The following is a 115,343-nucleotide window of genomic DNA, read 5'->3' as shown; positions in this document are numbered from 1 at the left end:
ACAGATCAACTTCATGTCATGGTACACTGTCCCGTTGATCGTAACCTCTGACAGATTTTCGTCCGTGAATGTCCCGTCAGGAACCGGATCCCCGCTTTCGTATGTCGTCCCGTTCAGAACCCCGTTTAATTCTGTGCCGTCTTTCAGCCGGATCGATACGTTCGGGAAAGTCGTATTGTTTGAATTCTCCCCGGTAGTTTTTGCCTTTCTTGCCATTGCTGCCGCTCCTTTCTTTTCTGATTTCCTCCGAAAACAGTTCGTGAAATAATTTATCCATGTTCCGCATTGTGCGGTATGAATCAAAATGTTTTATGTGTCCCCGCCATGAATTATAGGCTTGTCGGACGTCCGCGAATACAATTTCCCCGGCGTCCAGTTTCCGGCGCAACGCTTTTAATTTGCGCCGTTCCCGCGTGATTGTCCCGCGATCCGGACGCATGACGACGCGCCCGGTTCCTGTCAGGTGCGTTTTTGCTTTCAGGAACTTGAATTCGTCCGATAACTTGACGATCCGCGTCTTTTTCTCGTTTAACTCGATCCCGATATCCGCATACATCCGCCGGATCCGTTCCAGACATTCAACCAGATATTCCCGGCTTTCGTGTATCAGATAAAAGTCATCCATATAACGCCCGTAACCTTTGATCTTTAACTGTTCCTTGATATAGTGATCTATCCGGTTCGGATAAAACACGGCTGTCATTTGTGAAACCTGTGATCCTAACCCTAACGACTTAACGCCGAAGGCGTCGATAAAGTCCATTGTCAAATTCACGATATCAGGATCGTAACCGAATATCCTTGAATACTCCCGGAATACGACGTCGTGATCGACTGAATCGAAATAGGAATGTAGATCGCCCATAAGGATATAACCGTCGTTTGAACCGTGTTCCCGGTAGTATTTCCACAAGTGAACCTTTAGCCGCTTTAATGCGAAATGCGTTCCCCGGTCTTTCAGGGACGCCGCGTTGTCATAAATCAGTTTCGGGCGCAATACCGGAACCAGAATCAGATCGTTTTCCGCCCTGTGGACGACGCGTTCGTTTATGTGTATCGAACGGATATCCCGCCGTTTCCCGCGTTCGCATACTGTGAACTGGACGAATCCGTCCGACATTCTGTCCCGGCTTTCCAGTCTTTCCTTCGTGATCCGGATCCGCTCTATCCTATCCAGATAATAGGCTTGTGTCGAATATTTCCACATAACGCCCTGCATACATTTCTTTGCGGCGTCCATTAGCAGATCTGGATCGCATAAATCTTTATATGTCGGTAAATTATTCATATATCCTCATAAAACGCCCGCTTACAGTCCGACGAAGTGTGAATCTTTGAAGCACTCCCGGACGTCAGGCGATAAATTTCAGCGGTTCCCCGCTGCGGTCATGCGTTCCTATCGTTCTGCGTCAGGCGGATCCCTTTTTAATCATGCCCGCCATGCTGACGATATCTGGGCGACGCCGCCGTCGTTGGACGCGTTGTTGTTGTTGCTGTTGCCGTTGTTGTTGAAATTGCAAAAGTTCGTCGTGTTCGCGGCGGACGGATCGGCAGTCCAGTACCACATCCGGGCGGCTGTGCAACGCATAACCGAAAATATTATTGTTTCTTAGGTTTACGGCTTTTCCTTGCCTTTTCCTTTTCCAGACGCGACGCCTTTTTCTCTGGATGAAGGAATTCGTCGTAATCCCTGACCGTTGACTTTTTCCACCTATACAGATAATTCTTTGTTAGTTCCAACTGTTCGGAATACTCCATATAACGCGACAAGTCTATATTGAAAAATTCTTCAATGAAAAGAACTTCCTGCCGGATCCGCGCGATATCGCCGATCGCGTCATCCTCTAACAAAATCCGTTTTACGAATTCGTTCTGTGTCCGACATAAGATCTCGTTTGCTGCCGCAATGTTGGAAACCAGATCCGAAGAATAGCTGAATAAATTTCCCCTTACCTTTTCGATTATCCATTCGGGATATTCAGCCAGAAGCCGCGCCTTTTCTACCTCGTTTTGATATGCGTCGATCTTTGCGATCAGGCTTTTCAGTTCCGGGTACTTTTCCCGGACTTGCCGCCCGACGATCGCGTCGTACTTTTCGCGCTTCAGTCCGAAATTCCTCATTATCATTTGTGTTATGATATGCCGTAACTTTACCGCTTCCGCGAACGCGTCCAGTTTTGACGCCGTTTGTTTCCATGTCGGGACTGCCATTTTCTGAACCTCTTTTCTGTTTTAGTGTTTTGTCCCCGGTAGTATGCGCCGCCGCTGCCGGGCGGCGCGATTGCCGGATTATCTGTCTATGACAGAACGATAAGCGGGGCGACGCCGCCGTCGTAGGACGCGTCGTAGGCGCCGCTGGCGCCGTAGGTGTTGAAACCGCAAAAGTACGTCGTGTTCGCGGCGGACGGATCGGCAGTCCAGTACCACATCCGGGCGGCTTTACTCTTGTTAAATCCTGCCCCTTTCAGTAAATGCGCGTTTCCTCCGACAAAAAGCGGTAACTGATTGAACGCGCCGCCGTCCCACATATCCGCGAAGCCGTGGAATCCGACAAGTTCAGGATTCCCCGGAAGGAAAATCCGACGTGACGCCCACGCCCATGTACCCTTGTTATTTTCCAGACGCCGGATCGTTGTCATATACCCCTGAAGTTTTGTCGTGAACTTTTTCGCTTCCGTTTCCAGATTCGCGGGCATGAGCGACGCCGCATATCCCCCGGCGTTCGTGTTGGATGAATTGTATTTATAATATGTCTGTAAACAGTCGCGCGGGGAAACTACAATATGCGGCGCGGTCAATTCCGTATCGCCACAATGCAAATATGAATTCTTTCCCGTGACCTCAAAAAGAATTTTTTCGCCCGCCGTGTTCGTTTCGATGAAATAATCCCCGATCGCGAATTTGTCCCACGATCCCGCCTTAACAAGTGTCATCAGATCGTCGATATTCCATTCCGCGCCGAAATACCCGTATGAAGCCATTTGTTCGCGCTTCTGGATTGCGTAATCCGCCGCCAGAACCCCATGATCCGAAACCACTTTCAGGATCTTTTCGTTCATCGTGTAGGCAAGCAGGGCGGAAATAATTTCGTCGTGAAGCTGCTTTGTCGTTTCGTCCTCCGGGTTCTCCGGATCGAATTCCACCGCCGGGAATTCCTGAATCATGTTCGACTGCTTCGATTCCTCGATCTTTTTCAATGCGTCCTGCTGCCACTTGTTGATTTTTCCCGCGATAACCGGAATTGTATCATCCGGCGAAATTGTCGGGAATTCCTCTGTCTGTTCGACGATCTCCGGCGTGAGTATTGCCGCGCATATTTTTTCAAATAACGCCTGTTTCGTCCCGTCTGCCTGTTCCAGTGCGAAAACGTCGCTTTTGTTTATCTGCGCCGCCACTGTCAGATCAGAAAATTTTCTTTGTGCCATGTTTTTAACTCCTTCCTTTTTTCTTTTTATGCTAACAGTGACACGTTTCGGACGTTTTCAGCGTCCAGAACGCGATCAACTGATCGCCGTCCGTTGTTACCAGTTCGTCCCCGTCTGCTGTTACCAGATCCGCCGGGACTTCTCCTGAATATATGATGTTTTGAAGCGTTTCGATCTCATTCTGTAACGCCCCCGCCGGATCTGTCCCGAAAATGTCCTTGATCCCGTCGAACCAGTTCAGAAATTCATTCGTCCATTTCCCCGTATTATTCAGATACCAGTTATTGAACGCCTGTTCCTGATTCTGCCGCCACTGTGCAAAGGCGGACTGCTGCCCGCTGCTCCATTCCTCGAACCCTGATTCCTGTTCCGCGATCCAGTCCTCATATAATTCCTTCTGCTGTTCCGCGTATGTATTGAACGCCTGAACCATTAGATCGTACTGTTCCTGCGCCTGATCCTTGAATGACTGGATCGCGGCGATATAATCCTGATACTGATCCGAAATATTTTTCTTGTACGCCGTGAAATAGGCGTCAAATTGCGCCTGAATCTGTGTGAAGTCTATTTCTTTCACTGTCGCCGCCACCCATCCGCATACGGCGGCGTTCATGCGCGTGTCTGTGATCTCTGCCTGTGTGATCTTTACTGTTCCGGCGGCGATATATATATCCGCCAGTTTCAGATCGTAAACCGCCCCTTCCCTTGTCATCGCAGGGGCGACCGGGGACTTTGCGTTCCCTCCCTTTTCGATCACTAAATGGATCCGGCGTTCCGTATCATTCCGCCGCAGAATCACGCTGTCTATCCTGTCAAGCGTCCCGGACGCTATTTCCAGATCAAGCGTTGTCGGCGTCAGGAAATGCCTGTGTTTCCCGTTTATATAGCCATATCCCGCCGCAACTGTTACGGACATATTATCGTTTGCCGTGACTTGCATTTGACCGTTAAAAATGCCGTTTCGGAAGAACGGTCTAAGCCAGTCCCCCATTGAATCCGCGTCATAGTACCGATCGGAATCCGAATTCCAAAAATAATCATAACTTCTTTCTTTTGCCATTGTTGCCGCTCCTTTCCGCGCTTTTATTCGTCCCACTTTATTTTTTCAGGAAGCGGATCCCCGAATGTAGGGACGACGATCATTCCGCCGTATTCATAGACTTCTGACAATTCCGTGATCCTCTGGTTCATGTAAAGATTCCATTTTTTCTTCCTGACCGTCACAATATCCCCTAGATCATAATCTTCTTTATAAACAAAATTGATCGCCGCGTCCGTTTCACATTCCAGTGTTTCCGATACGATCGCTTCGTTCAATGCTTCCTGCGCCCTCTGTAATAATGCCGCCTTATATTGTGCCGCCGTCAGTCCGTCCGGGTTTATGTCCTTTGCGTCAACGAAAACTTCCCGTAAATCGTAGCCTTCGCCCCCTCCTAATTCGTAATATGTCCGGGCGTCGCCCTCCCCCTGACCTCCAACAATGGCGAATGTTTTCAAGTTTTGACTGTTCCGGCGATAGATCGCATTATTCAGGTTATTATAATTTTCAGAGAACACAACGCGGTTATTTGTATGTTGATTGAATGTCCTGTCTTTTCCCTGATATGTTTCAAATATAATCTTCCGCCGCTGAAAATCCGGGCGGAACCGGAACCCGATCGCGCCCGCCCTTGATAATTTACTTTCATACGTTAAAAGGTTTTTCATTGTGACCTGAAATTCCACTTTTTCCGAAAACCCGTTCAGGCTCCCCAACTCCACAAGCGGGATCGGGACGCTGCCGGAATATAACTGACGCATTGCGACTTCTGCCTTTCCTGAAAAATTGACCGTCTTTTTTATCAGGCGGCGATCCATGTATGACGACAGAAAACGCCCTTTTGCCGTGATCTCGTTTTTGATATCGCTTTCTTCTTTTTCGATATCCTCAATAATCCCGGCTTCGGCGGATCCTTTTTTCCCGATGATGTTTCCCTCCTGCAACAAATACAGATTTTCGTCCGTAATCGGGGCGTGAAGTTCAAACGTCCCCGGTTCGTAAAATTTCCGCGTCCATATTAGCGACGTCTGGTTTTCGATCTGTCCGCGCCTGAATAAATCCCGCCCGTAAATTCTGACTTCCATTCCCTCACGCTCCTATACTCCTAAATACCGGAACCGATACATAATAGTGACGTTCAGGTAATCGACGCCCTGATCCGCGTCATATATGAATGTATTCGATCCGTGTACTAACTGGATGAATTCGCTTTCTTCGTCCAGATATTCGTTTATCTTTTTTGTTTCTCCGTCTTTTATCAGATATACGTTTTTCTCATTCGTCCCCGTCGTGATCCTTACAATATCCCCCGTTTCCATATCGAACGGGAATTCCGGCGTCCCGATCTTGATGTGGATCTCCTGCTGCGCGTGATACAACGCCGGGTTCCTGACCGCTCCTATCGCTTCCATGATGACTTCGATCCCGATGTAGTCCGCCGCTGAATCGTTTTCTATATTTTTCACAAGTTCCGCGACGCGGACGCCGAATTCCTCCAGTTCGTCCGTGAATTCGTGTATGAACTCAAAACGCGGTTCCCACCCCGCCATAGTGACCGTTGTGTCCGCCGGATCCTTGAAAAACGGATCCGGGCATATTAGCGAAATGACCGTGTTCCTGCATACGCCTTTTTCGTCTATGTCGATATTCTCGACGATATAATCGATCTGCCGCTGTTCTTCGTTTTCCTCATAGTAGAACGTCCCCGGCGACTTTGGTTTGAATGACTTATACAGAAAATCGCGCCGCGCCTGATAGTCTGAATCAATTTCCGCCGTGATGACGATATTTCTTTGTTTCGTTGTGGATCCCTGATATGTGGATCCGTCCGTCATCGTGTTTTCGGACGTCACGACGTTGTTTGATACGGAATAGATCCCGTCGCATGATATCAGGAAAAATTCGGCGTCGTCCTCATAACTGAATTCGATCTGAACGTCATCTTCATTTTTACAGATAATTTTCTTTGACATATCATTGTCCCCCCTGCAACCGAAGAACCATGTTCCGCGTCTGGTTCCGTGTCTGCCGCGCTACCTCATACGCCGATAGCGGCTTCGGACTTTCGATCTTGATATTCTGGATGTAATCGCCGCCGCGCTTCCCTGTGTCTTTGTCCTGGACTGCTGCCGTCGCCCGCGCGATAGCGTCGTCAATATACCCTTCTGTCCGTTTATAGAATATGTCAAGCGGCAGGATCGCTTCGTCCCCGGCTTCCCCTCCGCCTTGCAGCTTTCCGCCTAACATTCCGAATATCGTCGGATTTTTCATAATGCCGCCGATCGCGTTCCATGATATCGACGGAACCGGGACTTTGATCGTCACGCCCGCGATCGTCTTTTCCGTTTCTCCCCATGATACCGACAACTTCGGGATATGGATCGACTTTATCGCATTTGCGAACGAATTCATTATCCGGGATCCGGCGTCCGCCAGACTGAACCCGTCGAAAACGCCCTTGATCTTGTCAATTACGTTTGTCTGGAACCATGAACCGATATTCTTAAATATCCCCGTCACGCTGTCATATGCCGCCTGAAACTTCTGTCTGAACCATTCCGCCACGTTTGAAAATACGTTCTTGATATCCGTCCACCGGGCGGAAAACCACTGTCCGATCGACTTAAACGCGTTCGTGACGTTCGTGTATGCGTTTTGGAACATTGTCTGAAACCATGTCGCGACTGCTGCCAGTGCGTTCTTGATATCCGTCCAACGCGCCCCGAACCACTGTCCGATCCCCTTAAATACGTTCACGACGTTGTTATATGCGTTCTGGAACATCGTCAGGAACCACGAAGCCACGGTTGACAATGCGTTCTTGATATCCGTCCACCGGGCGGAAAACCACTGTCCGATCGACTTAAACGCGTTCGTGACGTTCGTGTATGCGTTTTGGAACATTGTCTGAAACCACGTCGCGACTGCTGCCAGTGCGTTCTTGATATCCGTCCAACGCGCCCCGAACCATTGTCCGATTCCCTTAAATACATTCGTGACGGCTGTGTATGCTTCCGTGAACCTGTCGGAAAACCACTGTCCGACGCCCTGAAAAATTGAAACGATCCCGTTCCAGATATCCGAAAAAATTTTCTTGATATCGACGCCGAACCCCTCGAAATACCCGACTATAAAATTAACCCACGCCGAAATGATATTTTTCACGAAGTCGATCACATTTTGAAGGGCGGCTTCTATGTAGCCGAAAAATCCGTCGAAATCGCCGTGTAGCAGCGCGAAAACTGCCGAAATAATATTCGTTACGAACTCGACGACGTTTGTTATCGCCGCAATTATCGGGGCGGCTGCGTTTATGACGCCGTTCACGATCGCCATGATCCGCGTCAAAATAAATTCAAATATCGGTTTTAAGGCGGTCATCAATTTTTGAAATGCTTCTTTTAATTTTTCCAGAAGCGGCTTTACCTTGACGACCATATCCTGAAACGCTTTTTTGACTTTTTCGACGGCGGCGTTTACTTTTTCCCGGAATTCGTCATTTGTTTTATACAGATAAACGAACCCCGCCGCCAGTGCCGCCAGTGCCGCGATCACGATCCCGACCGGGGACGCAATCGCCGACAATGCACCGGACAGTCCGCCCATTTTTGAGATCAGACCGCCGACTTTCGTTATCATCCCGCCGATCCCTGACGTCAGTTTCCCGACGCCTGAAATTATTTTCCCGCCGATCAGAAGCGCGGGGGCGACTGCTGCCACAACCGCCGCGATCCTGACGATCATTTGTTTCTGTGAATCGTCCAGATTCTTAAACCACGTCGTCGCGTCCTTTATTTTCTGTGTAAACTGCTGAAAATACGGCATAACCATTTGAAGGATCGTCTGCCCTAAATCGATCCCGGCGTTCTTGATTTCATTCAGCGCGATTTTTGCCTGATTCGACGTCGTGTCAAGTTTTGCGAACGCTTCGTCCGTTGCCCCGGCGGAATCCCCCATTTTTTCCACGGCGTCGTTTAATTTTGTTGCATTATCCCATAGTACAGTTGCGGCTTTTCCTGCTTCGGCGGATCCAAACATATTTCCGATCGTTGTCCCTGATTCATACGCCTGTTCATCCAGAATTGACAGAACGTCTGTCAGGCTCCAACCCTGTTCCATAGCTTCCGCCATAGTCAAGCCGCCTTCCTTGATATGTTCCGTCCCTGCTGCGAACGCTTTAGCGGCGGCGGTTCCCTGTTTCCCTAATTCGTTCAACATGGAATTCATATATGTTGTCGATTCCGCCGTCGCTATGCCGTTTGACGTCATAACAGCGTACATTCCCGCCAGATTTTCGATCGAAACGCCGTTCGCCTTTGCTGTCGGAATAACTTTACCCATTGAAGCCGCCAACTGATCGACCGTCGTTTTTCCTAAATTCTGTGTATTTATCAGGACGTCAGAAACATGTCCGACCTGATCCGCTTCCAGTCCGTAAGCGTTCATTGCCGTTGTCAGGATATCCAACGCCGCGCCGGAATCCGTGAATCCTGCCTTCGCTAATCTTGTCGCGTTTGAAACGAAGTTCACGGCGTCCCCGGTTTTTTGCCCGGCGGAAATTGCGTCATAAACATTATCAGCAATTTCAGACGCGGAAATTCCCGTCTGGTCTGATAATTCCATGATCTGATCCTGCAATTCCTGAAGCGGGACGCCTGTTTCCTCCGACGTGTCGGCGATTGTTGACAGTTTCGCGATCGCGTCCTCAAAATTTACTGCCGCCGCCACTGACGCCGTACCAATTCCCGTTATTGCCGTTGTGACTGGCAGCAAAGACTTTCCCGCCGACTGCATACCGTCCCCGACTTTAGTTATCTTGTCGCCGACGTCGGATATCTTTTTCCCCACGTCCTGAATCGCTTCGCCCGCCCGCTTGAATCCGTCCTGTGTTTCCTGTAATTGATTTTCTAAATTTTTCAGTTCTGTTTCTGTCTTTGTGATCTCTGTCTGCAGGGCGCGATACTGGTTTTCGTCCATTTCTCCGCGCGCAAAAGCCGCAGCCGCCTGTTCCTGTGCCGTTTTCAGCGTCTGCAACTTTTCCTTTGTCGTTTCTATGGACTTTGAAAGAATTTCCTGTTTTTGTGCCAGTAATTCCGTATTTTTGGGATCCAGTTTCAACGCCTGATTTACGGCTTTTAACTGATTCTGAAGCGTCTTTGACGTGCTGTTTATTCCCCGCAACGCCTTGTCAAGTTTCGTCGTTTCTCCGCCGATCTCGATTGTGATCCCTTTTATGTTTCCTGCTGCCATATTATCGCCCCTGTTCTATTTCTTGCCGAATTTCTCCCGCAGACGCGCCCGATCCGGCTTTGTCTGCTTGTAATAATAGGCGTTTTCTAAATATTTCCGCCCTTCCTCCGTCTGGTTCATACTGTGGATAAAGGCGTCGCGGAAATAATACAGATATTCGTCAATCTCCATTTCGCCGATCTCCCGGATATTTAACCCGGTATATTCGACGACCATTCTTTCCCCCGCGCTGTCCGGCGTATAGAATAATTTGTCGTCGCCGCTATGCCCCGGATAGTGCGGGATCTCTAATTTGGGTTATTCTGGATCCCGCCGACGAATTTTTCGTAATATTCCGCGATAAACGCCGTCATTTCCTCTATGTCGTAATCATCCGCGATCTGTTCCGCGCTGACTTTTGTTCTATTCAAATTATTAGACAGGCAGTCCGCCATAACGCCCGCCATAGTGTCGATCACGTCGCCGACGTCCGCGTTTTCGTCCTGCTGAAGCCTGTTCAATGCCTGGACTTTCCCGAATGTGTTCTTTGTCGGCATTTTTACCTGAAGGGCGGTTCCGTCTTTCAGTGTTACGTTGAAATATGTCCGTTTGATTTTGTTAAAATTAAAAGATAAGTTAGCCATGCTCTGATCCTTTCCCTTTCTTTTCCTGAATGAAATAATCCGGCGGCGGGCGTTTTTTAGTCCCGACCGCCGGATCGCTTTTTTGTCCTGCTGCCTGTTATGCGTTCGCCGTCGCCGCCGCTGTGATAATGACGTCCCCGGTTACGCTTTCGATCGTGACGGTTCCGTCTGTGCTGTTCCATGCCGTCGCCGTTACGTCCTGACCGTTCATTGTGACCGTCGGCGTCTGGATTGTGTGATCCGCTTCCGCCGTCAGTGTTGCCGCCAGTTTTTCGCCCGCTCCGATCGTCGTTCCTGTGAACGTGGAAGAAACCTTCGTCAAATTCTGTTCTACCTTGTACGTTTCCGGATCCGGATCGCCGTCCGCCAGAATTTCCTCAACGTAATTAACAAGCGTCCCTTCCTCGTCCAGATTCGGCATTGCCTTGAATTCCGCGTCAACGACCGTCGCGTCGGACGGTGCGAAGGATAATGTGAACCCTGCCTGATTCTGACCGACAATCATAACCCATATGTCGCCGTCCTCCGGGTCTACATGATGAAAACAGATAACGTATTTCGCGCCTTTCCTGTTTCCCACTCCGCCGATCTTTGTCTTGCGATACCTTCCGTCCTGTGATACGGAAACGCGGGCGGTATCACATAATTTTTCGATTGTGTCGCCGATCAGTGTCATCAGTCCCGCCTTCAGTGTTACATCCTCGGAAATGATGACCGTCTTTGACACTCTCCCCATATCGTCCTTCGCTTCCTGAATCTCGTTTGAGTATTCAAGCGTCGCGCCGTTTTTGATATAGGAATAACGGTTTGCGTCTGTGCAAAAGTCCTGCGGCTCCGGGATCTGCTGCCCTTTTTTGAATACTCCTAAATGGATATATCCGGATCCTAAAATAATTCTTTCAGGTGCCTTTTTTTCGTCCATTTTTCTTTGCTCCTTCCTGCCTTAAATTTTTTGAACGACGTTGAAATCATACGCCGTTTGATACATATTTTCCGACTGAATCGGTGCTGTCGTTTTGTGAAACTCAATGTCAAACAGGACTTCCCGTTCGATCCTCCGTTCCAGATCGTGATCCGGTTTCCTGTCTGTATAAAGTTCAATCGAACCGCTGATCTTTCGGATCGTGTTTCTTTCATCCGTCCCCGTCTGATCTTCCGAACAAAAATAAATCAGGAACGGCGGATCCGGCGCGGGATTCTTTTTTGTGTTCCGGAATTCATATTCCGCGATCGGCAGTCCTAGCGCGACCGCCCGTTCGATGATCCTTTCATACTTAACGCCCATTAGATACCCCCGTTCGCGCTCCTGACGGCTTTTTCGACCGCTTCGACCGCCAATTCCTCCGCCGCCTGTTCAGCGGGTAGAATATGCTCAAACGCCCGCGTCCTGCTGCCGTTCCGTGTGACGTGTCCTTTTTCCAGAAGGTGTGTCAGTTGATAATGTTTTCTATTGTGGACGGAATAACTTTCACTTTGCGCTACTGACGACACTTTCCGCGCCGATACGCTCCAATCGGGCGTATATTTCCCCGTCCTTTCTTTGTATGATCCGCCTTTTTTCAGCGCGTCCGCCGTCTTGTCGGCGACCTCTTTCAAATTCTGGTTGATCGCCTTTGTTACGTCCGCGCTGTATTCCTCCAACTGCCCCCGGATCGCTTCGGACAGTTGTTCCGGCTTTACATTAACGACCATGATTTCCCACCCGTTCCGCCGCGTATAGTTCGATCTTTCCGTCCGGTCTTGCCCCATACGTCCGATAAATTGTCAGACGCTTGTTTCCGTGTTGAAGTTCCGGCTGTTCGTCGTATTCCTCCGCCCATATTACGAACTGTTTCTGTGCCTTATAGCCATTAACACCCGCAGACTGGAATTCATCCCGCCCGATCGGGTTCATTTCCGCAAATACTACCGTCTTTTCGTCATCCTCCGGATCGTCGCCCGGATGAATCAATGTGATCTGACATTCAACCACTTTTCCGCGTCCTCCTTTTTCTGGTTCCGGGGGCGACGGTAAAATATTTACTGTCGCCCTTTACCTTTGTGACGTTCAAGTCATAAATACCCGATAAAATCGGATATGCGTTTGTGTCAATGGAGTAATTTGCTTTTACATATGACAGGACAGTTTCGACAATCATCGGATCCGACGGTTCCGACAACCAACTGTCGTGAACTCCGATTCGTTTCAGATCCGCGATCGCCGTATCTGCCACGCGGCGGACGTCCGCGTCCAGATCGTCCGATATTGCTTTTCTGACGCGAAGCCGCGCCGCCTGATACAATTCTTCGATCGTCATCAATTCCGCCCGCCTTTCTGGTTATTTACGCCTTTGCTGCCGCTTTCTTTACGCGGATAAATCCGTTCCATGCTGCCACGGAACCGCCCGCGAACATGGACGCCCTGAACGCCGTCTGTCCATTCTTAAACTTGTAATCATCAGAACGGCGGACATCGATATCGGAAAAGATCGCCAGTTCGTAATTCTGTAAATAGCCATATGCCATGACATACGCTTCCGCTGTCGTCTTGCTGTCCGAAATAGCGGCGCAAGCCGAATTGATAACAAAAGGAACGCCGTCGATCGTCCCGGTCTGCCCCCTGTTTACGATCGTGTAAACTTTCCGCCCCTGTTTGTCGCGCAATTTTGCGAACGCTTTTAAGTCCTGTTTGTTCAGGATCAGCGTCGCCACGCCCTCGACTTCCTCGTCGCCGCCGAACGAATAAATGATCTCGTCAAGTGTTCCGTCATCGATTGCCGCGATCGTTGTAATATCCGTCTCCGGATCGATAACGCGTTCGCTCTCCTTTGTCGGATTGAAAAAGATTCCTTTCAGGTTCGACGTCGAACCGTCGCCGATCAGGATCTGACGGGACAGGAAACGCCGGATCGCCTTGCTGACGGATCCTTCGATCACGGAATCATAATCCGCGTTCGGAAGTTTCTGCATTTCCTCTGGTTCCTCTGTGTATGCTGTGACTTTCTGTTTTTCGATTGTCACATAGCCGAAGGACGGTTCCACGTCGTTATATGCCGCCCCTTCTGCTGTCGCTCCCGCTCCGTCCGCGCCGTAATCCTTTACGAATCCGCGCTGATATGTTTCGCCGCCCTGAAGCGGAACTGCCTTGACCATATCGATCAGGGCGGAAACCGGGTTTACTGTCTGGTTTAAGTCCGGCGCGGTATGTACGACCGGGGCGGTCTGTTCAACTGACAAGGACGCTTTAACGCTCGGCGTTGCAATACGCGCAGAAAATCTAACGCCCGCGCCGTCTTTTAATGCCTTTCCGCGCTTGTCGTATGCCTTGACCGGGGCGTCGGACTGTTCGTCCTTTTCTCCCTGATTCGGTTCCGGATCCTCCGCGCTGTCCGCGAATCCCTGAAGCTGTTCGCGTTTCTTTGCCTGATCCAGAACGTCCCGGATATCCTGCGCTTCGGTCAACAGTGCGTCCAGAACTTCCCCTTCCGCTGTCTTTGCGGACGCGCCGATCTCTTTCAGGCGCGCGTTCAACTGGTCTTTCGTGAGTTTTAAAAGTTCATCGTGTTTCATGGTTTTTGTTCTCCTTTCACAAACTATTGATGATGATCCGCGCGATCTCGTCGCGCTTTTTATTCTGAATCAGTTCCGCCGACCGCGCGTCCTGATTATCAGACGTTTTGTTTTTTGCCGCTGCTGCTTCCCTTTGGATGACAAGATCTTTCGGCATATTGTGAACCCTTGCGACATACCCGCCGGACGCCGCCGCAATTTCCGCAACGCTCTCCGTCGTTTCGATGTTGAAATACTCCGCCGCGTCCTGACCGTTCAGCCATGTTTCCGCGTCCATAAGTCCCCGGATCTGATCCTCGGTTACGCCCTCCCTGACGTGTTCCATATACGCATTCAGGATCCCGCCCGTTATGACGTCCAGATCGTCCGCCATTTTCCGCAGATCCGCCGCGTTCCCCTCTACCAGTGCGAACGGATTATGAATCATCAAAAACGCGTTTGACGGTATTTTCGGCGGCATACTCCCGGCGAACGCGATCACGGACGCAATCGATCCCGCCAGTCCGTCAACAAACACTTGAACGGCGTTCGTTTCCGCGAAACGCCGGATCATGTTATAGATTGCAAGTCCGGCAAACACGGCTCCGCCGCCGGAATTGATGTAAATATTCAGGCTTTTTCCCTGCTGCCCTGAAAGAAAATTCTTGATTGCTTCCGGGTACTGATCTTCTTCTTGCCATGCGCCCCACCAGTCGGACACGATATCGCCGTAAAAATACAGATCCGCCGACGTCGCCGTTTCGTTTCTTACCTCGAAACAGTTAAATATTTTCAGTTTCGGCATTGTTTACGCCCCCTTTTTTCTCTGTTTTCAGGAAATAGACTGCTGCCCGCCTGACCTCGTTTTCCGGTATTCCCTCCGGTTCCGGCTCCTGACCTCCGCCGTCGTCTTTTCCTACCTGATAAAGCGATTGATCGTCCGTATTGACATAATTCAGACTAATCATCCGCACGTCGCCGCCCTCGATCGGCTCATAATACATAAGTTCCCGCAGTTCGTTTATTGTGATGATCCCCCGGTCATACAATGCGCCGCCGATCGTCATCCGTGTTTGAAGTGTGGCGTATTGTAGGCGGTTCGCTGTGAATATGACCTTGTTTCCGAACCCTCGTTCCCGCTCCGACAATAATTTGAACGTGAATTCAAGTGATAACTGGATCGATATCGGTTCGATGACATTTTCATAAAACGAATTCCATTCCGCTTCGGTAAACGATGACGTCAGGATCTTTTCGTTCATGTTGTAGTACCGATACACGTTATCCCTTAAATACTGCGACTGAATCACGGGTATGTTCGGCGGCGTCTGCTTTACCTCATGGAATGACATGGAATTATCCAGTCCCGCGATCCCGCCGTCATTCGACGCCGACATATAGGCGTCCTGAAACTCTTTGACTTTCTTTTTCAGTTCCTCGTCGTCAATGAAATTGTTATATTGCAGATATCCTTTCAGGTTCGCCGAATTTCGGACTGCTGCCCGCAACGCTTCCCCTGTCGTGTCTATCAGTTCAAGCGTATTTTTCAACTGCCCGTCCGGGGCGGTTCCCATAAAACGCTTCTTGTCGAAACGGCTTTTGATGTGGATCACGTTCTGGTATGGCAGCGTATAATCTTTTTTGTCATAGTCCCACCGGAACCGGAATAAAAGGACGCCGTTTTCGTCCTCCCATATCCTCACGTTCGACGCCGTAATCGGGACGATCGACTGAACCCGCATAAAGTCCGGCGTGTAGAATATAACCGCGTATGCGTTGGAATGATACACCAGATCCGACGCCATTTTGTAAAGTGCGGAATATGTGTCCGTTTCCGGCGACCAACGAAGCGACAGGATCCGGGACAGATAGTCGTTCCTGACCGACAGTCCGGCGTCTGTCCTCCTGACGATCTGCGGCTGCAACTTCCCCACGTTCGACGCTATCACGTTTGCGATCGCCCCGACGATATCGGAATCCGCCAGATTCCCGTTTGCCTGATAATCCCCGCGAATGGCGAAAAACGGCGCGAATTTCGCCCGGCGCAAGTTTAATAAATCCCGTATCAGTCCCACGTTTTCCGCCCTCCTTCCTGTGCGTCTTTCTGTCCTATCATGGACTATCATACAAAACGAAACCCCGACAGAATGACGAAATTTATTCGCCCTGCTGCCGGGATATCTGTTTCTATAATCATTTGCCCCTGTTTTCCAAAAGCCGCCCTATTTCGTTGTGATATTTTGCTTTGACTGTGAAGGCGTCGAACAGTGCGACCGCTCCGTCTATGTGTGACCGCCTGTCAATCTTAACAGGCTTCATTCTGGAATCGTTCATGTTGATATCAACGGCGACGTTTAACAGGTGCGACTGCAACAGTCCATTGTCCCCGGTTACGATCCGCCCGTCCTTCAAATTCCCCTCGAACTCTATCAGGATCGGCGTCAGGTTTGTTCCCTGATACACGTCGTCCATATGGAACCCTGCGTCTTTCATTTCCTGAACCAGATACTGCGCTGAATATCTGTCATATCCTACTTTCAGCGGCTTTATTTTATAAACCTTTACCAGATCGAAAAACCACTTGAAAACGTCGTGATAATCGACCGTATTTTCCCCGCTTATCGTCAAGAATCCTTGTTCCCGGAAAATATTATAGGCGACGCCCTCTTCGTCGATTGCGACCTCATAACGCTTTTGTGGCATGAAAAATTGTACCAGACAATAATTCACGCCGCCGCGCTCTATGACGACGCCCGCCGCCGTCAAATCCGTTGTCCTTGATAAGTCAATCCCACCGACGCAGTAACATCCCCAAAAATCACTAAGCGAGAGTGAAACCGCGATCCCCGCTTCGTCTTTCCTTGCCGCTTTTTCCACGTCCTGCATATCCAACCATGCGATCGCCGAATTCTGTTTGATGTTACAGAATTTTGTCAGGAATTCCGCCTTTTTCGACAGGCTCGAATGTGCGATCGCGATCTGTTCCTCGTAATACTGCCATAAAACGGACACGTCCAGATTTGGGTTTGATTTTTCGATTTCCTCCCGCGTGTCCCATTTTTCCACGTCGTCTATGATGAACAGGAACGGGAGAAGCCGCCGCTCTTTTTCTTTTCCGATCGACCGCCCTTTCAGAAATGCCGTCGCCCGGCGGATCAGTTCGTCATAGATCCCTTCGTTCTCATACCCCGCCGTCCCTGTTGACATGATAAGCGGCTGCGCCCTGCTGCCAGTCGCCGACGAAATAACTTCGTACTGTTTTAGTCCTGAATCCCCGCGCCACGCTTCGATCTCGTCATTCAGACAGAAATAGACGTTGAATCCGTCGGACTTTTTGGAATTGAACGCGATCTTTTTCACGGACGTGTTAAAGTCCTGAATGTATATGTCCGAACGCCGTTTCTTTGTGATTTTGTTCAGTTCGTCGTCCGCCTGGACGATCTGATAAAATGCGTCGAAACATAGTTCCGCTTGATCCAGTTTTGGCGCAAGGCAATATAATTTCGCTCCATATTCTCCGTCTATGTATGCCATGTATGCCATTATCGCCGCCGCTAATAGTGTTTTACCGTTTTTTCGGGCGACAATCAGCAGGACTTCCCGGAACATTCTGCAGTCCGGGCGATCCGGATCCATGATTCCGAATATCGCGGAAACGACGGCTTTCTGCCATAATTCCAACTTTAGCAGATCCGCGCGTCCCTCTGAATGATGACAAAAATTTTCAATGAACCGTATCGCCCTATCCGCTTTTTTCTTGTCAAAAAAATATTCCCCTGACCGGATCCCATTCGTCAGGATCCGGAAAATGTCGTGAATATATTCCCCTGCTGCCCTGACGCCCCCGACTTTTTCCCCGCGCTTAATTCGCCGGATCGCGTCGTAATACCGAAAAATATAATTGTCTTTTTCCGGCGTTCTGCTTTTTTTCGCTTCCGCCCTCATATCTTTCACCCTCTCTCTTTTTCTCTTAAATATTTTCCCTATCACATTTTTTCCTTTCACTCTTTTCCCTCTCTTTCTCTAACTGTCCCCGCGAAGCTGCATAACCCGTGAAACCTCTTTTTTCTGTTTCGGCGGTAACATATCGATCAACGCCTTCATGTTCGACGTGTAGGCGCGGGCGTATTTTTCGTATGTCTGGACTGCCGGGTTTTCTTTGACAAATTTCTGTGACGCGTTTTTCGTCGTCGTCTGCAGTCCGTGAAGGATCATGTCCGCCTTTGCCGCTTTCATAGCGACTTTCTGGAACGCGACTTCCTCGATGATACGTTCTATCAGTTTCATTTTGTCCGCGTCGTCGTCTTTGATAGACTTGAACATCCGCCGGATCGCGTTAAACTCTTTCTTGATGTTCGCTTCGGTCAATATTTCCGTATCGCCCGAAATAGTGGTCTTTTTTTCCGCCATTTATTGAAGTTCCTCCTAACCCCCCTATATGTGCGCGCAATGCAGCGTTTTTTGACAGTCCCACCCTCGGTTCCAAAAGCCGCCGCCAGATAGCGCATACCGGGGGGACGGTCTGCGCCGCGTTGCATATATGCTCATAGCGGGACAGGCTGACCGCGTTCGTCGAAGCGATATCTTTTTCCTTTTCCCGCTTTGTGTTCCCTGTTGTGGTGTTCCTCACACACTCCTTCCAGATTGTCGAATGAAAGACTGACCGTCGGATCGTTTATATTCTCCGGCGTTAAATATATTTTGTGATGAACTATCTTGATCGGCTTCATGTCTGCCAGTGATCGCTTCCCCCGCTCAACCTCACGGCGGCAACGCTCACAATATCCGCCCGCGTATACGATGTACGCCGCCCGCGTATTCTTCCACGCTTGCGACTGATAAAACCATTCCGCCCAATCTTTCGCCATTCTATCCGCCCCCTTTCCTCTGCTGCCGCCTTGCGTCTATCAATCCCATATAATCCGCTATCAGATAGCAGAATTGTTTCCGGTACTGGTAGAACTGCCCGCGATAACAATATGTTTCCCCCATGTGTTCCCACGGCTGACTATATGCGATAGACTGATATATCTTTTCGATGATGACGCCACGGACGCCCGGATCTATTTCCCCGACGTCCATATCGTCCTTCGCTTTCCTGATTGCTTCCGCTGCCCGCTTTGAAAAGGGCGACGTCATCCCCGCGCGTGAATCCATTCTGACCGCCGCGTGAACAATCTGTCTTTCGTTGTAATCCAGAAAATAACGCTTCACGATTCCGCCGCCCCCTCTCCGTCAAAATGTTTCTTCGTTGCTGTCCCTGAACGTGGAACGGATCCGGATCATCCCGTCGGAATCCGTGTCTATCTTGTGCGTTTTCTTGCCGATCTTGATTGTGACGTAATCGATCGAACCCTCGAACGTGGAACGGATCGCACATAACACGGTCTGAAGCTGTCCGTTCTCTTTGCTGAACATATTCTGCGCCCACATCCCCGCCGCTTCCATTTTCGCCCGGCGTTCCCTCTGACGCCGCGCTTCGTCGCAGTCGCACTCGTCCGAAGCCTGTTCGTTCAAGTCGGCGGCGGAAAATCCTTCCGGTGCTTCAATGATCCGCGACTGTCCGCAATACTTACAGAATCCGATCTGTTTTGTTATTACCCGGACGGCGGGCGCGTTTGGCATACCGACGACTTCCGGTTCCCTCTCCTGTTCCGGTTCCGGTTCTAAGTTTTCCCCGCCCCGGATTTCCATAACGTCCCGGATCGTCAGGATGAAACAATCGAAGCCTGACTGCTGCCCGATCCTGATTGTGACCTTTACCCGAACCGCCGCCACGCCGCCCGCCGTGAATGTGACTTCCCGTTCCGCGTCTGTCGTCCCCGCCCTGCCCTCTGTCAGATTGTGCATGATTTCTTTCTTGTCAGAATCCGGCGCGCCTAACAGATTGATGATCCGCTTCGTCCAGAAGTCCGTGATCGGAAGCGTCCGTTCCCTGATACTCCGATCGGCGATCCCTTTGATCTCCGTCTTGTTTGTTGTGATAGTTAGCATTGTTTGATCCTCCTTTTTTCTTTTCCTGAATTTGCTTTATATCCTCGTCGGCTCCTTCGATCCCGAACCATTCGGGCGTATATGTAGAATCCGCCGTTGATATCGTTTACCCTGACTTCCGCGTCTATGAATTTATAACCGGGATATGATTTTTTGATCCTGCTTTCCAGATATGCCCGGTCTGTCGCCATGCGCTCCGCTGTCCTTTTCCCGAACCGACAGACGGATTTCGTCACTATCGGCTTTTTTAGGTTCTTTGACGCCCTCCATCGCTTCCGCCCTTTTGGATCCTTGCTGATATAATTCACGATCCCTGCGATATGTGTATCAGGATCCGGATCGATCCGGCGCGTCTGGTTCCTCTTTCCCTGCCCCCATATCTTTTCTAATTCGTCCCGGTTCACATCCCCGGACATAATGACGTGATGATGACAACGCGTCTTTTTCCCTTCCTCCTCCTGATACTCCGTCACACATATGTATTTCACATTATCCATTCCCGCCTTTTTCCTCCGCCTGTTTATCCTCCTGATGAAATTCCCGAATATCCGATTCGCTTCATCCTGATCCGCCGGAAGGTGTGCGTCGTCATATGTGAACGTACACCATAGATCCCCTTCCCCGAAATTTGCACTAACTAAATTATTCAGATACCGCTTTGCCCTTTTGCTGTTCAGGTTCTTTTGTGCCGGGCGGCTCTCTTTCCCCCTCTTTGTCCGGGGCGCGTCTTTCCTGCTGCCGAATACCGGGTATATATCCGCTTCCAGTTGTTCCCCCGCTTTTGTCGTCTTTGTCTGATATGCGATCCCCGCCCTGTTCTCTTTCAGGTAACGATCGATCTGTTCCTGCTCCATATCCTCCAATGATTTTTTATATGATTCCTCAAAATCATAATCATCTATATATTTTTTTCTCGATCCCATAATCCGCCCCCTGATATGCGTTCTATATAAAATGGTTGATATCTTAATACCCATTACAAGGACGGGAAGCCGCCCTGCCCCTCTGCCATTCTATCGAACACGCGTTCTTCTTATTGCGGCGTTATCTATATATGAAGAAAAGGCTTCCGCCCGCTCCAAAATTTCGACCGTGTATTCCGTTTCATAGATTCCTGATTCCCTCATGTCCCGCGCGCCTTTTTCCCCCGCGTTATATGCCATAAGAACGAATGTCGCGTCGCCCTCATACCTTGAAAACAATTCTTTCAGGATATAAACGCCCGCGCCGACGTTCTGTTCCAGATCATACAGATCCGAAAACCCTAAATCAGACAGGCGTTCCGCGTTGCAGTCGTTTATCTGCATATACCCGGAATCCCCGGTCTGTGAACGCGCCGTCCTGTCAAAATGTGATTCGTGTTCTATAATTGCCATGACAAGCGGGAACGCGACGCCGTATTCCTGACAGATACCGAAAACAATTTCCTGATCTGCGTCCGTCATCGGGACAGGCAGCGGGACAAAATCGACGTCCTGATATGTGCGCGGCGTTTCCTCTGCTTTTCCTGTTTCAATATGTATTTCCGGCGCGATCGGCTCCGTCTGGATGACCGCGATCGGCTCCGGCGTTTTATCCGGTTCCGTCGTGACTGCCTGATATGCGATAATCACGACCGCCGCAACCGATACGACCGCCGTTCCTGATAAGATCCCGCGCCGGATCCTCTTTATTCTCCTGATTCTTTTCTTTCTGTCCCTGATTCTCCGTTTTGACATATTCCCCGCCCTTTGGTATAATAAATATGGTTTGATTCTTCGGATCCCGGCGTTACGGCTCCTCGCCTTTCGCCGGGATCCTTTTTTATTCCTTTTTGAAATTGAACCCCGCCGGAACGACGGTAAAATGTCCGGCGATCGGGTTCACGGCTTTGTCGTCTATGTAAAAATCCGCGTTTATCTTGCGCGTGTCGCCGCCGTACAGTTCGATCAGTTCCGGTAAATTCTCGTTTACGAATTCAAATTCCAGTCCGTGATCCCGGCAATACTCCACCGCGACCGCCAGATCGTCCCCTGTCCTGCAAGTATTCAGGATCAGGCGCGCCCCGCGCTCCTTTTCTGCTTTCAGGAACCGGAACAGATTATCGTTCGGATCCCCGACGCCGGGAAACCTCCCGAATGATAATGTCCCGTCAAAATCAACCGCATATATTACATTCCCTTTCAGATCCATTTCCCGCCCCTTTCTGCTTCCTGATAACGCCCGTCATAATATGTAATTTCAGCGGCGGAAGGTTCCTGATTGCGTCCCGCAGATCCTGATCTGTCCTGATCCCTATTTCCAGAAGTTCCGCCCTTAAATTTTCAACCTGTTTTTCCATGTCCGCGCCCTCTTAATATCCGCCGTCTATTCTTTTCAGTGGTTCCGACTGGATAATCCCGTGTCTTGTGATTGCTGCCAGTCTGACCGACATTCCGGCGATCTGGATCCCCGCTCTGTATATTTCAGTCATACAGGCGTGTATCGTTTCCGGATCCTGATCGGAACCGTCGCCGTATATCCAGACGTCCTGCATTTTTATAAATACCCTTTTTAATTCGTCCAGAATCCCGTCCGCCGTTTCTGATATCATTTCCGCCGCTGCGTTCTCCTGAACCCGTATAATATCCGCGTTTACGTCTGACAGTTCCATATCCAATAATTTATAAATCCCTGCCATTGTTGCGGCTGTCGGTTCCTGTTTCATCGTTCCGTCTTTCCCGTTACTGAATATAAATGTCATAGTATAGGAAAACCGTCAGATCCTTAAATTCATACATCCGCGTGATCTCCGGCTCATACGGCGGGAATAACCCGCGTTCCCTGAATTCCTTGTGACGGACTTCCATATGTGCGACCATTCGGGCGACTTCCGGATCCCGCGCCAGAAATTCCGTTTTGTTTTCCGCATATTCCAACGATCCCATATACCCGCAATATAGAATTTTGACGTTTGGATCAAATTGTGGTTCCCGGTTCCCGTGTTCCCCTTGAATGATCCGGATCCTGTCCGTCGTCGCTATGACTTTTAACTGTTCCGATAATCTCATTATGGTTTGATCCTCTCTTTTCGCTTACCGCGCCGGATCCTGATATATATAGACGTGCATTATATAACGTCCGCGCGCTGCGCCTGTTTCCCGCTCTACCTCCGGCGATATGTGTTTGATCGTTGCGCCTTTCCCGGCATACTCCCGAAACGCTTTCGCCGCCGTTCCCTTGAACGCTGTTATTTCGTCAGGATCGACGAAGTTTCCCGTCGGCGTCAGTGTTTCGTCCATGATCCGGACGATCTGCGCCGGGGAAATGACCGTCAATAATGATTCCAGTTTTACGACCTGTTTTTCCATGCTTTCATTCTCCCTTCTGTTCTAAAAAGTCAAATATTGATATCTGCGCCGTTTCCCGCTCATACCGGGCGGCGGCGTCTTTGTAATATTCCCGATCCAGTTCAAAACCAACGAACTGCAGTCCCGCCTTGTGTGCCGCTATCAGGGACGACGCGGATCCGACGTGTGTATCTATTATCTTTTGCCCGCGCTGCGTATAATTTGCAAATATCCAGTCATAAAGGGCGACGGGTTTTTGCGTCGGATGTATGCGGATTTCCTTTTCCCTCATGTTCCCCTGCCGCATACCCGCCCATGTAAACCGGAATATCCGAACGGCGGTCTGAAATGACGTGAAAGCAAGTTCCCCGTCCGCGAAGTCGTTCTGCCCGTTCTGTTTGTCCCATACGATCCAACACGGGGACGACACGCCGCCGAACCCCGCGACAATGTTATCCATGAAATGATTCGCGCCGAAAATGATCTGATTTTTCGATATCCGTTTCAGTTGTGCGAAATATTCAGGATCCGGGGCGACCTGATCGCCGCCCGCGTATTCCTTATAGGCTTTTGACGTTGCCAGTTTCGACCGGGACGCGTTGTCCTTTGCGAAAACCTTTATCCCATACGGCGGATCCACGACCGCCAGATCGAAATAATTGTCCGGGAACTCCGGCAGGGCGACGTTGCAGTCCATATTGTAAAATCCGAAGTCTAACATATTTCCCCGCCTTTCGCCGCCGCTGCCGGGCGGCGCGATTCCTGATTATTTGATGACGAATAGCGGGGCGACGCCGCCGTCGTTGGACGCGTCGACGCGGTAGCTGTGGCCGCCGTCGTCGAAACTGCAAAAGGACGTCGCGTTCGCGGCGGACGGATCGGCAGTCCAGTACCAGACAGGATCCCCGTCCTCGTCATATGCGACACGGTTCCTGCGTTCCTCGAAAAACGGGAACTGTTTGTCGATTCCGTTATATTCCGCCCAATCATTCGATCCGCGTCCCTCATATACTGACATAAGGAACAGGCGTCCTTCCGTTTCGATATCATCGTCCGCCGTTTTCTGGACTGTTTTATGTACTGCGATCACGGACTGTAAATCATCAGGCAGCAGGGCGAATACTTCATCGTTCAAATACGCGTTCATGTCTGAATCAGGAAAACGCCCTTCGTTCGTGTCGTCCCTGTTCATACAGTGCCGACCGACGATCCGGCGGAACCAGAACACGCAGTCCCCTTTTTCGTAATGATCCACGCCCACCACGACGACCGACGCCGGATCCCCGTTCTTTAATGTGAAATTGATTTCTGTTCCGGGCGGAAGTGATACGGGCGCGTTTCCTTTCCTGATAATGTCCTGAATGTCGATCCATTCGACGCGCTGTTCGTGCTTCCTGATAATACCGACGGATCCGGATCCCGACCTGACGTCCCGTCCTGCTGCCGATAATTTCGCAAGTTCTTTTGTTGCTTCTTTTAGCGCGTTCGTTTCCTGTTCTGTTGTCATCCCCTGAACGTCGTCCTGCTGCCCCGGCGTCCAGTCTTTCACGGGCGATAAATCAATCCCCGCCATGATGAACGGCGCGTCCTCTTTTTCGCCCGTGGCAATCTGACGGGCGTATGTGTGCGGTACGTCACATTTAACCGCGTTCAGAAGAAATTCCGCTTTTGCGGCTTCCCTCATAAGTCCGTACATTTCCGACGCCTTGACGTCGAATTCCGTTTCCGATCTGAATAAATCAACTAAACTGCTTCCCATTGTCTGATCCTCTCTTTCTTGAAATTAGATTCCATTTTTGATTTTGATAATCTGGACGACTGTATATATTGCGCTCCAAAACATAACCGCGCCCAAAATCCCGAAAAAAGTTCTTTTTCCCTTTGTTGCCTTGTTATTCCCTAACGCGTATATAATCAGCGTCCCTGCGGCGGCTAAATATGCCACGCCGCCGAATAATACGACTAAAATAATTGTTGCTATAACTGCCACTTTCAACCGCTTTCCCTCCTTTATCCTTCCTCTACCTGACCGAATATCCGTATATATGCGTCGGCGTCCAGTTTCCGGATCGTGTCTTTGACCTCTCTTTCCGTCACGACCTGAAGGTCTTTCCGTTTCGGGCAATAATACAAATACGCGCCCCGTTCTGTTTTTAGATACTGTGCGTCCTCCCATTCGACATGAACCATATTTTTACCGAAAAATAACGGATTTAACGGATCCTGATATTTCCGTCTGAACTCGAACAGGATCGGGGCGGATTCCGTGTCGTATAGTTTCCCGTCAATAATTTTCCGAAGTCCTGTTCCGCGCTTTGGTTCCCGTGTCAATTCTTCCATAGTGACGCCCAACGCCGCCGCGATCTTTTCAACGTCCCGGAATGTCGGATCCCGCGTCCCGCTTTCCCACCTTGAAACCGATACCGCCGTAACCCCGGCGCGATCGGCGACTTCCTTCTGTGTCATCCGCTTTTCTTTCCGGTATCGCTTTATACGCTCCCCGATATTCATTCCGCCGCCCCCTTTATAAAATCAAAAATCGTCATTTGCTGTTCTTCTTGCGCGAAAAATCTTTCATTATCTCTCATACTTATACCGTTTCTTGTATTCCATATTTCCCCCGCAAGGTTTTCTTCTTTTTCCAATTCGATCAACTTATTCCATAAATCAGGATGGTATTTTCTTAAATGCCGCAGTTCATCTTTCCTCGCGTTAGGGCAAAACCAACATCCGTCACGCTTTGAGTATTTATAAACCGGGGAAACCAGATCGTATTCGCGGCATTTTTGCATTGCCATTTCTTCCGTATATCCGTACTTTTCCAATAGTGAAACCTGATTTAATCCCTTCGCGGCGTTCCTTTGTTTCATTTTTACTAATCGTTCCGGTTCGTCTACCGCTATCCCTACATAGTCCGTGTATTCCTCCCCTATTTCTCTATAAAATTTCTTTATAGGTTCGCGTTTTGCGGCGTTCATATAACATTTTCCCGCCATAGGAAAACCGATCCTTTTCCCGCTCCATTTACTTCTTTTTGTCCGTATTTGAAAAAATATATCTATGTACGTTTTTGGATAATGTAAAATATCTACCTGATACCCCCATTCTTCAAAAAGCGGCTTCGCCTTATTTTTCACGAATTCCATTTTTTCCGGCATTTCTCCCGTTGTCTTTTTGTCAAACATAACTTCGCAAAAGATAATGTGATCTATTTTTATATTGTGTTCGTGTGCAAGAATTACGGTTGTAGTACTGTCTTTTCCTCCACTCCATGAAATTATATTTTTCACATCCCGCCCGCTCCTGTTCTCTTGAATATCCGCGTCAGGATCCGGCGGACTGCTGCCCGCGCGCTCTTTAATGCTGCCAGAATCCCGCCGCGCTTTCCGTTCTCCCTCCGCCCTGGACGACGAAGCGGGGCGACGATCGTTTCTATCAGAACCGCGACCGCCTGATCCAGACGTTCCAATTCCTCCGCGATTGCCTGTTTTTGTTCCTCCCGCCTTTCGTCCTGCTTCTTTTCAGGCTTTGGCTTCGGCGGACGTCTTTCGATCTTTACCGCCGAAATTATCACGGCGTTTTCATTTACGTTTATTTCCTGAACTGTATATCCCGACGCGCGTTCGATAGTCTGATCTGCCTTTTCCTCCGGCGTGTTCTCTGTCAGGCGTTCAAGATCCGGATCTGTGTCCTTTTTATTTGCCTTGAATTCGATCCAGATTTCCGCGCGTTCGATAGTCCCGACTTTTTTCAAAAATTCAGATACCTTCATAATGGTTTGATCCTTTCCTGTCCTGCTGCCGTCGTCGCTCTACATACCCGCGCCCCGGAATATTACGACCATAGACGGAAACGGCGCACTTTGCGACGCCCCCCCAAACTTCAACCGCCCCGGAACGAACCTGATTTCCGATCTATGTAGAATAAAATCGTGAAAATACCGTGTGTCAGTCCGCGCCGGGATCAGCATAACGACGATCGTTCCGTCCTTTGTCCCCTCTCTGTATGCCTTTTCTACCCATGCCGCGATCGCGCGACCATACGGCGGATTGCAGAACACGCGCCGCCCGCTCCAATCCTGAAGAAGTCCGTCCTGCTCTTTCGTGAAATATTCCGGCGTCTTGTGGTTTGATTCGTCCGCGCATGGATCCAGATCGAAATGAAATTCCTGATCCAGTTCTGCGAAAAAGTCCTGCGGCGTCGCCCACTGATCCGTTTTACTGCTGAATAGTGCCTTGTTTATCATGGTTTGATTCCTCGCTTTCTGCCTGTTCTCTTTGCTTTATCAGATATCGAACTGTCGTCCGGGCGTTCCCCTCGCTGTCATAGACCGTTCGCGGCTTCTGGATCAGATATTGATCCGGGCGTTCGTCAAAATACCAGTTCAGGATCCGCAGGGCTTCCTCTGCCGTCGCCCGATCGACTGATATTCCGATTTCTAACGGCTTTCCGTTCCCCTGTTCGCTCATGTTCCCCGCCTTTTAATAATCATCTTCGATCTGTTCGTCTGATTCGTCGTAATATTCCCCGTCGTAACCTTTTTCCATAAGTTTCAAGTAACATTCCCAACACACAAGCCGGAACGGGATCCCGTGACAATCCTTTGTGAAATTCATTTCCGACCGTTCGACTTCTCTTTCGCATACCGGACAGATCCGGACGTCCTTTTCTTTATTCATGCGCCGCCCCTCCCCGTCTTTCCTGCAGTCTCTGATCTAACCGCGAGATCTTTTCCCTGAATCTCTGTTCTACTTCCCCGGCGTTCTGGAATATGATTTCCATTTGTGCAAGCATGATCCGGACGTCTGCCATTTCCTCGATCATCATGTCCGTTTGTGCTTCCTTGCCCCATGTCTGAACGGCGTTCCTGAATACATCCTGCGGACACGTCGGCGTCTGCTGCCCGCTGACGCTTTCGGTTTCATATCTGATTGAAATATCCATTTCCGGGATATCGCCGTTTATGATTTTCTGAAGGCATTCCCTCTGTTTTTTCTCTGTGGCTGTCATGGTTTGATCCTCTCCTTCTTGTCCTGCTGCCGCCCTTGTGATATGATGAAAAGAAAATGAAAGGCGGTATTGTTCATGGAAAATATTGTTGTACCCGTTTCCGCTCTACTTAATCTTGCAAAAGAATTAGAAGCGGACGGCATGGAATACGTTCAATTATCAATTCTTGATCCCGACGATGATGAAGGCGAAATTATCCCCGCCGCCCTTTCCGCGTCCGGCTTCAAGTCCTCAATGCCTGATTTCCGTACAGACTATGAAGAAATTGAACACGTTCCAGATTTTGACTAATCATTAAAAACCAGATCATAAAGAAGCTGCGGGCGTTTTCCGTGGCTTCTTTTTCTTGCCATACTCCGGATCAGTTCTTCGATCTGTCCGATCTCGTCCCTTGTCAACCCGGACGCCATAATGTTAATTACTGTCTTTTTTGATGTTTTGTAATGGACTACTCTTTTCATAGCCTGAACCCCTTTCTTTTATGCTGTAACTTGCGTTTCCGCAAGTCTTGAAGCAAAAAAAATATTTGTCAGCATATCACGCGGAATTTTTAGCGTTTCCGCAATCTGTGTCGCTTCTTTTACGGTCAGCGTTTCGCCTTCTGAATTATTGATCTTTCTGTTCAGTGTAGAAGGATCCATTTCAACGCTTCTTGCAAGTTCCGTTTGTGTCATTCCCGCCCGCTTCAACTGTGCTTTAATTTCTTTGATATCTACCATGTTATTTTTCTCCTTTCTTCTTGCGGATACGCAAGTCTTTATATTATGTATAATAGCACATAAACTTGCATTGTCAACAAGTTTTTTTCTTTTCCGTAAGTTTTTATTGCATTTTTGCAAGTTTTATTATATTATTGATGTGTTCATTGATATATGAAAGGTGGTGTAATTGTGAGTGTTCAAGAGATAATAAAGCGGCGACGTCTGGAATTAAATCTAACTTTGAAACAAGTCGCAAAGGCGTTAGGCGTTTCGGAAGGAACCGTTTCGAGATATGAAAGCGGCGATATTCAAAACATGGGTATTGATAAAATAGAAGCACTTTCCCGCGTTCTTCGTTGTTCTCCCGGTTTTCTTATGGGTTGGGAAGATAGCGCGAACCCCGCTTCTGATAACGAAGAAATTTTGCTTTCCCCGCTTGAACGTCAAATTATAATGCGTTTCAGGTTATTATCAGACGGCGAACGGAATATGTTCCTTCGTTCTCTCGGTCTGGATGATACATATTAAACTATATTCAAGAAAGGATGCGTTTTTATGAATTACAAAAAAGAAAAATTTCAAGTTGCGGGCGTTTCTCATTATTCAGATTCCATAATGAAAGATATTGCTTATGAAAACGACGATTATTTGTTGTCCGTGAAGGAACTTTCCGAAACATACGACGTCGGCGATCGCGTGTTTGAATATTCTTTCGATGATTGCAACGCTTCACTTGTTCCAGAACCCACGAACGAACATGATCCGAACGCCGTTCGTGTTGAAGTTAAAGGAATTCTGATCGGGTATGTCAAACGCGGCTCCTGCAGTCATGTAAAGAATTTGCTAAAATCTCCCGACTTTGACCATGTAAAGGTTGAGATCGGCGGCGGTAAGTATAAACGTCTTTATGAGGATGACGACAAATTAAAGGTTGAAAAAGATTCCTGCGAACTTTTTGCCGATCTTTACATATACACACGTCAGGCAGAACAGGAACCAGAAGTCGCGCCTGTTCCTCCTTCTGCCACGTCGTCCCCTGCTATCGGATCTGCTTATTCTGGATCTGCCCCGTCCCCTGCTGCCGCTCCTGAAAAGAAAAAGGGCGGCGCGGCTTCGATCGCCCTGATCGTGATCGGCGTCCTGTTCCTGATCGGCGGCGTCGGTAATTTTCCGACCGATATTTTTACCGGATTCGTCGGACTTCTGATCGGCGGCGTCTGCCTATATTTCGGAATCAGGAAACGGCGCAACCTGAAACAATGATATTTTTTTGAAAAGGAATCAAACCATGAATGAACAGAAAATAGTTGCATTATATACCCGCGTTTCTACCGGGTATCAGATCGACAAGGATTCCCTGCCGTTCCAGAAGAAAGAACTGTCGGCATATTGTAAGCATATCTTACACGCCGAAAAGACAGAACTGTTTGAGGACGCCGGGAAGTCCGGCAAAAATACCGACCGCCCGGCGTTCCTCCGCATGATGAAAAAGATCCGCGCCGGGGAAATATCCCACGTCGTCGTTTATAAGATTGACCGCATATCCCGGAATCTGGTTGACTTTTCCGTGATGTATGACGAATTCAAAAAATACCGCGTGACTTTCATATCCTTAAATGAACAGTTTGACACTTCGTCCGCAATCGGCGAAGCCGTCCTGAAAATCATTCTTGTTTTTGCGGAACTGGAACGAAAACTGACGTCTGAACGCGTCATCGGCGTAATGCTCGACCGTGCCATGTCCGGGAAATGGAACGGGGCGCGCATGCCGTTCGGGTGGAAATGGAACCCCGAAACGGAATTCCCGGAACACGATCCCGTCGAACTGGAAAAGGCTCGGACTCTCTATCGCGTGTATGATGAAACACATTCGACGGCAAAAGTCCGCGATTATTGTTATGACAATGATATCCAGACGAAGCGCGGCGGTAAATGGACGACAACAACGATCCTGAATTTCCTGAAAAATCCCATGAATAAAGGCGATTACAGATATAACTATCGCGGATCCGCGCGTGGAATGAAAAAGCCGGAAAACGAAGTCGTCTATCTGCCCGGCGTGTTTCCCCCGCTTGTGGATCCTGATCTTTGGGATCGCGTGAACGCTATCATAAAAGACAACGCCGAAAAACACGACATTCATAAAAACCCGCATATAAAGAAACACGTCCATATATTTACTGGTGGGATATTAAAATGCGCCTACTGCGGCGCGTCCTTTCAGGTCAGCCGCCTTGACAAGAAGCGTTTGAACGGTTTTCAGCCGTCATTATATGTTTGTACGTCCCGGCGTACATACCGCGCTTGTGACGCGTCCGGGGCGTCTGATGTCATTATCGGGGCGTTCTTTTTCAATTATGTTCGGAATCTGGTTCAGGCGACAAAAAGCCGCGCCAAAATAGGAACTCCCGCCGATCTGGAACGGATATTGTTATCCGGGGACGAATTTTCGCGGATCCGCTATATTGATCCGTCCGATCTTGATATTATCTATCAGGCGATCCGGGGAACGATTGCGCCCGGCTCCGGTGTGACATATATTCCCGCTCCGCCAGATTCCGATAAAAAGGACGCGCCTGAACTGTCAGGACTTCGTGCGGAATCCGCCAGACTGTCCCGCGCCCTCGACCGTCTGAAAAAAGCGTATCTTTTCGATGATGACGCCATGTCCGAAGCGGAATATCTTTCCACCCGTTCCGAACTTACGGAACGACTGACGCGTATCAATAACAAGATCGCCGACGCCCTGACCGATGAATCATATTCGGCGGCGGCGGAACTGTCGTTTGTGAACTCTGCTTCGTCGTTCCTTTTGTCCTACCGTCTGCAAGGTGCGGATCATATCGTCTATTCAGACTTTGCCGCGTCCGTTGACGCCCTCGTCCTGAAGAATTTCGTCAATATGATTGTGGATCATATCACGGTAAGGGACGGGGATCCCGTCGAAATTGTATTCAAGAACGGACTTCGCAACCGCTTTATCTATCAGGACGACGACGCCGTGTAAAACGCCCCGTCTGCGCTCCCCTGCGCCCCGTCCTGCCCGTTTTAACCCTCTGCCCTTATATTTCTACCCTAAACAAAAAAGCCGCGTTTAAGCGGCTTTTTCAATCTCGTGTTCGGTATTCATCTGACAACCGAATGTTTTCGTAAAAAAACTGGGGCAACGGCCGTTTTTCTTTTCGAAATCTCGAACCCATTTACGGCATCTTGCTATAAAGTAGTACTGCCTGGCTGGTTCCTCTGTAGGCGGTTCTGCATTTATATCTATTTTATCAAAATTAATTTCATTATACATTTCTCTTGACTTTCTTTCCTTTCTGTCGTATAATTTTTAAAAGAGATGGGTTTTTTACCGTACAGTATTATGCTCAAACGGGGTGCTCGTTTCTTTTTTTATGCTTATAATATCATATAAATACAGCTTTCCATTTTCAGAATGCCTTATCACCAACTCCGCATGAAATACATTATATCGCAAAACATCATTATTTTCATCAAAAACTGGTATTGCAAATCCGGAATCATACCGATACCAGCCATATTTTGCATTTTTATCATGTTTCTTATACTATTCAACTTCGTCCCAATCTATATTTCTTTTTCCTTTAAAACAGATGTCATTCACAATAACAATCTCCAACAAGTGACAAGAGTATTTTGCGCAATGAAAGTTGATTGTTCATCTGTCATTCTCCGAAACTCATATTTTCCATACTCAAACGGACTGGATGAACATTCTTGTCATTGTTCCTGAAGCGGTACTCCATAAGATAGCAGTCTCTCATTATGCCCTCGTGCAGCTCATGCTCAGGCAAGCTTTTTATGATGCGGAATCCGGCTTTCTGATAACATTTAATCGCCCTCACGTTATCCTGGTGGGGATCCATGATGACGGCGTCGGCCTGTTTTTCTTCCCGCAGGAACTGTAAGACAAGCTTCAAGTATTCTGTCCCGATTCCTCTGTCCCAGTAATCAGGCTCTCCGATGAACTGATCCATGCCGTATACGGTCTCGTTCCGATTATCATATTCATATTCTTCACAGCCTTCGTCAGTTATGGGATAAATCTGTCCGTATCCAATGGGATCCCCTTCATATTCCAGGATGACTTTCATCGCGGCACCATTGTCATCTTCCGAATCTTCTTCAAAAAAATGCTGGTAAATCAATTCTTCCGTATACCGCTTGTCTCTCCCCTCATAGAACTCCAGGACACGCATATCCGTCATCCATTTGAGCAAAACGGCAGAATCGTCGGGAACCATCGTTCTTATTCTGATTTTATCCTGAGTTATATTCACCATCCGTCACCTCTTGCCAAAAAACTGTACACAGCGTTCATTCTGTTTTGTTTCCTTTTCGGAAAAATGCTCCCACTGCTTAAAATTTGACATAATTGCATGTTCATACATATGATTACTGAATTTGCACTCACCTGACGATTTTTCAACTGGAATTCGTCCTTATAAATGAAGTGTTTTTTCATTTATTAGGAAATCATTGATATAAACAAAATCACATCCAGCATTCAAAGATGTTAAAAAGTCCTTTTCTTCATCACCGACAAACAATATCTCTGCTTCCCGAATTTCAAATGCATCTGCTATGTAGCATATTCCACCTTTATTGGGCTTTCTTACACCACATATTTGTGATGATACATATAAATCAAAATAGGGAAGAATATTTTCTATTGCAGGTTTGAAAATATAGTCAGGCATTCCATTGGGCAAATCTGTTAAACAGGCTATTTTGAAGCCCGAATTTCGACATTTCTTTAACAATTCTGTAGAATATTCATATATATTTGCCTTTAAGCGCAAGCTTTCAAAAAATAGTCCTATTACTTTGTTTGTATCAGTTTTTTCTCCCCAGTTTGAAATAATATCATTAAAAATAACCTCTGGCTTTATTTCATATTCTCTCTTACTGGTACGAGGATTATATGATTTTAATTTATTCGCAGATTCTTGTATATCATTTTCTGATAAATTCAATTTCAAAAGTTCATTCAATTTTTCAAATCCACCAATATAATAATCGCTCCAGTTCAGTGGCATTCCCGCAAATTCCATTAAGGTTCCGCCTAAATCAAATACAATAGCCTTTGGCATCTCACCCTCCACAGCTTCCAAACTATGACCGTTTTAGTATAACGGATTATCCCAGCCATTACAATGAAAATCTGCACACAATTTCATAATCAATTACATTGAGCCCCCTTTCCAAACGGGTATATCGCAGCTGACCCCTGAAAAATCATAAAATACCAGATTTACGAATAAACATGCGCAGACCTGTATATTTCCAACATCAGCTCTTGTGCAGACCTTTCGATAAAATCTTAAATCCATTTTTCATCACACTGGCAATCAGACATTTTTCCTTCTTGCTCCATTTGGGTCTATAAGGTTCCTCATTTTCCTTTAGCAGGATATTGCATCCATAAAACAGCTTTTCATAAATATGCCGAATATGCTCTTCCCTGCTATCACCGATAAATTTACAGTTCATTGAATGTGCTATATCTGAAAACAGATTCCAGTAATTCAAAAAAAGACTGCAATTTATTTTTCTGATGTTCTTTTTCCTAAGGATTGCTGAGGATAAAAGAAATTCATCTTCTTTCGTATTAATCAGCAATCCCTCCTCCCGCGCAAACACCATCGCCTCCTCTTTGGTCGGAAACGACCTTAACATGCCGTCCTTATCAAGCAGAAACCCGTCAATATCATCTGTATACCAAATAGCATAATACGTTTCCTGCAAAATCTTGAATCTAATCAGATAATATTGTTTCTGCAGCTCTTCACTCATATCACTATTACAATTCCTCTCCACTATGGGCAGTTCCCTTCAGCCATCTATTGAAAAATACTGCAGATCCTCAAATTCATCATCCAAAAATTCAAATGTAAAAATATGTGTATCATCAAATGATTGCTCAAAGTAATTTACCCGGCCATTCTCGTAGTCAATAACAGGCTTGCCCAATTTTTCTTTGATCTCATCAAAACTGAACGTACCAAACACTTTCGTAATATAAGGCATCATAAATTCTACAATAAAATTTAGATGTGCATTGTATTTTTCAGATAATGTTTTGACCTGTTCCAAATAATTTTCTCCAGGCTCTTCATCCCAGGCAAAAATCAGTCCATTGAACTCAAAAATAAATTGTTCTAAATCTTCATTAAATTCCATGATATCTTCCTCCCCAAATACGGATTTCCATCCGAAATCATAATACCATTTTTCATATTCAATAACGAATCCTTCGGCCATACAGGCGGCATAATGTTCCAAAGAACCACAAAAGTACCATTCCAAAAATGTGCGAAAACTGGAAGCGATGCACTTACCGTGTAAAATTCCATCTGAGTCACGATAGCAATCCCAAAAACCTCCATATTCCAAAAAAACAACCGGACAGTCCTTGCCGTCTGATTGGCTTAAATCTAAACAATACCAGCCGTCCATATATCCAATCGGGAACAAGTTCTTATAGATTTCTTCTCGGAGAGGAGTTTCGCAATCTTCAAATTCCTCCCGAAAACATTCCAGGCTCTCTGACCAGTCGGAAATATCATCTGTGAGGTCATAAAAATCCATTGTATCAATTTTGATTTCTTTATTCTCATCGTCATACACCACCCCCACAAGGTCAGTCGCCGAAGGTTTATATGACATCAAGTATAATTTCAAAATAACAGGCAGCTCTATGAGGTACTCCTGTTCAAATTCGGCAATATCTGTTTCGGTTATGGAAGAAGGTATCAATTCCGTAAGCCATCCTCTTTCATGCAGTTTCTGAAATGCATATTCTACGAAAACTTTGTAGTCCATTTTATCTCCTTTGTACATTGTCTTTGGAAAATAGTCCCGTGTCTTGGTACAATTGTGAAGAATCACATTCAGGGCAGTTTTATCATTTTGTCCTGAATATGATACTTCATTAAGAATTATACTACAATGTTTTCCATGTCAGATGAAATACGTATTATCGAAATCCAAAACAGGGATTTAAAATCATCGTATACCAGAGAAGTTCTTGAAGCGCTGCCGGAATGGTTTGGAAACAGGCTGGCCATGGCGAATCACGCCCTTTGGCTCAATTGGAGGAAAAAAGATGCAATTCATACAATACCAGAAATGCAGCACCTGCAAAAAGGCCGCGGACTGGCTGAAGAGCCATCAGATTCCCTATGAGGACAGCCATGCCCGACAGTTTCGCCTTCTGTCCTGGCATGGCGCCATTTATACTGCTTAACGATTTCACTTGCCATGAAACCAGACTGCATAACGCTGACCGGTTGGATTGCATGATTACATTAGGCAGTATTCAGCGTTATGCAGTATAAACCTTACATCCTCACTGCTCAGCCAATCAGCACCGTCTTCCCCTCAAAAGCAAATCCGTAATGCCGGATCCGCTCCTGGGAAATCCCCCTGGCTAACAGCTCCATATCATATGCTTTCTCTTCAATCTGCTCTAGTGCAGCCGACACGGTATCCGCCAAAGTCTTCTCATCTTCCGGGTCTCTCACCTTGAATTCCAGCACAAAGGCCGAATCCTCCTTTTTGCAGGGCTCCAGCATCACATCATAGCGCCCGAACCCGCTCTCCCGGTTGGAGGTGATGCGGTACCTTCCCGCCAGTTCCACCATCAAGCCTAAGACAAAACCATGATAGAACCGCTCCGGTTCTGTTTCTTCCGATGGTTTTCTGCCAGTGTCAAAAAAGCTGAATGTGGCAAGGGCCACCTTATTCATAAAACGATTCATAGCCTTCACATCCCCCAGAAGCAGTGCCTTGATAAACCCGTTGTATGGCACGTCCTCCCCGCTGAACCAATCACGGATCATATTTCGGAACATCATATATACTTCCCGGTTAGTCAATTCCAGATGGTAGGTGAATGCCCCTGTCTCCTGTGAAAACTTTCGATCCACTACCTTCAGATACCCGCTGGCCAAAAGCATGCTCCAGACAGCCCCATATTTCCGCTGGAGCTGGTCAAAAATAATTTCCTCGTCAATCTCCGTCTCCAGGACACCGCCCTTCATCAAATCCTCCATAATTGTCTTGGTCTGGGCGTTCCCCTCCCGGATTAGCAGATTGACCAGACGGTTGGAGCTGGAATTCGCCCAATAAGGCTTTAGTTCTTTTTCCTCCAGAAAATTGGTAATAGACCATGGATTATACACATCCCGCTGACTGCCAAAGGTAAAGCCATCGTACCATTGCTTCACATCCGCCTTACGCTCCGACATCCCCATCTGATCCAGCGCCTGGAACACCTCGTCCTCTGTAAATCCAAACTGGGTGCAGTATTTCTCGGATGTCGTCGTCACTACCGTAAGATTATTCAAATCCGAAAAAATGGATTCTTTGCTTACCCGGGTGATGCCTGTCATCATCGCCCGCTCCATACTTGGATTGGTCTTAAAAGCGGAGTTGAACATCTGCCTGATAAAACCAACCAATTCCTCCCAGTACCCATATACATAGGCTTCCTGCAGCGGCGTGTCATATTCATCCAGGAAAATTAAGACCTTCTGACCATAATAACGTTCCATATAATCCGACAGATATTTCAGCGCCAATACAGCCACATCATCCGGCATTCTGGACGAAACAGAATCGAAAAATTCCATCTCCTTTTCATCCATGCCCTTTCCGTTCCTTACATAATTATGCTCCCTGTACAATCTCTCAAGTAAGTACTTAATCATCTGTTTCGTTTTCTCAAAGGTCTGCCCCTTAATATCCGCAAAGCTCAGGAAAATGACAGGAAAGCTTCCCTGGAGCTTTCGGTACTTCTCATCCTTCCAGATGGACAGCCCCTCAAACAGTTCGCTCCGTCCCTCGTATGTCCTGGAAAAAAAGCAGTTCATCATGTCCAGGTTCAATGTCTTTCCAAAACGGCGGGGACGGGTAATCAATGTGACTGCGTCCGTATTCTCCCACCACTCTTTTATAAAATCTGTTTTGTCCACAAAGAAACACTCGTTTTTCCGAATAAATTCAAAACTCTGTGCCCCAATGGAAATAGGCCTGCCCATAGTCCTGCCCCCTTTCGCATACATCCGACTCTGTCCATTACTTTTTAGAAACCAAAAAATACTGTATCATCGGTCCCACTATTTCTTTTTTGTCGATTACAAAATAAGCGTTAAGCATGGTTTCAAATTCTTCTACCGTTAAATCAAATCGATCTTGCCTACCCAAATACTCTTCTATCAGCTTTGTGATTTCGAATTCAGGACTTCCAATATTCGGAATATCGAGGATAAATCTCCCCATAGTCTTCCTGGTCGTAGAGCTGCCGGCTCACCTGATTGAGTTCACTGTCAGTCCCATCTGAATAGCCCCACTCGTCGGGAATATAGCGGTTCAGGCTGAAAGAGCCGTCCGCCACCCGGCTCACCAGTTCCTCGGGCCAGTACTTCCGCAACTCCGCCAGATACTCCGGCGTTCGATCCGATTCGTCCCGCCTTGCCAGGGCCTCCTCGGTATTCACTGCCAGGAAAAGGGTAATGCAATCACTGTCGGTGACCAAGGCCGCACTGTAGATGTGCTCCTTCCCGATTTCCCGATGAATCTTCTCCATCGCGTGCCGTACCGCGTTCTCAATGGTGGGCTGTAAATCTGCGAAAAATTGTTCCATCTCTGATCATCCAACCTTTCTTTTTGTAGTGTCTTCGTTCCCTCGATCAGGCCATCTCATCGTCCTGCTAATCACTTTCTTTTTGTAGTGTCTTTATTCCCTTAATCAAGCCCATCTCATCGTCCTACTAATCACTTTCTTTTTGTAGTATCTTTGTTCCCTTGATCAGGCCATCTCATCGTCCTACTGATCAAATTCTTTCACCAGTTCATAAGAGTAATGATAGATGCTTGCAAATAAATCCCCCTCATAGGGGCCTTCTGCCCAGAGGGTCTCTTCCTCTTCCTCGCTGAAATCTTCCGGCCAGAGATATTCTTCCCTGAGCATGTCCGCAAACAGGGGCAGGGGTTCGTCTTCCGCCAGCTCCTGATAGTCGTGGAAGCATGTGGCAATCAGGAAAAACAAGTCCTCCAGCTCCTCCACAAGCCAGTCGGCATCATCGCATCCCTCCCGCTTTTCCGCCTCCCGGTAAATGCGCACAAGGAAAATCAGCGCAAACGGTGTGGAATGCCACAATGTCCCCTGATGCTCGATGCAGTCTGCAATCTCCCCGAAAGCATCTTCCATCTCTTCACGATCCTCCATCCCGCCAAGTATGGCAAGGTATTCCGGAAGATCCCCTGCCCGCCCGTATGCGGTGGTCAGTCTGCCCCACGGCACATCCTCAATCTTCAAACTGTCAATAAACGCTTCATTCGAATCTGTCACTGTTTTGCCCATTCTTCCTAATTTCTCCATGCAATGTATATTTATTAACCCAATTTCAGCGGGTACACAATTCCGAAAAGGGAGTTATACTACATAACGCCAGAACTCACCATACTGTATTGGCTAAACATATATGGCTGGTATCATGTAGTCAGATTACCCGGAAATTTTAACTGTATAATTTATTGTAACATAGGAAAAAGCCCCTGTAAACAGGCGACGACAAAAGAATCATAAGCTCCCCGGAAAAAACGCATTGTACAATGAAGAGAGGACGGAATCCAAACGGGCTATATCAAAAACCATGTTTGACTGCCCGATTGACCCGTCCTGCATTTGTGATATGATTGAAAATTGCTTTGGCCTGCCACATTTTTGCATACTGCCCCTGCTTTTCCAGAAGTTCCTCATGGCTGCCCCTCTCTACTATCTGTCTGTCTTCGAATACGGCAATGTCATCGCAGAACCGGCAGCTTGCCATGCGGTGGGAGATGTAGATGCTGGTCTTGTCCTTCACCATCTCATGGAACCCGGTGTAGACTTCCGCCTCGCTGATGGGATCTAAGGCCGCAGTGGGCTCATCCAGCACCACGAAAGGCGCGTCCTTGTACAGAGCCCTTTAGGCCAACGATTCCGTCATTTTCCTGAATTCTTCCTGAAACCATCCCCACATGTGGTAAATCCGGATGTCCTTGCCGTTTGCAGGAGCCAGGACTTCCCGTTTCAGATACTCGAATCCCTGGCTGGCCTTGATATATTGCTCCTCATGTCTGGCGCCCCTGCGGTTGGCGTGGACATTGGCTGTCAGGCTTCCCCCTGTCACCGCCGCCAGGAGCAGAAGCAGCCAGAAATTCATTCTGCCGATAATGACGGAATAGACAATCAGGCTCACCAGCGCGATGGAGGCTTTTTCAATCCCCTGGAGATACGCTTCGATTCCTGTCTAGCCGCCATAATAGATGTTCCCCCGGCACCTTCCAGCTTCTGCTGTCCGTGCTCTCCAGTTCCTGGAAATCCGCTGTCAGGCAGGCTTCGAAGAAATCTGTGCTCAGCAGATTCCGGAACAGGAACATCCCTTTGAGGATTTCCGCACGAAATGTTCATTTTGAAGCGTGAAATGTACAGGAAGTTTCTTCTATGTCACCATAGCTGCCAACGTGGCTGAAAATGCCGCAAACGGCGCAGGCGATTCGCGTGAGAATCTGGTGCTGCGCTCTTACAGGGGCAGAGTCACCTCCGCCGCGAAGATGCCCGGTTCATTGGCCAGGGTCAGGTATCCCTCGTACTTGTCCGCCAGCGCCTTGACACGCTTCATGCCAAGCCCATGGTTCCCGCGCTTGGTGGAGATGTAGTTCCTCTCGTTGAAGTCCAGTTCTTCCCTGGCGGAATTCTGAATGGAGACATAGAGCTGGGATTGGTTCACCACCATGTAGATGCGCAGGAATCGCTGGTCCTCCGGAATCTTTTCACAGGCCTCCAGGGCATTGTCCAACAGGTTCCCCAGCAGGACGCAGAGATCCACGTCCTCTATTGACAGCTCCCGGGGCAGAATGGCCTTGCAGTTCACAGGGATTCCCTTTTTTCAGCGAGGGACAGCTTGCTGTTCAGGATGGCATCTGCCATCAGGTTGCCGGACTTTACAAAAGTGTCCACATCCTCCAGGCTCTGCTCCAGCTCATCCAGATACCCTTTCATCTCTTCCATCTGCCCCGCGGCAATCTGGGCCTTCATCACCTGGAGATGGTTGTGGTAGTCATGCCGCCAGCCCCGCATGTTCAGGTAGATTTCTTTTACTTCTTCATACTGATGGCTCAGGATATCCCTCTGGAAACGCTCCGTCTGGACTTGAAACCCCTGTCGGTAAGCAGAAAATGTCCCCTCCAGAGACAGGAACAGGAGCAGTTCCACCGCCAGGAAACCAAGCAGCATCCCGGTATCAGCCGTCTCTCTGATTTTCCACAGGTACAGGCTTATGATGCCGTAGACGGCAATGTCCGCCAGGGAAGCTCCTTTTGCATAAAAATCCTTTCGTCCACTTGCGTATGCCGGCATCAGCAGAAAAAATACTGTAATAGCCCCATTTGCCAGCACTATTGAAACCGGATTCTCCGCAAATGCCCCCGGCACGAGCACGAATCCCGGAGCCAGCGCCTTCCACCATTGCTGACAAAGCGGAGCCGCATCGTAAAACAGCACATACAGAAAGAGAACCAGCATTATCAACAGCCAGCCCGCAAGTATCAGCCACTTTCCAACGGGCCTGCTGAGACCTGACATTACCAAACTCACTATCCCTACGGCCAGGGCCGTTCCTCCTGTGATTCCCCACACTGCGATTCGCTTTATCTTTCCTTTTTCCAAATCGCAGATCTGTTCTATATAATATTGATATAATGCCAGCCATATCAGCCAGACTCCAAGTCTCAGCATACCGCTTTCCTCTCCCATGCCTTGCCTTTTTGCCAGGTTCAAAAGCTCTGCCTGCGAAAATACTCCATATAAGCCCGGTTCAGCTCCTCCCACTTCCCTCTGGCAATGGGGACTGTCATCCGGTTATCCATCCTAATCTCTTTTTTCCCGATTCTCTCCACATGCTCCAGGCTGATGCAGTAAGACCTGTGGGGTTTGAAAAAGGAATGCCCTGTTTCCATTAGTTCCTGTTCCAGCTGCCGAATCCCGGATTTACAGACTAGTTTCCCTCCATCACTTTTCCAGAGGATACAGTCGTGTCCGTCACTTTCCAGGCAGCAGATGTCCGACAGGTACACCTTCTCCACCTCCCCGCCGAAAAGCGCCACGATAATCGACTTCCTGTGGGCAACACGCTCCCTGGCCCGGCTGAGGGCTGCCCACAGGCGCTGTCTTTTCACAGGCTTCAAGATATAGGACACGGCCTCCAGATCGTACCCCTCCAGCGCGAAGTCCGGATTGCCTGTCACAAAGATGATGCTGACAGAATCACCCATCTGCCTGAGCTTCTTCGCCAGCGCTATCCCATCCGTTCCCGGCATCTCAATGTCCAGGAGGAGGATATCCGTACTTTTCCGTTCTTCCTACGCGAACAGAAAGGCATCCGCGCCGGGATACAGCTCCACGCTGCACATCCTCCCCGCCGCCGAATGCCCTCCTTCCATGGAATGCCCTCCTTCCATTGCCCAGCATTCCACCTCCCCGGCCAGATATTTCAGGAACCTTTTGTCATCGTCACATATGGCCAAATGCAGCATATCTCTTCTGGTTCAATCCTCCCGCTTCATTTCATCGTTTTCCCTTGCCGGATATTTCCTTGTGGTCAGATACGAAATGAAGCATACTTCACCGCCAGCTTCAGAAGCAGCTCCGTTGACTTTTCCATATACTGCACACTGGCGAACTCGAAGCGGCTGTGGCCATTGCCTGCGCCGTTGCAAAGGTTCGGACAGGGCAGTCCCAGAAAAGAAAGCCTGGCGCCGTCCGTACCGCCCCGGATAGGGCTCACCACCGGTTCGCCGCCCAGCTCCCTGATGGCCTCAGAAGCATTCTCAATCAGATGCATATGGGGTTCCAGCACTTCCCACATATTGTAATAGCTGTCCTGCATCTCCACTTCCACGGTTCCCTCGCCGTATTTCTGATTCAGGAAATCCGCGCACTGCATGAAGACCTGTTTCTTCTGCTCGAACAACTTCCTGTCATGGTCGCGGATGATATAATCCGATACTGTCTGATCCACATTTCCATGGATGCCATCCAAATGGAAGAAGCCCTCCCGTCCCGCTGTATACATAGGATTCTGGAACACAGGGAGGAGGCTTTGGAACTCAAAGGCTATCAGCATGGAATTGACCATCCTTCCCTTGGCCCCGCCGGGATGGACGCTGCGTCCGTTCACAGTCAGCTTCGCACCTGCCGCATTGAAAGTCTCCGCCTGCAGTCCCCCGAATCCGCCGCCGTCCACGGTATAGGCGAAATCCGCGCCGAACAGCTCCACATCAAAGTGTCTGGTGCCCTCTCCAATCTCCTCGTCCGGCGTGAAGCCGATGCGCAGCTTGCCGTGCTTCACTTCCGGATGCTGCAGCAGGTATTCGCTGGCTGCCATGATCTCTGCGATGCCGCATTTATCGTCCCCGCCAAGGAGCGTAGTGCCGTCCGTCACAATCAGGTCATGGCCCACATACTCTGCCATCTCCGGGAAGTCAGCCCGCCGGAAAATGATGTTCTCTGCCTCGTTCAGAACGATGTCCCCGCCGTCATAATTTTCCACGATTCGGGGCTTCGTGCCTGCGTTGGACACTGCAGGAGAGGTGTCCATATGGGCTATCAACCCCAGCACCGGAGCATCCTCGCAGCCCTCTGACGCGGGGACAGTGGCGTATACGTAGCAGTGCTCCCTGTCGTAGGTGATTTCCGTGGCCCCTATGTCCTTAAGCTGTCCTGCCAGGAGCTTTGCCAGGTCATGCTGTTTCGCCGTGCTGGGCGATGTTCCGGTCGTCTCATCGGACTGAGTGTCGATTTTAGCGTACTGCAAAAAGTAATCGATTGTCTTTGACATGTTCTGTTGACCTCTCTTTTCTGCGGGCGTATGTATTGCTGCGGATTCCTGCGCCGCCGCGGATTCCCGCCTTTCTGCGTTATCTGGCTTTCATCATACCACGAATCTGAATGAACCACAATTCTTTTTTAATCGGAAACTATGTGACACACTTATCCAATTAATAGTCGTCCAATCAGGTACATTAGACAGATACAACTTTCGCGCCGATCTACCGAGAATCGCCCGGTTTCCGCACTGCCCCCGGCACCGGATACTCCCGTATCTCCCGACAGGCCCTCCCCGACAGCGCCAGCACGCAGATCAGGTTCGGCACCGCCATCAGTCCGTTACAGATATCCGAAAAATTCCACACGGTCTCCAGAGGGCAGATACATCCGAGAAAAACCGCAAGCCCATAGGCAAAGCGATACCATAGATTATATCTGGTCTTTCCGCCTAACAGGAACTCAAAAGCTTTCTCCCCCTGATAGGCCCAGCCGATTACGGTGGCAAAGGCGAACAGCGCGATGCAGATGCTGACAAAGCTGCCGCCCCATTCCCCAAGAACGGTGCCAAAAGCCGCCAGCGTCATGGCCGTGCCAGTCAAAGGATTCCCATTTACGTCCATACTCCCCAGCATTCCCGACACCGCGAAAGCAAGCCCTGTAATCGTACATACCACTACCGTATCCAGGAATACGCCTGTCATGCTGATACAGCCCTGTTTTATGTAGTCGTCCGTATCCGCTGCCGCAGCAGTGATGCCGGAAGCGCCGATTCCTGCCTCGTTGGAGAAGATTCCTCTGGAAACGCCCCATCGCAGGGACTGGAAAGCTGACACTGTGACGCTGCCGAAGATGCCGCCGGACACCGCCTCCGGGCAAAAGGCCGCCGTCATGATTCCTCCCACCGCCATGGGCACATTCCGCCAGTGCACCAGTATCACCGCAAAAGCCCCGCATAAATAAAAAACTCCCATAAAGGGAACCAGCACCTGAGTCACTTTTCCTATGACACCGATGCCGCCGATTACCACCAGAACTGTCAGGACTGTCAAAATAAGCCCTGTCTTCGCCTTTGGCACAGCGAAAGCAACCCACAGGGCATCCGCGATGGAATTGGACTGGGTCATATTTCCCATGCCGAAAGAAGCCGTCACTGCGAACAGTGCGAACAGGAAACCCAGCATCCTGCCAATCTTCCTGTTGGGGAATCCATGCAGGCAGGTGTACATAGGGCCTCCCGCAATCTCACCCCTGTCATTCCTGCCCCTGTACTTCACTGCCAACATACTCTCCGCCAGCTTGGTGGCAAGCCCCACGATGCTGGTTGCCACCATCCAGAACAGCGCCCCCGGCCCGCCCAGCGTCATGGCCGTGGCCACCCCTACGATATTCCCGATGCCGAGGGTGGTGGCAAGTTCCGTCGTCAGGGACGACAAGGAGGAAATCTTCCCTGCTTTTCCGGATGCGCTTTTGCCCTGCAATCTTTCTCCTGCCGGACGTTTTGCCGCCCCTGTGCCGGAAACGTCCGGCCCTGCTCCAGCTGTTCCGCCACGGTTCTTCCTGTCTTTCCATTCTATTCCCAGGGCGCATCTCAGCGCGAATTTCAGATTCCTGATGGGAAAAAAGTCCATCCGAATCATCAGATAGCATCCGCAGCCCAGCAGCAGCGCCAGCATCCAGGGCCCCCAGACCAGATCGTCCAGCCAGGCAATGATATCGCCGATGGCATTTCCAAGGGCGCTTCCCCCCAGGAAAATATTCTCTACCGGCATACTGCCAAGAATCCCATACCTTATATCCACAAAAACCTCATGTGACCATACCGTTTTTCTAAATATATTGGTACAAGGAATGATTTATGCAAATTCCGGAATCATTTCATAAATCTGGCGTATCCCCACAACAATGTCCGGAATTCCGTATATATATGCGGACGGCTTCTCGGTGCCCGGAATTTTCATGACGACCTCCACTTTCGCGTCCTCGTAGGGCAGCAGGAAAAACATGGAATCCTCGCCCCACATATGATACTGGACCATTTCCTGGATATCACTCCACTCCTCATGAAGACTGATTATTTCCCTCGCCTCCGCCTGCCTCTTCTTTATGTAGTCCGCATCCGTTACAATCCCGGGCTGCTCGCTGTATGCAGCGGAGTTCTCTCCGTTCATCAGGCCGTCCCCGGACCATCCGTACTCCCCCACCATGATTTCAAAGTCCTTCTCCTCGGACTCGTTCATGACTTCATAGTTTATGGCAAAAAACCCCCACATCTCGGTTGCCACAGCATCGCTCCAGAAAATCTCATTGATGTAGCTCCGTCCCATATCAGTGTTCGGATTCGCCGAAGCGCCCTGCAGGTTTTCTTCTGTTTTGAGCGCGTATATCGTGCCGTCCTCCGCGTCTGCCAGAATCTTAAGCACAGGTCCGTTGTCATCCCGCATCTCCACGTACCAGAGGATAAAATTCATGCCCTTTGTAAAATCATCGCTATAAATGACATACTGCTTACAATCTTCTATGACATAGCCCATCTCCCAGATAGAGGCGGGCAGCAGCCCGGTATTGATAAAATTGCTGATGATTTCCCCATAGATGCACTGACTTGAATATATAAATTCCTTCACTTCATCCATCGACTCAAGCTCCTGGGATGCAATATAAAATGTATTGCCTGCCGCCAGCCCTTCCGCGTAATTTTGCATCCTCGCCGCCAGGGAATGTTCATATGTAGTGCTCAGCGCCTCCACGTTCATGCTTTCCTGCTGTTCCAGCACAGTATCCCTGCACAGGATGGCATCCTGCACCTGGAACAGTATCTGCGGCGCAAAAAAAGCCGCTACTATCAGCGCCGCGAGCGCCGACAGGATGATGCCTCTCCGCTTTACGTTATCCGCCATAGCCTTCCCCTTTCACAGAACTTTCCTTTCTGGGAAAAGTAATCTTGATTACCGTCCCCTCGCCCAGCCTGCTCTCCACCTCCATGGTGCCTTTGTGGAGCTGGATGATTTTCTGGCACAGCGCCATCCCGATGCCCGCTCCCCCTTCCTTTCTGGAGCGGGACTTGTCCACCATGTAGAACGCCTCCGTGATGCGGCTGATTTCCTCCGCGGGAATCCCTCTTCCATTGTCCACTACCTTTATCTCATAAGCCCCCGTCAGACAGACTCCTTTCATCAGCATGAAGCTCAGATCCCCCTTGTCCAGAGCCTTTACCGCATTGTCCATCAGGTTGTAGAGCAAGGACAACAGAAGTTCCGCATCCCCCTGGATGATAGCCTTTTCCAGATTCACTCTTCCCCGGACACCCCGCTGCTTCCAGATAGGCCGCATGGTAATGCGCAGATTCTGCTCCAGCTCCTTTGTGGACACCGTCCGGAATGTCAGGGGATTCTTGTCCATGCTCACCAGTTCCAGCAGCTTGTGGGACAGGCTCTCCAGCCGCTTCCCCTGGCTATAGATATAGAAATAGGCGTCATGGCGCTCCTCCTCTGTCAACTCCAGGGAGTTGAGCATGTCCGCGTAGCCGATAATAGAAGTCAACGGCGTCTTCAACTCATGGGCAAAAGCGGCAGTGAAATCTTCCTTTTGCTTTGCTTCCAGCACTTTGACCTGCATCTCCTCCACCAGGCGGTCTGCCATCCGGTTGAAGTCCCGGGCAAGCTCTCCAATCTCATCCCTGCTTTTGTTCTGGGACCGCAGAATGTAGTCTCCATCGGCAATCCTGCTCGCCATTCTTCCCAGGCTTCGAATCGGTCTTGTGATATAGCGAGAGAGAAAGTATACCCAGATGCCGCCCGCGGACAGCAGGCACAGAAGCGCAATGCGATACCGGGAGAGAAGGCTGCTCCTGGCATCATAGATTTCTGTCAGATCCCTGCACATGGCCAGATACACATTGCTCTCGGCTACGCCCGACATGGTGACCGCGAACAGATAGTAGGTACTGCCAATCTGCCGGACGGCGATATTCCGGCTGCTGTAACCGGCGGAACCGGGAGCCTCAAGGGTCATTATCAGGCTGTCCAGCACATCCGTAAAGCCCATGTTCTCCAGATAGTCGCCTCCGTAAAAGCGTTCACCGTTCTCCCTTATCACGAACATATGCCGCCCGTCCCGCTCCACGCTGGCCACAATGCTGCTCAGGGTCTTACTGATGGCATAGTCCTCCCCGAATTCCTCCGTGGACTGGTACCCCATCTCGAACAGATAGTGAAAAGTGCGGATGTCATTATTTCCCTGTTCGATTTCCTTGTCCAGAAGCTGGGAAAAATCCGCGGAGAGCATCCATGTCCCGAAGAGAGCGAACATCAGTGTGAGCAGCGCGGTCATGGCCAGGAACAGTTTATCTGCGAATCTCATGTATCCCTAATCCTCTACTTTGCTATTTTTTCTTCTCCCTCCAGACGGTATCCCACCTTGTAGACCGCCGTAATCTCATTGTCCCAGTTCAGCTTCTTCTTCAATCTCTGGATATGGAGATCCACGGTCCTGCTCTGCCCCATGTACTCGCCTCCCCAGATGGTCTCGTAAATGGTCTCCCTGTACAGGGCGATATTGCGGTTCCTGGCAAGCAGCAGCAGAAGCTCGAACTCTTTCATGGTGAGGAGCACGGGCTCCCCGTTGCGGGTCACAGAGCGTGACGCCGTGTCAATCACCACGTCGAATACCGTCAGAAGCGTCTCCGTCTTGTGGTATCTGCGCAGAACGGCCTCCACCCTGGCCAGGAGCTCCACGATTTCAAAGGGCTTGGTCAGATAGTCGTCAGCCCCCATTTTCAGCCCTTTTACCTTATTCTCCGTGCTGCCCAGAGCTGTCAGGAAAATCACCGGCAACTCCAGGCTCCTCGCATATTCCATCAGTTCATAACCATTGATGCCGGGCAGCATGACGTCCAGCAGTACAAGATCGAACTTCTCCTCGTCCATCAGATCCGCCGCTTTCTCTCCGTCAGGGGCCCATACGCAGGCGTAGCCTGCCCGACGCAGATTCATCCTTATCAGATTTGCGATAGGCTCCTCGTCCTCTGCAATCAGTATCTTCAGCATAATATCCCTCACTTCTGTCTGAATTTCGTTATAACATATTCTGAATATATGAAAACCTATAATTGTATCTTTCTTGTATCCCATCTCCATTGGAAGGCTCTTCTTCCATTCTATAGTCTTAAAAATGAACTGTCAACATCCACATATGACATTATCCGACGGAAACATTCCATTTCGGAAAAGAAACAATTGCATAATGCGGCAATCTGTGCTATAGTTGCTTTAACACTTTAAATTGGCAAAGGAGAAGAGAAAACATGAAACTCATTCTACTGATTCTCTATTTCGCGGTACTGATTGCCATCGGCATCTACTGCCGCAAGCATGCCACGGACGTGAACGGCTTCGTTCTTGGCGGGCGCTCCGTAGGCCCCTGGCTCACCGCTTTCGCCTACGGCACCTCCTATTTCTCGGCGGTGGTCTTCGTGGGCTATGCCGGGCAGTTCGGCTGGAAATACGGCATCGCCGCCACCTGGGCGGGAATCGGAAACGCCATCATCGGCTCTTTGCTGGCCTGGGCGGTATTGGGACGCAGGACCCGCATCATGACCCAGCACCTGGACTCTGCCACCATGCCCCAGTTCTTCGGGGAGCGCTTCGGCAGCCGTCCCCTGAAGATCGGCGCATCCGTCATCATCTTCATCTTCCTGATTCCCTACACCGCCTCCCTGTACAATGGCCTCTCCCGGCTGTTCGGCATGGCTTTCAACATCGATTACTCCGTCTGCATCATCCTGATGGCGGTGCTGACGGCAATCTATGTCATCGCGGGAGGATACATGGCCACCGCCATCAACGATTTCATTCAGGGAATCATCATGCTGGGCGGCATCACTACGATCATCGCAGCCGTGCTGAAGAGCAAGGGCGGGTTCATGGCGGCTCTGGACGGCCTGGCGAGGATTACCGATGAAACCGTGGCTACTACCCCGGGCACCTTTGCGTCCTTTTTCGGCCCGGATCCCTTAAATCTGCTGTTCGTGGTAATCCTGACCTCCCTCGGCACCTGGGGCCTGCCCCAGATGGTGCAGAAATTCTATGCCATCAAAAATGAGGAGTCCATCAAAAAAGGGACCATCATTTCCACCCTGTTCGCGCTGGTGGTGGCCGGGGGCTGCTATTTCCTGGGCGGCTTCGGCAGATTGTTCTCGGACCAAATCGACGTGGCGGCTAATGGCTTCGATTCCATCATCCCTACCATGCTTTCCGGCCTGTCGCCCCTGCTGATCGCGCTGGTGGTGATTCTGGTGCTGTCCGCTTCTATGTCAACCCTGTCTTCATTGGTCATGGCCTCCAGCTCTACCCTGACGATCGATTTCCTGAAAGAGGTCTGCTTTCAGAAGATGGACGACAAAAAGCAGGTGCTCAGCATGCGGATATTGATTGTGGTGTTCATTGCGATTTCATCTATTCTGGCCCTGATTCAGTACAAGAGCTCCGTGACTTTCATCGCCCAGCTGATGGGCGTGTCCTGGGGGGCGTTAGCCGGTTCTTTCCTGGCGCCTTTCCTGTACTCTCTGTACTCCAAAAAAGTGACGAAAGCCTCCTGCTGGGTCTGCTTCTTCTTCAGTTCCGTGCTGATGGTGGCCAATATCTTCTTCCGGCCCTCTTTCCCGGTCATCATGCAGTCCCCTATCAACTGCGGGGCCATCGCCATGCTGGCGGGGCTTGTCATCGTGCCGGTGGTGAGCCTGTTCACGCCAAAGCCAGACAAGAAGCTGGTGGACAATGCATTTGCCTGCTATGAGAAGAAGACGGAAGTTGCGCAGAAGACGGCTCTGGGGAGATAAATCTGCCTGAATTTACAGATTTGTTTTTCAGAAAAAAGCTGCCGCACCAGAACGATGCGGCAGCTTTTCTTTGCTTAGATGATTTGTGCGATATTCCGATTATATTACTTTGTTTCTACAGCAACTTCCACCCGGGGACTGACCAGGATGCCTGTCGGAGTCAACTGGTACTCATAGGCCCAGTTCTCACCGGTAGTACGCCATGCATTGGGGCCGCACCAGCTGACGAATCCGCTGCAGTTGTGCAGCTGGCCGAAGGTATTCCTCCGGTTGCCGTAAGCGCGGAGCTCTATCACATGCTTTCCTTTCTTGACCTGGCCGAAATTCACACGATAAGGACTCTTGAACAGATCTCTGGAACGCCCCTCCTCTCCGTCCAGCACTACCTCAATCAGAGGATTGCGGAATCTGGGTACCTGCACGGAAAGCTCGCCGTCCCCAGCCAGCTCCACAGGCACACGATAGACCACATTTCCGCCATAGAAAGGCAGGCCCTGGGAGCAGATGTCTCCAAAACCAAGTTTCTCAGGAAGTTCCGTGATGACTGCCGTGCTGCCCTTTACATTGACCCCGAACTGTCCCAGCAGGAACATGGCTTCCACATTCACGCTCATATGGTAGGGCAGTCTGGCCTCCAGCACGTTCTCTCCCTTTTTCAGGCCGGGCAGAACCACCTTGTGGAATTCCCTGTCCGTATAGTATCCGCTGACCTTATGCTCAACCTTTTCACCGTTCCAGATCAGCTCGGTGATTTCCTCGTTTTCCAGAGCCAGTTCAACCTGATCCAGTTCAATATCAGAGGAGATGGTAAATCTCAGCGACACTTTATGTTCAAAGCTGCGCTCGCCGTAAATCCAGGGCTGCGCATAGGCATCTTCCCGCATGGGATAGCCGGCTTCTCTGCGGAAGTTATTATCCAGGCGCAGGATTTCCTCTTTTTCTTTCCATTCTCCGTCATCCATCTTGTACTCCGCCATATCAAGCACCAGGACATTGGGCTCTTCCAGCACGAAGTCTGCCAGCTCCGGCGTAGCGGCCGCCTGACAGACAGCAGCGCTCTCAGAATCTGGTGCCGCGCTTTCCTCTGCACGTCCCGGCTTCAGGCAGTAGAGGAAGGAGTCCTGTGCATAGGAGGTCACCTCCCACTGGGTCCTGTCCGCCCCATAGTGCACGGCTACAGGAGATATGGTGCCCTCCATGGCATCATACAGCTCCACGGTCCAGTTTCCGGGCACACGGATGGTCCAATATTCCGCCGTCACGTCGTCCGGATTGGCGGGTCTCTCGGAATGGGCCAGGAACAGCCAGCGGTTCTCCCCGTCCTGGCGCTGCTGGCTCAGCAGGTTCGTGGACTTCATCCCTCTCCTGTCGCGGACGCTTACCGTGCGGTAAGGCTCCAGCGCCTCGCGGACAGCCTGCTTGGTGAAAGGCAGGACAGTTCCTGTCTGTGCCAGCGCGTCGTCCGGGGCGGGCAGAGCGTCGATGTACTCCGGCACATGTCCCAGATAGAATATCTTCCCGCCTTTTTCAGCGAACTTTTTCAAACGCTCTACCGTATTTTTTCTGAGGGTCAGGCAATCAGGCACTACTACCACGTCATAGCTCATGGCGCCCACGCCGAAACCTTTCCCATTATCCTCCTGCTCCTCCAGCAGAGACTCGGAGATAAAGTCGAAATCCAGCAGGCCGTAGAGCAGCCAGGAGGTCAGGTCGGAGAACGCCTTGTCCATCTCTTCCCGCTCCGCTCCCGTGGTCTCCTCATTGCCCCATTTCAGCCAGTAGGACTCAATCGGATGTATGACGCCGATTTTGACGAAAGGCGTGCCTCTCACCAGGGCAGTGTTGAGCCTGGAGAAATAGTCCTCGATTTTCTTATATTTCCGGTACCAGGGGGACTGATAGCCGATGCAGGCGGGATAATCGCGCTTTGCCTCGCCCTCCATGGACACCCATGTCAGATGATGGACGCGGATGGTGACGCCCAGCGCCGCCTGCCAGTCTCCGCCCAGTTTGTGGTTCCTGAAGTCGAAATCCCAGTTGGTGACGCCGTAAAGCTCGCTGAGCATGCCCTCTCTGGCATACTGATGCACCGCGCTCTGGGTCTGCTTCGCCGTGGTCAGCTCCCTGCTGTCGCAGAGCATATCGATTCCCGGCAGCTGGAAGCTGCGGTAGGAACGCATGGCCTCTCCCAGGGCGGCAGTCTGGCTCCTCAGGGTGGGCTCCTCCATCATATGGCCGGTGAGGGCAAAACCGTGGGCTTCGCACCAGTTTCCAATCTGATCCGCAAAAGCCTGGGAGAAGCGCTCCGCGATGTGGTCATGGTAATGGTATCTGGTCACGGACACGGGCTTCCCTTCCATCTCCCAGAATACCTCCGGCAGATGCTCCAGGAAAGATTCCCCATAAGCAGCCCTGTAGCTCTCCTCGAAATCATCCGTGTAGGGGATGAACCGGGCCTGCTTGTCATCCGCCCTGCCCAGACGGCTCTTGTGCACGAACTGCGGCTCATCGGTGAAAATCGAGGGAATATCCTTGCCGAAAGAATCCCCCAGCTTTCCGGCATATTTCTCATGAACCGTGTCCAGGAAAAAGGCCATGGCCTTTGGATCCAGCGTGTTGACATAGGCCTGATTGTTGAACCAGGCGCTGTCGCCTGACACCTCCAGATAAGCATACCAGGGCGCGTAGCCCTCCGGAATCGCTTCGCCGTCTGCAAGGACCCGATAATCCGTCATGTTCCCTTTTTCGTTCAGCTGCACTCCATAACACATCAGGAACTTCCGGGAATCGTTTCGTATAGCCCTGGCAGAGGAGATGGACTCTCCCTTATCTTTCGGAAATCCGTCTTCGATGGGCTCGGAGGAAAACACCAGACAGCGCTGCCTGTACTCCTCATGGCAGGTCACAAGGCCTCCGCCAAAGCCTGAGGGCCAGCGGTCCTCATCATAAAGCCAGGTCAGCATCTCTTTCTCCGCGAACTGGTCGTGAGCATAGGAAACCAAATCGAGAAACTCCTCGCTCATGAACGGGATATTCATGCCGGTGCGGCTGTGGATGTGGGCGCCGCCCATGCCCATCTGGCGCAGGTCTTCGGTCTGCTCCGCGATCTGCTTCTTCGTCACCTTGCAGTTCCAGGCCCAGAACGGGGTGCCCCGGTACTCGCTGGACGGGTTCCGGAACAGTTCCTTATCCAGTGCCTTTTCTACTTTTCTTGGATATAACATATCGTTACCCTCCTGTCTTCCATTTCAAAGTGTCCTTTCCAGGACACCATTTTCCATAGCAATCAAAACTCTTGCCGCAGCCATAAAGCTCCTCAAAACAACTTCCTCAGGACAAATTCTTCAAATCTTCAAAGCAAGCTCCTCCGCAGCGCGGTTTTATCCGTTCTTCAAAACAGCATCCTCTCCATATATTCGTCTGCGAAAAACGGATTGGTCGACAGCTCCACTATCTTCGCCTGTGCGGCGTACTTTTCACAGGCACCTCTGTATTCTTTGTTCAACAGCAGCATGGACGCACCGCTCAGCGCCGCATTTCCTATCACACGGATGCAGGGCAGCATTTCCTCCGGAAAGAGGCCGATTTTCGCCGCATTCTCCACATCCAGGAAACTGCCGAAGCCCCCCGCGATCAAAAGCGCCCGGACATCCCCGCATTCCAGATTCGCGGAATGCAGCAGAGTTCGGATTCCGGCATGGATGGCGCTTTTGGCCAACTGCACCATCCTTACGTCATTCTGTGCAAAAATGACCGGTTCGCTGATTACCGCCGACTCCTCCTCGATATATCCGGTATCGTCCATCTGGCCGGTTTCCAGCAGACAGGCCACTGCGTCCACCACACCGCTGCCGCAGATGCCCACCGGCTCCGCGTCCCCGATGACATGGACGGCCAGCTTTCCGTCCCTGACAGCCACCCTGTCGATGGCCCCCTTGCTCCCGCCCATCCCCATGGAGATTCCCGCGCCCTCGAAAGCCGGCCCCGCAGCCGTGGAACAGCAATATAGCTCTTCCCCATGCCATAGGGCCATCTCTCCGTTGGTACCGATATCCGCCAGAAGCTTCGTATCCCCAGTATCGCAAAGGCCTCCGGCCAGAAGCGCCGTGATGAGATCCGCCCCCACAAAAGCCGCCGCGCAGGGAGCCAGATATACTTCCGTCTGCGGAAGCACCGATATAAGCCCCGTTTTTTCCGCCGTCACAGTCTCTCCGAACAGACGCTGCGCGGCAAAGGGGGCATGGGACAAAGGTTCCGTGGATGTGCCGGTGAGCAGGTGCAGCATCACGGTATTTCCCGTGATTACCAGCCCGTCAATCTCCTTTTGCCCTATCCGTGCCTTCGCAGCCAGCTCCTCCACCAGTCCGTCCACTGCCTTGCAGATTGCCTGCGTCAGCTTCCCGCCCTCGCCCCTTAAATCAGCTTCAATGCGGGAAATCACATCGGCTCCCCACCCGGCCTGGGGATTCAGTCTGCTCCCCTCTGCCAGCAGCGTTCCCTTAACATCATACAGACGCGCCGCCAGAGTCGTAGTCCCAATGTCCAGCACAAAACCATAGGCATCAAAAGCCGGTCTCAGCACAATATCCGGCATATCTCCAACCGTGCGGATCTGTCCATTATCCCGTCCGACCAGTTCTATGCTGCAGTCTCCCTCCACAGTGGTACAGCAGGCCAGGCGGACGCCCCGCCCTATCTCTTCCTGAGACAGAAGCCGTCTCTCCGCTTCCGAGAGAGGACTCAGCGCCCCCCTTGCCACCACTCTGCATTTCCCGCAGCGTCCATGGCCACCGCAGGGCAAACTCAACATCGGGCCGCCTCCGGAACACTCCCGGGTCACCAGATCCCCCAGCAGCGTCCCCTGCCCTGCCTCAAAAACAATCCCGTTAATCCTAATCTCTGTCATATCCGTCCCTGTCAACTACCCAAATCCGCCGAATCCAGCCGCTAAACAAACCCACAAAAACTCAAACCGCAAAAAAGGTGCTAACCTGCAAATTAGTACTTCTTCTCAGCTTACATCAAGGAACAAAACACTGCCCCGAAATATGTAACGGTATTCTGTCCGTTTATATACTTCATACCGCATGCCGCTGCAAGCTTGGACACGTTAATTCCATATGCCTCCAGCGAAGAAACAGCCATCTCCGGGAACCGGCAAGGGTGATTATCCACTCTGGCGCACACAGGACAGATATGGCATCCTCCCGCGCCCAGATGAAGAATTCGCACAAAAGAATCCTCACTTACAGACTCTCGCATCTTCCGGGTCAGCATACTGTGCTTTCTGGCAGCTTCCTCCATCCCCTCTATGTCGTAGCTGTCCTCCAGCTTTCCGATCGTCTGGTAGACAACCGCATAGTCAAAGGTGCGTATCGTCTTCATCAATATATCGATGTCACCGGCATCCGGCGGACATGTCCAGCATTTGCCGTACTTCCCGCAGGTATTCTGCTCGCACAGACTCCGGAAACCGGCATCCGTCTCCACTTTGGAAACCGGGATCACGGCGGCATTGTCCGCTCCCCGCTCCAGCGCCTGTTTTACCAGATTGTCCAGAATTTCAGCATCTGCTATTTTTTTAACCATTCTGTCTCCTTGTGAATCATACTTTGATTTTCTTGATTTCCTCGGCATAGTACTGCACCAGCTCGAACTTGGAGCCGGGCATAATCCTGTGATCCGGACAGGGAATAAAGCCTCCCAGTCCCGCCAGACGCTGCATCCGTTTGATTTCCTCGTCAACCGCGGCTTTGTCCTTGCGGAAAGCCGTCTTGTCCATGCCGCCTACTCCCAGCATCCCCTTGCCGAATTTATTGCGGGCCGCCTCGAACTGATCGCCCCACACGCCTATCTCGATGGGGAACATGGTGTTCACGCCGTTCTCAAACCAGGTGGGCAGCAGCTTCTCCGTCACGCCGTCACAGTCCAGGGAAATGATGTCGATTCCGTACTGATGGCACAAATCGTTCCTCTTCTTATAATGCTTCGCGCAGAGCTCGTCGAACAGATCCGGCGCGATCAGGGGACCGTTCTTGAAGCAGATATCCTCCCAGTAATGAGCAAAGTCGAATTTCGCTCCCGTCTCCAGTATCGTCTTTACGCACTGATATTGCATTTCCGCGTAAGTATCCACGATATCCGCGAACAGCTCCTCATCCTCATCATAAATCAGGTAGCTCATTCCCACCACTGAGACCATATTCCTGATGTCCCCCAGCAGACTTCCCACATGCAGCCCCACCGGGATGTCCTGAGGGCGAGTCTCATTGAAATGCTTATAATACTCCACATCCACACGCTCGGGCGCATAGAGCATCTTCGGCTTGTAGAGAGTCTCAAAGGCCTCTCTGTCCTTCAGGACATAGTCATCCTCTGAGGGAATCGACGCCACACCCGGCTTGACGCGCTCAATCAGGCCCACATTGTTCTGGACACGCTGTGTGCCGTCCGGCAGGGTCTCCAGCACTTTGTACTCAAAGGCGGGAAACAGCCCGTTCCTGGAACCAGTCGTCTGGCTCCAGTTGAAATCCCAGCCAATCAGCTTATCCAGCTCTCTGTCCTTCTCGCTGCCGTCATAATTATCCACAGCCAGGTCTTTTGGAATCTTGCCCTGCTCAGCCCATTCCTCCAAAAGCTCGCTCCAGTAGCCGAAGTGAACCGCCGGGAAACGGTCTACCGGCTGAAAATGCAGAATGTTCATTGCCCGTTCTCTGTTTGTCATAAAATCCTCTCTCTTTCCGTGCCTGCAGCTCTCCGCCGCAGGCGCTACTTACCTCAGTCAGCCTGACCCTCGTAATATTCTTTCACAGCCCCGAAGAAAGCCTCGATATTCTCCCACTTCGACATGGGAGGGATATCACATCCGGAGGAAATGACGAAGTTCGGGTAAGAACAGCATTTCTCCATCACCTGCAGCGTGGCGCTGCGGACGGACTCCGGCGTCCCCTGGAAGAACTCCCCGGCGGGATCCACATTCCCCATGGCCACGGTCTGCGCCGGGATATGCGTCATCATCTCTGCCATGTCGATGGCATTTCCGAAATGATAAGCCGCCGCCCCGGTCTCCAGGATGGAATCAATCATCTGAATGGTATTGTTCCCGCAGTTATGATAGATGACTATAAAGCAGTCGTCCTGCACTGCGTCCACCAACCGCTTCACATAAGGCGCCGAGAACTCCTCCGCCAGAGCGGGGGACAGCAGGCCTGTCACCGGCTCCGCCAGGACGATGCCGTTGGCTCCTGCCGCTTTATAGGCCTTGCAGTATTCAATCAGGAAAGAAGTGGCTTTCTCCATCACCAGGTGCACCATATCCGGCTCATCATAGCATTCCATCATGATCTCCGTCACATCCAGCAGACGGGCCGCAAGGGAAAAAGGCCCGATGGCTCCGGCAAAGACCGGCCTGTCGGTGATCAGCTGTACAGCTTTTTTTATAGCATCCACATACAGCCCGCTCCTCGCGCTCCCCACTTCAGGAACCTTCAGAGCCTTTGCGCCCTCCTCGTCCTCCACGATTCTTCCCGTGACAGTGGGCACTTCCTTGTCGGTCACCCGAATCCGGGAGCCGAAGCACTCCGCCTCCACGGAAAGGTCCATCAGGCTCACCGCGGCGGCGGCATCTGTCCGCTCCGCCACCAGCTGCATGCCTTTCGCCTGCCTGTCGCTGTCGGAAATCAGCTCTTTCACGCTGATTCCCAGCAGCTGCACCGCCGGAAAGGAAAGAATCGGCATGGCTTTCTTTACCGGGGCAGCCTGAAGCTCCTCCAGCCATTTACGCATATCTCTCTTCATATAATAATAACCGTCTCTTTCTTTGTTTTTAGGGTTTAACCGGCAGCACAGAGGACCACGGCGGCATCCGCAGCGCTGGCGGCATCCGGCGTATACTTGTCCGCGCCGATTTTCTGGCAGTACTCTTCCGTCACAGGCGCGCCGCCGATCATAATCTTCACCTTGTCACGGATGCCTGCCTCCTCCGCCTTCTTTACCACTTCCTCCATGACGCCCATAGTGGTTGTCAGCAGTGCGGAGCAGCAGATTACCTGGCAATTCTGCTCAATGGCAGTCTGGACATAGGTCTCAGGAGCCACATCCGTGCCCAGATCCACAACCTCCAGTCCCTTGCCCTCCATCATCATCTTCACCAGATTCTTGCCGATATCGTGGAGGTCGCCCTGGACAGTACCGATGCAGACCTTGCCCGTAGCCTTTACGCCCGCCTCCGCCATCAGGGGCTTCAGAATCTGCGCGCCCATGTTCATGGCCCTGGCAGCTACCAGCACCTCAGGCACGTACACTTCATTGTTCTTGAACTTCTCGCCCACCACGCTCATGCCGTCCAGCAGGCCCTCGCTCAAAATCTGCTCCACAGGGATGCCCTCATCCACCGCTTTCTGCACCAGCTCCTTCACAATCTTAGCCTTGCCGCGCTGCAGGTTCCCTGAAATGTCTGTCAAAATGCTCATTTGATATTCTCCTCTTCTTTCTTTATATTGTGTTTCATTTCTTGTCTCTGTTCGGTATCTGTTGGGTGTCATGGAAAGCTTTGCTTTGAATAGCTGGTAGAATGACGGTACATCTTTCAGCCCGCATCCGTATACAATCTGCTCATTGGTCAGCTGCGTCTCCCGCAGCAGTCTGCAGGCCTGCTGCAGACGTACACTCCGGAGATACTCGGAAAAATGCTCTCCCGTGACCCGCCAGAACAGCTTGCTCAAATAGGATTTGCTCATAAACAGGGAGGATGCGATGCTCTCCAGCGTCAGTTCTTTATCGGAATAACGTTCTATTACCAGTCGCATCACAGTGGACACTACCATCCTGTCCTTCGGTGAGACAGAGCCGTCAGCGGCTGATTCCTCCAGATGGCGCTTTATGGTAATTAAAAGCAGCATCAGCTGCGCTTTCGTGACCTCCATCCACTCCGGATTCTTTTCCTCGGTCTCTTTCTCAATTGTCTGATAGATTTTTTCCACCGCCTCCATGGAGCGGCCTTTCAGGGTCACATAGGCGGACAGCAGATTCTCGTCAAAAATTCCATAACAGAAACGAGGACTGTCCGGCGCAGCCAAATCTCCCGCAAACCAGTCCTCCGCGTCAAACAGCAGATTCTGGATGACCAGCTTTTCTTTCCCGTCTTTCACAAAATACTCGTGAGGCACTCCCGCGTTCAGGACGTAGACGTCGCCTTTTCTGCACTCAAATATCCTGTTCCAGATGCGGTGGATTCCGTATCCCTCCGCGATGATACTGACTTCCACAAATTCGTGGAAATGCAGCTGGGACAGGGAAAAGTCCGGGTTGAATCTTTTCTCACATGAAACAGTGTTTTGATAAATGGGATTTTCTTTCAGCCACTCTTCTTTTTTCAGTTTTGAAGGCTGTCCGCCTGAATCTATCATCCTCTACCTCTCCAGCCTCATTCAAGGCTATCCCCAACCAGAAGAGCGCCGCTCCTGCGGATCCGCCTTTTTCCCCGCAGCAGCCTGAAGACCCTCCTGAACTGCGCCCACCGGCAAATCTGGCGTCATCTCCTCATTTTCCGTTCGTATCCGCTAAAGCACATCATCCCTGAAAGATTCCGGGCCGCCGAACAGATGGGCCATATCGAATTCATACCGGTCCTCGAACGCCGCTAGGGCTTTTTATCAATATAGCACAAAATCCGGAGGAGTAAAATAGGGCTTGAATGCTTTTTATCCGGAGGAAAGGAAACAAAACCACATACTTGCATTATGCCTGCAGCGGATTTTTTGTATACAAAACAGGCTCCTGAATCCCTTCATCCAGAAGCCTGCAGATAATACAACTGATCTTTGCGCATTTTCCGTCAACCCTTTACGGAACCAATCATGACACCTTTCACGAAATACTTCTGGATGAAAGGATAGATGCACAGCACCGGCACGGTTGACACGATGATGACACTGTACTTCAGAGTTTGTGCCAGCTTCATCTTTGCTTCGATAGAAGCCGCATCCATTCCCGACATATTCACATTCATCGTGGTCTGTGCCCGCATCAGCAGATCTCTCAGGAAAGACTGCAGCGGAAGAAGCTTTTCACTGTTCAGGTAAATCAGAGCAGTGTAGAAGTCATTCCAGTGTCCTACCGCATAGTACAGACCGATAACTGCCATGATGGGCTTGGACAAAGGCAGCACGACTTTCATGAGATATTGGAAAGAATTCGCGCCATCCAGAGTAGCCGCTTCCTGAAGTTCATGAGGAATGCTGTTCATAAAATAAGTCCGGGTGATGATAACATTATAGATAGAGCACGCGCCCGGGATAATCATGGCCCAGCGGGTATTCAGCAGATGGAGCTTATTGACCACCAGATAGGTGGGAATCAGCCCGCCGCTGAAATACATGGTTATCATGAAAAGAATCATTAAGAAATTGCGGGGCACGAAATCCTTTCTGGAAAGCGGATACGCCGCACACACCGTCATGACCAGGTTTACCAGAGTACCTACAACTGTATAGAAAATCGTATTCTTGTAACCTGTCCAGATGGAAGAATAATTGAGCAGCTCTTCGTAAGCTATCAATGTAATCTTTTTCGGCAGCAGCAGAACGTTCCCCATCCATACCTCGTTCGGATCGCTGAAAGACGCAATGACCACAAACCATAGAGGCCATGTGAAGATGACCAGCAGGATGAGCATGACGATGATATTGACCACGTCAAAGATTTTGTCCGAGTAGGAACGTTTTACTTTCATACCATGTTCCATTGCCTTCATTCTTTTCCCTCCTCCTGCCTAAAACAGGCTTTCTTGTGCAATTCTCTTGCTCAGCTGGTTTGCCGTCACCAACAGGAACACATTGATTATCGCGTTAAAGAGACCCACTGCCGTAGAATATCCGTAGTCGCTGTTGATCAGACCGACTTCATAGGTATAAGTGGATATGACATTTGCAGCGCTGGCATTCAATGTGTTCTTCAACAGATAGACCTTCTCGAATCCGACGCTCATCAGGGAGCCCATCTGCAGAATCAGCAGCATGATGATGGTGGGTTTGATGGAAGGAAGATCCACATGAATCATACGCTGAATTTTGGTAGCGCCGTCCACGATAGCCGCCTCATGCAGTTCGTAATCCACACCTGACAGAGCCGATATGTATATGATGGAACTCCAGCCCATCCCCTGCCATACGCCCGTCCAGACATAGATGGATTTGAACCACTTCGCTTTAGAAAGGAAATCAACGGATTCCAGTCCAAAGAAATTACGGATTGTATTGAAAATACCTGTATCCACATTCGTGAAAATGCTGATCATGCCGCAGATGACCACCGTGGAAATGAAATACGGGGCATAGGAAACCATCTGGACCGTCTTCTTCAGGTACTTATTATTCAGATAATTAAGCATCAGAGCAAAAATGATAGGGATAGGAAATCCTGCCAAAAAACTATATATACTGATTCCGAGTGTGTTGAAAATCAACTGCTTGAAATTGTATGCACTGAAGAACCTCTGAAAATGCGAGAAGCCCACCCAGGGACTTCCCATAATTCCCTGCTTTACCTTATAGTCCCTGAACGCAAGCTGTATGCCATACATGGGAGCATAAGAAAAGGTGATATAATAGATTACCACCGGCAGAATCATCACATAGAGAATCCAATTCTTCTTCATATCCCTGAGGAGCCTGCGGCCAAGGTTCTCCTTTTCCTTTTTTACTATTCCTGCCATTAAGACACTCCTTTCTAAGTCATAGGGGAATGGCTCATCGTCATTCCCCAATTTTAGAAATCTTTATCAAATGATAGCTTTACTTCCCTGCGTCATAAGTCTTCTGGTAAATCTCAATCATACGGTCTACGTTCATTGCCTTCATGGTCTCGATGTACTCATCCCAGCTGCCCTCAAGGGTCATGCCGCCCTCGCCTGTCGCCACCTGGGCAACATAGGTAGTAATATAGGAATCAATGTCTGTCTTCAGCGTAGCCAGCTCCGCATTGTCAGCTTCCTCATATCTCATCATAGGAAGAGGAACTTTGCCGCCTTCCGCGATTTTTAATCTCTCGCCGTTCAGATATACTTCGTCGGGATCGATTGCCGCGGACATGTTGCTGTACCAGAAATCAGGGATGATTGAGGGATGGTTGATGGCGCCCTGCATCGTCGCGGAAGCACGTACATCTGCGATTTCACTGCCGTAGTCTCCGTCAAGAATCCACTCCCAGTCTCCCTCATCGTTAATCTGATAGGTCTTTCCTTCCACGCCCAGCCATGCCAGCATACCGCCTTCCTGGGAATACAGTCTGTCAAACCAGGCAATTACCACTTCGGGATTCTCGCACTTATCAGTGATTGCCAGTGTTCCGGGAGTGATACCGGTATTCAGGGGGTAGCTTCCTTTCTGGAACGGCGTCAATGCGATATAATCATCGTCATTGTCACGGCCTACTGTCAGGAACGCGCCTGCGTCAAAGAAAGAACCCAATACATCGCCGGTCTGGCCGATAGCGCCCTGCTGGTCATGGGCTACCGTGAAACAATCCTGGTTCAAAAGCCCGTCTGCATAGCACTTGGTCACGAACTCGATAAAGTTCTTGAATCTGTCATCCGTAGGGATGTAGGTCAGATTTCCGTCGATGACGGCACATCTCGTGCCCTGATCGTATGCGTAATCCTCATATGCTAGGATATTGAATACGGTAACGCCCGCATTTGCGAACCAGGGAATCTCATCATCGGGATCGCCGTTGCCGTTCGCATCCTGCTCTTTGAACGCTTTCAACACATCATACAGCTCATCAAAGCTGGTAGGCTCTTTCAGACCCAGATTGTCCATCCATCTCTTGTTGAGCCAGTAAGTGGTGATGGCACCTTCCTGTCTTCCGATTTCAGGCAGGGAATAGATATGTCCGTCTGCTGAAGTCATATACTGCCATGCATCTCTCTCATCCAATACAGCTGTCAGATTCGGAGCATACTGCCGAATCAGATCCTCCAAAGGAATCAGGATTCCCTGTCCGCCGTACTTTGTCAAATCGCCTATGCCAAAGCCTGCCTTAATGAACAGCTCGGGATACTCTCCGGAAGCCAGAATCAGGTTCCTCTTCTCTGTCATCTCAGAGGTAAGTACATTATCAAATGAAACATGGATATTGGCATCTTCCATCATAACCTGCATCGTCAATGTGTTCTCCAGCGCGTTCTCTCCGTTCAGACCGGAAAAGCAGGTGAACTCCATGGTCTCCGCAAGAGGGAATGTGATAGAATCTCCAGCAGCCGCGCCGCCGTTTCCTTCATTATTTTCCTCGCCCGCATCCGCCCCTTCTTTGGAAGATTCTTCCTGTCCGCCCTGGCTGTCATTACCGGAACTGGAGGGTGCCGGATCGGATCCACAGCCAGCCATAACAGACATCGTCATTACGACCGCCATCAAAAGTGTCGCTACTTTTTTAACTTTCATAATCTCTCCTTACTTTTTTTGCATAAAACTACTTATCTTTTTATTGTTCCAGATTCATCAAGAGGCGCCTCTCATGTGGAATCTTGTTTTTTATTGTAAAATTTCATGTAAAAAGAATCAAGATACACTTTTCAAAACCATTTTTGATGTATGTACGCTGCTCATTTACAGCGTTTGTCATCTTGCTTTACTTTTGCAGCGTACAATTTTCAAATACCTTTTTGTAAATATTGTCCTATAAATATTGTCCACTTGCTTGCAGAACCGACATTTTTATAGTATACTAACTTTCGGGAGGATTTGAATGAAGAAAATGCAGAAATTCAATAAGAACCATTATGCACATCATACAATGATTCGTTATTTTTTGTCCTATTTTTTACCGTTATTTTTCCTGATGGTCAGCTTCTTCTTTATCATACATGGCCAATTGTCCAAGTCATATCTCGATATGCTCAATGAACAGGCCGACAGGCAGCTGAACTACATAAAAGAAGAGTTTTCCGACGGGCTGATGGCAATCGACCGGACCAACCACTCTCTCATAAGTAATATCAACCTGATACTATCCAGGTATGACAGTAGCTCCTGGAGCCGTTATGTGGCTTTCCGCGAGGTTAATTCCTATGCCATCGCCAACGAACTGGTGGAATATATCGTGTATTATGACAGACTAAATGATGACATCTACTCATCAGGCAAATATGTAGTATATGATGAAGGCAGTTTCCATATCTATCGGGGTGCGAAATCTATCACTTTCTGTCCCGATTCCTATCAGAACTCCATCACAAATCAACTGATATACCTGAAGAACGAGGAGTCCTCCTGCCTGTTGTATTATCCATATAATGATATCGGAAACAATTATATCATTTTTTATGTAATCAATGAGGTCAGAATCCAGAACATGCTCAAAAGCATCGTTTCCGATGAGATCCTTGCCACGGCGCTGGTAGATTCTTCCGGCCAGACTGCCGTTGGCATCAATCAGGATTTGCTTACGCCCTATCTTTCTTCTGCCGAAAGCGATGACGGCATCCTTCAGCTGGATTCACAGACCACTGTACAGACCTGCACAGGCCTGTACAGTGATTTTTCCGTGACCGCCCTGATTTCCAACAGGGCATTGATGTCCCGGACGAACCAGATATTTTCCCGCACTTATATCGTCCTGTTTTTTCTAGGCATCGCTAGTATCTTCATCGTGCTGTACGCCATGGGCAGAACCTATCTGCCGCTGCGCAGGCTCACTCAGAAAATCGTGAAGAATCCCGCGCCCGACCAAAGTTACCTGGAACAGCTGGATCTGGCGTTTTCCGATGTTGCCACGGAGAACCAGAATCTGCAGAAGAAAATAGAGAAATACAGGCTTTCCATGCAAAAGTCCATTTTTGATTCCATCCTGTTTGAGAATCATACCCAGAACCTCCTTGACAACGTAGATTCTTTCTTTACGCTGGAGCCTGACGACCTGATATTCGCGCTGCGCATGAGAATTACCCCCCCCTATCAGACTTGCGGCCAATCCGGAGACACTGGTTCAGGAAACCGCGCAGTTCCTCAAAAACGCACTGCCGGAAAAAAGTTCCTGTCTGATGCTGGAATATGACGATGATAACGCCATGTTCCTGTTAAGCTATGCCGGACCGGAGCAGAACAAGGAGGAGGCGCTGCTCGCTTTACTGGAGAATTACTGCGAGGAAAAGGATTACCTGTCCGCCTTAAGCAATGGCTCCTCTTCTCCTCTGGACATTCCCTCCCTCTATGAAAACGCACTGCTCGCCAGCAGCGCATGGGACCATGACTCTGTAGTCTCTTTCCGCGCCATGGATCCCTCTCTGCGCGGAGGGCATACTCTGGCCTATCCCTATGACCTACTTGACGGACTGGCGCAGGCCCTGAAAGAACATGATTTCCCGGACGCGGAATCCAGAATCCGGCAGCTCTTTGCCCTGATAGACAGTTCTTTTTCCATGGAAAACACCCTGCCTGACTTTTTTGTGCGCTGTGTGCTCATAGACATTCTGACCGCCATCATAAATGCCATGAACCAGATGAACGTCAAATTCAAGGATTACAGCGAGCTTTATTTTGAGGCCCTGTATTTCTGCCGCAGCTTCCCCTACCGGGAAAAAAAGGCGGAAATCCAGTCCCATATCGGACAGCTTCTGGGCCTTTTCGAGTCCGAAGCCAAAAATCAGATCATCAATGCCGCGCAGATTGGCCAGCTGGTGGAGGAGAATTTCACCTCCGCGGATTTTTCCATTTCCTATCTGGCGGATATCTTCCATGTGAGCATCGCATACATGAGCTATCTGTTCAAAAAAGAGATGGGGGAGAATTTTTCCGACTATGTGTGGGCGTTGCGCCTGAAAAAAGCGAAAGAACTGCTGCTTACCACGGATATGCCCATTGACGATGTCAGCCTAGCTGTGGGCTATGTCAATACCTCCAGCTTCCGCCGGAAGTTCAAGCAGGCTATGGGAATGACGCCGTCGCAGCTGCGCTGCTGAAGCCGATTCCTTACGCTTTCCCCCCAATAGAAAGCAGACTTCTGAATTCATAATTCTTTGATTCAGAAGTCTGCAGTTCCATCCACATAACCATCTTCTGTCCGATTCCGAAATGGAATCCTTTACTTGCAACATAACTAAACTGTAGGCACAATAATTTCCATTCTATCTCTTTCCTTCCTGCACAATCCATCAAATGCCAGCTTTCATATACCACTGCGCCTGTGCAGACCACAGCTGCCCATAAATCCCTTTCGCTGCCACAAGCTGTTCATGGGTTCCGCACTCGGCCAGGTGCCCATGGTCTACCACGAATATTTTATCGGAATTCCGGCAGCTCGCCATACGGTGGGAGATATAGATCACTGTCTTGCTGCGCGTGTATTCGTCAAAGCAGTCCACAATCTCTTTCTCTGCCAATGGATCCAGCGCCGCCGTCGGCTCATCGAACACATAGATGGGAGCATCCTTGTAAAAGGCCCTAGCTATGGCGAGCTTCTGTGCCTCCCCGCCGGACAGGATGACGCCCTCCTCGGAAAACTCCCTTGTCAGCTCCGTGTCACGCCCCTTATGCCCGGAGAGCATTTCCGCCAGCCCTACTTTGCCCAGCGCCTGGCCAACCCTCTCTGAATCCATGTCCGCAGCCACAGCCACATTCTCTCCCGCAGAATAGGCAAAGTAATGGACATCCTGGAATACCGTGGAGAACAGTTTCCAATAAGCCTCATATGGGTAGGAGCTAATATCGGCCCCATTCAGCAGGATTCTCCCGCGCTCTGGCTGATAGAATCTGTGCAGAAGCTTAATCAAAGTGGTCTTCCCCGCTCCGTTCATTCCCACGATGCTGACTTTCTGTCCTGCTTCTATCTTTCCGGAAAAGCCCTGGATCACCCAGGCTTCGCTTCCCGGATACCGGAACCAGACATCCTCGAACTCAAGGCTCTTGAATGAAGCATCTGCGAAGTTTTCCTGCATCTGACTTTTTTCGTCCGCTCCCTCCGCGCTCTCTCCCGCATTAATGGCGCCCTCTTCCATCAGCGCCTGATAAGCATAGTGGAATCCGAAAGCATAGCGGACACTGGTGATGTCGTCCAGCATCTCGGACAGCGCCGCAATGGTATTGCGGATGACATTGGCATACATATAGAATTGGCCAAATGTAATCGCTTTTACGTATACTTTCATGGTCACCAAGATGTAGATCAGCAGTGTCTGCACCTTCAAGCAGATTTCCGCCGGAGCGGTGCGCCGTAGCGTGGCATCAGAGAGCCTGCACTCCACTTTCCTTGCCGCTTTCCGGTAGTCCTCCATATAGGCGGAAAGCAGCGGATAGAACCGGAACAGCCGGATATCCTTTGCGCACACCTGGTCCTTTCCAATCTTCTGGTAATAGGCATATGCCCGCTCCGTCGGCGCGAATTCCTCCACCATCTTCGTATACATGTTGTCCGCCTGCACCTTTAGGCGCGAGGAATAAATGCTCATGCCCGCGATGACAAGCAGCCAGATCCAGGTATTCGACACCAGGAAGTTCACCACCAACACGCCCGAGGAAATGCCGGCCCTATCCGTTACCAGGAGCCGCACCAGGAGCAGGGCATACCCCCCGAGCATCAAAAGGCAGGAGCCGATATGGAAAGCCCTCACCATGACATACGCTATCTGCGAGGAGCGGCTCTGCCCGCTTAAGTAGGTCTGGCGGAAATCCAGGAATTCCTTGTCCTCCAGCCTGGCATAGGGCACATCCGCCATCGTCACAGATACGTTCATCTCCATCTGGCGGTTCACCCTCATGCTTTCCACATTCTGCTTTTTCTGCAGCTCCTGTACCAACAGGCCCAAAATCCCCTCGCCAGCCACCACCGCAACCGTATACGCTATAACGGCAGAAAGACGCCGCCCCTGGGTCAGCTCGTCAATCAGCAGGCTGGGCAGATAGGCCAGCAGAAAAGGGCGCAGTGCCTGAATCACCATGATGGCGAAGCTGACCGGCACGAACCATCTGGAGCACCGTCTGGTCTCCTTTAGAAAAAAGGTAAATAATGCCACATTCTCCTTGCAATTCCGCGGTTTGTTCATGACGCCTCCCCTTTCTCCTCCGCGTATCTGGAGGACTGGCTCTCGTACATCCTGGCGTAAAGCCCGCCAGCCCGGAGCAGCTCCTCGTGGGTTCCCTCCTCGCGGACTGACCCACCGTCAATCACCACGATGCGGTCGCAGAACCGCGTGCTGGCCAGTCTGTGCGAAATGAACAGGACTGTCTTGCCCTGCATAATCCTGTCGAAGCGCCGGTAGAGCCTTTCCTCCGCCAGTGCGTCTAAGGCAGCGGTAGGCTCGTCCAGAACCAGAAACGGGCTGTCCTTGTAGAGCGCCCTGGCCAAGGACAGGGTCTGCGCCTGCCCTCCGGACAGCAATATCCCATCCGTGGCATAGTCCTTGCGCAGCATGGTGTCGAGCCCTTTTGGGAATTCGTCTACCAATGTACGCATTTCCGCCCCATCCAATGCATGAGACATGCACTCCCTGTCGTACTCCTGTTGGAACGATATGTTCTGGGATACCGTGAACGCATACTGGTTGATTTCCTGGAACACCACAGAGAAGCGGTCATACAGCTGCTGCCTGGGAATCAGCCTGGTATCGATGCCATCCACGAAAATCGTGCCGGAATCCGGTTCCAGCAGTCCTGTCAGCAGCTTTACGGCTGTGGTCTTTCCCGCGCCGTTGATGCCTATCAAGGCGACGCGCTGCCCTTTTTGAATCTCAAAGCTCAAATCCGTCAATACGGGAGCGTCGCTGCCCGGATAGCAGTAGCTGACCCGGTCAAAGCGAATCGAGGACGGCGCGCCGCCCCATTCCGCAGCCTCTGGCAGCTCCTCTCCGGAATGCCCTTCTTCCATGGAATGTCTTTCTTTCATGGAATGCCCTTCTTCCATGGAATGCTCCTCGAATTCCTCCGGCAGCTCCATGACCTGACGGAAATCCTCGATGCATTTGGAGTATTGGGCGATATTGGTGGCGCTGTCTATCAGCTCCTGAAAAGCAAGGCTCAGCGTGGCAGCCGCTCCCAGATACAAAAGGAAGTCATCAATGCTAATCCCCCCTGAAAGCACATCCCCTATCAGACATATGTATACAACGGCATTGGCAGCCATGCTAAGCAATGTCGCCATCTGCTTCATGCCCGTGAGAGTTTTTTGGGAATTCTTCTCATTTTGCAGCCGTATACCTAAGCATGCGGCATACTTTTTGAGCCACCAGTCCTTTAGCCTATACACCCGCACATCCTTGCCCAAATCCGGCTCTCCCATATTGCCGCTCAGATACCCTATCTCCCGATCAAAGGAGGCATTCCACTCCTGAAGCTGCACATCCTTTTTCTTGGAGGCATTGCCCAGCAGCAGATTAATCACAGCTGTCGCAATCAGCACCAAAGGAATCGCCGGATTCAGCGTGACGCAGATTGCGCTGACTCCAATCAACAAAATAAGTCCCCTCGTAAAAGTCTGGAGGTTATTGAGCGTTGCCTCTATGCCCGCGTTGGAGCTCCAGGATATGTACTTGGCCTTCTCCAGGCTGTCCGCGGTCTTTGGATTCTCCATATAGGGGTACCGCATCCTAAACCGCTTAATCGTCAGGAGATTCAGGCACAAATCTGTCCTTACAAGCCCGCATTTGCACTGATATCGGTTTTCCGTCCAGCTCCTGACAAAAGTGGTGGCCAATATCGCAAGGCTCAGCAGCCCTATCTGCACAAGCAGCCTGTCAATCGGCGTTTCCTGAATCAGGCTTCCCAACAGGATTTTGGGAACATAGATCTCTATATAGCTCAGCACCGCCCCTGCTATGGAAAATACCACAAAGAAAGCGAACAGGGACTTGTCGTACCCCCATACAAGCTTCAACAAGTACTTTAAATTGTCTTTCAGGATCCGTAAGGATTGTCGCACACAAACACCGCCTTTCTATAGATTTCAACATCCGCATCTTTACCACCATGTCATGCTTCGCAAAAATAGTCAATACATTTCTGCACCATTTCTGTAAACTGCTCTTCTTTTCGCCAAATATATATAGGAATTCCAAGTCCCTGAAATTGATTTACCGCTGCTCTTTCCTCTTCTTCAGAGACTACATTTTTCTTTTGGCTAAGCACGGACCATCTTAACGATTTTTTTAGCGGCGAAAGGGCAATGGCGATTACTTCTGATGGATAAATCGATTCCAAATATGCAATTGTACGTCTAACATATTCTACACTATCTTCACATGAAACGCATAATATATATGCATCTGCCTGACACGCTAAAATCAGCTCATTTTGGGCTACTGGATACTGTTTTAAACCACCACTATCATTTGGTATTGTTTGAGATTGCGATTCATGTAATATAATATCCGGCTGGCTTTTTTCAATGAGTCCAAGCATCTGATTAATGGTATATATACTCATTAATCCTTTCGTTTTAGCAGTTCCTTCATATCCTACTGGATAAACAGCATCCGCCCCAAACAATGGTGCCGTGGGTTCAGTTCCTAAAAAACCAACCTTGCTTCATCAAATTTTATGGGAATAATAAAGCCTCCCTCCGTCAATCGCTCTGCCCCTTTATCCAAATCCACTTGAAAACTATCCTGCATTTCTCTTTCACGAAACCAAGAAATGGCATTTCCTCTCAATTTAATACAATCTTCCGTTCGCATATTCATTGCCAGCAAATCACCCTGAGCTGTTTGCTCTGTCACAATATATTTAGATATTCTATATTTTTCTTCCTTGTCAAACGCGTAGTCCTACCTTTCTAATCCGCTCTTTCAGATTCTCATCTCGCCACGCTACTTATCGTTGCCGCCAGAACCCCCTACAGCCATGACAAGCATAGTCATCAATAGCACAAATTACTTTTTACCTTTCATAATGCCTCCTTTGCTAGTTGCAAACTTATAGATTATATTCTTGATTTACAAAAAGCTTTCTTTTGTAAACTGCTTTTATTATAAAATACACTCGTAACAAATACAACATACATTTCATACATTTGCTCTTTATATATTTTAACGAATACACCATCGCCTTCATTAAGGCAAATTAGTCTTTTCGATATTTTGCCAGCCCTGAGACACATTTTTCAAAAAGGACTTTGAAATATTGTACCCTCCTGCAACTCTCCTCGACAAGTATCTCTACTACAGCGAGCTTTATTTTGAGGCCCTGTATTTCTGCCGCAGTTTCCCCTACCGGGAAAAGAAAGAGGAAATCCAGTCCCATATCGGCCAGCTTCTGGGCCTTTTCGAGTCCGAAGCCGAAAATCAGATCATCAATGCCGCACAGATTGGCCAGCTGGTGGAGGAGAATTTCACCTCCGCGGATTTTTCCATTTCCTATCTGGCGGACATCTTCCATGTGAGCATCGCCTACATGAGCTATCTGTTCAAAAAAGAGATGGGGGAGAATTTTTCCGACTATGTGTGGGCGCTGCGCCTGAAAAAAGCGAAAGAACTGCTGCTTACCACGGATATGCCCATTGACGATGTCAGCCTGGCTGTGGGCTATGTCAACGCTTCCAGCTTCCGGAGGAAGTTCAAACAGGCTACCGGGATGACTCCGTCGCAGCTGCGCAGCTGAAGCTTTTTATCTTTTAAAGCAAAATTATTATACTGAAAATTTGTCAGAATTGACAGATTCGGTTCAGACCATATTCCATTCTCTGTCCGGCAACAGCGGGCTAAAATAGCCTTTGATACAATTAGGATTTATAATGCATAGCTGTGTATGCGTCTTTTCCATGATTCCTGAATCTTCATAAACAGGATTCCCCTCAACGAACACTCCGCGGACACTGTCATAAGGTCTTTCGCCGTTCTCCCTGTTGTACTGATGAATCCTTTCAATGACAGCACAATCCCGCTCCCGCAATAAAAGATCCTTACTTCCTGTAACGTCCCTGTTCACTGGCAAAGGCTTACCTAACAGAGACAGTTCTAATTTTAAAATTTCATATCCAGTCTTGAGAATAGAAGCACTGCCATAATCCGTCAAATCCAAACAATGTCCTAGGCTTATGACTGCCCCTATGACCGCAGGCTCTTTCGGTTTCTCACCGGAATGGTTTTTACGGTATCTGTTGCAATAAGAAACCGCCCATTCTTCAGCCCTGTCCAGACTATTCTCCCAAAAGTAGATTCCGCCTCCCAACCAATCATAGGAATTATGACTTGCCTGTAGCCTGTCGTGTTTATACAATACATTTCTGTAGGTATCTAAATCGCAACCATGGAAACCAATAATCAAATTAGGTAAATTGCTGTACATATATCACCCCCTGCGCTGTTCGTATTTCCTGGTGTTGCTGTATCTTTCTGTAAATTCGCCGTCCTCACATATGATATGGCTACTTTCCAGGCTTTTTTGGGATTTCTTTACCGCCTCATTGTTCGGCATTGATTTCAATTTCTGCAAATAATCTTCCATCCCTTTTATATAAGCTGTTCTTTCATGTTCCACTAATTCAATGGATGGCATAGCGTCTACCTCCTCTTCATCCACCGGTACGTTTTGACCAGTATTTTCATTCTTCATCCCTTCTATCGCCCTCCCTACAGACAACAGTATACACTTTTCTATAGGGAAAACATGTAGAAATAAGGTAATGATTTCTTTTATTATAAGGCAACATAATTCATTTTACAACAAAATTCTCCCCAAAACCCAAGTCCATATTATCATCCATTACCATGTCGGGTTTTGGGGAAAATCAATATCAGCGTTTCTTCTATCTCCTGACTTCCGGCTTCTCCAGCAATCCCTGAGGATAAAGCATATAGGCATCGCTCCATCCCTCGCCTACAGTCATAAAGTTCCCCGGGCCGTAGGCGGGCGCTTCCTTGGGGCACTGGTGGAGAGGACCAAACGTGTTTCTCCTGGTCAGAACCACTTCGATGCTGCGCAGATTCGTCACATCTGCCTGATAGGGCGGGAATGCAATCGTCTCATCACTTTCGCCGTGAATCTTCACAAGGGCTCCGCCGAAGCCGTGGGCTTTCACGCTTACGCGGCGGCCCTTTTGTCCCTCCGCCGACTCGTCCAGCTCATAGATTACGCTCCCCGAATAGAAAGGCAGGCCCTGATTCGTGATGTCACCAATGACGAGTTTTTCCGGAAGCTTGGCAAGGATCGGCCTGGTTCCCGCAAGGCGCTTTCCGTCTTTCGCTTCCTCTGCCTCCGCCTCAGCATTCTGCTGCGCATCCGCTGCCATCTCTACGCCGAAATCTCCCAGCAGATAAGCGGCCTCTATGCCGCAGGTGCTGTAATAATCCATGGCGACAGCAATCGTATTGCGGCCGTTTGCCAAAGAGTCCGCCGGAATCTCCAGCTCGTCGAAACAGATGTCGATCCATTTCCCTCTGCTGGTCAACGGGATTTCCCTTCCATTCACCAGAATTTGCCGTATATGCGTCAAGTCTTCTACCACCAGCCGAACATCCTCAGGAACCACTGCTATCTCAATGTCATATTCCAGCGAGACCACAGACAGCAGCTTCGTGTTCCCGCCCTTATACTTTACCTGATACCAGGGCTGCAGCATCTCTCCGCCCCGGTAAGGGATGTCCAGAATATCCCTGAGGGCGCGGTCCGCTTTGAGTACCTCCATCCGGGGAATCACATTTCCCTTGTCGTCCGTCACGGATACCATATCCAGTACACAGATATTCCTCTCCGACAAACGATAGCTGAAAGCTTCCGGCAGTTCCACAGGCTCTCTGCCTGTAAAGGCCTCCGCCGCAGGCAGTTCCCGTTCTGCGGCAAAGCGCTCTTCTTCCATGGAGCGCTCCTCTCCCATAATCAGGAAAATCCGCTCCCCGCCCTTTTCCAGATCCAGCGTAAGGAGGATTTTTCCGTCCGACACCTGATAATCAGGCCTTGACACCTTGCCGCTTCTGGCATCCCACAGCTCCAGATAAGCGCCCGGCCCCAAATCTATGGAGATATTTTCGTAACCCTTTTCACGGTTCACATTCAGCAGCATCACCATACGGCCGCCCTCTATCTGGAAAGCCTGCACGAAGAGATCCTTTTTGACCGCGCCGCTCTCCCGGTCTTCCGGATCCGCAGACACAATCCTGACTTCCAGGCCGCTTTCTGCCGCCCGGGCCACGGTTTCCTCCTCAAAAGGCACTTTTGTGCATCTGTCCGCCAGCTTTTCCACCTTGTCCGCAGGGAGTACATCCACGTAACCCGGAACCTCGCCGGCGAAGACAATCTCCCCGCCCTGCGCGGCGAACTCCTCCAGCAGCGCAAGCGTACTGGCCCGCATGGTGTCCATGCCTGCCACCAGAACCTTGCGGTAGGAACAGCTGCCCACGTACAGAACGCCGTCCTCCACTCTTCCATGGCGGGCCATGATGTCCTCCTCGCCGTAATCGAAGTCAATCTGATTGCCGGAAAGGATATGGAACAGCGCCGCGTACTGCTCCTCCAGACGGATGATTTCTTTGTCCACGCCGGAAAGTCCGTCGAAAGAACCGCTGTAGCTCCTGGCCCAGACGCTCTCGATAGGGTTGAGCACCAGCAGGCTGCAGACAGGCTTTCCGCCATGCAGCGCGGCATGGATTCTGGAGAAATAGTCCTCCACATAGTGATAATCCCGATACCAGCAGGACTGATGCAGCATGCTGGCGGGATAGTCCCTCTTGGCCTCGCCTTTCATGGTGTACCAGGACAGATGCGGACATCTTAAGTTCACGCCGAACAGCGCCTGCCAGTCACCTACATTCTTGTAGGACTCAAAATTCATCTGCCATCCCGTGCAGCCGTAAAGTTCGGACAGGACCCACTCCTTGTCCAGCTGTCTGGCCACGGAGGAAATCTGCTTTGCCACCCAGTAACATTTGTTTCCCTCGCTTAAGAGGTCGATTCCGGGATAGTCCATATATTCGTAGAAGCGCATCAGGGATCCCTGCATGATGGCCTGGCAGCAGAGGGAATCCTCGTGGAGCACATGTCCCGTGAAAATCAGCTTGTTCTCCCTGCACCAGTCCTGGATGGGAATGGCGAAGCGCTCCTGGAAAAGCTCCTGGCACAGTTCAAAATAATCCCTCGTGATTTTGGACATCTCCCCCTCCGCTGTTCTGAGGAAAAGCTCCGGCAGGTTCTCTTTCAGGCTGTAGCCAAAGCGCTTCTCGAATTCCGGGAACAAATCCGGCGTATAGGGAGCGGCATTCACCTCCCCTTCCGCGAAGTTCGTGAACACGCCGCCCCTGTGGGGCTCATCCGTGAAGATGCCCATAATCTCCCTGCCGAACTTATCTCCGCATTTTTCCCTATATTTCTCATGGGTCAGCTGGATATACTTTTCTATGGCCTCCTTGTGCATGGTGTTCACATAGCAGTAGCCGTTGTAATTGTCATTGCAGACGGAATAGCGGGTGCGGAACTCTATGGCCGTCTCTCCCTCCGCCAGGTCGTCTCCCGCCTGCAGCATTCTCTTTCCGGAAAAAATCCCATTGAGACATCCCTCTTCATCTGTCCCGATTCTGCACGCATATGCCCCAATGACATTCTCGTCGGGCCGCCATGCTTTCCAGGCATCCTCCGTCAGGTAATTCATCTCCATGAACATGGCGCGGTATTTCTCTTCTTTGGTCACCATGCCGCCCGCGCTCCCGGAGGGCCAGCGGTCCTCATCGTAAAGCCAGGACTCCAGACCCGCTTTCTGCCCGTAATCCGCGCACTTATTGGTCAGCTCGAACCACTCGTCTCCCAGGTACTCCGTCTCCAGGCCGGTGCGGGAATGCATGAAATATCCCCCGAAGCCCATCTCCTTTATGACATCTACCTGACGGTACAGCTCTTCCTCCTCCAGTTTTCCGTTCCAGGACCAGAACGGCTTTCCCCGATATTCTTTTGTCGGATTTTCAAATATTTTCTGTCTTTCTTTCAGATTCATAATCCTGTCTCCTTGCTCTGTGAATTCTATTCGCCCTGCGCTTTTCCTCTTCCGCAGGCTTACATCCATCCCGGATTTCCTGACCGCTGTCTGTTCCGTTGCGTTGACTTCAGTCCTGTATCTCAAACTGCACCTCTTCCGGCGCCGACACCGTCGTGGCCACCGTCCCGTCCGCCTGCTTCACATGGGATACCGAAATCTCGCCGTAAGGCGTGGGATAGGTTCCTTTCGCCCAATCCAGGTCTCCCAGATGAGGCTCTATCTTCACTTTCCTGCAGCCGGGCTCCAAAATCTGTATGCCCAGCACATTCTCCGACAGCCAGGGCGTGGCGCCGCTGGCCCATCCGTGGCAGAAGCTGTGGCGATAGCCCTGATAGCAGTAGCCGCCGTAGGTGCTGTGTACATCCACCTCGCCCTCTTTCGGAAGTTCATCGATTCGTCCCGCATTCTCCATCCAGTCTATATCGAAATCCTCCCAGAACGTGGTGGCGCCCAGCTTAAGCATCCCGCCCCAGTAATCCCGGATGCAGTCCAGACAGCCCTGATAGTCCCCGGCCATCCCTCTGGCTGACAGAATATAATAGCCCATGAAAGTGGACATCCCCTTTGCTCCGCCTGCCCCCAGCAGGGTCTCATTTACCTCCGCGGCATCTTTCTGGCCCATGAGCACCGAGAGAGCCGCCGCCTGCTTGGAATCCTCATAGTCTGTCACGAACCCCGTCAGACGCTCCAAATCGTTTTTGCACTGCGCAGCCTTCTCTTCCTCTCCCAGAACATCGAAAATCTTTTCCAGGCTTCTTGCAGCCCAGATATGCAGAGCCTGTACGCCTGCGTCCACTATCGCCAGCCTGCCCTCTGAGGGCCAGTCCAGGAAACGTCCCTCTTTTACCGTATCCTGTCCTTTCTCATCGATATGTTCTGAGAGCAGCTTTGCCAGTCCTGTCAGATACTCTCTCTGCTTCTCCAGGAATTCTTTCTTCCCGGTATACTGATACCAGTCCCAGGTGATGATGGAATACCACATAGAATAACTCGCCATGCCGTTCATCCAGCCGGGCAGCGGGGTCTCCTTGCGTATAAAGTCAAGGCTGTCTTCCACGGCGGAATCCTCGCCGAACACTGCTTTAATCGTGGTAATCTCCGGATGCATGTCTCCCACCCAGACCAGGCGGTCCCTCTTGATGCCGTCCCATATGTATTCCTGCATGTTCAGGTGCACCGTGTAGGCGCCCACGTCCCAGATGCGGTTCAGCAGCGGGTCGCTGCATTCAAAGCTGCCCCGGTAAGGTACATCTTTGTAGATCAGCACAGCCCAGACAGTCTTTAAGGCAATGGAGACGTCCGGCTCCTCCAGGTCGATACGCACGAAGCGGAATCCGCTCTCCCCAAGCTGATTCATGCTCATCATGCCCACCTCAACAGTCATATCTCTTCTGGCGTGGTCATTGGTGGCATTGGTCTGGCCGCCGATTTCGCTCATGGCCTCCGAGGCGGACTCTCCAAAGCGGACGCGGACCTTTGCGCCTCTGTTCGTGCTGTCCATCCAGGCCAGCAGGCGGATGCCGCCGTGAATCTCCACGCCGTAATCCAACAGGACAGACGCTTTCTCCTCACCCTCATTCTTCAGGATGCAGGGCTGATGTGCTGCCAGGGAAATCTGTATCTCCCTGTCCTCCAGAAGCGTCTGGCTGTTCTCCACATGGCCTTTCGTCCACAGAATCCGTTTCGGAAGCAGGAATCTTCTGGTCCTGATATCCTCCTTGCCCGTCTTCAGGGTATCCGCGTCCATGACGCGGAAGATGTCCTTTCTTTCCCTTTGTGTCATGCTGTTCTTCTCCTCTCTGTTCTGCCCGGCTCCTTGTCTGCTTTTTGTTCCTGACATACAGTTTTGCAGACATCTCTTTCCGTTCTTTCGTTCTCACCCATTCGGGCGCAGCGCTTCATTCTGATTTTGTCTTACACCTGAATCCTCACATCCAAAATATTGCCGCAGATCAGGCTTCTTTTATATTCCTGTTCTTTCCCGTTTACTATGATTTTTCCCCCGCAGTACTCCCATGGCAGCTCCAGAAGAATCCGATAGCCCTCCGGCGCCGACACAGACAGGGAAAGGCTGTCAATCCCCTTATGCCAGACCGCGGCAAACTGTCCATCCTCCAGGCAGATTCTGCCTTTCGCCCACCGCAGGCTCCCCTGCCCCGGCGCAATGCGCAGGGTCTTGTTCCTGCTGTCGGGAATGTCCATGCCCAGGAAATCCCTCATGACTACAACTCCATAGTGAGCACCGAAGCCATGGTTGCGGCTGTCCGTGCCGCTCAATGTCTCCCAGAAAGTGCCCGGGTCATATCCTGTCATATAACCGCACAGATGTTTCAGTTCCTTTTCCAGCAGCTCTGTCTCGCCGAACCGTGACAGCAGTTCAAAACGCATCATATGTCCGAAAAACACCCCGCAATTCCCCACAGACAGCTGCATGGTCCCGCGGTATTTCTGCGGCATCGGTCCGAACTGTTCCAACAGAATCTTCCACAGCTGCGGCGCGTCCTCCCTGCGCAGCAGGCCCGTCCAGAAATAATAGTACTGAGCCGCCTCGCTGTAGACACTGTTCTCCACCAGCTTTCCATCTTTTAATGTCATGGAATCGGACAGGAACGGATACATGGTAAATAGGTCATATTTGCTGTGTTCCACCTTTCTGTACTGCTCTCGGAAGACGCTGCGTATCTGCTCCGCCTCCGCCCTGTAGGGCTCATTTCCATACATCTCTCCCAATCTGTCTGCCACAAGGGCATACAGACCGTTGGCGGCAGTGCATATGGGCGCCGTATTGGCGGCATTGTTGGAGGCAGACCAGTCAATGAACACAAAACCCGGAATATTTTCCAGCAGGCCCAGGGAATTCTTCAGGGTCCGGGAAGCCTCCATGAAAGTCTCCACACGGCTGCGGAAGTCCTCTTTCAGCTCCTCGTCCCCTGTTCTCTGATAGTAATCTGTCAGCTCCAGGAACACGAACAGGCTCCAGGTATACATCAGCCCCGGATCCCTCTTCGCTCCTCCGCAGCAGCAGCAGGGGAATGTCCCCGGCAAGGCCTCCGCATAGTCCGCCGCCAGAAAATCATACAGCATGGAACGTTCCACCGTAGTATCCGACATCACCATAGCGGATGCACGCCCAGTCCAGTAACTGTCCCCGGCCCAGCCGCCCCTTTCACGCTCCGGAGAATCCAGGAAAAAGGCCAGCGTATTGGTGAGGAGCGTTCTTTTGGAGGCCTCGTAGATGCGGTTCACCTCCCTATCGCTGCTGAGGAAGAAAGCCCTGTTCCTGTCCGGGAAACGGTAACGCCTTACATAGATATCGAGCAGTCGGAAAGATTGTGACGTCTCCACGATAATCTTGATGTATTTCAGGAAATGGGGTTCCATGGATTCAAAGGAAATCCTCCCGCCCTCGGATTCCAGACGGATGACGCGGTTCACGCTGTCCGCTTTCACCGGCACTTTCGCCTCCTCGTCCAGGAAGTCGTTCCAGACGATATCCACGGTGGCAGGCCCTTGCGTCTCAAAGCACAGACCGATCAGTCCTGTCTCCGCTTCTTTCAGGGCAAATTCCAGGGCGGCCGCCTTTCCCTTTGGACGGATTTCACAGCTTACAGCGCCGGCGGCATCCCGCTCCTCTTTCAGACTGCCCGCGAAAGCCCTGTCCCGGTATCCCGCCCGGGAAAAGGCCGGCCGTTTAATATCCGCACCGCCGCTGCGGTCCAGATACTCTTCTGTCTCCCACCAGTTTCCCGCCGCTCCGTCGAAATCCTCGAATTCCACCGAGGACGCCCCGGTGAAAGCAAGGTCTCGTATCTCCTCCATATCCGGCATGGCCGTGGCGCGTCTCAGGACGATACGATGTCCCGCGGGAATATCCTGGTTTCCGCCGTCTCGCCAGGTCTCCTCCATGCTTTCCGCCACCACTTCACATCCGGTCTCCCGGGGAATCGTTCCCCTGCGCCACTCGTCATACCTTTCCCGCAGCATATACAGTTCCACAGGATATCTGCGTCCATGGGACAGGGCCTCCGTCCGGAAATCCCTGTAGGGCAGAACTCCGCATTTCCAGCTGTCCTCTCCTGTGGCTGCCACCACCTCTCCGTCCAAGGTAAGCTCGCCGAAAAAAACAGAATCTTCATGAGTGGAATAATTGAATTCCCGGGGCACATACCCCATGACCTCCACCGCCAGCTGGTTCTCTTCCTCCAGCCTGCCCGTGAGGTCGTAGCTGTCCGCTTTCAGGCGTCCGAAAGCTGCCGGTGCAGGACCAAGTCCTAAGAATATTCCGTTTAAGTAAATACGGTAAAAAGTATGAGCTGCCACTGTAAATTCCATATGGCCGCCAGAATAGGAAAAATCAAGACGGAAAGCCGCCAACACATTTGGCTCGGCAGACTTTCCCGGCAGAAAGATGCCCTTTGCCTTTTTGAAAATATCTGTCATAGAATACCCAAACCTTTCCGCAGTCCGAAAATCTGTTCCCATCGGCGTAGCCTCATGCAGCCCGGCCGAATAAAGTTCACAGAATTTACTTTTGCTGTTTTGGATATTATATATAATGTATTCCCAAAAATCAATATGGCATTATTTACGTTTTGCATAAAAATATTGTCCCCTGGCCGGCCAGAGGACAACATCCGCATACTATCGGCAAAACAATACGTCTGTCTGCTTTTTCTCAAATGCCATAAAATCATGTCCCGCACATATCCCGCTTCAGCCCCTCGAAGTCCAGATAATCCTCGATGAACTGCTTCCGCAGAAGCTCCAGCGGAATGAATTCATTATATTTTCCCCTGATCTGAATTTTGTCCGGCAGAGGCAGGCTGTACAAATCCAGCTTCGAATGCAGGATATCGTCAATAATGGCCGCCAGCTCCTCTCCGCTACCGTCAAAGACCACCTCCAGGTAAAGGCAGGTGCTCCAGGGAATCTTGCTCTTGATTCTCCGCTGGAGCAGCGCATAGTGCAGCGTCACCAGCTGCCTGGTCCCCACCCAGGGGAATATGGCGAACTTCTGTTTGGACAGCTCCGTCACCAGATTGTCCAGGATGCCGCTGTTCCGGGCGATGTACTGGATTTCCAAAAGGCGCTCCTGGCAGCGGTCGCTTAAATAAGGATACGGGTCGTCCCGCTCCAGGACGCTGCGCACCTTGCGGACCAGCACCGTGTGGAGCTCCGCCTCGAAATCCCTGTCCCAGTCCACCACGGAGATGCCGGGCACTCGTTTCACGAACAGCACCTTGGACTTCACATTGATGTCCACTGTCTCCCAGGACATGCCTGCCAAAGCGAAGCGGGTGCCCACGGGATAGGTCTTGTCCACGGTGCCGATCGTCCGGTTCTCCTCCTTCACCAGCAGGTACTCCGGGGCCAGGAACACCGTCAGGAACTTGTGGCTGTTCACCTCCCGCTCCCCGGCCCGCCCGATCAGCAGCCCGTCATGCTCGGAGCGCTCCAGCTGTTCGATATAGATCAGGTGCAGCAGCAGCTTCTTATAGTCCTCCTGGGAAATCTTCCGGAAAGCCCCCAGCGTGAGGACTGCCTGGGCCAGCCCGGCGGGGGACATCTCCCCATTGCTCTTCAGGATGCTCATGGTCTGGTGGTACAGCAGGTTATAGGGATGGTGCCTGGGCGGGATGGGCTCCATCCAGTGGTCCCGCAGGTACAGCTCGATGATGGCGATCGTCCGGATGAACTCCCAGTTGATGGGGCCCAGGATGTCGGAGGAATTGATCTTGATGCTCTCCACGAAGGTGAACAGCAGCTGGGGCACCTGCCCCCGCCGTCCGCAGCGGCCCAGCCTCTGGGCGAAGCTGGATACGTTCAGGGGCGCGCCTATCTGCACCGCCTGATCCAGGGAGCCGATGTCGATGCCAAGCTCCAAAGTCACGGTGGCCCCGGTGACGATTTTCTCATCGGCGGACTTCATCTCGTCCTCCGTGGTCTCCCGCAGCAGGGCGGAGACATTGCCATGGTGGACGCGGTATACGTCAGGTGCTTTATGTTTCAGCGCTATTTCGCGCAGATTGGCCATGATGAACTCGATTTCCTCCCGGCTGTTGGCGAATATGATGGTCTTCTTGTCCAGGGTCTGGCGGAAGAGGTACTCGTAATGCTCCCTGTCGCCCATGTCGCCGCCGGTATCCTTGTCCACGATATTCATGCTGCCGTTCCGCTCCACCAAATCCCGCTTGTCCGACACGTTCACGAAACGCTCGATGTGCAGACGGACGCGTTTCTTCCCCTCGTCCGCCACAGGAGCCGCGCACTTCCTGCCTGTGCCCGTATTCAGCCAGTCCTGGGCCAGGGACATGTCCCCCAGAGTGGCGGAGAGGCCTATCCTGCGGGGATTTACGCCCGTGAGCGCCCTGAGCCGCTCCAGCACGCAGAGAAGCTGCAGCCCCCTTTCGTCCCGCATGAAAGAGTGCACCTCATCGATGATGACGAAGCGCAGGTCGCAGAACATATTCAGGCAGGCCCCCCGCTTGTTGGTGATCAGGCTCTCCAGGGATTCCGGGGTGATCTGCAGGATGCCCTCCGGATGCTTGATCAGCCTGTCCTTTTTGTCCACGGAGGCATCCCCGTGCCATTTGGTGACGGGTATATTGGAGTCTAAGAGCATCTGCTCCAGGCGCTTGAACTGGTCATTGATAAGCGCTTTCAGAGGGGAGATGTACATGACCCCCACGGAGCGGGACGGCTTCTCATAAAGATGCGTGAGCACCGGAAGGAAGGCTGCTTCCGTCTTGCCGGAAGCCGTGCCGGAGGACAGCAGCAGGTTGTCGTCGCTGTCGAAGATGACCTGGCAGGCCGCCACCTGGTTGCCATGCAGCTCTTCCCATTTATTCTCATAGATAAAATCCTGTATAAAAGGCGCAAGCCTGTTGAATACGTCCATTTTGCAGTCCCCATGCCATAAAATATATTCTATTGGTACCACTGTCTCATACACTGTCTTGTATTCGCTCTCAGCTGCGACTAGGTCGTCACGGCTGCCGTCCTGCACAATGCGCCCATTCTTAATCAAAAGAATCCTGACCGCAATCTGCCGAATTCCTCATAGAGATGCTTCTCTTCCAAGGCATCAATGGCAGCCATCAACTGCGAACTACTGTAAGTTTATTCTTTTGCCTTCGGTTCTAGAAATATTTCTCCGGCCATACATAGAGAGAGATGCCGCCCAGTTCCACATGCTCGGTGAGCTGTGGGGCCAGGGCCGGGATGTCGTACCGGCGGGCCACATTGGTGTCCAGACAGAGGCAGCTCAGCCGCTTCATGGTCGAGATGACCTCCAGGCCGGTGAGATTCGGATTCTCATATAAGTCCAGGTTCCAGGCTCGGCAGAATTCCAGGTCGGAGATGTCCCCCAGGCCGGTGCCGCTCAGGTTCAGCATCCCCAGCCGCTTGCACTTGCGCAGGCAGGCCAGCGTCCCCGGCTCCAGGGGATTGCCCCGCAGGTTCAGCTGATTCAGGCCTGTCATCCCCCGCAGGGGCTCCAGGCTGGTAATGCGGTTGCCGTAGACGTTCAGCTGCACCAGCTTGTCCAACCCGGCCAGGGGGGACAAGTCGGAAATCAGGTTGCAGGGCAGCCACAGCTCCCGCAAGCCGGTGAGGGTGGCCAGAGGGGACAGATCCTCGATGTCGTTGTCCCACAAATCCAGCTCCTTGAGCCCGGTCAGCCCCTCCAGGAAAGACAGGTCCCGGATGCCCTCGCCCCGGGCCTGAAAGCGCTTGGGGTGGACCAGCTCCGCCGCCCGCCGGAACAGTTCCTCTTCCCGCGGATCGGTGGCCTCCCACATCTCCCCGTTTTCCTCCGCAGTCCGGACGACCTGAATCAATTCTCCGACTCGGGCCCATTCCGCCGCCCGCTCCTTGTCCCACTGCCAGCCCGGCTCTTGCTGGGCGGCCCGACGGGCGGAAAGCTTTTCATCCCTCTCCTGGGGCAGCAGGGCCAGGGTCTGGCGCAGCTGGCCTCGGAGGTATCCGGCCCAGCTGTCACTGGGCCCCTGGTGGACAAAGCGGTTGTCCTCCAGCCATCTGGCACATTGTTCGGCGGGAACAGCTCCCACGGGCCAGGCGAAGTCCGCCCCGATTACATCCTGAAAGCGGCGGGAACGGCCCCGCCGCCCCTCCTCTCCGGTAAGGCAGCAGGTCAGGTAGGCCTCCAGGTTGCCGTCCAGCACCAGCTCCAGCCACTGGGCAAAGGTGCATGCCGGGGCCCGGCGGACTCCGAAGTCCCCTATCGTCCATATTTCCCCGGTGCATGGCCCGGCAGTGACAAGGGACCAGCCCAGATGATCGCCTCCCATAATCAGAATCTGCCCCGGCAGCTTGGACGGATTCGCGTGTTCTGTCAGCTCCCCGCGCAGAGCCCGCGAATCCTCCGCAGGAGGGTAGGGCACATCCAGGGACGCCTCACGATCCTCGATTTCCATGTTCCACAGGGGACGCCAGTACCGGATATTGCATACGTCAGGCAGGGTTCCGCCGACGGCAGTCCGGCTGACAATCTCCCGAAAATCCGCAGGCAGACTGACATGCTGATTCGCTTCAAATTCTGCGGTCCACCCGGAACCTGCCGGCTCCTCCAGACGGACCAGACTGCCCTCCCGCTGAGCCATCCAGGCCAGCTTGTCCTGTACCCGCTTTATCTGCACTGCGTCTGTTGTGTAATCCATAATGTACCTCTTTTTGTCCGATTATTGTCCGTTGTCATCCAGGTTGTCCGGAAAGACATTTCTTTCATTTCCCACAAGAGATGAATGGGACTTTGGTCAAGACATCCAAATTATATCTCAAATTTATATCTCAAATTCCCGGAATTCGTCCTGTATTTCTTCATCCGGAATCCCTCCCTTGGCCATCTCAAAGCTGTTGTCCCCGAGAATCTGCGAGACAGTCTTCTGGGGGTTCTGGTGCAGGATATTGATCAGTTCGATAAAGTCACGGATAATCTCACGGGGCGTGATATGAGTCTCGGCACCCACGCGGTTATATTCTACCGTCAGAAAATATACCAGATCCTCCTGAGCCAGTGCCGGAGTATAATTGTACAGCTGGGCATGAATGTTCTGCAGCTTCTCCACAAGGATGTACATTTCCTCCTGGGTCAGCATCTGGAGCCGGATGATGGGAGCTGACAGATCCTTTACGTCCGCTGTGGCGAAATGTCCCTCAGCCAGCCGGGAGCGCAGCGCCTCATAGCTGAACACACCCTTATATTTATCCTCAATGCACTGGGGCGTGCCTCCCATGAGAAAACCGATATGCCGGGCTTTTCCCTGGAGCACATCATTGTACATGGTGAGGATTTTTTCATAATTATTGGCCCTGGTGATGGAATTTGGTATCTTGAAGATATTGACCAGCTCATCTATGATGACCAGCATCCCCTTATATCCCGCCCCCACCAGAAAGGCTGCAAAAATCTTCAGGAAATCGTACCATGTCTCGTCTGTCACGATGAAATTGATGCCCAAATCCGCCTTGGCTTCCTTTCGGGTGGGATATTCTCCCCGAAACCACCTGAGCACATTGGATTTCAGGGCCGCGTCATCCTCCCTGTAGGCTTTCCAATAGAGAACCACCGCTTTGGCGAACTCGAAACCGTTCACCATTCCCTCCAGGGAACCTGCCACGGCATAAATCTGCCGCTCCACCTCTCTGTCGAATTCTGCCGAAGAATCCGCCTCCGCCATGTCTCCTGCGGCTGACTTTTCCCGGCTCCGGACATTTTCTATTTCTTCCGCAGGAAGCCGCGTTCTGACCGACATCTGGATGCCGGAAATCCATTTCTCCAATATCAGCGGAAGCGCGCCTCCGTCCGGCTTTGACTTGGTGGACAGATTCTTGATCAGCTCCTTATAAGTAGCCAGCCCCTGTCCCTTGGTCCCGGCAAATCTCCGCTCCGGCGAAAGGTCTGCGTCCACCACGGCAAAGCCTTTGGCTGTGGCATAGTTGCGAATCGTCTGGAGCAGGAAGCTCTTCCCGCTGCCGTATTTCCCCACGATAAAGCGGAAGGACGCGCCGCCCTCCTCAATCATCTCAATATCATGCAGGATCGCGGCGATTTCCTGTGTACGGCCCACCGTAATATATTCCAGCCCCGCTCTGGGCACCACGCCGCCCTTTAAGGCATTGATCAGAATATTGGCTATTCTTGTAGGTACCTGCTTTGTCATAGGGATTCCACCATCTCCTTTACTTGCTCTCTGTAGTCGTCGTATAGTTCAAATCCATCGTCCAGGATGCTGTCGCCGATGGAGTCCATGGCCTTTTCGTTGATGCCGTCCATCAGCACCTCCAGCATGACACCCTGTCCGTCAGCGAAAGGCTTCAAGTTCGTCTCCCCCTCCGCCACCAGCCGCAAGGCCTTTCTCTCTGTCTCCGACAGCGCCTCTTTCAGGCTGTCCCAGGGGGACGCTGACCCGCTATTTCCAGAAGATTCTTGCGCAGTTTCAGATATTTCTCCTCCGTTTCCAGACAATTCATTTCTCTCTCCCGGCATTGCTCCATATAAGCTTTCTCTTTCCCGCGCCTGATTATTATCTGCTCCGGAAGGCTGCCCCATTTCGGCAGGCTGCTCTCTCCCGGAAATCTCCCCATCATCTCTGCTGCTCTGCCCGGAATCCGCTTTCCCGGACAAAACCGCGGATTGCAGCAGCGGCTCCTCCGGGACTATCAGCCTCTCCTGTGTCGCCAATGCCTCCTGCCGGATTTTTTCCAGGGAAGCATTGTCCACCTTGACCACCGTCTTCGTGGCCTCCCTGTAGAATTCCTCCGTAGCGCCTGTGACGACTTCCTCCAGAGAGATTCCGTCTTTGCCCAGCTCCTGGACCATCACAGGGCTGAGGCTGTTTATATTGGCCGAAAGCTTATGCCTGTATTTCGTCAGCCTCCGCAGCACGGACTCCATCTGCTTTAGGCAGAAACCAATCAGCTGCCTGCCGCTTTCCGTGGTAATCACCGTGCTGAAGGTCCATCGGTTCCCGCTGCACAGGTAAATCTCCTTTTCCGACAGCACCACGCGCCTGTCCCTCTGCCGCAGCGCCGGGTAGAACAACGCACCCTGAAAGGGCGTCCACACGGACATATTCCGGGTCGGACGGAAAATATATTCCTCCAGATCCACATGGCTCTCCGCGAAAGCCCGGCTGAGCCTGTCCATGATGAAATGAAAGCAGTCTTTCAGCAAAGGCATCCTCTCTTCCGTATAGAAACCGGACTTCCGAATGTCATATTTTGAAATAGCGCAATATAATCCGAAATCATCTTCCGGGTTGGTCAGCTTAGGGAAGTTGGCGCCAAGCCCGTTTCTGTCGATGAATTCCTTAAAGGACCATGGGAGTTCATAATAAATATGGTAATCTTTCAGCCATCGCAGCACATATTTATCAATGGATGCATCATATACCCGATAGGCCTCCCAGAAAATCATCAGCCGCTCCAGCCCGTCCTCCGGCCCTTCCACGCCGATATTGTTCACCAGTTCATAGAGATACAAAAAAGCGTACGACAGCGAAGTAGCCTGAACATCCCCCTGCCGCACCCGGGTCCGCCATGTAAAATAGGTCCGCAGCTGTCCGTACCCCATCATCTGATAATTGGGAAAATACGCGCTGTAGGGGAGAGACTTCCCGCAGTCGTCTTCAAACTCTTTCATGAACATGCCCTGTCTGTAGAAAAGCCTGGAATTCTCCTGCTGAACCCTCTTGTCATAAAACTTAGAATTGCTGAATGTCAGGCAGCGGCTTTCCCTTGCGATGTCCCGCATCTGGTTAAAGCGCTCCCGCACAGCATCCCGCTCCTGTTCTTGCTGCTGCGGCACCTTGATTGTACTGCTTTTATCCGGGGAATGCCCCTCCCCCGTTTTCAGGACAAATTTCCCCACGCCCGGCATAGGGCAGGAATCGTATTCTATCTCATAGTAAGGGGCTTCCTCCCGAAAAACCGACCGCACAGGCTTTACAGGGGAAACAGGCCGCACAGGTTCCGGAGACAGCAGCCGCGGCAAAGGCTGCCCGGCGCCCGTCCCCTCCTGCTCCTGTATCTCCTCGAATATCTCAAACGCGTCATATTCCTTGTCGTCTTTTCCCATATCTCCCCTCGGCACAGCAGAAGCTGTCACTGTTCCAAACATTTGTTCCATTGTATCAAAAAGGAAAAAGATAGTCAATCACGTAGAAGCAAATTCCTGAAATACATTCCTGAATTCTCACAGACGCACACCGCTTATCTCGCGGTCCAGCGGGACAATTCCTTTATGGCCGATGCAATGGGCGCGAAAAGCGCTTCCCACCCTTCCTATGTCCGACGATATTCATGGAAAGAGGACATTTCTTTATCGCCTGTTCCGCCTTGACCACATAATCAGAGATAAAAGCCGCCTGATTTCAGGATGCCCTCCTGTCAAAGCAGAGACGGCCCTGACGGATACAGGCAGTAATTCTTTGCCGGTTCTCCATCAGAGCCGCTTTGGTCAAGCAGAACTGTATCGTTTCAGATTAAGTACAGATCAGGCATCCAGCACGCCCGGAATCCCGGCGCGTTTCATAATCGGTGTCTTCTCAAAGCGGGACTCGATGGGCACGATCCGCCTCTCTTTCCCGCTGGCGGCAAAGCCCTCCATGATTTCCAGCACATGATAGGTCATGTCCCCGTTGGCCCTGGGCTTCCGGCCGGCCTCAATGGCTTTCGCTGCATCCGCAAGCCCCAGCGCACGGCTGTTCTCCTTATAGGCAAAAGCCAGCGGTATCTCCTCTATGGTTCCGTGTTCAGGGCGCAGAAGCCGAACCGGGCCTCCGAAGCAGTTGGGATCCGGAACATACAATGTCCCCTCCGATCCGTAGATTTCAAGGCGTGCCTGCCCCTCATAATAGGCGTCGAACGTGGTGAACAGGGTGCCGATGACACCGCTCTCAAAGGTCATGGTGCCGGCGTAATAGGTAGGTACCTCCACGTCAATGATTTCACCGAAATGCTCTTTGCTGGTGATGAGGCGCCGGGGGAAAGAGGATTTTGTCATGGCAAATACCTCGCTCACATTCCCGAGCAGATTGACCATGGCGGTCAAATAGTAGGGGCCCATATCGAACATGGGGCCGCCGCCGTATTTATAGTAGAACTCCGGATCCGGATGCCAGGACTCATGTCCGCGGCAGATCATGAAACCGGCAGCCCCTATGGGTGTCCCTATGTAGCCGTCCTCTATCAGTTTCCGGCAAGTCTGGATTCCCGCGCCCAGGAAAGTGTCAGGGGCTCCGCCCAGCATCAATCCTTTTTCTTTGCTCAGCGCCAGAAGCTCCCGGCCCTCCTGCAAAGAGGCCCCCAGGGGCTTTTCGGAATACACATGCTTCCCGGCGTTCAGGGCCGCTTTTGTCACTTCATAGTGTTCATAAGGGCGCGTCAGGTTCAGGACAATGTCTACCTCGGGATCCGCGAACAGCTCATACATATCCTTGTACAGTTTCGGAATAGTATACTTTTCCACAGCGTTCTGCGCACGTTCGGGAATCAAATCGCAGACACCGGCAATCTCCAGCTCCCTGAACGTATTTGTAATATTTTCCAGATAGATTCCGCTGATGGAACCAATACCGACGATACCGATTTTTGTTGTTTTCATCGCTCTCTCCTATCTTCCGGTTCCGCAAATGCCCTGTCAGCATTTGCTGTCTTCAATCCCGGCTTAATACATTTTCGCGGTATTCTCGAATCGCTCCGTGGTCAATCCGCGCTCCCTGGCGACAGCCCTGCCCTCCGCCGCCCAGAGCATCCCCCTGCGCATCAGTTCCCGGGCATTGGGCGACTTGTCGAACACATCATCGTGATGTCCCAGAGAACAGTAGAACACCCTCCCATTGCCCCAGTACTTCGTCCATACCACCGGCATGTCGATGGGCCTGTTGGATATATGATAGTAATTTACCGCCGGAAATCTCGTGGTGGCCAATACCTGCACGGACGGATCCACATGGAGATAGTAATGCTCGCTGCAGACCATGAAGTCCTCCAGGCCGTCCGTGATAGGGCTGGAGCCATGCCGGATGTTCACCATGTATTCCACGCCGTCTCCGCCGGGATGGCTCACCCACTGGCCTCCCGTAATGAACTGCCACTCCGTGTTCTGGCGGAACGCGTCGCACATGCCGCCGTGGCAGCCCGCTATCCCCGCGCCCTTGCCGATGGCTTTGGAGATGTTCTGGACATACTCCCAGGGCAGGTCTCCGCCCGTCCAGCAGGGCACGAACAGGTCATATTCCAGCAGCTTCTCTCCGTCCGCCAGACACTCTAACGTATCCGATATCTCCACGGAAAACCCTTCCGCCTCCAGCAGGCGCCCAAAGCGCGCAGACACCAGCTGCGGCTCATGGCCGTCCCATCCTCCTTGAAAAATCAACGCTTTTTTCATGATGTTCACCATTCCTTTCTCGATTTCCATTCCTCCATGAAACTGCTCCCGCATCTCCTCAAATCCTGCAGGTAGCCGAACCCCCCTGTTCATTGACGGCGAACAGCAGATCTATCAGCCGCATTACCCGCAGACATTGCTCCGGCTTCACAATCAGCTCCTGTGTCTTCTCAATCGCCCCGATTACATTCCTGTAATAATCCGACACATCGGGCCTTAAGTCCGGCAGCTCCAGAACCTGCTGGGTATGCGCCGGACGGGGCGCCATGGTCCTGGTGGGACCGGCGGCGGTATAGACGATGTCGTCCGCCCAGGCCATCTTCTCCGCATCCTCAGCCAGCTTCACTATCCTGCCATTGCACTCCCAGTCCTCCACCACCATGGTACCCTCCGTGCATGACACATGCCATCTGGGATGGTTGATGAAACAATTGGTGGAGAATTCCAGCAGCGCCGATACATTGTTCTCAAATTTCAGAAACACTTTCACATTATCGTCCACCTCGCCGGAGAAGACGGATTCCAGATGGGCCGCCACTGAGACTACTTTCGACGGAATCATGTCCAGCAGCTGATCCAGCAGATGGACGCCCCAGTCCAGCAGCATGCCGCCTCCGTTCTCCCGATAGCCCCGCCAGCCGTGCATGGAGCCCCGGGAACCCTGCACCCTCGTCTCGATGAAATAGGGGGCGCCGATGGTCCCTTTCTCCAGCACTTCCCGGACAATCCTGTAATCCCTGTCCCAACGCCTGTTCTGATGCACCGTGAACACCTTTCCCGTCTCCCGGGATACCGCAATCACTTCTTCCAGTTCCGCCGCGCACATCGTCACCGGTTTCTCACATATGACATTTTTTCCCGCCCTCATGCAGGCGATGGAGTAATCTTTGTGGAAATTGTTGGGGACGGCGATGATTACCAGGTCGACGGATCCGTCCGCCAGCAGCTCCTCGGCGGTCTCGTAGGCGTACAGCCCTTTTTTCCTGATATCTTCCCGTATTTCGGGGCGGATGTCATAGGCCCCCCTGACGGTTAGTTCGGGAAGCTTCTCCTGAATCAGATTGTGATGCCATACTGCCATCCCTCCATACCCAATGAATGCAATTGAATGTTCCATGTCGGTTCCTCTCTTTCCTTTTGGATTTTAGCGTTTTTCCTGATATCTCATTCTTTTCGTCTTTCCGTTTGTTGATTATTACTTCCCATCCGTCGTTCTGTCGCTTCCTATTTGTTGACATTTTATCATGTGGGGACTATAATGTCTAACATACAACGTAAATAAAACCACTCATTTATTGCTGTTCGAGGTGCCGTTCATGATTATTCCGTTTTACGAATATAACCACAACCTGCCGCATGCTTCCACCATGGAGAGTCTTGATTTTCCGCCCCATCTGCACAACTGCTCGGAAATGATCCGCGTGCGGGCCGGGGTGCTGAAAGTACAGATAGACACCGGAAATCACACGCTCCATGCCGGAGACCTTGCCGTAATCCTGCCCAATACGATCCACTCTTTCCAGACGCTGACCCAGCCCTGCGGGACGCTGATCGACATGATCACCTGCAGCCAGGATCCACAGGCCGGTCTCCCGCGACAGCTCACCGGGCGCATCCTGGCGGAACCGGTAAGGCCTGTCTCTTCCTGTCATCCCGACGTGGACTATGCGTTCAGCACTTTGCTTTCGGAGGTCAACGAAGCGGACAGCGCCCCGATTGTCTCCGCCTATTTTCAGATTTTGTGGCACAGGCTCCTGCCCTCCCTGGAGGTCACCGACGCGGTTGCGCCTCCTGTCTCCAATCTGGCCGCCAACCTGATTGCATATGTGGCAGGGCATTTTCAGTCTCCTCTTTCTCTGGATTCCCTGTCCAGAGAGCTGGGGGTCTGCCGCTTCCACATTTCCCGGATTTTCACGCAGGTGCTTCATATGGGCTTCTATGAATATGTCAACGCCCTCCGGATCAATTACGCGAAAAATCTGCTGCTTGGCACCGAGTACAAGATTCTGGAGGTGGCCGAGCTGTCCGGTTTTCAGAGCCAGCAGACCTTTAACCGCAACTTCCGGGAGTTCTGCGGCATGACTCCCTCCATATATAGACAGCGCGGACTTCTTTGAACCGCATTTTGCGGCATTTCAGTCTTGACTGCGGTCTCATGCGCTTTCTCCGGAGTTTCCGTGATGGCGGCAGGTTCTTTCCTGCAATCGGAAACAGGCTGAATGGCATAACAAAACGGCTGAGCCAGGAACCTGCAAATCAGATTCCTGGCTCTCATTTATACATTCATGCAAAAGTATATGGCTCTCAGGCAGACATCAGCTGCGGGAGAACCATTCCTTCATCACTCCCAGCACCTGTACCAGCTCTTCCTCTGTGATCACATAGGGCACCATGGCATACAGATAATTTAAGAACGGCCTGCTGAATACGCCCCTCTCACAGGCGAACTGCTGGTACCCCTGCAGGGCCGCCCCATCTTTCACTTCCACGCAGACGCATCCCCCCAGGATGCGCACCTCCCGGATCTGCTCATGCTCCAGCCCTTCCATCTCCCGCCTGGTAATCTCCTCAATGCGGCGGATCCTGGAGAGATAATCCTTTTCTTCGAACAGCTCTATGGACTTCAGCGCCACGCTGCAGGCCAGGGCATTCCCCATAAAGGTAGGGCCGTGCATCAACGCCTTTTCCGGGGTGTCTGCGTAAAAGCCCTCGTACACCTTATGGTTGGCGACAGTGGCCGCATGGCCTATGTAGCCGCCGGTCAGCGCCTTGCCCAGCACCAGGATGTCCGGCAGAACCAGGTCTGCCACGAAACGGTTCCCCGTCCGTCCGAAGCCGGTGGCCACTTCATCGAAGACCAGCAGGACGCCGTATTCATCGCACAGCTCCCTGGCCCGCCGCAGGAAGGAGACATCGTACATCCGCATGCCTCCCGCCCCCTGGAGCAGAGGCTCCACGATGAAGCAGTTCAGTTCCTCATGGAAACGCCCGAAGGCTTCTTCCAGCGCATCGATTCGGGTGGGGATGTGAATTACGTCTTTCTTCTCCCCATAGGCCTCCAGGATGAAATGGTAGTCCTCGTCGTCCCCCACTTCCATGGTCTTGAACGTGTCCCCGTGGTAGGCATGGGTCAGGGACAGGACTTTCGTCCGCTTCCAGTCTCCCCGGTTCACATAATACTGCAGGGCCATCTTCAGGGCCACCTCCACCGCCACGCTGCCCGAGTCCGAGAAGAAGCAGTAGTCCAAATCTCCCGGCAGCCATTTTTCCAGCTTCTCTGCCAGCTTACGCACCGGCTCATGGGTCAGCCCGCCCAGCATCACATGGGAGAAGCGGTCTGCCTGAGACTTGATGGCCTCCGTCAGGGCAGGGTGCTTATAGCCGTGGATCACGCTCCACCAGGAGGACACGGAGTCGATTAATTTCTGGTTTTTCGTATATAAATACACGCCCTCTGCGTCTGTGATTTCATAGGGCGCTTTCATTGTCTTCATCTGTTGGTATGGATACCAAATCATGCGGGGCTCCCTTCTTTCCTTGCAACTTTCCAAACATCGCTCCAATCGAAGCCAGATGCATTCTTTTCAAACATCGTTCCTGCAAAAAGCCACAGCTCATTCCTCATATAACGCCGCCAGCGCGTCGCCGTCCAGGGCAAGCTCCGTTGCCCCCTCCTCCACGCAGGCGATTACCTCCAGCCCTGTCCTGTGCCGGCACATCCGCACATTGTCCTCCTCCATGACATTTCCCGGGTGGAAACGGTTGAAGAGGACGCCCTTCAGGGGAATGCCACGGGAGCGCATGTATTCCGCCGTCAGCACTACATTGTTGATGGTGCCCAGCCCCGCGTCGGCAATGAGCAGGCAGGACAGCTCCAGCCTGGCAATCACGTCCTCCATCCAGATTTCCGCCTCGTCGAAGCAGACCGGACAGAGGATGCCGCCGCTGCCCTCCATGGTCACATAGTCATACTCCCTGCAGACTTCCCGGAATCCTTTCTCCACGGTGTCCAGCTCCACCGGATTTCCCTCCATCCGGGAGGCCAGGTGGGGCGACACCGCATGTTCATAGACATAGGGGCACATCTGTTCCAGGGGCTGGTCGATGCCCGATACTTCTTTCACATGGACAGCGTCCCCCGGAATCAGGGCGCCGTCGCTTCTGCGCGCGTTGCCGCTCATAGCAGCCTTATAATAGCCCGCAAGCCTGCCGCTTTCCCTGAGCTTCTTCACGATCAGGCCCGTCACGTAAGTCTTGCCCACATCCGTGCCCGTTCCCACGATGAAAATTTTTTTCGCTTTCTTCATTCCTTTATTCCGTCCTATATCCCATCCTTTATTTTGTCTTATATTCCCTCATTCATTGCAAAGTCTCACTTCGAATCCCAGATTCCGCACCAGTTCCGAATCCCTCTCCACCGTGATTCCCGCCGTGGTAAGCATGTCCCCGGAGATGGCCGCATTGGCGCCGCTTTGGAAACACAGCTCCCCCATGTCCTCCAGCAGCCCTCTACCTCCCGCAAGGCGGATGGAAGCGTCCGGAATCAGGAACCGGAAGATGGCCACACAGCGCCTGGCTTCCCCGCCTGTCAGGGGCTGCCTGTGCTCCAGGGGGGTACCGGGGATGGGGTTCAGGAGATTTACCGGGACGGATTTCACCCCCAGCTCCCTGGCGGTGAGCACCATGTCGATACGGTCTTCCATGGTCTCCCCCAATCCCAGGATGCCGCCGGAGCAGACGGACAGGCCTGCCCTCCGGGCCGCTTTCAGGGTGTCGATTTTGTCCTGATAGGTATGGGTGGTGCATATCTTCGGAAAAAAACCGGCAGAGGATTCCAGGTTGCAGTGTACCCGGGAAGCGCCCGCCTCCCTGATTTTTTCAAACTGCTCTTCCGCCAGCAGGCCAAAGGACACACAGACCTGGATACCGGTCTTCTGCCGGATGGCGCGGATGCTTTCACAGACCTGCTCCACCTCTCGGTCAGACAGCTTCCTGCCGGAGGTGACGATGGAATAGCGCAGCGCCCCTTTCGCCTTAGCCCTCCTGGCTCCCTCCAGGAGCTTTTCCGCAGGCAGGAGGCCGTAGGCTTCCGTGCACCGGGCCTGGTAGTGGGCGCTCTGGGCGCAGTAACGGCAGTCCTCGGAGCAGCGTCCGCATTTTCCGTTGACGATGGTGCACAGGTCGAAGCCCTGCCCGCACTTTTTCCTGCGGATTTCCTCCGCCGCCTCCGCCAGCTCCTCCAGAGGAGCCTGCGCCAGCAGCAGCGCCTCCTCTCGGGAGACTCCTCCCTGCGCCAGCGCTTTTTCTTTCAGTTCCTGTACGATGCCCATGATATAGCCATGCTCCTTTCGTATTCCAATCCGGAATCTCCCGAATCATTTTCAATTTTGTCAGCAGTCTCTACAATAGTCGATGGCTTCCGCTATGGCCGCAGCCGCCGCTGACAGTTCCTCTTTCGTGTGGGTGGCCATCAGTGCCGCTCGCAGCATGGCCTCCCCCCTTTTCACCGTGGGGTATCGGATGGCGGGGATGAAGAAGCCCTGCTCCATCAGCCGTTCGGAAACCTTTACTGCCATGCCCTCCTCACCAATTCTAACAGGAATGATGGCGGTCTCCGATTCTGCCTCCACACCGTGCTCCCGAAGACAATGGCAGAACAAACATATGTTCTCCTGCAGCTTCTCCACCCTCCAGGGCTCCTCCTCTATCAGCTCCAGGGCCCGCTTTGCCGCTGCCATGGCCGCGGGGGAGAGGGAGGTGGAAAAGATATAGCTCCTGGCCTTATTCTTCAGATATTCCGTCAGGGTCCGGGAGCCGCAGACATAGCCGCCCTCCGCGCCGACGGCCTTGCTGAGGGTGCCCATGAGGATGTCCGTCCGGCCCTCCAGATGGAAATATTCCTCGCAGCCCCGGCCGGTGGCGCCGATTACCCCGGTGGCGTGGGCTTCATCTATCATGGACAGCAGGCCGTAGGCATCGGCCAGTTCCAAAAGTTTCGGCAGATCCACGATGTCCCCATCCATACTGAAGACCCCGTCGCTGACAATCATCCCCTGTCTTCCCGGACGCTCCTGAATCTTCCGCTCCAAATCCTCCATGTCATTGTGCCGGTAGACCACCGTCTCCGCCCCGGACTGTCTGCAGCCGTCAATGATGCTGGCATGGTTCAGCTCGTCGCTATAGATGACGTCCCCCGCTCTGCACAGACAGGGGATGACGCCGCTGTTGGCCGCGAATCCCGTATTGAACACCACTGTCGCCTCCCGGCCCTTGAACCGGGCCAGGGCTTCCTCCAGTTGGATATGGTAGATGTTGGTTCCGGTGGTGAGCCGGGAACCGCCGGAGCCTGTGCCGTACTCCGCCAGAGCCCGCGCCGCATATGCTTTCACCCGCTCCTCGCCACACAAATCCAGATAGGAGTTGGAGGCCAGCATCAGCATGTCCCTGTTTCGGTAGCGGACGTGGGCCCGCTGAGGGCTCTCGATTACCTTGATTTCGCGGTACAGTTGCTGTTGGCGCAAGGCCTTCAGCTCCTCTTCCATTCGTTTCCATTTATCCACAGCCGCTTTTCACCCTTTCTGCGTATATCTTTCTGATGCTTTTGGCGTATTTTGTTCCGTCCTTTTCGGAAAGCGTCTCCACATCCCGTTTCGCCGATGATGATTCCACTCTCTGAGCTTCCGACTTGAACCAAGGCTATTTCAAGCCTGGTTCTGCGGTTCATGGGACATACCGGCAGGGGATGCTGCCGGAGATGTCGTATCGCCCACATGAACCAGCACCTTCTGCTGCTGGAGGTAGCGGATGCAGTCGTCCCGCTCTTCCTCAGTTCCCCGGAACAAAAAAATTCGCCCGCCCAGGGGACTGCCCATTTCCTTCAGCGTAGTGACACGCACGTAGCCGAACGCTCTGGAGGCGATATAGCCGGTGACATAATCCGGATCGTCGGAAATGCACAGCTCCGCCACGATGTTGGGATGATTCACCACCTTTGTAGCCAGGACGAGCGCCTCATTGAAATGGTTCTTGCCCCCGCATGCGGACTGCCTGGCCTCATCCTCCGTCTCCATGTCCATGTAGGTGGCCCGGATGCCCCGGTCCCTGTCAGGCTCCAGCCGCCTGAGCGTGTCCGCATCCAGGAGCATGGCGCCCCGCATGGAGTAGCTCTGTTTCCAGAGGGCCAGGATTTCCTCCGCCCGCTCCAGTCCCAGCCTCCGCAGATATTCCAGCACCACCGCCATGCCCTCCCCGGCGGACGCAGTCTCTGCTGTAGTCACGGGCAATGCCGGCAGATGGAGAATCTCCTCTTCCCTCACGGCCTCGATTTTCAAATTGATGAAATCAGGCTTACCCTTGCTGTGCCGCAATGCCCTGGAAAGAAGTCTCGCGCAATACTGCTCCAGCTCTTCCTCCGGAATGATTTTTTCCGCTCCGGAGATATGGCCCTCCACTTTGTTCGATGCTCTCATTTTGATGCTATATCGGCTCATGATTAGTTCCTCCGGTTTTCTCGGATGAAGAAGCGCAGTCATAATGAAGAACAGCTTCCCGCCGCGCCAGCCGTTTCATCACAGGATACATGACGGACGCGCCGACTGCCGTGAACACCATCCCCGGCACGGCGGCGACTATCAGAGCCAGAGGGGAAGCGTTCAGAATCCCCCCCAGAGCCAGCCGTCCGGCAATCGTCCCCAGAGGGCCGCTGATGGCGATGGTCAGAGGATTTACGCCGAAAATTGACAGTATCCCGCCTGCTATGAGGCGGAATACCATTGCTACTGTCACATTCACTATGGTGTGGGTACTCAGAATCAGATTGATGACACTGGCCAGGATGCCGATTTTGATGTATCTCTTAAAGCCGAAGCAAGCTGCGATGCACACGGCAAAGGGCGCCGAAAGCTGGAACTCGCAGCCCGGGATGATGCTTGGAATCTTGAACATGCCAAATACTGCCAGCAGGGCAGCCAGCAGCGCGGTGGTGGTCATTTCTCTGGTCCTTTCTTTGGTTTTCATAGGTGTCCCCCCGTCCAGTCAATTGTTTCCCGCCCATGCCGCCGGGACCTTTCTCCGGATGCGGTCTGGGCGGGATACATTTTGATTATAGCGGGCAGAGTCCCTATTGTCAACCTCTTTTCGGCATGGTTTACAATCAGACCCGCAGTCCGGCTTGCAATTCTTCTATACTACATAAATATCCTCCACATGTTCCAGCCCCAGCCGCACCATCCCGCTTTCGATTCCTGGCCCTCTGTCAGCTGCCGGCGGGTCTTGCTGGCCGGGTGCAGCACACAGGTACGGAACATCCAGGGCGGCCTACAGATTGCAGTACTTCCTCCACGTCCCCCGCAGATACCGCCCCGCGAAGCAGCAGACCCGGAAGATCCAGTCCACCGCCATGGCAATCCACACGCCTACGGCTCCCATCCCCATATGGACGCCGAACACAAGGCTCAGCCCGATGCGGAAAGTGACCATGGAAAAAATCGCGGTTGTCATGGTGTATTTTACGTCATTGCAGGCCCGGAGCATATTGGGCAGCACAAAGGACGCGGGCCAGAGCAGAATCGCAAGGCCGTCATGTATCATCACAAGGACATAAGCCAGCTCCGTGGCCTCCGCCCCCAGGCCGTAAAGCCCCAGAATCGGGTGCAGGAACAGCAGGATCAGGCTGTTCATCACCGCCGTGGCGGCGTATGTGATCAGCAGCAGCTTTTTCGTATAGTATTTCACCTGCGCCAGATCTCCCGCCCCCACACATTGGCCTATCACAGTGATCATGGCCAGGTTCATGCCCTGCCCGATGATACAGCCCATGCTGTCCAGGCTGTTCGCCACGCCGTTGGCGGCGATCTGCACCGTGCCGAAGCCCGCTATGATGCTCACCACGATTACGCGGCCCAGCTGGAAAATGCCGTTTTCGATGCCGCTTGGAATGCCGATGTAGAGGATTTTCCGGATGACCGGCCATTCGAACCGAAACCGCTCCCTGCCCAGATGTATCAGGTAATCAGGGTTCCTTAAAAGGACATAGAGACAAAGCCCCGCCACCGCCCTGGAGATCAGAGACGGCACCGCCACGCCTGCCACGCCCATTTTCAGGCCGAAGACGCAGATGGCATTGCCTCCCACATTGATGATGTTCATGAGCATGGACACCTTCAGGGTAATCTGAGAATTCCCCATGGAGCGGAACAGCGCCGCGCAGGCATTATAGACCGCCAGGAACGGAAAGGAAAGCGCCGAGATGATCAGATAGACGATGGCATTCCGCATCACGTCCTCCTCTATCTTTCCGAAAAACAGATTCAAAATGAACCTATGGCCGATGATCACCAGCAGGGAGACCAGCACCGTTATCAGAGCGTTGATCCAGAGGAGCTGCTTCGCCGACCGGCAGGCCTCCTCCGGTTTGTTCGCCCCCACGAACTGGCTGGCGACCACCGCGCCCCCGGTGGCCAGAGCCGCCAACACAGCGATGACCAGGTTGTTGAACATGTCCACCAGCGACACCCCGGACACCGCAGCCTCGCCCACGGATGAAATCATCATCGTATCCGCCATGCCCACCGTGATGGCGAGAGCCTGCTCCATGATCAGAGGGACAATCAGTTTTTTCAAATCCTTGTTGGTGAATATCATAGATACCTTTTTCCTCCGTGCTGCCTTTGTTCGTCATTATGTCGAGTATAGCATCCATCCACCTTATCGTCAATGATGTCTGCGGCAGGCCTGGTCAGATTTTGCCAGCCGGATGATACCTGCGAGGAGAATTTATTTCTTAGCTTTGCAAACTTACTCCTTGACGCTGCGTCCGGGAAAAGGTTATGATAAAGAGAACAGATATAAGGCTTGGAAAAACTGCCTTGGAGCTTATCTGAAATGTACGGATCGTACAAATAAGAAGGAGAAAAACATATGGAACGGTACTATCAGAAAGAAATCGAGACCGCGGACCGGGAGCAGATCCTGGCATGGCAGAACGAGCGCCTGGTCAGACAGGTGCGCCATGTGTGGGACAATGTGCCCTACTACCGTGCAAAAATGGAGGAAAAAGGCCTCTCCCCTGAGGACATCAAGAGCGTGGAGGATCTGCGCAAGCTGCCTTTCCTGACCAAGGACGACCTGCGAGACGCCTATCCTTACGGCCTGCTGGCCAGGCCCCTGAAAGACTGCGTCCGCATCCAGTCCACATCGGGCACCACAGGGCGCAGGGTGGTGGCATTTTACACCCAGCATGACATCGACCTGTGGGAGGATTGCTGCGCCCGCGCCATCATGGCTGCCGGAGGCACCGAGGAGGATGTGTGCCACGTGAGCTACGGCTACGGCCTTTTCACCGGCGGTCCCGGCCTGAACGGAGGCAGCCATAAAGTAGGCTGTCTGACTCTCCCCATGTCGTCGGGCAACACGGACCGCCAGCTGCAGTTCATGGTGGACCTGGGTTCTACCATCCTCTGCTGCACTCCTTCTTACGCCGCTTTTCTGGCTGAGAGCATCCACGAGCGGGGACTGCGGGACAAAATCAAGCTGAAAGCCGGAATCTTCGGAGCCGAGGCCTGGAGCGAGGAGATGCGCCAGGACATCCAGAACAAGCTGGGCATCAAGGCCTACGATATCTACGGGCTCACGGAGACCAGCGGCCCCGGCGTCGCTTTCGAGTGCAGCCAGCAGACGGGCATGCACATCAATGAAGACCACTTCATCGCCGAGATCATCGACCCGGATACCGGGGAAGTCCTTCCCGAGGGCAGCAAGGGCGAGCTGGTGTTCACTTCCATCACCAAAGAAGCTTTCCCCCTTCTGCGCTACCGCACCAGGGACATCTGCGTGCTCACCAGGGAGAAATGCTCCTGCGGCCGCACCCATGTGAAGATGAGCAAGCCTATGGGCAGAAGCGACGACATGCTTATCGTCAAGGGTGTCAATGTCTTCCCGTCCCAGATTGAGACTGTGCTCCTGGAGCAGGGATATCCGGCCAATTATCAGATCATCGTGGACCGCGTCAACAACTCCGATACGCTGGAGGTGATGGTGGAGATGTCGCCGGAGCACTTCTCCGATAACCTGGGCGAGATCACGAATATGGAAAAAGCCCTGGTGGCGGCCCTCAAGGCCATGCTGGGCATCTACGCCAAGGTGCGCCTGGTGGCTCCTAAGTCCATCGCCAGGAGCGAGGGCAAGGCAGTGCGCGTCATTGACAAGCGGAAAATTTAAGAGAGGGAGGACAAAGATATGACCATATCTCAGATTTCGGTATTTCTGGAAAACAAAGCGGGACAGCTGGCGGATATCACGGGGATTCTGTCGGAGAAGCAGGTGAACATGCGGGCGATCAGCATCGCGGAGACCGCGGATTACGGCATCCTGCGGCTTATCGTGGACGATGCGCCGAAAGCCTCCTCCATTCTCCTGGAGCAGGGCTTCATCCTGACCATGACGCCTGTGGTGGGCGTGGAGGTTCCGGATACGCCCGGCGGCTTGAGCAAGGTGCTCGGCATCATTTCCCGGGCGGGAATCGATATTGAGTACATGTACTCTGTCTTTGGGCAGAAAGACGGACAGGCATGTATGATATTCCGTGTAGCGGATGCGGACGGGCTGACGGCGCTTCTCGCGGAGAACGGCATCGCCACCATCGCCGGAGAGGATCTGGGCGTGCATTAAGCAAAGACAAAGTCGGGAGGGCATCCGGGGATTTCCCCAGGTGCCCTCCTCTGCTTCGTTTTCGGCTATTTATACTGCCTAACGATTTCACTTGCCGTGAAGCCAGACTGCATAACGCTGACTGGTTCAATCGCATGATTACATTAGGCAGCATGCGCTGTCCTATTGCCCGAAGAAATAAACTTCCCCGATACAAACATTCAAACACCGCAAGGGTGTTTGTCTCCTGCTTCGCAGAAGCGGGGTATTTGCCCCAACCTCACTTCGTTCGGTGCCGGTTTACGCGATGCCAGCATCGGGGAATGTACCCACTATGCCTCAAATTCTGCAGCAACTTCCCGCAATATCGCCTGGCTCGCTCCGGGGATCCTGCCGAGATGATCCGGGCCTACATTCAGCAGGTAATTGATGCCCATCCCGTTCAGCTTCTTTTTGATTGCGCGAATCTCCTTCGCGTCCTTCCAGTTCTGATCCCAGGCGCAGTATCCCCAGCTGTCGTTCATGGTAGCCGCGGTCTCGTAGAGGCCGTAAGGCGAGGGCTTCAGGCCGCCTATGGCATTGTAGTCAACCGTGTTTGGATTCGCTTCATCTTCTGCCGGAAGGGAATCCGGGATTTCATTGTCCCCCAGCGACACATAGTCATATGCGCCGTTTCCGAGACGGGAGTTGATCAGGCAGTCCGGCTGGTATTTTTTCACCAGTTCAAACAGCTCCCGGCTCTGGGCATCCTTGATCGTCATGGGCACATCGAACCAAATCAGACAGAGTTCCCCATAGCCGCGGAGGATTTCCTCCACCTGAGGCTTGATCTTATTCTCAAAGCAGATGTCGAAGTTCTTGCCGGCATTGTCCGGGAAATCCCACTCATTGCACCAGGCCTTTCCCGAACAGGGGATGTGGCCGGAGAGATACCCGCCGCCGTGCTCCTCATGCCAGTCCAGATCCTGGGAGTAGTACAACCCGAATTTCAGGCCGTGCTTGTAACAGGCTTCGGAAAGCTCGCCAATGACATCCCTGCCGAAAGGAGTCGCATCCACCACGTTGAATCCGTCCACCCTGGAGCGGAACATGGCGAACCCGTCGTGATGCTTGCTCGTGATGACAAAATATTTCATGCCGCATTCCTTTGCGAAGCGGATCCATTCGCCGGCATCGAAATAAACCGGATTGAACGCTTTCGCAAGCTTCTCATAGGCGGCAATGGGGATGCACTGGTTGGATTGAATCCACTCCGCGTAGCTGCTGCTCCTGCGGCCATCCCACTCTCCGCCCAGCAGAGAATAGAGTCCCCAGTGCACCATCATGCCGTACTGCGCCTCTTTGAACCATTTTCTCATGTCCATTTTCTTTACCTCCCGGGGAAATCCTTTTGCTTGCTGACAGCTATTGCCTGAAACCGCTTTCCTGCTCCTGTTCAATGCACCTCAACGCAATCAGTACCACAAACCTGAAAGCGAGAACGCAATTTTCTTTCATTATAATATGCCTTTCCCTAAAAAGCAACGATTCTTTTACGATCCTCGCCCCTCCTGCCTTCGTCTCGTAATCAAAATGCCGGCGGAGAGCGCCGAGACATCAGGAAAGCCTCGCCGTCCAGGAATAGAAAGGATAAAGGAAGAATCCCTCCGCCGCGACAAATCCCAGCATCAGCATCGCCAGCGGAACCAGCAAAAGCAGCGCTGCCAGGAAATAAGCCCCCAGCGGCTCCCTGCGCCAGGCAGACAGGCCCAACACCGCAAGGGCCGCCATAGCCAGGACTACAGCCTGCGACAGGGCAGCCGCCAGGAGGAATCCCCAAATCGGCAGCGCCGAGGCAACTCCACTGCAGCAGGGAAGATTCCCCGCCCCAAAGGAAAGCCCCCTGAAAGGGTATGTCATGCCGATCCGCGCCATCCTGCATGCAAAGGGCACCAAAGAGACCACCGCTGCCGACGCCCCGCACAAACAGGCCTTGTACAGCAACACCTTCCGCTTTCCGGTCCGGGTGCTCCCCAGCAGGTTCCAGGCGCCTCCTGTGTCCTCCATGGCCGCCGCGTTTCCGAAAGCCAGGATGACGCCGCAGCAGAGCAGAATCAGGTCAATCAGTGTTCCCTCCCCTTTCACGCCAAACAGGTAGAGGTATCCCGTGTCATAGACAAAATTCCCTCCCGGACGCGTCGGCAGCCCTTCCCCGCTAATCCGCCGGTACTGCTCCCACGCCCGCAGAAAGGCGGGATAGAAAGCCGTCACGGCATTATATTTCGCTTTCAAATCCTCCCCGGCCCTTTCATCCATCTCTCCCCGGGAAACCATCTCTTCGATTTGACTAATCTGGTCAAAAGCTTCCTGATAGCGGGCCTGTTCGGACAGGAGCAGCTGCTCCTTCTCTTCCGTCAATTCCCCCTCCAGCCGCAGCATCATGTCCTGGTAATAGGCTTCCTGGACGGAGAGGTAATAGTTCTGCCCCCATTCCCGGTATCCTGCCAGGAGCCCGAAGGCAAGCAGCGCCAGCGCCGCCCTGTTGGCAATCATGATTTTGTAGCACTCGTGCCGCAGCAGCCCTGCATGGGGGCGGAAAAAGGAAATCGCCGGCAGCCTGCCGTCCCTGAGGGCCAGCTTTTCCCCTTTGATAAAGAACCACAGGCTTCCCGCCGTCCCCGCTGCCGCCAGAAGGAACAGCAGTCCCCAGGTCAGGAGCCGCTGGGGGACAGGGTGCCCAAACAAGTCGAAGTTCAGGTATCCCCCATAATAGTGCTCCGTCTTCAGAATCCCCATCAGGTTCAGATATTTGTACAGGTTCCATCGGGAAGCCCCGGGGATAGCCGTGTACAGGATATAGCTGACGCCGCAGAACAGAATCCCCACTCCGTAAGGCAGATAAATCGTCTCCGCCTCCATGCAGACCGCCGCCAGCAAAGCTCCGAATCCGAATGCCGCCAGCCCTTTCGTCAACACGGACAGCACCAGATAAGCCCGGATGCTGACAGGCAGACAGCTCTCCCGGAAAGCCGCCACCGACTGAAGGGCCGCGCCCAGGTCCCCATATCCCACCGTCACGCCGTAGAAAAGAAGATTCACTCCGTACAACACCGCCGCCATGCCCACACAGTGCAGGAAAAGCGCGGTCAGCTTGGCCCCCATGCTCCTCCCCATCCCGTACCTGGTGCTTTTGGTGATGTAAAAGAACCTTTTTTCCTTCTCTTCCAGAATCAGATCCCCCACAGCCAGGAATACGGACAACAGCAGAAAAATATCCGTCCATACGTTATTCATAGCGCCAATCAGGCCCTTGCCGGGCATCCATCGGATCCTTTCATCCGAGAGCCCGGCGTAGTCCTCCGCGCTTTTCTTCACGTTCCTGGCGGAGAAAGACGCCTCTTCCTCTCCGCCGGCCGTCCCGCCGAAGATGCCGATGCCGCCCAGGACAGAGCCCCTCTCCTGCACGGACTGCAGATACGCCCCATAGCCCGCGGTCTTCTCCCACTCCTCGTACAGCTCCTCTATCAGGCTCTGTTCCTGCCAGAAAGAATCCGTGAACGTCAGGTAGTCGCCCCTTTGGTACCGCTCATAGCAGGCCTCGAACACGCCGGGGGCGCTTTTCATGGCCTGGACCGCCAGCCTGTCCCCCATCTCGTTTCCCATGCCCTGCAGCATCAGAACATCCTGCACCAGCGCCATTCCGTCCATGGTTTCTTTCAGTCCGGTGACATAGGCCTGCTTTTCCGCCTCCGACATGGCGGAAATCTGCTTTTGAAAAGCCTTGTAGGCGGAAAGGCCGGCTTTCCCCTCAGCCGGCAGGGTGGTATACCACATGAGGAACAGCTCCAGCAGAAGCAACAGCAGGCAGGACAGCCGGAACCGCCTCTTTCCCCAAAGTTTCTCCAGTTCAAAGCCCGTCAGACGAAACATGCCGCTCCTCCTCTCCGAAAATCTGCAGATAGACCTCCTCCAGCCCTTTCGCGCCGCCGTATTTCCCGCAGAGCGCCTCCACGCTGCCCCGGTCCACCAGACGGCCTGCTTTCAGCAGCAGAATCTCCGCCGCGATGGGCTCGATGTCCGAGACCACATGGGTGGACACCAGGATGATGCGGTCTCCGGAAAGAGCCCGGATCTGCTCCCGGATACGCACCCGCTCCCTGGGATCCAGCCCTGCGGTGGGCTCGTCCAGGATGACGCACCTGGGATTCCCCAACACGGCCTGGGCGATCAGCACCCGCTGCTTCATCCCGCCGGAGTAGGCGCTGACCGGGCGCTTCCGCTCGTCCCACAGGTTCACGAACCGCAGCACCCGCTCCAGCTCCGCGGGCTGCTCCTTTCCGGGAATCCCTTTCAGGGCGGCCATATAGGACAGGAAGCGTATGCCGGAAAAATGCTCGTACATACCCTGCTGCTGGGGCGCATAGCCCAGAAGGCTCCGGTAGGCCGCGCCCAGGGCTCTGATCTCCTTTCCCTCCCATCTGACCTGGCCGCCCGTGGGACGCAGATTGCCGGAAATGATGTTCATGAGGGTGGATTTCCCCGCCCCGTTGGGCCCCAGGAGCCCATAGACGCCGGGCTCCAGGGCCAGGCTGACCTGATCCAGGGCCAGCTTGTCCTTATATCGTTTTGTGATTTGACTGATTTCCAGCATTGCCATGGCTATTCTCCCTTTCCGGTCATGTTGATTTTGCGGAAATTGGCATTGCCCGCGAACAGATCCTCCTGGGAGATCAGGCCGTACTGGTAGCGAGTGATCTCATAGGAGCCGTCGCCGTTGTCTATATAATCGTAGTCATAAACCGTCAGGACCTCAGCGTCCAGCACGGCGCGGAATTCCAGGCTCCAGCCCAGGCTTTGGTTCACCAGAGAGGAATGGCTGACTTCACCCGTATTTACATCGATGAAGTCAAAGGTACGGTCGCCGCGGCCGCTGTCGCAGCGGAGCTTATCTCCTATCCTGTCATAAAGATAGCTGCTCCCCTCCCGTCTGCACAGCTCTTTCTCCGCCCCGGTGCGCAGGTCCAGACTGGCGACGCTGCCGTCAGTGTTGGAGGCGAAGATCATATTCTTATCCGCCAGGGTGTAATTTCCGGTTTTGTTGTCCTGGCGGAAGCGGATTTCCAGCTGAGGATTATCCAGCGCCACCGTGGCGAACACTGTCTGGGAGTTCTCATACAGATCCTTGTAACCATCGTCAGAGAAGATTTCTTCGCCGGAAACCTCTCTTCCGTAATCTATCCCTTTCAGCACAAGCGTTCTGTCATAGCAGCCCGCCAGCCTCCAGGAAACAGAGCTGTCAAAGTCCAGGGAGCAGACTTCCTGTTCCTGCCCTGAGGACAGGTCCAGATGCACCAGTTTCCGCTCCGCGGAGTTGAAGTAGGTGCCCTCGCTGCCCTGTTCCGAGGTCAGCTTCTTGGTCACCACATAGATGCCGCTGTCGTCCCCCATCACCAGGTCCTCCAGCGTCAGAGAGGGGTCGAACATATGGACCGTCTCACGCCCGGTGCCGTCCAGATTGGCCCGGTAAAGGACGGCGGCGCTGCCCTCGGTATCAGAGGACTGGGAGCCAAGCACGTCTGCGCTGAAAGAGGCTGCCATGGAACCGTCATCGTCCTGCCTTTTGCTCAGCAAATACAGGGAATCCTGCCATGTGAAGAGAAGCGTGGAGCCGATGTAAAAGCTGTCGTAGGGCAAGACTGCCGTACAGTCCACGGAATCATGACTGCATCCCGCATTGCTGCACAGATACACCTCCTGCAGCGCCTGAAAGTCCATATACATCAGATGGAGACCGTAATTTCCGTCGGACAGCTTCGTCGGCTCAAAGGTATAGTAATAGTAGCCGTCTTTTGTGTGGCACCCTTCATCATTCTGGGTGGCCAGGAGCTGCAGACCGCCGGTTCCGCCTGCAGCGCTGTCCTGGGATGTCCGCTCGACTTCACCGAAATCCGCCTGCGCCGTTCCGGCAGCGCCATTCGTGCCGGCAGCGCCTTCTGCTCCGGCGGTGTCTGTCCCCACAGCGCCTTCCGCTCCGGCCTGGCTGTTTTCCTGTCCGCCCGCCGCCTGGGAGTCGCTCCCGCCGCAGGCGGTCAGGGAAAGGACTATGCTTGCTGATAGTAAGACTGCGATTGTTTTTTTCATGAGAAAAGACCTCCTTATGTTCTGCGTTTGATTTTGCATAAGGAGAGCATAATGGAAAAAAGTCAAATTTTTGTCAAAGAATATGGGGATGCTATATTAAGATTTGTTTATATATGTGCAGCGATGAAAAATCCTGGGCAGAACCCGGATAAACGGGCATGACCGCCCAGATGAGACGGCCGCTTTCCATCCAGCCGGAAAGCGGCACCACACCTAAGCTAAGCCCATTCCTGACAGGGTCATACTGTGATTCTATTGTTTTTCCAGTGGAATGCTTTTCTTACTTGCGCTTTCACAGTATAGCATGCGGCTCTCTGATTTCGCATGATTCCTTAAAGGGTTCCGCGAATTGAAACCCGTCCCGCTCCATTTGTTCATAGCACCTGGCCACCGTCTCCCTCTTCAGATAACCGACAGATTTATTTCAACCATTCCCCCATGGGGCGCGGCGTTCCTAATCTCCAGACTGCCGCCGTGCTTTTCGCAGAGCACACGGCTGACGGCAAGGCCCATTCCCAGATGCCCCGCCTCTCCGGTGGGCAGGAATGCTTTCTTTCGTTTCTGTAGGATTTCGTCCGAAAAGCCGTCTCCGTCATCGGTCACTGCAATCTGCAGCATGTACCCGGAAAGCACAAAATCCACAGATATGGTATTTTGTGCAAATCTGGTCGCATTTTCAAATACATTCTCCAGAATCCGGTGCAGAATGACGATGTCCGCTTTCACTGTCTTCTCCGGATTCCCGTCTGCGTTTCCAGCCCTGTCTCGGTAGGCCTTGGGGCCTGTTTTCTGCGCGGCTTCCTGTCTTCTACTGCCCTCGTCAGGGCGGCTGCTATCGGAACGGGTTTTGGGGACTGCCTTTTGCGCGGCATTCTGCCATCTGCCGCCCGCGTCCGGGCGGCCGCCATTGGAACGGGCTTTTGGAGAGCCCTCCTGCTCCAGGCCGCTTTCCGGCAGCGCACAGGTCACATGCAGCGCGATTCCGGCACCGGCGGCCATCACTTCCAAGTCCTCCCGGATGCTCTCCACCAGCTTCCTGACAGGAATCTCTTCCCGGTGGATTTCCATGTCCTCCAGCTGGTTCAGCTCCCGCACCGATTCGGTGTATTGTTCCAGTCTCTTTGCCGCCAGGTTCAGATTCCCTGCGATGCGCTCTGCCTTTTCCGGGCTGATCTTCCCGGCGGGCAGGTTCATCTGGAGATATTCCGTGTACCCTTCGATGATCGCGATGGGATTGCGCAGGTCATGGGCGATGGATGCCTGCATCAGCCTGCGCTGTTCCAGCATGTTCCACAGGGTCCGGTTGTTTTCGGCCAGCTGTCCCCGCATGGCCTCGAAAGAGCGGCATAGGCCGCCCATCTCGTCCCCACAGGCATATTCCAGAGAAAAATCCAGGTTCTGGGCGGCGATTTCCTCAGTGGCGTCAGACAGGAGCTTTATGGGCAGGGCAAGCCTTTTTTTGTAAAAATAGAAGCCGCAAAGCAGAATGCCGCCAACGGACAGCACTGCCGGGACGATGACCATGGCCGCGCCGCAGAACTGATATGCCAGTTTCCGCTTAGGCGTCAGCGTATCGTAGCCCAGCTCCAGTTTCTGGATGGAATAGGTGGCATCCAACATGATTTCGTTCGTCTCGATTCTGGCGGCATCGGGGCCTTCTGTCACTTCAGACCGTGCCTTCACAGTTACATCGTCCTCCACTGTCACAGATCCCACCGCCTCCGTGACGATTCCCGGCAGCTTCGATTCCTCACCGAATGTCAGCAGATGAGACTCGCTGGTCTGGGTGCCGTCTTCCAACGTATACTCGATTGTCAGGTATGCGGCGTTGGCATCCGGCAGCAAATACCGGCGAAAGGCCGCACAGCCCGCAATGACCAGCCCGGAGAGGAGCGCCACGACACAGAATGTGCCGAAGACGGTGAGCATGAAGAAGCCGCGGAGGGAGATGTCCCGGCTCGCGGCTTTTCCCCGGGTGTGCCTGTTTTTAGGTTGGCGGCCTGTTTGCCGGTGTTTTTCGGAATCTCCTGAGGTTGTCATCTGCCTGTCTTTCATATCATATTCCACCTTTATGTTCCGGGCAGCGTCGACTTTATCTGCCCAAATCCGCTCACCCCCAGTAAACGCAACGTTTCCATGGACTATAGCCCTTCTTCCTATGGAAAGCCCTTCTTCCTATGGAAAGTCCTTCTTCCTATGGAAAGCCCTTCTTCCTATGGAAAGTCCTTCTTCCATTTGTAGCCAACGCCCCAGACTGTTTCGATATAGTCCAGCCCTGTGACCTCTCTCAGCCTTGCCCTGATTTTCCGGACGTACTCTTTTATGACATTGCTGTCACCTTCCGCATCATATCCCCACACCATTTCATAAATCCGCTCTTTGTCAAAGACCTGGTTGGCATTGGTCATAAGGAACGCAATCAAATCGAATTCCCGTTTGGAAAAGGCGATTTCCTGTCCATTCCAGGAAACCAGACGCTGCGACAGATTCACTATCAGCCCATTGGAAGTCAGCACCGAGGGCCTGCTTCTGCTGCGCTCGTCCCGGCGCAGATGGGCGGCTACCCGCGCCGACAGCTCGCCCAGGCTGAACGGCTTGGCAATGTAGTCATCCCCGCCGTACTGGAGCCCGTTGATTTTATCCTGTTCGGTAATCCGCGCGGTCAAGAACAGGATGGGACAGGCAATATGGCTGCGTATGTTCCTGCACAGCTCCAGCCCGTCCATCCCCGGCATGTTGATGTCCAGAATGATCAGGTCAGGCTGCTTTGGCAGCAGAGAGATTGCTTCTCCCGCGCTGTTAGCCGCCATTGTCTCATAACCGCAGTCCTGTAGGTGGTCGGTCAGAAGTTCAGTCATCATCTTTTCATCGTCTACAATCAGGATTTTATATGCCATTGCCGCCACTCCTCCGCTGTTTCATGCAGAACAGATTCTCTCCGATGCAGCATCTCGCTTTGCCTTTCCTATCCGGCTGACTGCCTTGCTCCATAAGCATACGAGCTATCCTGGTCAGGCCGTTCGGAAACTGTATATCTGTTCTACCACGAAAGCAGTCTCCTCGTCAATGACGAATTTTTATGTCCATTTCATTCCCGGAGATTCCTCTGTCAGTCGGAACCTCCATCCGCTTCCCCGCAGGTCCAAGCGTCACCTCTTTGAAAGGGGCAGATACATCCATTTTTCATAGCGTTCCACCGCTTTCTGGTGGATAGAACTGGGAACGCCCACCTTATTTCCCACTTCCTCTATCCGCCCATGCCTTACCTCACATCTGGTGTCATTAATTATGAATTCCCTGCTGGTATCGACTCCTAATTCATTCAGGAATTCCAGCATCATCGGCGTGCTGACCGCCGCACGATGCAGCGCCGAAAACGCCTGCTGGTCGCCGAAACTGATCAGTGCGCTCAAGCCAAACGCAAATGAACCAGCATTTTGGTAATCCTCCGCCGTTCCCTTTCCATAGCTGTCAATCCTGACCCTATCCCTTTCCACCGTGAACTTATAGCCATTGCCAAATGAAAAGACATTTCCCACACCTATGCTCAGCCGATTCCTGACAGGGTCATAGCCTGTGGGATGTGTGGTCTTATATGGATGGTCCAGTCTGCCAAACACGCTTATTTCCTCCTGCGTATATCTTACTGCCGCGTTGACGGTGAACACTTTCTCTCCATTGATGGAAAAGATGCACGTAGTTGCGTCAGCCATCTCCGAAGTGATTTCGATTTCATCCCCCTGCAGCGTATCCAGCACATTTTTTCCCAGCCCCATCTCCTCCATCAGGCTGACCATCTTTTTGATGCCGCTTTTCCGCTGCTGGTCAAAACCATTCAGCGAATGGGAATCCCTGCCGTCCAGGTCATCGTTAAAATACTCTGCAAATTCGTCGCGCAGACCGTCTTTTGTCGATAGTTTCCCTGTTTTCATGTTGTAAATATAGGAATTTACGCTTCCTACTCCGCTAATGCCCATTTTTTCCTCCATTCAGCTGTATTCGCTCTCATTATCATCCGTTGGTTACCTTTTTTGATTTACTGTGGTCAGTCTGCCGCCCGATAAGCCCAGCACTTCATCAGCACAGGACGCAACCTTGTGGGAGTGCGTGACAAGGATGACGCAGCGATTCTCATTCCTGACAAGGCCTGAAAGGAGCGCCATGATCCCGTCCTGTGTGCTTTCGTCCAGATTTCCCGTGGGCTCGTCCGCGATCAGGATATCCGGGTTGTGGGACAGCCCTCCTTGCTGTCTACCCATACGAATCCGCCGCACAGCTCCGCCACATGGCGGACAAGGCTTAGCCCTATGCCGTATCCGTCTTTCTTTCGGCTCCCGATCCGATAGCGGCTTTCAAAAATCTTCTCCTGCTGTTCCATGCGGATGCCAATCCCCTGATCCTCAACAGAGACATAGGGACATCCCTTTTGTGTGCCCACATATACCGTGACAGGCTTGTCAGCCCCATATTTGATTGCGTTTTCAATCAAATTCGATACCGCCCGATACACCATCAGTTCATGGGCCCTAATATACAGAGCGGCGTCCTCGTCAAAATCGAAGGACAGATTCCTGTAAACTCTTTTGTATTCGTCTGCCGCCATTCCGCAGACAAGGCACAAATCCACTTTTTCCAGCTTACTTTCATTTGCGGACAGGGTAAGGATATCGTCAAGGCTTTTTACCATACGGTCCAGCTGCGCTGTCGCCCATTCTCCCACAGCAGGGCATTCGTTCTGTATCATAGCCCGCAGCAGCGCAAGGGCGTTTTTCTGCTCATGGGAAATATATGAGCTTAGATTTTCAAAATCCGCGTACAGGCCGGCAATCTCCTTCTGCGCTTCCCGAAAGGCAGTCTCAATATCGGAAAGCTCCTTTGGAAAAGCGATATCTGCAGGATTTGTTTTCTCTCTGACATTCTTGAGACTGTTCGCTGTTTCTTCAATGGGCTTTACGATTCTACGAGTCAGCATATGGGCGAACACGAAAGACAGCAGCAGAGAAATCACAAAGGCAGTCAATGTGGCATGAACAATCACCGCCATATAATAGGGGGCCAAAAAACTGTGGAGCTCCTGTTCTGTAACGACGCGCCGGTCAAGCTCTCCCCACGGTATGTTAAGACCCTGTTCGGTGATGCTTACGCCGTCAACGGATACATAATAGCCCCGCATCTGCTCCGGCACATCGATTCTGATGTTCACGAGGAAGAGGGCCGCGGCAAGGATGAACACGACAATCAGGCACAGGGAGTACAGCATGACAAAATTTTGAAACTTTATCTTTCTGAATCGTTCCATAGGCAATACCCCTTTCCCTTTATTGTTATCAGCAGGTTTTGGCCGCTGGCTGCCAGCAGTTTTCTGCGGAGGTTTGAGATGTGCACCCGCAGCACCGAGGAAAACAGGTCAAACTCCTCATTGTATGTGTGCTCTATGATGTCCTCATTGGACACGATTTCCGGGTGGCGCTCCGCAAGATACAAAAGAATGTCAAATTCTTTTGGCGACAGCGGGATTGCTTCCTTTCCCCACATTGCCGTCTGTATGGCCGGATCGATCGACAAACTGCCAATCATGATCGTAGGATTTGTCCGTCCGTAAAATCTGCGGACAACGGCACGGATCCGGGAAGTCAATTCTATAAAGTCAAAAGGCTTGACGATGTAGTCATCTGCGCCCAGATCAAGGCCAGCGGCCCTTTCCCTTGCGGCGTCCCTTGCCGATACGATCAGGACAGGCATATTCCGCCCATTGCTCCGCAAAAATGACAGTATCGCAAGCCCGTCTTTGTCCGGCAGATTCAAGTCCAGGAGAACGGCGTCATAGTCCGTCACATACGCCTTTTCTTCTCCGGCAAGCCCTGTATTGGCAATATCAATCGAAAACCCTGCCGCTCTAAGCCTGTTTTCATTTCGGCGGCAAGCTGTTTATCATCCTCAATCACTAAAAGCCTCATTTCGCCCCTCCTATGACAGTTCCGCGTCTGCCCCGCCCGGCCCCCCGGACATGTGCTGGTGGTGTGCTGGGCAGATGCTGTTTTATACTGCATAACGCCAGAATTTACCATACTGCACGGGTTAAACGTATATGGCTGGCGTTATGTAGTCGGGTTGCTCGGAAATTTTATAGTAAACGACTTTAATATCTTTACTTTGGTTTCATTCAAAGCAAAAATAATTATGACGTTTACTATCACTGTTAAGCAGTATAAATCAGTTATCGACATTTCCTGGCTGGACTTATACGGGATTCTTTCTTGAATACCATGATTCCATGCGCCCTGGAGCGTCTGGAATCAGAAGTAGTCACATGCCTTTCCGGGTCAACTTTATGCCATGAGCACAGTCGCGCTCACGGGCATGGATGGACATAGCACGGATGGCCGTCCAGCCGTTCCACGCCTTGAATCAGGTCATTGTATCATAATCAATGTTTATCTAATGTTAAGACAGTCCATTGAGTAAAATGGCCGCCTTTTATGCATCTGCCTCCTATCTAAACGGCATTTATATTGCATAACGCTGAATCAATGTCATTAAGTTAATAGCGAACTGTCTGAAATGGTTAGAGTCTTATTATGAGGTCTAAACCATTTTTTGTGTCT

General features: G+C 51.9%; 113 protein-coding genes and 2 pseudogenes (1 of these 115 running past the window's edge). 12 read left to right on the top strand and 103 right to left on the bottom strand.

Going from position 1 to position 115,343, the window contains the following annotated elements:
• From NFS35_RS16350 to NFS35_RS16160, 39 genes are all read right to left on the bottom strand, one after another.
• Positions 1–15: the beginning of a hypothetical protein gene (locus NFS35_RS16350; protein ID WP_251208196.1), read on the bottom strand. Its footprint begins 147 nt before the window's first position; 15 of the gene's 162 nt are visible here — the first part of the coding sequence; its start codon is at positions 13–15; the stop codon falls past the left edge of the window.
• Positions 16–76: 61 nt separating this feature from the next.
• Positions 77–1,207, bottom strand: coding sequence for an RNA-directed DNA polymerase (locus NFS35_RS16345; RefSeq protein ID WP_251208195.1), 1,131 nt, complete (start codon positions 1,205–1,207; stop codon positions 77–79).
• 392 nt (positions 1,208–1,599) lie between these two features.
• Complete coding sequence (locus tag NFS35_RS16340) at positions 1,600–2,211, bottom strand: hypothetical protein (protein ID WP_251208194.1); 612 nt, start codon at positions 2,209–2,211, stop codon at positions 1,600–1,602.
• 86 nt (positions 2,212–2,297) lie between these two features.
• Positions 2,298–3,425: a hypothetical protein gene (locus NFS35_RS16335; protein WP_251208193.1), complete on the bottom strand. Its 1,128-nt coding sequence runs from the start codon at positions 3,423–3,425 to the stop codon at positions 2,298–2,300.
• A 31-nt stretch (positions 3,426–3,456) separates the two neighbouring features.
• The gene (locus NFS35_RS16330; RefSeq protein ID WP_251208192.1) at positions 3,457–4,485 is read right to left on the bottom strand and encodes a hypothetical protein; all 1,029 of its coding nucleotides are present in this window, start codon (positions 4,483–4,485) and stop codon (positions 3,457–3,459) included.
• A 23-nt stretch (positions 4,486–4,508) separates the two neighbouring features.
• Positions 4,509–5,549 (bottom strand): siphovirus ReqiPepy6 Gp37-like family protein, encoded by a 1,041-nt coding sequence (locus tag NFS35_RS16325; protein WP_251208191.1) that lies wholly within the window; start codon positions 5,547–5,549, stop codon positions 4,509–4,511.
• Between the two features lie 12 nt (positions 5,550–5,561).
• Entirely contained in the window at positions 5,562–6,437 is an 876-nt protein-coding gene (locus NFS35_RS16320) for a phage tail domain-containing protein (RefSeq protein WP_251208190.1), read from the bottom strand.
• Between the two features lies 1 nt (position 6,438).
• Complete coding sequence (locus NFS35_RS16315) at positions 6,439–9,714, bottom strand: phage tail tape measure protein (RefSeq protein WP_251208189.1); 3,276 nt, start codon at positions 9,712–9,714, stop codon at positions 6,439–6,441.
• Positions 9,715–9,729: 15 nt separating this feature from the next.
• Entirely contained in the window at positions 9,730–9,930 is a 201-nt protein-coding gene (locus tag NFS35_RS16310) for a hypothetical protein (RefSeq protein WP_251208188.1), read from the bottom strand.
• Positions 9,931–10,001: 71 nt separating this feature from the next.
• Entirely contained in the window at positions 10,002–10,337 is a 336-nt protein-coding gene (locus NFS35_RS16305; RefSeq protein WP_251208187.1) for a hypothetical protein, read from the bottom strand.
• 97 nt (positions 10,338–10,434) lie between these two features.
• Complete coding sequence (locus tag NFS35_RS16300) at positions 10,435–11,259, bottom strand: hypothetical protein (protein ID WP_251208186.1); 825 nt, start codon at positions 11,257–11,259, stop codon at positions 10,435–10,437.
• 21 nt (positions 11,260–11,280) lie between these two features.
• A complete protein-coding gene (locus NFS35_RS16295; RefSeq protein ID WP_251208185.1) occupies positions 11,281–11,622 on the bottom strand; it encodes a hypothetical protein in 342 nt (113 codons plus the stop codon).
• Complete coding sequence (locus tag NFS35_RS16290) at positions 11,622–12,029, bottom strand: HK97 gp10 family phage protein (protein ID WP_251208184.1); 408 nt, start codon at positions 12,027–12,029, stop codon at positions 11,622–11,624. Before NFS35_RS16290 ends, NFS35_RS16295 begins: the two co-directional genes overlap by 1 nt.
• Complete coding sequence (locus tag NFS35_RS16285) at positions 12,019–12,309, bottom strand: hypothetical protein (protein WP_251208183.1); 291 nt, start codon at positions 12,307–12,309, stop codon at positions 12,019–12,021. Before NFS35_RS16285 ends, NFS35_RS16290 begins: the two co-directional genes overlap by 11 nt.
• Positions 12,302–12,634 (bottom strand): hypothetical protein, encoded by a 333-nt coding sequence (locus tag NFS35_RS16280; RefSeq protein WP_251208182.1) that lies wholly within the window; start codon positions 12,632–12,634, stop codon positions 12,302–12,304. Before NFS35_RS16280 ends, NFS35_RS16285 begins: the two co-directional genes overlap by 8 nt.
• A 25-nt stretch (positions 12,635–12,659) precedes the next feature.
• Positions 12,660–13,886, bottom strand: coding sequence for a phage major capsid protein (locus NFS35_RS16275; protein ID WP_251208181.1), 1,227 nt, complete (start codon positions 13,884–13,886; stop codon positions 12,660–12,662).
• Positions 13,887–13,902: 16 nt separating this feature from the next.
• Positions 13,903–14,670, bottom strand: coding sequence for a head maturation protease, ClpP-related (locus NFS35_RS16270; RefSeq protein ID WP_251208180.1), 768 nt, complete (start codon positions 14,668–14,670; stop codon positions 13,903–13,905).
• Positions 14,648–15,940 (bottom strand): phage portal protein, encoded by a 1,293-nt coding sequence (locus NFS35_RS16265; protein ID WP_251208179.1) that lies wholly within the window; start codon positions 15,938–15,940, stop codon positions 14,648–14,650. Before NFS35_RS16265 ends, NFS35_RS16270 begins: the two co-directional genes overlap by 23 nt.
• Before the next feature lie 118 nt (positions 15,941–16,058).
• On the bottom strand, positions 16,059–17,870 hold the full coding sequence (locus NFS35_RS16260) for a terminase large subunit (protein WP_251208178.1): 1,812 nt from the start codon (positions 17,868–17,870) through the stop codon (positions 16,059–16,061).
• Positions 17,871–17,888: 18 nt separating this feature from the next.
• A complete protein-coding gene (locus tag NFS35_RS16255) occupies positions 17,889–18,275 on the bottom strand; it encodes a hypothetical protein (RefSeq protein WP_251208177.1) in 387 nt (128 codons plus the stop codon).
• 134 nt (positions 18,276–18,409) lie between these two features.
• Positions 18,410–18,733, bottom strand: coding sequence for an HNH endonuclease (locus NFS35_RS16250; protein ID WP_251208176.1), 324 nt, complete (start codon positions 18,731–18,733; stop codon positions 18,410–18,412).
• 1 nt (position 18,734) lies between these two features.
• Positions 18,735–19,079, bottom strand: a complete 345-nt coding sequence (locus NFS35_RS16245; protein ID WP_251208175.1) for a hypothetical protein — start codon at positions 19,077–19,079, stop codon at positions 18,735–18,737.
• Between the two features lie 21 nt (positions 19,080–19,100).
• Entirely contained in the window at positions 19,101–19,859 is a 759-nt protein-coding gene (locus NFS35_RS16240) for a hypothetical protein (protein ID WP_251208174.1), read from the bottom strand.
• Positions 19,853–20,782, bottom strand: coding sequence for a rolling circle replication-associated protein (locus NFS35_RS16235; RefSeq protein ID WP_251208173.1), 930 nt, complete (start codon positions 20,780–20,782; stop codon positions 19,853–19,855). The genes NFS35_RS16240 and NFS35_RS16235 overlap by 7 nt, the downstream gene beginning before the upstream one ends.
• Before the next feature lie 90 nt (positions 20,783–20,872).
• Positions 20,873–21,577, bottom strand: coding sequence for a lytic transglycosylase domain-containing protein (locus NFS35_RS16230; RefSeq protein WP_251208172.1), 705 nt, complete (start codon positions 21,575–21,577; stop codon positions 20,873–20,875).
• Positions 21,578–21,662: 85 nt separating this feature from the next.
• Entirely contained in the window at positions 21,663–22,031 is a 369-nt protein-coding gene (locus NFS35_RS16225) for a hypothetical protein (protein ID WP_251208171.1), read from the bottom strand.
• Between the two features lie 160 nt (positions 22,032–22,191).
• The gene (locus tag NFS35_RS16220; RefSeq protein ID WP_251208170.1) at positions 22,192–22,545 is read right to left on the bottom strand and encodes a hypothetical protein; all 354 of its coding nucleotides are present in this window, start codon (positions 22,543–22,545) and stop codon (positions 22,192–22,194) included.
• A gap of 16 nt (positions 22,546–22,561) precedes the next feature.
• Positions 22,562–22,888 (bottom strand): hypothetical protein, encoded by a 327-nt coding sequence (locus NFS35_RS16215; protein ID WP_251208169.1) that lies wholly within the window; start codon positions 22,886–22,888, stop codon positions 22,562–22,564.
• A gap of 24 nt (positions 22,889–22,912) precedes the next feature.
• On the bottom strand, positions 22,913–23,188 hold the full coding sequence (locus NFS35_RS16210) for a hypothetical protein (RefSeq protein WP_251208168.1): 276 nt from the start codon (positions 23,186–23,188) through the stop codon (positions 22,913–22,915).
• Between the two features lie 4 nt (positions 23,189–23,192).
• Positions 23,193–23,888, bottom strand: coding sequence for a DNA methyltransferase (locus NFS35_RS16205; RefSeq protein ID WP_251208167.1), 696 nt, complete (start codon positions 23,886–23,888; stop codon positions 23,193–23,195).
• A 45-nt stretch (positions 23,889–23,933) separates the two neighbouring features.
• Positions 23,934–24,926, bottom strand: a complete 993-nt coding sequence (locus NFS35_RS16200) for a DUF6273 domain-containing protein (RefSeq protein WP_251208166.1) — start codon at positions 24,924–24,926, stop codon at positions 23,934–23,936.
• Positions 24,927–24,950: 24 nt separating this feature from the next.
• Positions 24,951–25,163, bottom strand: coding sequence for a hypothetical protein (locus NFS35_RS16195; RefSeq protein WP_251208165.1), 213 nt, complete (start codon positions 25,161–25,163; stop codon positions 24,951–24,953).
• Between the two features lie 14 nt (positions 25,164–25,177).
• A complete protein-coding gene (locus tag NFS35_RS16190) occupies positions 25,178–25,678 on the bottom strand; it encodes a helix-turn-helix domain-containing protein (RefSeq protein ID WP_251208164.1) in 501 nt (166 codons plus the stop codon).
• Positions 25,675–26,457: an adenine nucleotide alpha hydrolase family protein gene (locus tag NFS35_RS16185; protein ID WP_251208163.1), complete on the bottom strand. Its 783-nt coding sequence runs from the start codon at positions 26,455–26,457 to the stop codon at positions 25,675–25,677. The genes NFS35_RS16190 and NFS35_RS16185 overlap by 4 nt, the downstream gene beginning before the upstream one ends.
• On the bottom strand, positions 26,454–26,939 hold the full coding sequence (locus NFS35_RS16180; RefSeq protein ID WP_251208162.1) for a hypothetical protein: 486 nt from the start codon (positions 26,937–26,939) through the stop codon (positions 26,454–26,456). Before NFS35_RS16180 ends, NFS35_RS16185 begins: the two co-directional genes overlap by 4 nt.
• A 39-nt stretch (positions 26,940–26,978) precedes the next feature.
• Entirely contained in the window at positions 26,979–27,413 is a 435-nt protein-coding gene (locus NFS35_RS16175; protein ID WP_251208161.1) for a phage N-6-adenine-methyltransferase, read from the bottom strand.
• On the bottom strand, positions 27,385–27,636 hold the full coding sequence (locus tag NFS35_RS16170) for a hypothetical protein (RefSeq protein ID WP_251208160.1): 252 nt from the start codon (positions 27,634–27,636) through the stop codon (positions 27,385–27,387). Before NFS35_RS16170 ends, NFS35_RS16175 begins: the two co-directional genes overlap by 29 nt.
• A 12-nt stretch (positions 27,637–27,648) precedes the next feature.
• Complete coding sequence (locus NFS35_RS16165; protein ID WP_251208159.1) at positions 27,649–27,846, bottom strand: hypothetical protein; 198 nt, start codon at positions 27,844–27,846, stop codon at positions 27,649–27,651.
• A complete protein-coding gene (locus NFS35_RS16160) occupies positions 27,839–28,177 on the bottom strand; it encodes a nucleoside triphosphate pyrophosphohydrolase family protein (RefSeq protein ID WP_251208158.1) in 339 nt (112 codons plus the stop codon). The genes NFS35_RS16165 and NFS35_RS16160 overlap by 8 nt, the downstream gene beginning before the upstream one ends.
• Positions 28,178–28,252: 75 nt before the next feature.
• Between NFS35_RS16160 and NFS35_RS16155 the strand changes: the two genes are divergently transcribed.
• Complete coding sequence (locus NFS35_RS16155; protein ID WP_251208157.1) at positions 28,253–28,468, top strand: hypothetical protein; 216 nt, start codon at positions 28,253–28,255, stop codon at positions 28,466–28,468.
• On the opposite strand, the gene NFS35_RS16150 is transcribed toward NFS35_RS16155, so the two are convergent.
• Positions 28,465–28,638, bottom strand: a complete 174-nt coding sequence (locus tag NFS35_RS16150; protein WP_251208156.1) for a hypothetical protein — start codon at positions 28,636–28,638, stop codon at positions 28,465–28,467. The two genes, NFS35_RS16155 and NFS35_RS16150, sit on opposite strands and share 4 nt — an antisense overlap.
• A gap of 18 nt (positions 28,639–28,656) precedes the next feature.
• Entirely contained in the window at positions 28,657–28,896 is a 240-nt protein-coding gene (locus NFS35_RS16145; protein WP_120410391.1) for a helix-turn-helix domain-containing protein, read from the bottom strand.
• 171 nt (positions 28,897–29,067) lie between these two features.
• On the opposite strand from NFS35_RS16145, the gene NFS35_RS16140 reads away from it, so the two are divergent.
• From NFS35_RS16140 to NFS35_RS16130, 3 genes are read left to right on the top strand one after another with little or no spacing between them, the layout of a single operon-like run.
• Entirely contained in the window at positions 29,068–29,406 is a 339-nt protein-coding gene (locus NFS35_RS16140; protein WP_251208155.1) for a helix-turn-helix domain-containing protein, read from the top strand.
• A 27-nt stretch (positions 29,407–29,433) separates the two neighbouring features.
• Positions 29,434–30,141, top strand: a complete 708-nt coding sequence (locus NFS35_RS16135; RefSeq protein WP_251208154.1) for an HIRAN domain-containing protein — start codon at positions 29,434–29,436, stop codon at positions 30,139–30,141.
• 25 nt (positions 30,142–30,166) lie between these two features.
• Entirely contained in the window at positions 30,167–31,885 is a 1,719-nt protein-coding gene (locus NFS35_RS16130; RefSeq protein WP_251208153.1) for a recombinase family protein, read from the top strand.
• A gap of 751 nt (positions 31,886–32,636) precedes the next feature.
• Here NFS35_RS16130 and NFS35_RS16120 read toward each other — a convergent pair.
• The 4 genes and pseudogenes from NFS35_RS16120 to NFS35_RS16105 form a co-directional block, all read right to left on the bottom strand.
• A pseudogene (locus NFS35_RS16120) lies at positions 32,637–33,185 on the bottom strand (GNAT family N-acetyltransferase); the annotation flags it as partial.
• 159 nt (positions 33,186–33,344) lie between these two features.
• A complete protein-coding gene (locus tag NFS35_RS16115) occupies positions 33,345–33,995 on the bottom strand; it encodes an HAD family hydrolase (protein WP_251208152.1) in 651 nt (216 codons plus the stop codon).
• Positions 33,996–34,194: 199 nt separating this feature from the next.
• Complete coding sequence (locus tag NFS35_RS16110) at positions 34,195–34,698, bottom strand: hypothetical protein (RefSeq protein WP_251208151.1); 504 nt, start codon at positions 34,696–34,698, stop codon at positions 34,195–34,197.
• A 39-nt stretch (positions 34,699–34,737) separates the two neighbouring features.
• The gene (locus NFS35_RS16105) at positions 34,738–35,727 is read right to left on the bottom strand and encodes an SMI1/KNR4 family protein (RefSeq protein ID WP_251208150.1); all 990 of its coding nucleotides are present in this window, start codon (positions 35,725–35,727) and stop codon (positions 34,738–34,740) included.
• A gap of 283 nt (positions 35,728–36,010) precedes the next feature.
• Between NFS35_RS16105 and NFS35_RS16100 the strand changes: the two genes are divergently transcribed.
• Positions 36,011–36,151 (top strand): thioredoxin domain-containing protein, encoded by a 141-nt coding sequence (locus NFS35_RS16100; RefSeq protein WP_251208149.1) that lies wholly within the window; start codon positions 36,011–36,013, stop codon positions 36,149–36,151.
• 109 nt (positions 36,152–36,260) lie between these two features.
• Here NFS35_RS16100 and NFS35_RS16095 read toward each other — a convergent pair whose 3' ends face one another.
• The 15 genes and pseudogenes from NFS35_RS16095 to NFS35_RS16030 form a co-directional block, all read right to left on the bottom strand.
• The gene (locus tag NFS35_RS16095; protein ID WP_251208148.1) at positions 36,261–37,946 is read right to left on the bottom strand and encodes an AAA family ATPase; all 1,686 of its coding nucleotides are present in this window, start codon (positions 37,944–37,946) and stop codon (positions 36,261–36,263) included.
• 197 nt (positions 37,947–38,143) lie between these two features.
• Entirely contained in the window at positions 38,144–38,551 is a 408-nt protein-coding gene (locus NFS35_RS16090; protein WP_251208147.1) for a DUF4303 domain-containing protein, read from the bottom strand.
• A gap of 183 nt (positions 38,552–38,734) precedes the next feature.
• Complete coding sequence (locus NFS35_RS16085) at positions 38,735–39,271, bottom strand: hypothetical protein (protein ID WP_251208146.1); 537 nt, start codon at positions 39,269–39,271, stop codon at positions 38,735–38,737.
• Positions 39,272–39,554: 283 nt separating this feature from the next.
• Positions 39,555–39,851, bottom strand: a complete 297-nt coding sequence (locus NFS35_RS16080) for a hypothetical protein (RefSeq protein WP_251208145.1) — start codon at positions 39,849–39,851, stop codon at positions 39,555–39,557.
• A gap of 27 nt (positions 39,852–39,878) precedes the next feature.
• Complete coding sequence (locus NFS35_RS16075) at positions 39,879–40,151, bottom strand: hypothetical protein (protein ID WP_251208144.1); 273 nt, start codon at positions 40,149–40,151, stop codon at positions 39,879–39,881.
• A gap of 324 nt (positions 40,152–40,475) precedes the next feature.
• A complete protein-coding gene (locus NFS35_RS16070) occupies positions 40,476–40,826 on the bottom strand; it encodes an ATP-binding protein (protein WP_251208143.1) in 351 nt (116 codons plus the stop codon).
• Positions 40,823–41,689: a Spo0B domain-containing protein gene (locus NFS35_RS16065; protein ID WP_251208142.1), complete on the bottom strand. Its 867-nt coding sequence runs from the start codon at positions 41,687–41,689 to the stop codon at positions 40,823–40,825. Before NFS35_RS16065 ends, NFS35_RS16070 begins: the two co-directional genes overlap by 4 nt.
• Positions 41,690–41,727: 38 nt before the next feature.
• Positions 41,728–42,129, bottom strand: a complete 402-nt coding sequence (locus tag NFS35_RS29035; RefSeq protein WP_304971406.1) for a LytR/AlgR family response regulator transcription factor — start codon at positions 42,127–42,129, stop codon at positions 41,728–41,730.
• A pseudogene (locus NFS35_RS29030) lies at positions 42,112–42,294 on the bottom strand (LytR/AlgR family response regulator transcription factor); the annotation flags it as partial. The pseudogene NFS35_RS29030 and the gene NFS35_RS29035, both read right to left, overlap by 18 nt.
• 18 nt (positions 42,295–42,312) lie before the next feature.
• Positions 42,313–42,477 carry a hypothetical protein gene (locus NFS35_RS16055; RefSeq protein WP_251208140.1) on the bottom strand — a complete coding sequence of 55 codons (165 nt, stop codon included), beginning with the start codon at positions 42,475–42,477 and terminating at the stop codon, positions 42,313–42,315.
• 74 nt (positions 42,478–42,551) lie between these two features.
• Positions 42,552–43,790 carry a peptidase T gene (gene pepT / locus NFS35_RS16050; RefSeq protein WP_251208139.1) on the bottom strand — a complete coding sequence of 413 codons (1,239 nt, stop codon included), beginning with the start codon at positions 43,788–43,790 and terminating at the stop codon, positions 42,552–42,554.
• Between the two features lie 211 nt (positions 43,791–44,001).
• On the bottom strand, positions 44,002–45,579 hold the full coding sequence (locus tag NFS35_RS16045; protein WP_251208138.1) for an alanine/glycine:cation symporter family protein: 1,578 nt from the start codon (positions 45,577–45,579) through the stop codon (positions 44,002–44,004).
• Between the two features lie 54 nt (positions 45,580–45,633).
• A complete protein-coding gene (locus NFS35_RS16040) occupies positions 45,634–46,677 on the bottom strand; it encodes a hypothetical protein (protein ID WP_251208137.1) in 1,044 nt (347 codons plus the stop codon).
• Positions 46,667–48,139, bottom strand: a complete 1,473-nt coding sequence (locus NFS35_RS16035; protein WP_251208136.1) for a sensor histidine kinase — start codon at positions 48,137–48,139, stop codon at positions 46,667–46,669. The genes NFS35_RS16040 and NFS35_RS16035 overlap by 11 nt, the downstream gene beginning before the upstream one ends.
• A gap of 14 nt (positions 48,140–48,153) precedes the next feature.
• Positions 48,154–48,825: a response regulator transcription factor gene (locus NFS35_RS16030; RefSeq protein WP_251208135.1), complete on the bottom strand. Its 672-nt coding sequence runs from the start codon at positions 48,823–48,825 to the stop codon at positions 48,154–48,156.
• A gap of 257 nt (positions 48,826–49,082) precedes the next feature.
• Between NFS35_RS16030 and NFS35_RS16025 the strand changes: the two genes are divergently transcribed.
• A complete protein-coding gene (locus NFS35_RS16025; protein WP_251208134.1) occupies positions 49,083–50,615 on the top strand; it encodes a sodium:solute symporter family protein in 1,533 nt (510 codons plus the stop codon).
• Between the two features lie 104 nt (positions 50,616–50,719).
• Here the strand turns inward: NFS35_RS16025 and NFS35_RS16020 are convergent, their stop codons facing one another.
• From NFS35_RS16020 to NFS35_RS15975, 9 genes are all read right to left on the bottom strand, one after another.
• The gene (locus NFS35_RS16020) at positions 50,720–53,839 is read right to left on the bottom strand and encodes a type 1 glutamine amidotransferase family protein (protein ID WP_251208133.1); all 3,120 of its coding nucleotides are present in this window, start codon (positions 53,837–53,839) and stop codon (positions 50,720–50,722) included.
• Positions 53,840–54,006: 167 nt separating this feature from the next.
• Positions 54,007–55,521, bottom strand: coding sequence for an ASKHA domain-containing protein (locus NFS35_RS16015; protein WP_251208132.1), 1,515 nt, complete (start codon positions 55,519–55,521; stop codon positions 54,007–54,009).
• A 110-nt stretch (positions 55,522–55,631) separates the two neighbouring features.
• On the bottom strand, positions 55,632–56,204 hold the full coding sequence (locus NFS35_RS16010) for a DUF2284 domain-containing protein (protein WP_251208131.1): 573 nt from the start codon (positions 56,202–56,204) through the stop codon (positions 55,632–55,634).
• A gap of 16 nt (positions 56,205–56,220) precedes the next feature.
• On the bottom strand, positions 56,221–57,339 hold the full coding sequence (locus tag NFS35_RS16005) for a uroporphyrinogen decarboxylase family protein (protein ID WP_251208130.1): 1,119 nt from the start codon (positions 57,337–57,339) through the stop codon (positions 56,221–56,223).
• 53 nt (positions 57,340–57,392) lie between these two features.
• Positions 57,393–58,412, bottom strand: a complete 1,020-nt coding sequence (locus tag NFS35_RS16000) for a uroporphyrinogen decarboxylase family protein (RefSeq protein WP_251208129.1) — start codon at positions 58,410–58,412, stop codon at positions 57,393–57,395.
• A 35-nt stretch (positions 58,413–58,447) separates the two neighbouring features.
• Positions 58,448–60,022 carry a cobalamin-dependent protein gene (locus NFS35_RS29315; protein WP_330640274.1) on the bottom strand — a complete coding sequence of 525 codons (1,575 nt, stop codon included), beginning with the start codon at positions 60,020–60,022 and terminating at the stop codon, positions 58,448–58,450.
• Positions 60,023–60,450: 428 nt separating this feature from the next.
• A complete protein-coding gene (locus NFS35_RS15985) occupies positions 60,451–61,368 on the bottom strand; it encodes a carbohydrate ABC transporter permease (protein WP_251208128.1) in 918 nt (305 codons plus the stop codon).
• 18 nt (positions 61,369–61,386) lie between these two features.
• Positions 61,387–62,328 carry an ABC transporter permease gene (locus NFS35_RS15980; protein ID WP_251208127.1) on the bottom strand — a complete coding sequence of 314 codons (942 nt, stop codon included), beginning with the start codon at positions 62,326–62,328 and terminating at the stop codon, positions 61,387–61,389.
• Between the two features lie 79 nt (positions 62,329–62,407).
• A complete protein-coding gene (locus NFS35_RS15975; protein WP_251208126.1) occupies positions 62,408–64,057 on the bottom strand; it encodes a type 2 periplasmic-binding domain-containing protein in 1,650 nt (549 codons plus the stop codon).
• A gap of 304 nt (positions 64,058–64,361) precedes the next feature.
• On the opposite strand from NFS35_RS15975, the gene NFS35_RS15970 reads away from it, so the two are divergent.
• Complete coding sequence (locus NFS35_RS15970) at positions 64,362–65,669, top strand: hypothetical protein (protein ID WP_251208125.1); 1,308 nt, start codon at positions 64,362–64,364, stop codon at positions 65,667–65,669.
• Positions 65,656–66,573 carry a helix-turn-helix domain-containing protein gene (locus NFS35_RS15965; protein WP_251208124.1) on the top strand — a complete coding sequence of 306 codons (918 nt, stop codon included), beginning with the start codon at positions 65,656–65,658 and terminating at the stop codon, positions 66,571–66,573. The genes NFS35_RS15970 and NFS35_RS15965 overlap by 14 nt, the downstream gene beginning before the upstream one ends.
• A gap of 192 nt (positions 66,574–66,765) precedes the next feature.
• Here the strand turns inward: NFS35_RS15965 and NFS35_RS15960 are convergent, their stop codons facing one another.
• From NFS35_RS15960 to NFS35_RS15945, 4 genes are read right to left on the bottom strand one after another with little or no spacing between them, the layout of a single operon-like run.
• Entirely contained in the window at positions 66,766–68,652 is a 1,887-nt protein-coding gene (locus NFS35_RS15960) for an ABC transporter ATP-binding protein (RefSeq protein WP_251208123.1), read from the bottom strand.
• Positions 68,649–70,523, bottom strand: a complete 1,875-nt coding sequence (locus NFS35_RS15955; protein WP_251208122.1) for an ABC transporter ATP-binding protein — start codon at positions 70,521–70,523, stop codon at positions 68,649–68,651. Before NFS35_RS15955 ends, NFS35_RS15960 begins: the two co-directional genes overlap by 4 nt.
• A 50-nt stretch (positions 70,524–70,573) precedes the next feature.
• On the bottom strand, positions 70,574–71,089 hold the full coding sequence (locus tag NFS35_RS15950) for a hypothetical protein (RefSeq protein WP_251208121.1): 516 nt from the start codon (positions 71,087–71,089) through the stop codon (positions 70,574–70,576).
• A gap of 20 nt (positions 71,090–71,109) precedes the next feature.
• Positions 71,110–71,319 carry a hypothetical protein gene (locus NFS35_RS15945; RefSeq protein ID WP_251208120.1) on the bottom strand — a complete coding sequence of 70 codons (210 nt, stop codon included), beginning with the start codon at positions 71,317–71,319 and terminating at the stop codon, positions 71,110–71,112.
• A gap of 403 nt (positions 71,320–71,722) precedes the next feature.
• On the opposite strand from NFS35_RS15945, the gene NFS35_RS15940 reads away from it, so the two are divergent.
• The gene (locus NFS35_RS15940; RefSeq protein WP_251208119.1) at positions 71,723–72,199 is read left to right on the top strand and encodes a helix-turn-helix domain-containing protein; all 477 of its coding nucleotides are present in this window, start codon (positions 71,723–71,725) and stop codon (positions 72,197–72,199) included.
• Between the two features lie 63 nt (positions 72,200–72,262).
• Here NFS35_RS15940 and NFS35_RS15935 read toward each other — a convergent pair whose 3' ends face one another.
• The 12 genes from NFS35_RS15935 to NFS35_RS15880 all read right to left on the bottom strand — a co-directional run bounded on the left by NFS35_RS15935 (position 72,263) and on the right by NFS35_RS15880 (position 92,089).
• Entirely contained in the window at positions 72,263–72,886 is a 624-nt protein-coding gene (locus tag NFS35_RS15935) for a hypothetical protein (protein ID WP_251208118.1), read from the bottom strand.
• Positions 72,887–72,889: 3 nt separating this feature from the next.
• Entirely contained in the window at positions 72,890–73,153 is a 264-nt protein-coding gene (locus NFS35_RS15930) for a hypothetical protein (RefSeq protein ID WP_251208117.1), read from the bottom strand.
• Between the two features lie 193 nt (positions 73,154–73,346).
• Complete coding sequence (locus tag NFS35_RS15925; RefSeq protein WP_251208116.1) at positions 73,347–76,646, bottom strand: hypothetical protein; 3,300 nt, start codon at positions 76,644–76,646, stop codon at positions 73,347–73,349.
• Complete coding sequence (locus tag NFS35_RS15920) at positions 76,630–78,345, bottom strand: alpha-L-rhamnosidase-related protein (RefSeq protein WP_251208115.1); 1,716 nt, start codon at positions 78,343–78,345, stop codon at positions 76,630–76,632. Before NFS35_RS15920 ends, NFS35_RS15925 begins: the two co-directional genes overlap by 17 nt.
• 131 nt (positions 78,346–78,476) lie before the next feature.
• Positions 78,477–81,044: an alpha-L-rhamnosidase-related protein gene (locus NFS35_RS15915; RefSeq protein WP_251208114.1), complete on the bottom strand. Its 2,568-nt coding sequence runs from the start codon at positions 81,042–81,044 to the stop codon at positions 78,477–78,479.
• 208 nt (positions 81,045–81,252) lie between these two features.
• The gene (locus NFS35_RS15910) at positions 81,253–83,589 is read right to left on the bottom strand and encodes a DEAD/DEAH box helicase (RefSeq protein WP_251208113.1); all 2,337 of its coding nucleotides are present in this window, start codon (positions 83,587–83,589) and stop codon (positions 81,253–81,255) included.
• Positions 83,590–83,701: 112 nt separating this feature from the next.
• On the bottom strand, positions 83,702–85,240 hold the full coding sequence (locus tag NFS35_RS15905; protein ID WP_251208112.1) for a leucine-rich repeat domain-containing protein: 1,539 nt from the start codon (positions 85,238–85,240) through the stop codon (positions 83,702–83,704).
• Between the two features lie 123 nt (positions 85,241–85,363).
• Entirely contained in the window at positions 85,364–86,743 is a 1,380-nt protein-coding gene (locus tag NFS35_RS15900) for an ATP-binding protein (RefSeq protein WP_251208111.1), read from the bottom strand.
• Entirely contained in the window at positions 86,740–88,659 is a 1,920-nt protein-coding gene (locus NFS35_RS15895; RefSeq protein WP_251208110.1) for a TerB N-terminal domain-containing protein, read from the bottom strand. Before NFS35_RS15895 ends, NFS35_RS15900 begins: the two co-directional genes overlap by 4 nt.
• Positions 88,660–89,076: 417 nt before the next feature.
• Complete coding sequence (locus NFS35_RS15890) at positions 89,077–90,186, bottom strand: Gfo/Idh/MocA family protein (RefSeq protein ID WP_251208109.1); 1,110 nt, start codon at positions 90,184–90,186, stop codon at positions 89,077–89,079.
• 63 nt (positions 90,187–90,249) lie between these two features.
• On the bottom strand, positions 90,250–91,002 hold the full coding sequence (locus NFS35_RS15885; RefSeq protein WP_251208108.1) for a ThuA domain-containing protein: 753 nt from the start codon (positions 91,000–91,002) through the stop codon (positions 90,250–90,252).
• 28 nt (positions 91,003–91,030) lie between these two features.
• On the bottom strand, positions 91,031–92,089 hold the full coding sequence (locus NFS35_RS15880; protein ID WP_251208107.1) for a Gfo/Idh/MocA family protein: 1,059 nt from the start codon (positions 92,087–92,089) through the stop codon (positions 91,031–91,033).
• Between the two features lie 199 nt (positions 92,090–92,288).
• Between NFS35_RS15880 and NFS35_RS15875 the strand changes: the two genes are divergently transcribed.
• A complete protein-coding gene (locus NFS35_RS15875; protein WP_251208106.1) occupies positions 92,289–93,089 on the top strand; it encodes a helix-turn-helix transcriptional regulator in 801 nt (266 codons plus the stop codon).
• A gap of 198 nt (positions 93,090–93,287) precedes the next feature.
• Here the strand turns inward: NFS35_RS15875 and bioA are convergent, their stop codons facing one another.
• From bioA to NFS35_RS15840, 7 genes are all read right to left on the bottom strand, one after another.
• Positions 93,288–94,490, bottom strand: a complete 1,203-nt coding sequence (gene bioA / locus NFS35_RS15870; protein WP_251208105.1) for an adenosylmethionine--8-amino-7-oxononanoate transaminase — start codon at positions 94,488–94,490, stop codon at positions 93,288–93,290.
• 96 nt (positions 94,491–94,586) lie between these two features.
• Positions 94,587–95,279 (bottom strand): dethiobiotin synthase, encoded by a 693-nt coding sequence (bioD, locus tag NFS35_RS15865; RefSeq protein WP_251208104.1) that lies wholly within the window; start codon positions 95,277–95,279, stop codon positions 94,587–94,589.
• A gap of 48 nt (positions 95,280–95,327) precedes the next feature.
• Positions 95,328–96,302, bottom strand: coding sequence for a biotin synthase BioB (bioB, locus tag NFS35_RS15860; protein WP_251208103.1), 975 nt, complete (start codon positions 96,300–96,302; stop codon positions 95,328–95,330).
• 60 nt (positions 96,303–96,362) lie between these two features.
• Positions 96,363–97,532 (bottom strand): 8-amino-7-oxononanoate synthase, encoded by a 1,170-nt coding sequence (bioF, locus tag NFS35_RS15855; protein ID WP_251208102.1) that lies wholly within the window; start codon positions 97,530–97,532, stop codon positions 96,363–96,365.
• A gap of 141 nt (positions 97,533–97,673) precedes the next feature.
• On the bottom strand, positions 97,674–98,462 hold the full coding sequence (locus NFS35_RS15850; RefSeq protein WP_251208101.1) for a 6-carboxyhexanoate--CoA ligase: 789 nt from the start codon (positions 98,460–98,462) through the stop codon (positions 97,674–97,676).
• A complete protein-coding gene (locus NFS35_RS15845) occupies positions 98,449–98,988 on the bottom strand; it encodes a hypothetical protein (RefSeq protein ID WP_251208100.1) in 540 nt (179 codons plus the stop codon). The genes NFS35_RS15850 and NFS35_RS15845 overlap by 14 nt, the downstream gene beginning before the upstream one ends.
• 300 nt (positions 98,989–99,288) lie before the next feature.
• A complete protein-coding gene (locus NFS35_RS15840) occupies positions 99,289–100,614 on the bottom strand; it encodes an MATE family efflux transporter (protein ID WP_251208099.1) in 1,326 nt (441 codons plus the stop codon).
• Positions 100,615–100,890: 276 nt separating this feature from the next.
• Between NFS35_RS15840 and NFS35_RS15835 the strand changes: the two genes are divergently transcribed.
• Positions 100,891–102,189, top strand: a complete 1,299-nt coding sequence (locus NFS35_RS15835) for a phenylacetate--CoA ligase family protein (protein ID WP_251208098.1) — start codon at positions 100,891–100,893, stop codon at positions 102,187–102,189.
• An 18-nt stretch (positions 102,190–102,207) separates the two neighbouring features.
• Positions 102,208–102,639, top strand: coding sequence for an ACT domain-containing protein (locus tag NFS35_RS15830; protein WP_251208097.1), 432 nt, complete (start codon positions 102,208–102,210; stop codon positions 102,637–102,639).
• 311 nt (positions 102,640–102,950) lie between these two features.
• Here NFS35_RS15830 and NFS35_RS15825 read toward each other — a convergent pair whose 3' ends face one another.
• From NFS35_RS15825 to NFS35_RS29025, 11 genes are all read right to left on the bottom strand, one after another.
• Positions 102,951–104,057 (bottom strand): alpha-L-fucosidase, encoded by a 1,107-nt coding sequence (locus NFS35_RS15825; RefSeq protein WP_275564698.1) that lies wholly within the window; start codon positions 104,055–104,057, stop codon positions 102,951–102,953.
• 157 nt (positions 104,058–104,214) lie between these two features.
• Positions 104,215–106,527, bottom strand: coding sequence for a hypothetical protein (locus tag NFS35_RS15820; RefSeq protein ID WP_251208095.1), 2,313 nt, complete (start codon positions 106,525–106,527; stop codon positions 104,215–104,217).
• A complete protein-coding gene (locus NFS35_RS15815; RefSeq protein WP_251208094.1) occupies positions 106,505–107,254 on the bottom strand; it encodes an ABC transporter ATP-binding protein in 750 nt (249 codons plus the stop codon). The genes NFS35_RS15820 and NFS35_RS15815 overlap by 23 nt, the downstream gene beginning before the upstream one ends.
• Positions 107,255–107,256: 2 nt before the next feature.
• Positions 107,257–108,738 carry a hypothetical protein gene (locus tag NFS35_RS15810; protein WP_251208093.1) on the bottom strand — a complete coding sequence of 494 codons (1,482 nt, stop codon included), beginning with the start codon at positions 108,736–108,738 and terminating at the stop codon, positions 107,257–107,259.
• A gap of 402 nt (positions 108,739–109,140) precedes the next feature.
• Positions 109,141–110,793, bottom strand: coding sequence for a HAMP domain-containing sensor histidine kinase (locus NFS35_RS15805; protein WP_251208092.1), 1,653 nt, complete (start codon positions 110,791–110,793; stop codon positions 109,141–109,143).
• 158 nt (positions 110,794–110,951) lie between these two features.
• A complete protein-coding gene (locus tag NFS35_RS15800; RefSeq protein WP_251208091.1) occupies positions 110,952–111,635 on the bottom strand; it encodes a response regulator transcription factor in 684 nt (227 codons plus the stop codon).
• A 252-nt stretch (positions 111,636–111,887) separates the two neighbouring features.
• Complete coding sequence (locus NFS35_RS15795; RefSeq protein WP_251208090.1) at positions 111,888–112,715, bottom strand: hypothetical protein; 828 nt, start codon at positions 112,713–112,715, stop codon at positions 111,888–111,890.
• A 45-nt stretch (positions 112,716–112,760) separates the two neighbouring features.
• Positions 112,761–112,997, bottom strand: a complete 237-nt coding sequence (locus NFS35_RS15790) for a P-loop NTPase family protein (protein WP_251208089.1) — start codon at positions 112,995–112,997, stop codon at positions 112,761–112,763.
• Positions 112,952–114,037, bottom strand: coding sequence for a sensor histidine kinase (locus NFS35_RS15785; RefSeq protein WP_251208088.1), 1,086 nt, complete (start codon positions 114,035–114,037; stop codon positions 112,952–112,954). The genes NFS35_RS15790 and NFS35_RS15785 overlap by 46 nt, the downstream gene beginning before the upstream one ends.
• Positions 114,016–114,612 carry a response regulator transcription factor gene (locus NFS35_RS15780; protein ID WP_251208208.1) on the bottom strand — a complete coding sequence of 199 codons (597 nt, stop codon included), beginning with the start codon at positions 114,610–114,612 and terminating at the stop codon, positions 114,016–114,018. Before NFS35_RS15780 ends, NFS35_RS15785 begins: the two co-directional genes overlap by 22 nt.
• The gene (locus NFS35_RS29025) at positions 114,570–114,695 is read right to left on the bottom strand and encodes a hypothetical protein (protein WP_275564697.1); all 126 of its coding nucleotides are present in this window, start codon (positions 114,693–114,695) and stop codon (positions 114,570–114,572) included. The genes NFS35_RS15780 and NFS35_RS29025 overlap by 43 nt, the downstream gene beginning before the upstream one ends.
• Positions 114,696–115,343 lie beyond the last annotated feature (648 nt).

Origin of the sequence: Acetatifactor aquisgranensis, assembly GCF_943193215.1 — a bacterium.
Lineage (GTDB): Bacteria > Bacillota > Clostridia > Lachnospirales > Lachnospiraceae > Acetatifactor > Acetatifactor aquisgranensis.
Note: the sequence above shows the minus strand (reverse complement) of the source record. Positions and strands in the feature narration are given on the sequence as shown.

Excerpts from the sequence above, each read along its gene's own strand:
- NFS35_RS15915 (WP_251208114.1), bottom strand. The coding sequence starts at position 81,044 with ATGGGAACAGATTTTCGGACTGCGGAAAGGTTTGGGTATTCTATGACA.
- NFS35_RS16065 (WP_251208142.1), bottom strand. The coding sequence starts at position 41,689 with ATGCTGAGACTTGGAGTCTGGCTGATATGGCTGGCATTATATCAATAT.
- NFS35_RS15935 (WP_251208118.1), bottom strand. The coding sequence starts at position 72,886 with ATGTACAGCAATTTACCTAATTTGATTATTGGTTTCCATGGTTGCGAT.
- NFS35_RS16040 (WP_251208137.1), bottom strand. The coding sequence starts at position 46,677 with ATGGCGGATAACGTAAAGCGGAGAGGCATCATCCTGTCGGCGCTCGCG.
- NFS35_RS16085 (WP_251208146.1), bottom strand. The coding sequence starts at position 39,271 with ATGGGCAAAACAGTGACAGATTCGAATGAAGCGTTTATTGACAGTTTG.
- NFS35_RS15795 (WP_251208090.1), bottom strand. The coding sequence starts at position 112,715 with ATGGGCATTAGCGGAGTAGGAAGCGTAAATTCCTATATTTACAACATG.
- NFS35_RS16250 (WP_251208176.1), bottom strand. The coding sequence starts at position 18,733 with ATGGCGAAAGATTGGGCGGAATGGTTTTATCAGTCGCAAGCGTGGAAG.
- NFS35_RS15790 (WP_251208089.1), bottom strand. The coding sequence starts at position 112,997 with ATGGGTAGACAGCAAGGAGGGCTGTCCCACAACCCGGATATCCTGATC.
- NFS35_RS16110 (WP_251208151.1), bottom strand. The coding sequence starts at position 34,698 with ATGAGTGAAGAGCTGCAGAAACAATATTATCTGATTAGATTCAAGATT.
- NFS35_RS16175 (WP_251208161.1), bottom strand. The coding sequence starts at position 27,413 with ATGATAAACAAGGCACTATTCAGCAGTAAAACGGATCAGTGGGCGACG.
- NFS35_RS16310 (WP_251208188.1), bottom strand. The coding sequence starts at position 9,930 with ATGGTCGTCGAATATACCGGGTTAAATATCCGGGAGATCGGCGAAATG.
- NFS35_RS29025 (WP_275564697.1), bottom strand. The coding sequence starts at position 114,695 with ATGAGGCTTTTAGTGATTGAGGATGATAAACAGCTTGCCGCCGAAATG.
- NFS35_RS16095 (WP_251208148.1), bottom strand. The coding sequence starts at position 37,946 with ATGGGCAGGCCTATTTCCATTGGGGCACAGAGTTTTGAATTTATTCGG.
- NFS35_RS16295 (WP_251208185.1), bottom strand. The coding sequence starts at position 11,622 with ATGGGCGTTAAGTATGAAAGGATCATCGAACGGGCGGTCGCGCTAGGA.
- NFS35_RS16165 (WP_251208159.1), bottom strand. The coding sequence starts at position 27,846 with ATGAATAAAGAAAAGGACGTCCGGATCTGTCCGGTATGCGAAAGAGAA.
- NFS35_RS16035 (WP_251208136.1), bottom strand. The coding sequence starts at position 48,139 with ATGAGATTCGCAGATAAACTGTTCCTGGCCATGACCGCGCTGCTCACA.
- NFS35_RS15785 (WP_251208088.1), bottom strand. The coding sequence starts at position 114,037 with ATGGAACGATTCAGAAAGATAAAGTTTCAAAATTTTGTCATGCTGTAC.
- bioB (WP_251208103.1), bottom strand. The coding sequence starts at position 96,302 with ATGGGCATCGTACAGGAACTGAAAGAAAAAGCGCTGGCGCAGGGAGGA.
- NFS35_RS16170 (WP_251208160.1), bottom strand. The coding sequence starts at position 27,636 with ATGAGCGAACAGGGGAACGGAAAGCCGTTAGAAATCGGAATATCAGTC.
- NFS35_RS16225 (WP_251208171.1), bottom strand. The coding sequence starts at position 22,031 with ATGGATCTGAAAGGGAATGTAATATATGCGGTTGATTTTGACGGGACA.
- NFS35_RS16230 (WP_251208172.1), bottom strand. The coding sequence starts at position 21,577 with ATGTCAAAACGGAGAATCAGGGACAGAAAGAAAAGAATCAGGAGAATA.
- NFS35_RS15930 (WP_251208117.1), bottom strand. The coding sequence starts at position 73,153 with ATGAAGAATGAAAATACTGGTCAAAACGTACCGGTGGATGAAGAGGAG.
- NFS35_RS15970 (WP_251208125.1), top strand. The coding sequence starts at position 64,362 with ATGAAGAAAATGCAGAAATTCAATAAGAACCATTATGCACATCATACA.
- NFS35_RS16290 (WP_251208184.1), bottom strand. The coding sequence starts at position 12,029 with ATGGTCGTTAATGTAAAGCCGGAACAACTGTCCGAAGCGATCCGGGGG.
- NFS35_RS16160 (WP_251208158.1), bottom strand. The coding sequence starts at position 28,177 with ATGACAGCCACAGAGAAAAAACAGAGGGAATGCCTTCAGAAAATCATA.
- NFS35_RS15975 (WP_251208126.1), bottom strand. The coding sequence starts at position 64,057 with ATGAAAGTTAAAAAAGTAGCGACACTTTTGATGGCGGTCGTAATGACG.
- NFS35_RS15850 (WP_251208101.1), bottom strand. The coding sequence starts at position 98,462 with ATGAGCCGATATAGCATCAAAATGAGAGCATCGAACAAAGTGGAGGGC.
- NFS35_RS15810 (WP_251208093.1), bottom strand. The coding sequence starts at position 108,738 with ATGAAAAAAACAATCGCAGTCTTACTATCAGCAAGCATAGTCCTTTCC.
- NFS35_RS16210 (WP_251208168.1), bottom strand. The coding sequence starts at position 23,188 with ATGGAAAAACAGGTCGTAAAACTGGAATCATTATTGACGGTCATTTCC.
- NFS35_RS15900 (WP_251208111.1), bottom strand. The coding sequence starts at position 86,743 with ATGACAAAGCAGGTACCTACAAGAATAGCCAATATTCTGATCAATGCC.
- NFS35_RS15980 (WP_251208127.1), bottom strand. The coding sequence starts at position 62,328 with ATGGCAGGAATAGTAAAAAAGGAAAAGGAGAACCTTGGCCGCAGGCTC.
- NFS35_RS15875 (WP_251208106.1), top strand. The coding sequence starts at position 92,289 with ATGATTATTCCGTTTTACGAATATAACCACAACCTGCCGCATGCTTCC.
- NFS35_RS16090 (WP_251208147.1), bottom strand. The coding sequence starts at position 38,551 with ATGGAACAATTTTTCGCAGATTTACAGCCCACCATTGAGAACGCGGTA.
- NFS35_RS15845 (WP_251208100.1), bottom strand. The coding sequence starts at position 98,988 with ATGAAAACCAAAGAAAGGACCAGAGAAATGACCACCACCGCGCTGCTG.
- NFS35_RS16000 (WP_251208129.1), bottom strand. The coding sequence starts at position 58,412 with ATGAAGAGAGATATGCGTAAATGGCTGGAGGAGCTTCAGGCTGCCCCG.
- NFS35_RS16315 (WP_251208189.1), bottom strand. The coding sequence starts at position 9,714 with ATGGCAGCAGGAAACATAAAAGGGATCACAATCGAGATCGGCGGAGAA.
- NFS35_RS15890 (WP_251208109.1), bottom strand. The coding sequence starts at position 90,186 with ATGAAAACAACAAAAATCGGTATCGTCGGTATTGGTTCCATCAGCGGA.
- NFS35_RS16200 (WP_251208166.1), bottom strand. The coding sequence starts at position 24,926 with ATGGGAAGCAGTTTAGTTGATTTATTCAGATCGGAAACGGAATTCGAC.
- bioD (WP_251208104.1), bottom strand. The coding sequence starts at position 95,279 with ATGAAGAAAGCGAAAAAAATTTTCATCGTGGGAACGGGCACGGATGTG.
- bioA (WP_251208105.1), bottom strand. The coding sequence starts at position 94,490 with ATGATTTGGTATCCATACCAACAGATGAAGACAATGAAAGCGCCCTAT.
- NFS35_RS16180 (WP_251208162.1), bottom strand. The coding sequence starts at position 26,939 with ATGAAGGTATCTGAATTTTTGAAAAAAGTCGGGACTATCGAACGCGCG.
- NFS35_RS16005 (WP_251208130.1), bottom strand. The coding sequence starts at position 57,339 with ATGACAAACAGAGAACGGGCAATGAACATTCTGCATTTTCAGCCGGTA.
- NFS35_RS15830 (WP_251208097.1), top strand. The coding sequence starts at position 102,208 with ATGACCATATCTCAGATTTCGGTATTTCTGGAAAACAAAGCGGGACAG.
- NFS35_RS15805 (WP_251208092.1), bottom strand. The coding sequence starts at position 110,793 with ATGAAAGACAGGCAGATGACAACCTCAGGAGATTCCGAAAAACACCGG.
- NFS35_RS16215 (WP_251208169.1), bottom strand. The coding sequence starts at position 22,888 with ATGAGATTATCGGAACAGTTAAAAGTCATAGCGACGACGGACAGGATC.
- NFS35_RS16010 (WP_251208131.1), bottom strand. The coding sequence starts at position 56,204 with ATGGTTAAAAAAATAGCAGATGCTGAAATTCTGGACAATCTGGTAAAA.
- NFS35_RS16190 (WP_251208164.1), bottom strand. The coding sequence starts at position 25,678 with ATGAATATCGGGGAGCGTATAAAGCGATACCGGAAAGAAAAGCGGATG.
- NFS35_RS16280 (WP_251208182.1), bottom strand. The coding sequence starts at position 12,634 with ATGACGATCGAAGAATTGTATCAGGCGGCGCGGCTTCGCGTCAGAAAA.
- NFS35_RS16020 (WP_251208133.1), bottom strand. The coding sequence starts at position 53,839 with ATGTTATATCCAAGAAAAGTAGAAAAGGCACTGGATAAGGAACTGTTC.
- NFS35_RS16235 (WP_251208173.1), bottom strand. The coding sequence starts at position 20,782 with ATGGGATCGAGAAAAAAATATATAGATGATTATGATTTTGAGGAATCA.
- NFS35_RS16335 (WP_251208193.1), bottom strand. The coding sequence starts at position 3,425 with ATGGCACAAAGAAAATTTTCTGATCTGACAGTGGCGGCGCAGATAAAC.
- NFS35_RS15880 (WP_251208107.1), bottom strand. The coding sequence starts at position 92,089 with ATGGAACATTCAATTGCATTCATTGGGTATGGAGGGATGGCAGTATGG.
- NFS35_RS16100 (WP_251208149.1), top strand. The coding sequence starts at position 36,011 with ATGCAATTCATACAATACCAGAAATGCAGCACCTGCAAAAAGGCCGCG.
- NFS35_RS16030 (WP_251208135.1), bottom strand. The coding sequence starts at position 48,825 with ATGCTGAAGATACTGATTGCAGAGGACGAGGAGCCTATCGCAAATCTG.
- NFS35_RS16345 (WP_251208195.1), bottom strand. The coding sequence starts at position 1,207 with ATGTGGAAATATTCGACACAAGCCTATTATCTGGATAGGATAGAGCGG.
- pepT (WP_251208139.1), bottom strand. The coding sequence starts at position 43,790 with ATGTCAAAGACAATCGATTACTTTTTGCAGTACGCTAAAATCGACACT.
- NFS35_RS15960 (WP_251208123.1), bottom strand. The coding sequence starts at position 68,652 with ATGAACAAACCGCGGAATTGCAAGGAGAATGTGGCATTATTTACCTTT.
- NFS35_RS15920 (WP_251208115.1), bottom strand. The coding sequence starts at position 78,345 with ATGACACAAAGGGAAAGAAAGGACATCTTCCGCGTCATGGACGCGGAT.
- NFS35_RS16115 (WP_251208152.1), bottom strand. The coding sequence starts at position 33,995 with ATGCCAAAGGCTATTGTATTTGATTTAGGCGGAACCTTAATGGAATTT.
- NFS35_RS15835 (WP_251208098.1), top strand. The coding sequence starts at position 100,891 with ATGGAACGGTACTATCAGAAAGAAATCGAGACCGCGGACCGGGAGCAG.
- NFS35_RS15815 (WP_251208094.1), bottom strand. The coding sequence starts at position 107,254 with ATGGCAATGCTGGAAATCAGTCAAATCACAAAACGATATAAGGACAAG.
- NFS35_RS16325 (WP_251208191.1), bottom strand. The coding sequence starts at position 5,549 with ATGGAAGTCAGAATTTACGGGCGGGATTTATTCAGGCGCGGACAGATC.
- NFS35_RS16130 (WP_251208153.1), top strand. The coding sequence starts at position 30,167 with ATGAATGAACAGAAAATAGTTGCATTATATACCCGCGTTTCTACCGGG.
- NFS35_RS16340 (WP_251208194.1), bottom strand. The coding sequence starts at position 2,211 with ATGGCAGTCCCGACATGGAAACAAACGGCGTCAAAACTGGACGCGTTC.
- NFS35_RS16305 (WP_251208187.1), bottom strand. The coding sequence starts at position 10,337 with ATGGCTAACTTATCTTTTAATTTTAACAAAATCAAACGGACATATTTC.
- NFS35_RS15840 (WP_251208099.1), bottom strand. The coding sequence starts at position 100,614 with ATGATATTCACCAACAAGGATTTGAAAAAACTGATTGTCCCTCTGATC.
- NFS35_RS16320 (WP_251208190.1), bottom strand. The coding sequence starts at position 6,437 with ATGTCAAAGAAAATTATCTGTAAAAATGAAGATGACGTTCAGATCGAA.
- NFS35_RS15820 (WP_251208095.1), bottom strand. The coding sequence starts at position 106,527 with ATGTTTCGTCTGACGGGCTTTGAACTGGAGAAACTTTGGGGAAAGAGG.
- NFS35_RS16270 (WP_251208180.1), bottom strand. The coding sequence starts at position 14,670 with ATGCCGAAACTGAAAATATTTAACTGTTTCGAGGTAAGAAACGAAACG.
- NFS35_RS15985 (WP_251208128.1), bottom strand. The coding sequence starts at position 61,368 with ATGAAGGCAATGGAACATGGTATGAAAGTAAAACGTTCCTACTCGGAC.
- NFS35_RS16150 (WP_251208156.1), bottom strand. The coding sequence starts at position 28,638 with ATGAAAAGAGTAGTCCATTACAAAACATCAAAAAAGACAGTAATTAAC.
- NFS35_RS16105 (WP_251208150.1), bottom strand. The coding sequence starts at position 35,727 with ATGGACTACAAAGTTTTCGTAGAATATGCATTTCAGAAACTGCATGAA.
- NFS35_RS16135 (WP_251208154.1), top strand. The coding sequence starts at position 29,434 with ATGAATTACAAAAAAGAAAAATTTCAAGTTGCGGGCGTTTCTCATTAT.
- NFS35_RS16275 (WP_251208181.1), bottom strand. The coding sequence starts at position 13,886 with ATGAAACACGATGAACTTTTAAAACTCACGAAAGACCAGTTGAACGCG.
- NFS35_RS15965 (WP_251208124.1), top strand. The coding sequence starts at position 65,656 with ATGCTGGAATATGACGATGATAACGCCATGTTCCTGTTAAGCTATGCC.
- NFS35_RS16145 (WP_120410391.1), bottom strand. The coding sequence starts at position 28,896 with ATGGTAGATATCAAAGAAATTAAAGCACAGTTGAAGCGGGCGGGAATG.
- NFS35_RS16330 (WP_251208192.1), bottom strand. The coding sequence starts at position 4,485 with ATGGCAAAAGAAAGAAGTTATGATTATTTTTGGAATTCGGATTCCGAT.
- NFS35_RS16205 (WP_251208167.1), bottom strand. The coding sequence starts at position 23,888 with ATGTTAGACTTCGGATTTTACAATATGGACTGCAACGTCGCCCTGCCG.
- NFS35_RS16240 (WP_251208174.1), bottom strand. The coding sequence starts at position 19,859 with ATGCTAACTATCACAACAAACAAGACGGAGATCAAAGGGATCGCCGAT.
- NFS35_RS16025 (WP_251208134.1), top strand. The coding sequence starts at position 49,083 with ATGAAACTCATTCTACTGATTCTCTATTTCGCGGTACTGATTGCCATC.
- NFS35_RS15905 (WP_251208112.1), bottom strand. The coding sequence starts at position 85,240 with ATGGATTACACAACAGACGCAGTGCAGATAAAGCGGGTACAGGACAAG.
- NFS35_RS16300 (WP_251208186.1), bottom strand. The coding sequence starts at position 11,259 with ATGGACGAAAAAAAGGCACCTGAAAGAATTATTTTAGGATCCGGATAT.
- NFS35_RS15800 (WP_251208091.1), bottom strand. The coding sequence starts at position 111,635 with ATGGCATATAAAATCCTGATTGTAGACGATGAAAAGATGATGACTGAA.
- NFS35_RS15895 (WP_251208110.1), bottom strand. The coding sequence starts at position 88,659 with ATGGGAAAAGACGACAAGGAATATGACGCGTTTGAGATATTCGAGGAG.
- NFS35_RS29315 (WP_330640274.1), bottom strand. The coding sequence starts at position 60,022 with ATGATAGATTCAGGCGGACAGCCTTCAAAACTGAAAAAAGAAGAGTGG.
- NFS35_RS16015 (WP_251208132.1), bottom strand. The coding sequence starts at position 55,521 with ATGACAGAGATTAGGATTAACGGGATTGTTTTTGAGGCAGGGCAGGGG.
- NFS35_RS16220 (WP_251208170.1), bottom strand. The coding sequence starts at position 22,545 with ATGAAACAGGAACCGACAGCCGCAACAATGGCAGGGATTTATAAATTA.
- NFS35_RS16155 (WP_251208157.1), top strand. The coding sequence starts at position 28,253 with ATGGAAAATATTGTTGTACCCGTTTCCGCTCTACTTAATCTTGCAAAA.
- NFS35_RS15885 (WP_251208108.1), bottom strand. The coding sequence starts at position 91,002 with ATGGAAATCGAGAAAGGAATGGTGAACATCATGAAAAAAGCGTTGATT.
- NFS35_RS16255 (WP_251208177.1), bottom strand. The coding sequence starts at position 18,275 with ATGGCGGAAAAAAAGACCACTATTTCGGGCGATACGGAAATATTGACC.